Origin of the sequence: Bacillus sp. AFS041924, assembly GCF_002577195.1 — a bacterium.
Classification (GTDB): domain Bacteria; phylum Bacillota; class Bacilli; order Bacillales; family Bacillaceae_G; genus Gottfriedia.
The window spans coordinates 1-115,343 of record NZ_NULG01000007.1; the positions used below are offsets into that span (position 1 = coordinate 1).

The 115,343-nt window shown below is 32.6% G+C and carries 99 protein-coding genes, 2 pseudogenes, 4 riboswitches and 1 other annotated feature (1 of these 106 running past the window's edge); of the genes and pseudogenes, 32 read left to right on the plus strand and 69 right to left on the minus strand.

The annotated features are described in order from the left end of the window. Nucleotides 1-30 precede the first annotated feature (30 nt). The 3 genes and pseudogenes from COC46_RS02085 to COC46_RS02100 form a co-directional block, all read right to left on the minus strand. Nucleotides 31-282, minus strand: a pseudogene (locus COC46_RS02085) (stage V sporulation protein R); the annotation flags it as partial. Nucleotides 283-508: 226 nt separating this feature from the next. Next, complete coding sequence (locus COC46_RS02090; protein ID WP_098808123.1) at nt 509-895, minus strand: hypothetical protein; 387 nt, start codon at nt 893-895, stop codon at nt 509-511. A gap of 703 nt (nt 896-1,598) precedes the next feature. Then, a complete protein-coding gene (locus COC46_RS02100; protein ID WP_098808125.1) occupies nt 1,599-3,020 on the minus strand; it encodes a SpoVR family protein in 1,422 nt (473 codons plus the stop codon). Nucleotides 3,021-3,678: 658 nt separating this feature from the next. On the opposite strand from COC46_RS02100, the gene COC46_RS02105 reads away from it, so the two are divergent. After that, nucleotides 3,679-3,939 (plus strand): YhdB family protein, encoded by a 261-nt coding sequence (locus COC46_RS02105; RefSeq protein WP_098808126.1) that lies wholly within the window; start codon nt 3,679-3,681, stop codon nt 3,937-3,939. 37 nt (nt 3,940-3,976) lie between these two features. Here COC46_RS02105 and COC46_RS02110 read toward each other — a convergent pair whose 3' ends face one another. Then, on the minus strand, nt 3,977-5,701 hold the full coding sequence (locus COC46_RS02110; protein WP_098808127.1) for a phospho-sugar mutase: 1,725 nt from the start codon (nt 5,699-5,701) through the stop codon (nt 3,977-3,979). Between the two features lie 173 nt (nt 5,702-5,874). On the opposite strand from COC46_RS02110, the gene COC46_RS02115 reads away from it, so the two are divergent. Continuing rightward, the gene (locus COC46_RS02115; protein ID WP_098808128.1) at nt 5,875-6,087 is read left to right on the plus strand and encodes a DUF1540 domain-containing protein; all 213 of its coding nucleotides are present in this window, start codon (nt 5,875-5,877) and stop codon (nt 6,085-6,087) included. 91 nt (nt 6,088-6,178) lie between these two features. On the opposite strand, the gene COC46_RS02120 is transcribed toward COC46_RS02115, so the two are convergent. After that, entirely contained in the window at nt 6,179-7,045 is an 867-nt protein-coding gene (locus tag COC46_RS02120; protein WP_098808129.1) for an SDR family oxidoreductase, read from the minus strand. A gap of 189 nt (nt 7,046-7,234) precedes the next feature. Here COC46_RS02120 and COC46_RS02125 point away from each other — a divergent pair, with 189 nt between their 5' ends. Together COC46_RS02125 and COC46_RS22060 are read left to right on the plus strand one after the other, a co-directional pair. Beyond that, nucleotides 7,235-8,536: an NCS2 family permease gene (locus COC46_RS02125; RefSeq protein ID WP_098808130.1), complete on the plus strand. Its 1,302-nt coding sequence runs from the start codon at nt 7,235-7,237 to the stop codon at nt 8,534-8,536. Nucleotides 8,537-8,724: 188 nt separating this feature from the next. Continuing rightward, nucleotides 8,725-8,868, plus strand: a complete 144-nt coding sequence (locus COC46_RS22060; RefSeq protein ID WP_176545029.1) for a hypothetical protein — start codon at nt 8,725-8,727, stop codon at nt 8,866-8,868. Between the two features lie 287 nt (nt 8,869-9,155). Here the strand turns inward: COC46_RS22060 and COC46_RS02130 are convergent, their stop codons facing one another. Both COC46_RS02130 and COC46_RS02135 read right to left on the minus strand, forming a co-directional pair. Further along, the gene (locus COC46_RS02130; protein ID WP_098808131.1) at nt 9,156-10,028 is read right to left on the minus strand and encodes a patatin-like phospholipase family protein; all 873 of its coding nucleotides are present in this window, start codon (nt 10,026-10,028) and stop codon (nt 9,156-9,158) included. A 411-nt stretch (nt 10,029-10,439) separates the two neighbouring features. After that, complete coding sequence (locus tag COC46_RS02135) at nt 10,440-12,830, minus strand: penicillin acylase family protein (protein WP_098808132.1); 2,391 nt, start codon at nt 12,828-12,830, stop codon at nt 10,440-10,442. Between the two features lie 127 nt (nt 12,831-12,957). Between COC46_RS02135 and COC46_RS02140 the strand changes: the two genes are divergently transcribed. Next, on the plus strand, nt 12,958-13,512 hold the full coding sequence (locus COC46_RS02140; protein WP_098808133.1) for a thioredoxin family protein: 555 nt from the start codon (nt 12,958-12,960) through the stop codon (nt 13,510-13,512). A 59-nt stretch (nt 13,513-13,571) separates the two neighbouring features. Here COC46_RS02140 and COC46_RS02145 read toward each other — a convergent pair whose 3' ends face one another. From COC46_RS02145 to COC46_RS02170, 6 genes are all read right to left on the minus strand, one after another. Next, nucleotides 13,572-14,285 (minus strand): prepilin peptidase, encoded by a 714-nt coding sequence (locus COC46_RS02145; RefSeq protein ID WP_369700006.1) that lies wholly within the window; start codon nt 14,283-14,285, stop codon nt 13,572-13,574. A gap of 232 nt (nt 14,286-14,517) precedes the next feature. Beyond that, nucleotides 14,518-14,976: a C40 family peptidase gene (locus COC46_RS02150; RefSeq protein WP_098808134.1), complete on the minus strand. Its 459-nt coding sequence runs from the start codon at nt 14,974-14,976 to the stop codon at nt 14,518-14,520. A gap of 457 nt (nt 14,977-15,433) precedes the next feature. After that, nucleotides 15,434-17,110 carry a glycoside hydrolase family 13 protein gene (locus COC46_RS02155; RefSeq protein ID WP_098808135.1) on the minus strand — a complete coding sequence of 559 codons (1,677 nt, stop codon included), beginning with the start codon at nt 17,108-17,110 and terminating at the stop codon, nt 15,434-15,436. Between the two features lie 280 nt (nt 17,111-17,390). After that, the gene (locus COC46_RS02160; protein ID WP_098808136.1) at nt 17,391-18,200 is read right to left on the minus strand and encodes a polymer-forming cytoskeletal protein; all 810 of its coding nucleotides are present in this window, start codon (nt 18,198-18,200) and stop codon (nt 17,391-17,393) included. Nucleotides 18,201-18,218: 18 nt separating this feature from the next. After that, nucleotides 18,219-18,836 carry a DUF4004 family protein gene (locus COC46_RS02165; protein WP_098808137.1) on the minus strand — a complete coding sequence of 206 codons (618 nt, stop codon included), beginning with the start codon at nt 18,834-18,836 and terminating at the stop codon, nt 18,219-18,221. 262 nt (nt 18,837-19,098) lie between these two features. Next, the gene (locus tag COC46_RS02170; RefSeq protein WP_098808138.1) at nt 19,099-19,434 is read right to left on the minus strand and encodes an MGMT family protein; all 336 of its coding nucleotides are present in this window, start codon (nt 19,432-19,434) and stop codon (nt 19,099-19,101) included. 155 nt (nt 19,435-19,589) lie between these two features. Between COC46_RS02170 and COC46_RS02175 the strand changes: the two genes are divergently transcribed. Continuing rightward, nucleotides 19,590-20,288: an FTR1 family protein gene (locus COC46_RS02175; protein WP_176545030.1), complete on the plus strand. Its 699-nt coding sequence runs from the start codon at nt 19,590-19,592 to the stop codon at nt 20,286-20,288. Between the two features lie 162 nt (nt 20,289-20,450). After that, complete coding sequence (locus tag COC46_RS02180) at nt 20,451-20,741, plus strand: HesB/YadR/YfhF family protein (protein WP_098808140.1); 291 nt, start codon at nt 20,451-20,453, stop codon at nt 20,739-20,741. 1,200 nt (nt 20,742-21,941) lie between these two features. Here COC46_RS02180 and COC46_RS02190 read toward each other — a convergent pair. The 8 genes and pseudogenes from COC46_RS02190 to COC46_RS02225 all read right to left on the minus strand — a co-directional run bounded on the left by COC46_RS02190 (nt 21,942) and on the right by COC46_RS02225 (nt 31,061). After that, nucleotides 21,942-25,034 (minus strand): efflux RND transporter permease subunit, encoded by a 3,093-nt coding sequence (locus COC46_RS02190; protein WP_176545031.1) that lies wholly within the window; start codon nt 25,032-25,034, stop codon nt 21,942-21,944. A gap of 105 nt (nt 25,035-25,139) precedes the next feature. Next, a complete protein-coding gene (locus COC46_RS02195) occupies nt 25,140-26,477 on the minus strand; it encodes a sensor histidine kinase (RefSeq protein WP_098808143.1) in 1,338 nt (445 codons plus the stop codon). Then, complete coding sequence (locus COC46_RS02200) at nt 26,474-27,157, minus strand: response regulator transcription factor (RefSeq protein WP_098808144.1); 684 nt, start codon at nt 27,155-27,157, stop codon at nt 26,474-26,476. The genes COC46_RS02195 and COC46_RS02200 overlap by 4 nt, the downstream gene beginning before the upstream one ends. Before the next feature lie 246 nt (nt 27,158-27,403). Further along, entirely contained in the window at nt 27,404-27,583 is a 180-nt protein-coding gene (locus COC46_RS02205) for a hypothetical protein (RefSeq protein WP_098808145.1), read from the minus strand. A 93-nt stretch (nt 27,584-27,676) separates the two neighbouring features. Then, nucleotides 27,677-27,818: riboswitch (cyclic di-AMP (ydaO/yuaA leader) on the minus strand. 276 nt (nt 27,819-28,094) lie between these two features. Next, on the minus strand, nt 28,095-28,730 hold the full coding sequence (locus COC46_RS02210; protein WP_098808146.1) for a pentapeptide repeat-containing protein: 636 nt from the start codon (nt 28,728-28,730) through the stop codon (nt 28,095-28,097). Between the two features lie 214 nt (nt 28,731-28,944). After that, the gene (locus COC46_RS02215; protein ID WP_098808147.1) at nt 28,945-29,706 is read right to left on the minus strand and encodes a hypothetical protein; all 762 of its coding nucleotides are present in this window, start codon (nt 29,704-29,706) and stop codon (nt 28,945-28,947) included. A 4-nt stretch (nt 29,707-29,710) separates the two neighbouring features. Beyond that, nucleotides 29,711-30,192: pseudogene (locus COC46_RS02220) on the minus strand (RNA polymerase sigma factor). Nucleotides 30,193-30,479: 287 nt separating this feature from the next. Further along, nucleotides 30,480-31,061, minus strand: a complete 582-nt coding sequence (locus COC46_RS02225) for a hypothetical protein (protein ID WP_098808148.1) — start codon at nt 31,059-31,061, stop codon at nt 30,480-30,482. A gap of 451 nt (nt 31,062-31,512) precedes the next feature. Here COC46_RS02225 and COC46_RS02230 point away from each other — a divergent pair, with 451 nt between their 5' ends. The 4 genes from COC46_RS02230 (at nt 31,513) to COC46_RS02245 (ending at nt 35,571) form a co-directional block, all read left to right on the plus strand. Then, on the plus strand, nt 31,513-31,737 hold the full coding sequence (locus tag COC46_RS02230) for a DUF3953 domain-containing protein (RefSeq protein ID WP_098808149.1): 225 nt from the start codon (nt 31,513-31,515) through the stop codon (nt 31,735-31,737). A 235-nt stretch (nt 31,738-31,972) separates the two neighbouring features. Further along, a complete protein-coding gene (mprF, locus tag COC46_RS02235) occupies nt 31,973-34,495 on the plus strand; it encodes a bifunctional lysylphosphatidylglycerol flippase/synthetase MprF (RefSeq protein WP_098808150.1) in 2,523 nt (840 codons plus the stop codon). Between the two features lie 177 nt (nt 34,496-34,672). Further along, entirely contained in the window at nt 34,673-35,125 is a 453-nt protein-coding gene (locus COC46_RS02240; RefSeq protein ID WP_098808151.1) for a MarR family winged helix-turn-helix transcriptional regulator, read from the plus strand. Between the two features lie 26 nt (nt 35,126-35,151). Next, nucleotides 35,152-35,571 carry an organic hydroperoxide resistance protein gene (locus tag COC46_RS02245; protein ID WP_098808152.1) on the plus strand — a complete coding sequence of 140 codons (420 nt, stop codon included), beginning with the start codon at nt 35,152-35,154 and terminating at the stop codon, nt 35,569-35,571. A 51-nt stretch (nt 35,572-35,622) separates the two neighbouring features. On the opposite strand, the gene COC46_RS02250 is transcribed toward COC46_RS02245, so the two are convergent. The 5 genes from COC46_RS02250 to COC46_RS02270 are packed head-to-tail and all read right to left on the minus strand — an operon-like array spanning nt 35,623 to nt 40,055. Further along, nucleotides 35,623-36,402 (minus strand): ABC transporter permease, encoded by a 780-nt coding sequence (locus COC46_RS02250; RefSeq protein ID WP_098808153.1) that lies wholly within the window; start codon nt 36,400-36,402, stop codon nt 35,623-35,625. Nucleotides 36,403-36,414: 12 nt separating this feature from the next. Beyond that, entirely contained in the window at nt 36,415-37,137 is a 723-nt protein-coding gene (locus COC46_RS02255; RefSeq protein WP_098808154.1) for an ATP-binding cassette domain-containing protein, read from the minus strand. Between the two features lie 59 nt (nt 37,138-37,196). After that, entirely contained in the window at nt 37,197-37,997 is an 801-nt protein-coding gene (locus COC46_RS02260; RefSeq protein WP_098808155.1) for an ABC transporter ATP-binding protein, read from the minus strand. A 7-nt stretch (nt 37,998-38,004) separates the two neighbouring features. Next, on the minus strand, nt 38,005-39,057 hold the full coding sequence (locus tag COC46_RS02265; protein WP_098808156.1) for a FecCD family ABC transporter permease: 1,053 nt from the start codon (nt 39,055-39,057) through the stop codon (nt 38,005-38,007). Then, entirely contained in the window at nt 39,054-40,055 is a 1,002-nt protein-coding gene (locus tag COC46_RS02270) for a FecCD family ABC transporter permease (RefSeq protein ID WP_098808157.1), read from the minus strand. Before COC46_RS02270 ends, COC46_RS02265 begins: the two co-directional genes overlap by 4 nt. Before the next feature lie 167 nt (nt 40,056-40,222). Here COC46_RS02270 and COC46_RS02275 point away from each other — a divergent pair, with 167 nt between their 5' ends. Then, nucleotides 40,223-41,182 carry an ABC transporter substrate-binding protein gene (locus COC46_RS02275; RefSeq protein ID WP_098808158.1) on the plus strand — a complete coding sequence of 320 codons (960 nt, stop codon included), beginning with the start codon at nt 40,223-40,225 and terminating at the stop codon, nt 41,180-41,182. A 109-nt stretch (nt 41,183-41,291) separates the two neighbouring features. Here the strand turns inward: COC46_RS02275 and COC46_RS02280 are convergent, their stop codons facing one another. The 7 genes from COC46_RS02280 to COC46_RS02310 form a co-directional block, all read right to left on the minus strand. Continuing rightward, nucleotides 41,292-41,822 carry a GNAT family N-acetyltransferase gene (locus tag COC46_RS02280; RefSeq protein ID WP_098808159.1) on the minus strand — a complete coding sequence of 177 codons (531 nt, stop codon included), beginning with the start codon at nt 41,820-41,822 and terminating at the stop codon, nt 41,292-41,294. A 230-nt stretch (nt 41,823-42,052) separates the two neighbouring features. After that, complete coding sequence (locus COC46_RS02285) at nt 42,053-42,754, minus strand: response regulator (protein ID WP_098808309.1); 702 nt, start codon at nt 42,752-42,754, stop codon at nt 42,053-42,055. Beyond that, on the minus strand, nt 42,720-44,354 hold the full coding sequence (locus COC46_RS02290; protein ID WP_098808160.1) for an ATP-binding protein: 1,635 nt from the start codon (nt 44,352-44,354) through the stop codon (nt 42,720-42,722). Before COC46_RS02290 ends, COC46_RS02285 begins: the two co-directional genes overlap by 35 nt. 68 nt (nt 44,355-44,422) lie before the next feature. Then, on the minus strand, nt 44,423-45,949 hold the full coding sequence (locus COC46_RS02295; protein WP_098808161.1) for a tripartite tricarboxylate transporter permease: 1,527 nt from the start codon (nt 45,947-45,949) through the stop codon (nt 44,423-44,425). Nucleotides 45,950-45,973: 24 nt separating this feature from the next. After that, a complete protein-coding gene (locus COC46_RS02300; RefSeq protein WP_098808162.1) occupies nt 45,974-46,426 on the minus strand; it encodes a tripartite tricarboxylate transporter TctB family protein in 453 nt (150 codons plus the stop codon). 66 nt (nt 46,427-46,492) lie between these two features. Beyond that, nucleotides 46,493-47,512 carry a Bug family tripartite tricarboxylate transporter substrate binding protein gene (locus COC46_RS02305; protein ID WP_098808163.1) on the minus strand — a complete coding sequence of 340 codons (1,020 nt, stop codon included), beginning with the start codon at nt 47,510-47,512 and terminating at the stop codon, nt 46,493-46,495. Nucleotides 47,513-47,748: 236 nt separating this feature from the next. After that, nucleotides 47,749-50,148 carry an immune inhibitor A domain-containing protein gene (locus COC46_RS02310; RefSeq protein WP_098808164.1) on the minus strand — a complete coding sequence of 800 codons (2,400 nt, stop codon included), beginning with the start codon at nt 50,146-50,148 and terminating at the stop codon, nt 47,749-47,751. Nucleotides 50,149-50,366: 218 nt separating this feature from the next. Here COC46_RS02310 and COC46_RS02315 point away from each other — a divergent pair, with 218 nt between their 5' ends. Beyond that, nucleotides 50,367-50,951, plus strand: coding sequence for a DNA-3-methyladenine glycosylase (locus COC46_RS02315; protein WP_098808165.1), 585 nt, complete (start codon nt 50,367-50,369; stop codon nt 50,949-50,951). 99 nt (nt 50,952-51,050) lie between these two features. Here COC46_RS02315 and COC46_RS02320 read toward each other — a convergent pair whose 3' ends face one another. From COC46_RS02320 to COC46_RS02340, 5 genes are all read right to left on the minus strand, one after another. Next, on the minus strand, nt 51,051-52,697 hold the full coding sequence (locus tag COC46_RS02320; RefSeq protein WP_098808166.1) for a glycerol-3-phosphate dehydrogenase/oxidase: 1,647 nt from the start codon (nt 52,695-52,697) through the stop codon (nt 51,051-51,053). A gap of 456 nt (nt 52,698-53,153) precedes the next feature. Then, a complete protein-coding gene (locus COC46_RS02325) occupies nt 53,154-54,389 on the minus strand; it encodes a sensor histidine kinase (protein WP_098808167.1) in 1,236 nt (411 codons plus the stop codon). Between the two features lie 8 nt (nt 54,390-54,397). Next, nucleotides 54,398-55,069 carry a response regulator transcription factor gene (locus COC46_RS02330; protein ID WP_098808168.1) on the minus strand — a complete coding sequence of 224 codons (672 nt, stop codon included), beginning with the start codon at nt 55,067-55,069 and terminating at the stop codon, nt 54,398-54,400. Nucleotides 55,070-55,381: 312 nt separating this feature from the next. Next, nucleotides 55,382-55,660, minus strand: coding sequence for a hypothetical protein (locus COC46_RS02335; RefSeq protein WP_098808169.1), 279 nt, complete (start codon nt 55,658-55,660; stop codon nt 55,382-55,384). 211 nt (nt 55,661-55,871) lie between these two features. Next, complete coding sequence (locus COC46_RS02340; protein ID WP_098808170.1) at nt 55,872-56,246, minus strand: hypothetical protein; 375 nt, start codon at nt 56,244-56,246, stop codon at nt 55,872-55,874. 547 nt (nt 56,247-56,793) lie between these two features. On the opposite strand from COC46_RS02340, the gene COC46_RS02345 reads away from it, so the two are divergent. Then, nucleotides 56,794-58,044, plus strand: coding sequence for an MFS transporter (locus COC46_RS02345; protein ID WP_255294789.1), 1,251 nt, complete (start codon nt 56,794-56,796; stop codon nt 58,042-58,044). Nucleotides 58,045-58,617: 573 nt separating this feature from the next. Next, nucleotides 58,618-59,484: a hypothetical protein gene (locus tag COC46_RS02350; RefSeq protein WP_098808171.1), complete on the plus strand. Its 867-nt coding sequence runs from the start codon at nt 58,618-58,620 to the stop codon at nt 59,482-59,484. 94 nt (nt 59,485-59,578) lie between these two features. On the opposite strand, the gene COC46_RS02355 is transcribed toward COC46_RS02350, so the two are convergent. The 14 genes from COC46_RS02355 to gntK form a co-directional block, all read right to left on the minus strand. Continuing rightward, nucleotides 59,579-60,667 (minus strand): DNA alkylation repair protein, encoded by a 1,089-nt coding sequence (locus tag COC46_RS02355; RefSeq protein WP_098808172.1) that lies wholly within the window; start codon nt 60,665-60,667, stop codon nt 59,579-59,581. Nucleotides 60,668-60,698: 31 nt separating this feature from the next. Continuing rightward, the gene (locus COC46_RS02360; protein ID WP_098808173.1) at nt 60,699-61,469 is read right to left on the minus strand and encodes a hypothetical protein; all 771 of its coding nucleotides are present in this window, start codon (nt 61,467-61,469) and stop codon (nt 60,699-60,701) included. Next, the gene (locus tag COC46_RS02365; protein WP_176545032.1) at nt 61,450-61,947 is read right to left on the minus strand and encodes an ECF transporter S component; all 498 of its coding nucleotides are present in this window, start codon (nt 61,945-61,947) and stop codon (nt 61,450-61,452) included. The genes COC46_RS02360 and COC46_RS02365 overlap by 20 nt, the downstream gene beginning before the upstream one ends. 14 nt (nt 61,948-61,961) lie before the next feature. After that, nucleotides 61,962-62,561, minus strand: a complete 600-nt coding sequence (locus tag COC46_RS02370; protein WP_098808175.1) for a histidine phosphatase family protein — start codon at nt 62,559-62,561, stop codon at nt 61,962-61,964. Then, nucleotides 62,558-63,298: an adenosylcobinamide-GDP ribazoletransferase gene (gene cobS, locus COC46_RS02375; RefSeq protein ID WP_098808176.1), complete on the minus strand. Its 741-nt coding sequence runs from the start codon at nt 63,296-63,298 to the stop codon at nt 62,558-62,560. Before cobS ends, COC46_RS02370 begins: the two co-directional genes overlap by 4 nt. 10 nt (nt 63,299-63,308) lie before the next feature. Continuing rightward, the gene (gene cobU / locus COC46_RS02380) at nt 63,309-63,875 is read right to left on the minus strand and encodes a bifunctional adenosylcobinamide kinase/adenosylcobinamide-phosphate guanylyltransferase (RefSeq protein WP_218012440.1); all 567 of its coding nucleotides are present in this window, start codon (nt 63,873-63,875) and stop codon (nt 63,309-63,311) included. Between the two features lie 53 nt (nt 63,876-63,928). After that, the gene (locus COC46_RS02385; protein WP_255294790.1) at nt 63,929-64,648 is read right to left on the minus strand and encodes a hypothetical protein; all 720 of its coding nucleotides are present in this window, start codon (nt 64,646-64,648) and stop codon (nt 63,929-63,931) included. Nucleotides 64,649-64,756: 108 nt separating this feature from the next. Beyond that, a complete protein-coding gene (locus tag COC46_RS02390) occupies nt 64,757-65,872 on the minus strand; it encodes a Ger(x)C family spore germination protein (protein ID WP_098808178.1) in 1,116 nt (371 codons plus the stop codon). 7 nt (nt 65,873-65,879) lie between these two features. Next, complete coding sequence (locus COC46_RS02395; RefSeq protein ID WP_098808179.1) at nt 65,880-67,349, minus strand: spore germination protein; 1,470 nt, start codon at nt 67,347-67,349, stop codon at nt 65,880-65,882. After that, nucleotides 67,346-68,416, minus strand: a complete 1,071-nt coding sequence (locus COC46_RS02400; protein WP_098808180.1) for a GerAB/ArcD/ProY family transporter — start codon at nt 68,414-68,416, stop codon at nt 67,346-67,348. The genes COC46_RS02395 and COC46_RS02400 overlap by 4 nt, the downstream gene beginning before the upstream one ends. A 305-nt stretch (nt 68,417-68,721) precedes the next feature. Further along, nucleotides 68,722-72,894, minus strand: coding sequence for a S8 family serine peptidase (locus COC46_RS02405; RefSeq protein ID WP_098808181.1), 4,173 nt, complete (start codon nt 72,892-72,894; stop codon nt 68,722-68,724). A 603-nt stretch (nt 72,895-73,497) separates the two neighbouring features. After that, on the minus strand, nt 73,498-77,646 hold the full coding sequence (locus COC46_RS02410; protein WP_098808182.1) for a S8 family serine peptidase: 4,149 nt from the start codon (nt 77,644-77,646) through the stop codon (nt 73,498-73,500). 394 nt (nt 77,647-78,040) lie between these two features. Then, a complete protein-coding gene (locus tag COC46_RS02415) occupies nt 78,041-79,300 on the minus strand; it encodes a helix-turn-helix domain-containing protein (protein WP_098808183.1) in 1,260 nt (419 codons plus the stop codon). A 278-nt stretch (nt 79,301-79,578) separates the two neighbouring features. After that, entirely contained in the window at nt 79,579-81,126 is a 1,548-nt protein-coding gene (gene gntK, locus COC46_RS02420; protein WP_098808184.1) for a gluconokinase, read from the minus strand. A gap of 325 nt (nt 81,127-81,451) precedes the next feature. On the opposite strand from gntK, the gene COC46_RS02425 reads away from it, so the two are divergent. Continuing rightward, nucleotides 81,452-82,300: a MurR/RpiR family transcriptional regulator gene (locus COC46_RS02425; RefSeq protein ID WP_098808185.1), complete on the plus strand. Its 849-nt coding sequence runs from the start codon at nt 81,452-81,454 to the stop codon at nt 82,298-82,300. A gap of 54 nt (nt 82,301-82,354) precedes the next feature. On the opposite strand, the gene gnd is transcribed toward COC46_RS02425, so the two are convergent. Beyond that, nucleotides 82,355-83,251, minus strand: coding sequence for a phosphogluconate dehydrogenase (NAD(+)-dependent, decarboxylating) (gene gnd / locus COC46_RS02430; RefSeq protein WP_098808186.1), 897 nt, complete (start codon nt 83,249-83,251; stop codon nt 82,355-82,357). A gap of 213 nt (nt 83,252-83,464) precedes the next feature. Beyond that, the gene (locus tag COC46_RS02435; RefSeq protein ID WP_098808187.1) at nt 83,465-84,073 is read right to left on the minus strand and encodes a TetR/AcrR family transcriptional regulator; all 609 of its coding nucleotides are present in this window, start codon (nt 84,071-84,073) and stop codon (nt 83,465-83,467) included. 186 nt (nt 84,074-84,259) lie between these two features. On the opposite strand from COC46_RS02435, the gene COC46_RS02440 reads away from it, so the two are divergent. Beyond that, nucleotides 84,260-85,450, plus strand: coding sequence for a YhgE/Pip domain-containing protein (locus tag COC46_RS02440; protein WP_098808188.1), 1,191 nt, complete (start codon nt 84,260-84,262; stop codon nt 85,448-85,450). 47 nt (nt 85,451-85,497) lie between these two features. On the opposite strand, the gene COC46_RS22065 is transcribed toward COC46_RS02440, so the two are convergent. The 10 genes from COC46_RS22065 to COC46_RS02485 form a co-directional block, all read right to left on the minus strand. Next, complete coding sequence (locus COC46_RS22065; RefSeq protein WP_176545033.1) at nt 85,498-85,656, minus strand: hypothetical protein; 159 nt, start codon at nt 85,654-85,656, stop codon at nt 85,498-85,500. Nucleotides 85,657-85,775: 119 nt separating this feature from the next. Continuing rightward, on the minus strand, nt 85,776-86,597 hold the full coding sequence (locus COC46_RS02445) for an MBL fold metallo-hydrolase (RefSeq protein WP_098808189.1): 822 nt from the start codon (nt 86,595-86,597) through the stop codon (nt 85,776-85,778). Nucleotides 86,598-86,756: 159 nt separating this feature from the next. Beyond that, the gene (locus COC46_RS02450; protein ID WP_098808190.1) at nt 86,757-87,233 is read right to left on the minus strand and encodes a YbaK/EbsC family protein; all 477 of its coding nucleotides are present in this window, start codon (nt 87,231-87,233) and stop codon (nt 86,757-86,759) included. A gap of 82 nt (nt 87,234-87,315) precedes the next feature. Then, nucleotides 87,316-88,302, minus strand: coding sequence for an MBL fold metallo-hydrolase (locus tag COC46_RS02455; RefSeq protein WP_369700009.1), 987 nt, complete (start codon nt 88,300-88,302; stop codon nt 87,316-87,318). Nucleotides 88,303-88,535: 233 nt separating this feature from the next. Next, the gene (locus COC46_RS02460) at nt 88,536-91,121 is read right to left on the minus strand and encodes a metallophosphoesterase (RefSeq protein ID WP_098808192.1); all 2,586 of its coding nucleotides are present in this window, start codon (nt 91,119-91,121) and stop codon (nt 88,536-88,538) included. Next, nucleotides 91,118-92,404 (minus strand): class I SAM-dependent methyltransferase, encoded by a 1,287-nt coding sequence (locus tag COC46_RS02465; protein ID WP_098808193.1) that lies wholly within the window; start codon nt 92,402-92,404, stop codon nt 91,118-91,120. Before COC46_RS02465 ends, COC46_RS02460 begins: the two co-directional genes overlap by 4 nt. Nucleotides 92,405-92,550: 146 nt before the next feature. Next, nucleotides 92,551-93,012 carry a 6,7-dimethyl-8-ribityllumazine synthase gene (gene ribH, locus COC46_RS02470; protein ID WP_098808194.1) on the minus strand — a complete coding sequence of 154 codons (462 nt, stop codon included), beginning with the start codon at nt 93,010-93,012 and terminating at the stop codon, nt 92,551-92,553. Nucleotides 93,013-93,028: 16 nt separating this feature from the next. Further along, nucleotides 93,029-94,222 carry a bifunctional 3,4-dihydroxy-2-butanone-4-phosphate synthase/GTP cyclohydrolase II gene (locus tag COC46_RS02475; protein WP_098808195.1) on the minus strand — a complete coding sequence of 398 codons (1,194 nt, stop codon included), beginning with the start codon at nt 94,220-94,222 and terminating at the stop codon, nt 93,029-93,031. Nucleotides 94,223-94,234: 12 nt separating this feature from the next. Next, on the minus strand, nt 94,235-94,882 hold the full coding sequence (ribE, locus tag COC46_RS02480; protein ID WP_098808196.1) for a riboflavin synthase: 648 nt from the start codon (nt 94,880-94,882) through the stop codon (nt 94,235-94,237). 329 nt (nt 94,883-95,211) lie between these two features. Beyond that, a riboswitch (FMN riboswitch) is annotated at nt 95,212-95,359 on the minus strand. Between the two features lie 836 nt (nt 95,360-96,195). Further along, nucleotides 96,196-97,461, minus strand: a complete 1,266-nt coding sequence (locus tag COC46_RS02485) for an APC family permease (protein WP_098808197.1) — start codon at nt 97,459-97,461, stop codon at nt 96,196-96,198. 131 nt (nt 97,462-97,592) lie between these two features. Between COC46_RS02485 and COC46_RS02490 the strand changes: the two genes are divergently transcribed. Continuing rightward, the gene (locus COC46_RS02490; protein WP_098808198.1) at nt 97,593-98,489 is read left to right on the plus strand and encodes a LysR family transcriptional regulator; all 897 of its coding nucleotides are present in this window, start codon (nt 97,593-97,595) and stop codon (nt 98,487-98,489) included. A gap of 38 nt (nt 98,490-98,527) precedes the next feature. Here the strand turns inward: COC46_RS02490 and COC46_RS02495 are convergent, their stop codons facing one another. Further along, nucleotides 98,528-99,487 carry a LacI family DNA-binding transcriptional regulator gene (locus COC46_RS02495; protein WP_098808199.1) on the minus strand — a complete coding sequence of 320 codons (960 nt, stop codon included), beginning with the start codon at nt 99,485-99,487 and terminating at the stop codon, nt 98,528-98,530. 350 nt (nt 99,488-99,837) lie between these two features. Between COC46_RS02495 and COC46_RS02500 the strand changes: the two genes are divergently transcribed. The 4 genes from COC46_RS02500 (at nt 99,838) to COC46_RS02515 (ending at nt 102,746) form a co-directional block, all read left to right on the plus strand. Continuing rightward, a complete protein-coding gene (locus tag COC46_RS02500) occupies nt 99,838-100,017 on the plus strand; it encodes an H-type small acid-soluble spore protein (protein ID WP_098808200.1) in 180 nt (59 codons plus the stop codon). Nucleotides 100,018-100,443: 426 nt separating this feature from the next. Continuing rightward, nucleotides 100,444-101,853, plus strand: a complete 1,410-nt coding sequence (gene bcaP / locus COC46_RS02505) for a branched-chain amino acid transporter BcaP (protein ID WP_098808201.1) — start codon at nt 100,444-100,446, stop codon at nt 101,851-101,853. Between the two features lie 300 nt (nt 101,854-102,153). Further along, nucleotides 102,154-102,414, plus strand: a complete 261-nt coding sequence (locus COC46_RS02510; protein WP_098808202.1) for a hypothetical protein — start codon at nt 102,154-102,156, stop codon at nt 102,412-102,414. Between the two features lie 206 nt (nt 102,415-102,620). Then, nucleotides 102,621-102,746 (plus strand): YjcZ family sporulation protein, encoded by a 126-nt coding sequence (locus COC46_RS02515; protein ID WP_141550864.1) that lies wholly within the window; start codon nt 102,621-102,623, stop codon nt 102,744-102,746. An 89-nt stretch (nt 102,747-102,835) separates the two neighbouring features. On the opposite strand, the gene COC46_RS02520 is transcribed toward COC46_RS02515, so the two are convergent. After that, nucleotides 102,836-103,381: a GNAT family N-acetyltransferase gene (locus COC46_RS02520; protein ID WP_098808204.1), complete on the minus strand. Its 546-nt coding sequence runs from the start codon at nt 103,379-103,381 to the stop codon at nt 102,836-102,838. A gap of 171 nt (nt 103,382-103,552) precedes the next feature. Then, nucleotides 103,553-104,497 carry a nucleoside hydrolase gene (locus COC46_RS02525; protein WP_098808312.1) on the minus strand — a complete coding sequence of 315 codons (945 nt, stop codon included), beginning with the start codon at nt 104,495-104,497 and terminating at the stop codon, nt 103,553-103,555. A gap of 587 nt (nt 104,498-105,084) precedes the next feature. Here COC46_RS02525 and COC46_RS02530 point away from each other — a divergent pair. The 4 genes from COC46_RS02530 (at nt 105,085) to COC46_RS02545 (ending at nt 107,386) form a co-directional block, all read left to right on the plus strand. After that, nucleotides 105,085-105,660: a hypothetical protein gene (locus COC46_RS02530; RefSeq protein WP_098808205.1), complete on the plus strand. Its 576-nt coding sequence runs from the start codon at nt 105,085-105,087 to the stop codon at nt 105,658-105,660. 186 nt (nt 105,661-105,846) lie between these two features. Next, nucleotides 105,847-106,086 carry a hypothetical protein gene (locus COC46_RS02535; protein WP_098808206.1) on the plus strand — a complete coding sequence of 80 codons (240 nt, stop codon included), beginning with the start codon at nt 105,847-105,849 and terminating at the stop codon, nt 106,084-106,086. 223 nt (nt 106,087-106,309) lie between these two features. Beyond that, nucleotides 106,310-106,774: a hypothetical protein gene (locus tag COC46_RS02540; protein WP_098808207.1), complete on the plus strand. Its 465-nt coding sequence runs from the start codon at nt 106,310-106,312 to the stop codon at nt 106,772-106,774. A 381-nt stretch (nt 106,775-107,155) separates the two neighbouring features. Further along, a complete protein-coding gene (locus COC46_RS02545) occupies nt 107,156-107,386 on the plus strand; it encodes a hypothetical protein (protein ID WP_098808208.1) in 231 nt (76 codons plus the stop codon). A gap of 127 nt (nt 107,387-107,513) precedes the next feature. On the opposite strand, the gene asnA is transcribed toward COC46_RS02545, so the two are convergent. Beyond that, nucleotides 107,514-108,497, minus strand: coding sequence for an aspartate--ammonia ligase (asnA, locus tag COC46_RS02550; protein WP_098808209.1), 984 nt, complete (start codon nt 108,495-108,497; stop codon nt 107,514-107,516). A 70-nt stretch (nt 108,498-108,567) separates the two neighbouring features. Next, nucleotides 108,568-108,828, minus strand: a binding site (T-box leader). Nucleotides 108,829-109,124: 296 nt separating this feature from the next. Here asnA and COC46_RS02560 point away from each other — a divergent pair. Continuing rightward, nucleotides 109,125-109,304 carry a small acid-soluble spore protein H gene (locus COC46_RS02560; protein ID WP_098808210.1) on the plus strand — a complete coding sequence of 60 codons (180 nt, stop codon included), beginning with the start codon at nt 109,125-109,127 and terminating at the stop codon, nt 109,302-109,304. A 255-nt stretch (nt 109,305-109,559) separates the two neighbouring features. Here the strand turns inward: COC46_RS02560 and thiC are convergent, their stop codons facing one another. After that, entirely contained in the window at nt 109,560-111,338 is a 1,779-nt protein-coding gene (thiC, locus tag COC46_RS02565) for a phosphomethylpyrimidine synthase ThiC (RefSeq protein WP_098808211.1), read from the minus strand. Between the two features lie 137 nt (nt 111,339-111,475). Beyond that, a riboswitch (TPP riboswitch) is annotated at nt 111,476-111,590 on the minus strand. A 233-nt stretch (nt 111,591-111,823) separates the two neighbouring features. Then, nucleotides 111,824-111,933, plus strand: a riboswitch (TPP riboswitch). Between the two features lie 86 nt (nt 111,934-112,019). On the opposite strand from thiC, the gene COC46_RS02570 reads away from it, so the two are divergent. The 5 genes in view from COC46_RS02570 to COC46_RS02590 are tightly spaced (at most 5 nt apart) and all read left to right on the plus strand, a layout consistent with a single transcriptional unit that may run on beyond the window. Further along, nucleotides 112,020-112,634 (plus strand): thiamine phosphate synthase, encoded by a 615-nt coding sequence (locus COC46_RS02570; RefSeq protein WP_098808212.1) that lies wholly within the window; start codon nt 112,020-112,022, stop codon nt 112,632-112,634. Then, complete coding sequence (thiO, locus tag COC46_RS02575) at nt 112,618-113,730, plus strand: glycine oxidase ThiO (protein ID WP_098808213.1); 1,113 nt, start codon at nt 112,618-112,620, stop codon at nt 113,728-113,730. Before COC46_RS02570 ends, thiO begins: the two co-directional genes overlap by 17 nt. Nucleotides 113,731-113,735: 5 nt before the next feature. Continuing rightward, a complete protein-coding gene (thiS, locus tag COC46_RS02580) occupies nt 113,736-113,939 on the plus strand; it encodes a sulfur carrier protein ThiS (RefSeq protein ID WP_098808214.1) in 204 nt (67 codons plus the stop codon). A 2-nt stretch (nt 113,940-113,941) separates the two neighbouring features. Further along, nucleotides 113,942-114,709, plus strand: a complete 768-nt coding sequence (locus COC46_RS02585) for a thiazole synthase (RefSeq protein ID WP_098808215.1) — start codon at nt 113,942-113,944, stop codon at nt 114,707-114,709. Next, nucleotides 114,706-115,343, plus strand: partial view of a ThiF family adenylyltransferase gene (locus COC46_RS02590; RefSeq protein ID WP_098808216.1) — the 5' portion only. 373 nt of this gene lie beyond the right edge of the window; only the first 638 of its 1,011 coding nucleotides appear in the window; the start codon lies at nt 114,706-114,708; its stop codon lies off the right edge, out of view. The genes COC46_RS02585 and COC46_RS02590 overlap by 4 nt, the downstream gene beginning before the upstream one ends.

Here is a 115,343-nt window from a genome sequence, read left to right on the forward strand (position 1 = left end):
TTGACAGGGATAAGACCAATAAAGATGGTCTTAAATATTTATCCGATGAATATTCTTCCCATCATAACTAAACAACACAGACTTATTCTCAATATTCGTCTCCAAATGAACCCCTCTACCCCACAACTGATGAATATATGGCATTACCTTCTCAACATACTTTACATCAAGTTCCATATTTTCATAGGAATGCTTCAAATAAAGCTCCCCATTTTTTAAATAATCTCCTTCTTGAACAACGATATAAGGGAATCCCCCATTTACTCGACTAACAACAAGTTGAAGCTGGTGTGTGAAATTATTACAACAGAAAACAAAATTACAAATACTATTTGGACTAATACCATTTTTTTTTGTGGTTGGATACTATTTTTTTACTTAGTAGTTATTAATGCAACAGCTGGTTTACTTACATAAGAACTGAGTAACAAAAATAAAAGGCATTTTCATGAGCAACGCCTTTTTCACATATTATTATCCCTTAACAATAAGCATGTTATTTTAATTACTATCTAAAAAAAATTTCATATATATTCTTTATAATAGCTTTTAATAGCTCCATCTTCTCTTTTGAATCTATGACTTCAAATGGAACATATACTTCATGTTTTTTTAGGCGAAAATTTCTCATTTCTTTAATTTCAAAATTTAAAATTTGTTGAACTTCTTTTTGAACAGCCTTTCCCCAAGTAGAATCTGGATTACCTGGATCTACATGAAGAATTAAGCACTGGTAATTTTTATCTCCATATAGAGTCGCAAATTTTTTAGACGCTCCACTAAAGGAAATAGGTTTATACCCTAATGACAGGCTCTTTGCCGCCATTGTACATTTCATTGGACTTAAACTGTTTAAATATTTATGAAGTTCACCAAATACAATTAATTCACTCATTCTTATTTTTCTCCTTCTAAACTATTATTTTTCAATTACTTTTTTATAAGAATAGGATTGTATAGTTTCCCTGTGATATCAAGCAAGCTTTGTTAACTCAACTAGTCGAGTAGAAGGGAGCCTTTCTACCACCTTACGATAAATTGTACTCCATCCCCTCACTAAATCTCAAAAAAGTGACCACAGGATGGCATTCTCGCTCTTCAACTAATGCACTGCTTTAGTTGAACTAGACTACAAGTTTACAAAGTAAAATTCCCTTTAAATATCAATTTAAATCTTGGCTTAAAATCAATTTCTATTGTTTGCTGAGAATCTTCATTAATAACTGTTAAAAGTACACTTGAAAAACCTCTTTTATCTGCTGTAATCTCAAATTTCTCTACTCGCTTCAATTCTAAAAGCGATAACAATCTACCGAAATTTGGTTGAGTTACTTGTACTTTCACTTCTTGATTATAATAAAATGGCAAATCTTTCGTATTGAAATCGAATAGTTTAGGTACACTCAAACAGAGAAAGAAAATTGTTTTCTTCTGGGAAATCTCTCACTTATAATCCATACCTTTCAATACTATATTTTAACATTTATAATGCAACTTAACTTCCATTATGTTGAATACGCATTAACAAAATTCTGATCAGATTTGTAGGTTAAAAGTAGAAAGTAATTCATACAAAAAAACCACCTAAAAAGGTGGTCCTAAATATACTTCCGATGAATATTCTTCCCATCATAACTAAACAACACAGACTTATTCTCAATATTCGTCTCCAAATGAACCCCTCTACCCCACAACTGATGAATATACGGCATTACCTTTTCAACATACTTCACATCAAGTTCCATATGTTCATAGGAATGCTTCAAATAAAGCTCACCATTTTTTAAATAATCACCTTCTTGAACAACGATATATGGGAATCCTCCATTTACTCGACTAACTACAAGTTGATCTCGTACATTTTCCCACGCTTTATCAGTAACTTTATATTCCTTACCTTGTCGCTGGAATAAATACATATCTTCACGCATGACAAGATCTTTTGTTAAGTAGTTTCGAATAAATGAACTATCAGACTCTAACTCTCTTACTTCAAACATTTTTTCTCGACCGCTGCCAGGTTTAACACCTAACTCACGCATTTCTTTTGTTGGATGATTGTAGCGTTCTTCTATGTCTTCAAACATACGTAATCCTAAGTAATATGGATTAATGCTTGTTTTCGATGGTTGAACAACACCTGCGTTTAGTTTTGCGTATTCGATTGCTTCGTTTGAGTCTAGGTTTAGTTCTCGCATGATGCGGATGTGCCAGTAACTTGCCCAGCCTTCATTCATAATTTTCGTCTCAAGTTGTGGCCAGAAATATAGCATTTCCTCCCGTAACATTGTTAAAATGTCACGTTGCCATTCTTCTAGTTCTCTAGAGTATTCTTCGATAAATAATAGGATATCTTTTTCTGGTTGAGGTGGGAATTGTTTACGTTTTATTGGGATAAGGTTTGAGTCATTTTTCTTTTCTTTACTTTGATCCATATTCCATAAGTCATCGTATGGTGTCACTCTTTTTTTCTCTTTTAGTGGAAAATCATTTTCTAAGTCATATGCCAGTTTTGGTCTCATTAATGATGGATCAATATGTTCTTGAATTGAGAGGACTGCATCTAGGAAATTTTCTACTTCTTGTTTTCCGTATATATGCTCATAGTGTTTAATTCGTTCAGCAGTGGCTGCCATACTTTCAACCATATCTCGCTTTGTATTTGAGAAACGAATGTTATTTTTAAAGAAGTCGCAATGGGCTAATACGTGTGCAACAATTAATTTATTTTGAACGAGTGAGTTTGTATCTAATAAAAATGCATAACATGGGTCTGAGTTAATTACTAACTCATAAATTTTACTTAGTCCTAAATCGTAATGAAGCTTCATCTTATAAAACTGTTTTCCGAAGCTCCAGTGGGAGAATCTTGTTGGCATACCGTAAGCGCCAAAAGTATAAATGATATCCGCTGGACAGATTTCATAGCGCATTGGGTAAAAATCTAGCCCAAATCCTCTCGCAATTTCTGTTATTTCATCAATCGCATATTCCAACGCTCTATAATCACTTGCCTTCATCACACTCTCCTCCTGTCTCTTCTTATATTATTCTATGAACTGACAATTGAATTAATGTAAAAATAGTCATATCTCTACTATATTCATGTACCTAATTAGAAATTGTAAAAAACAAAAAAACGTATGAAAAAATTCCATACGGTAGTTAATTTTATTTTTTTAAAACGTTTGATATAACTTCTTTTTTTATTTTTTGATAACTAATCCTAAATGGTTTTTTAAATTTGTATTTTAGAGTCCATAATTCCCCTATTTTTTGAATCAATATATTTAATGTTATTGTCTCTAGTTTTTATAAAAGTATACTTAAAGGTCGATGAAAGTAATGCAAATAAATATCATAAATCGCAATTAATTTTCTGAAATCGCAATTAAACTTCACTCAATGCCTTAAAAAAATCCAGAAACCAATAAAACTATGCTCATATCATATTTTTTTTATTCCATTAAACGGAAACAACGTCATTTCATTAATAACTTGACCTAATTCAATTAAAATTCCTACTTTTCCTACACTTCCTACTTTCCCACTAACATCTACCCTTGCTATTCATCCTTTTTTTACCTAGCCTTTACTTCTAGCCTTTGTCAAATTCTCTCATGGCTAATAAATTCTTTTCGCCATAAACTAAGTGTACCCTCTAAAAGGAGGTTCACAATGCAAGCACAATCCGACTATGATTTAGCATTGTATTACACTTATTGTTGTCAATGGGATAAGCTTCTCGTGTTAATGGTAAATACGAAAGACGAACTTTTTTCAAAGCGTATTGAACATTTTCTTCATGCCTTTAAATACGAGAGGGACTTAGCGATCATTGATGAAAAATTAAAAGGTATGTTCCAGCATATTGAGCATGCTACAAGAGAAGAAAGTGCTGAGGAACAATCTTTCATATCATCATTTGAGCATCTTTAAATAAACGAAAAGAGCGACTAAATAGTCGCTCTTTTATTTAGACTAATACTTCAATTTTTTCCATAAATGCTTGTTGTAAACTGTCCAATTTTTGGATGCTATTTTCACGAGATTGCCCTACGATCCCAAAATAGAATTTAATTTTTGGTTCAGTTCCAGACGGACGTAAGCATACCCATGAACCATCTTCAAGATGATACTTTAATACATTAGATTTAGGTAGAAGTATTTGTTCTTTTTCTCCAGTTTCTAATGTCGTTTTTTCTTGAAGCTTATAGTCTTCAACTGTAATCACTTTTAGACCATTAATATCAGTCGGTGGATTTTGACGGTAATTTGTTAAAATCGATTGGATTTTTTCTGTACCTTCAATACCTTTTAATGTTAATGATTTTAATCCTTCTAGGTAAAAACCATATTGCTCGTAAAGGCTATTTAGGCCTTCATATAAAGTCATACCTTTTATTTTATAGTAAGTAGCAATTTCTGCAGCAAGTACTGTTGCTTGGATTGCATCTTTATCACGAACAAACGGTTTGATTAAATAACCATAGCTTTCTTCATAACCGAATAAGAAAGAGTATTCATTTGTTTGCTCAAATTCTTTAATTTTTTCACCGATAAACTTAAAGCCAGTAAGTGTATCTATCGTTTTAACACCAAATTTAGAAGCAATCACTTGACCGAATTCAGAAGTAACGATTGTTTTAAGTAATAGCGCATTTGATGGAACATCTTGTTGGCTTAATAAATAATGAAGCATTAATGCTCCTGTTTGATTACCTGTTAGGACTACGTATTCGCCATTTTCATTTTTTGTAGCGATTCCTAATCGATCAGCATCTGGATCAGTTGCAATTAATACATCTGCATCAATTTCTTTCCCGTAACGAATTGCATATTCAAATGCAGCATGCTCTTCAGGGTTCGGTGATTTTACAGTTGTAAAATTCGAGTCTGCGATAGCTTGTTCTTCAACAATTGTTACATTTTCAAAGCCAACAGCATTTAATGATAATTTTGCAGGAATTAATGCTGTACCATGTAATGGTGTAAAGACGATTTTTAAATCTTTACCATGCTCTTGGACTAATTCATTGTTAACAACAACAGTTTTTAATTGCTCTACATATAATTTGTCCATTTCTTCATCTAATCTATGTATTAAGCCTTTTTCAACTAATTCTTTTTCTGAAGATACTTCAATTTCTAATTCATTTTCAAATGAATTAACATACTCAATTACTTGATCAGCAGCAGCTGGAGGTAATTGACTGCCGTCATCACCGTAAACTTTAAATCCATTATATTCAGGTGGATTATGACTTGCCGTAATAACAATTCCACCGAAGCAGTTCAGCTCGCGTACAGCAAATGATAATTCTGGTGTTGGACGTAATTCATTGAATACATATGCTTTAATTCCGTGTGTTGCTAACGTTTTTGCTGCTTCCATCGCAAACTCAGGGCTTTTATGACGTGAATCGAAAGCAATTGCAACTCCACGGTTCTTTGCTTCTTCTCCAAAGCTTTCAATATATTTTGCAAAACCAGCAGATGCTTTACGAATTGTATAGATGTTCATACGATTCGTTCCAGGTCCGATTTCTCCGCGCATACCACCAGTTCCGAATTCTAAATTTTGATAGAAACTTTCCTTAAGTATAAGCTGATTATTCTCAAGTTTAATTAATTGTACTTTTAATTCTTGATCTAATGTCGGTGATTGAACCCATTTTTCATATGTTGTTTTCCAATTCATATTTGTTCTCCTCCTATACTTAATCAGAGTTTGATTCGATAAAAGTCATCCAAACTCCTTCTATCTTGATAAAAGTTTACAATATTCTCACAAAAAATTCTACATTGGTACTATTTTAAATCTGAATGAGATTGCAAAGTATGTGGAAAATAACATTAAAGGAGGGCGAGTTCATGCCAGAAATTAGATGTAGTGTTGCAAATTGTAATTTTTGGGGGCAAGGAAACTTTTGCCAAGCAGACTCAATTCTTGTTCAAACTGAAGCATATGAATACTCAAATGACTTTGATTTAACGATTCAAAATGCAGTATTAGATGGTCAAATAACGACTTCCGCTGTACATAGTGGTGAAACATGCTGTCACACATTTCGACCTAAATATTGAAAAACAAAGTCCAAAAATTTGATTTCAGACTGATTGCGAGCACTTGGCGAGCAGTCTGAAGGTGCCATTTGCATGGCACCTTTTTAATTTCCTATCCGTTTACAATAACTCCACCATTAACATGAATCATTTGTCCTGTAATAAAGGAAGCTTCATTACTTGCTAAGTATAGATATGCAGGTGCGAGCTCAACTGGTTGTCCAGCTCGTTTCATCGGAGTTGTGCTTCCAAACTTCGCTACCTCTTGTTCATCAAAGCTTGCTGGTATTAGTGGCGTCCAAATTGGCCCAGGTGCTACACCATTAACTCGAATTCCCTTTTGAGCAAGATTTGTTGAAAGTGAACGAGTAAATGTCACAATCGCTCCTTTCGTCGCAGAGTAATCCAATAATTGATCATGTCCTTTATAAGCAGTTATTGAAGCTGTATTTATAATTGAATCACCTTGCTTCATATGTGGAAGGCATGCTTTTGATAAAAAGAACATTGAAAATATATTTGTTTCAAATGTTCGTCTTAATTGCTCCTCTGTAATATCTTCTAAATTCTTTTGTGGATACTGAACAGCAGCATTGTTCACCAAAATGTTGATTTTTCCAAAGGTTTGAATTGCGTTTTGAACGATTTGTTTACAAACTGCCTCAGTTCGAAGATCACATCTCATTATTTCACAATTTCCACCGAGATCAGTTATGAATTTTTTTGTGTCTTGTGCATCAACATCCTCATCAAAATATGGGATAAAAACTGATGCCCCTTCTTTCGCAAAAAGTATGGCAACTGCTCTACCGATACCACTATCTCCACCAGTAATAATGGCAACTTTTTCCTTTAATTTACCACTTGCTACATAATTTGGATCTTCTGATATCGGTATTGGTGTCATTTCCTTTTCGATACCAGGTTGCTTATTTTGATGCTGCGGAATAAATTTAGTTGGAAATTGGTTTTGAGTCATTTATTTCATCCTCCTTTTAAATAATTCAAGATTTAGCATACCCAAATCGTACTTTTTGGAATACTAATCGTAATTGAATTCCTTAAAAGACGTTAATCTTTTAAAAAAGTATTGCACTTTCGCCATATAACGAATATTATTAATAACTGTTGAGTATAACATTCGTATTTTCTAACAAGGAGAACTATTATGTTTAAATTAAAAGAGGCTAACACTTCAATTAAAACAGAAATTGTAGCTGGTTTCACAACTTTTTTAACAATGGCTTATATAATAATTGTTAACCCTATCATATTATCTGCAGCTGGTGTTCCATTTGACCAAGCATTTACTGCAACAATTATAGCAACACTAGTCGGTACATTATTTATGGCATTGTTCGGAAATTATCCAATTGCCATCGCTCCCGGAATGGGAATGAATGCATATTTTGCTTATTCAGTTGTTTCAGAAGCACATGGTATTTCTTATCAATTAGCTTTCTCAGCTGTATTCATTACAGGTATTTTATTCGTCATTCTATCTTTAACTAAATTCAGAACTCATTTGATAGAAGCAATTCCAAATACACTAAAACATGCAATAAGTGTTGGAATTGGTTTATTTATCGCTTTTATAGGTTTACGTCTTTCAGGTATTATCGTTGCTAACAAAGATAATCTTGTAGGTCTGGGGGATCTTCATTCTCCAGGAGTTGTTCTTACTTTAATAGGAATTGCAATTACTGTTATTTTATTTGCCTTAAATGTAAATGGAGCGTTATTCTTCGGAATGGTCTCAACAGCAATCATCGCAGGTGTTGCAGGAAAATTACACATTAAAGGTAGCATATTTTCTTTACCAAAATTACCTGAACATATCATTATTGCTAATCCGATTACTGCTGCTTCGGACGTTATCCAATATGGACTATATTCGGTTGTCTTTTCATTCTTATTAGTTACTATTTTTGATACTACTGGTACCTTCTTAGGTGTTGCATCACAAGCAGGCTTGTTAAATAAAAATGACGAGAAACGAACAGGACGTGCAATGTTATCTGATTCACTTGGTACTACAATCGGTGCAATGTTTGGTACTTCACCTACGACTGCTTATATCGAATCTTCTGCAGGTGTTGCAGCTGGTGGTAGAACAGGCTTAACAGCTCTTGTTGTCGCATTACTTTTCGTTTTCGCAGCATTCTTTAGCCCACTTGTTAATTCAATTTCTGGTGTAGCAGCTATTACATCACCATCATTAATCATAGTTGGTTGCTTAATGATGGGCAGCGTACGTCATATTGAGTGGGACAACTTTGAAGAGGCATTCCCAGCATTTTTAGTCATTATCACAATGCCACTTACTTCAAGTATTGCTACAGGTATTGCTCTTGGATTTATTACGTATCCACTTTTAAAAGTAGTTAAAGGGAAAGCAAAAAATGTTAAACCAGTTATTTATATATTTGGAATTTTATTCTTAATTCAATTGGTTTTCTTCCCACATTAATATTGAATAATTCAAAGCACATTGTCTTTTATAGATTAATGTGCTTTTTTTATTTTTTATTTAGGTACTAGCCTTTCCTCGATGGGACATCTATGCATACTTTGTTTATGTAGATTATTCAAGGAGGTGTTCTACGATGTGGAACAACCAAGATCAAGTCAACATGAACTCAAGTAGATGTAGACGTAATGACTGTGACTGTGACAATTGCAGAAATAGACGTTGCGATTGTGATGATTGCCATCGTGATCATTGTGACTGTCATATCCATGATTGTCACTGCCGTTGCAGATGCTGCTGCTTTAGAAGAAAAAGTAACTGTAGCTGTATGAATCCGTGTTTAGGTGTCGATATGGTAATGTTTGAAATGATGATGAAAAACATGATGAACAATAATAACAAAAATAATAATAAAGATTAATCTATCTTCTCCCTCCCCCAATCAAAAAAAGACCTGAACAATAACAGGTCAATCAAACTGTTGACAAACGCTCGCTTTCTTTTAGTGTTTTACTTTCCTTAATTTATCATTTAATAAATTATGCCAAATTTCATTCTTTGAAAACAAGCGTTTTCAATCAGTCTGAGTATTTTTTCAACATATTTAAACGACCTGCGATTAACAGGTCGTTTTTTCGTGCGATATAAATTCTACTATTTGTTCGCGAAGATGCTTAGCATCCTCATAACCTTCTTTATATAGGTCTAATAAACGCGCTTTATTTCGTTCAATTCGTCCAACCTTTAACTTTTGGACTGGGCGAATGACAAGTATATTTCCAGCTTTTTCTTGCTCTTCAATATAATCTAGTTGCTTATTATAAACTTCAGATCTATTTAGAACCGCTTGAACTAGTCCTGGATAGTCCTTATATTTTTTTTGCAAGTACCAATTTCCTTTTGACGGTTTTTTACGGTAACCTGCATTCCTAGTTAAAACAACTATATTCTTTCGATTTCCATCCGCTTCTGATTTACGAATTGGAATCGGGTCTCCAATTCCACCATCCATTAAGAAATGTTCATTAAACTTAATAATTGGAGCCATTAAAGGTAAAGAGCTTGACGCTCGAATAATATTTAACATATCTGTTGTCTCGACAATTTCATCTTTATCAAAATAAACAGGTTCCCCAGAAATACAATCTGTCGTACCAACTACAAATTTTTGCTCAGCCTTATAAAATGAATCAAAATCAAATGGATCTAATTCATTTGGAATAAGATCAAACAATAAGTCCATACCAAAAAGCTGCTTATTACGAATTAAATTTTTGAAAGAAATATAATCTGGATGCTGTAAAAATTCCGTATTTACTCGTTTATTACGTCCATGTTGTTTAGAAAGATAAGAAGTACCCATACAAGCACCTGCAGAAACACCTATTACATAAGGAATTTCGATATTTTGTTCTAAAAAATAATCAAGAACACCGGCCGTATAAATACCTCTCATCCCACCACCTTCGAGAACTAAGCCTATTCCATCCATAATTTACAGCCCTCCTTTATGAATTAGATTACTACATCTATTTAAATATTTTAGTATATGGAGTGAGGAAAGTGAAGAAATTAGAGTTGAGTTTATCGGTATGCGGAGTTTCCTTTGGGTCATATTGAGGAGCGCAATTATATTCTAGAAAACGCAATTAAATATTGGGAATCGCAATTATATTCTGGGAATCGCAATTAAATATAGAAAATCGCAATTAAACTGAGTAAAAGGGCAATCCCCCACACATTTTTGCTTAATCCATATCAAAATTAACTGACTTACACCCAAGATTAATCGATTTTATCAATAATTGATCTTATTTCCTAAAAAATCAACCATTTTTAATGAAAATCACCCACTCATAAGGAAAACAGACCTCCATGAGGTCTGTCTACTACACATCCAACCTTATTCACCTTTCTTCGGTTCCAACACTTCTTTCACACCTTCAACATTTTTCAATGTAGTAGTATGATATGTTCCGTTTGCCCAATCTTTCATTTGGTCGCTATACCATTTGCTTCCGATGTTTCCGGATTGCCCTGGTCCTACTATGTTTACTGATTTAGTTAAATCTGCGAAGTCTACAACTGTCCGCCAAGATGCACCGTGGTCTACGATTCCTTGGTCATCATATCCTGCGGCTTTAACTGTAGTTGAGCTTCCTCCTACTGGGATTGGGTCTCTAGCATTAAAGAAATAGCTTAGTAATTTAATGCTTGATAGTGGATGTGTGAATGCGACTTTATGGTGATTACCCCATTTCCACTTAGCTACATTGTCTCCATCAGTTTTGCTAATAATTTTGATTGTTTTTTCGAATGTGTTTAATAAAAGTTGATCGATTCCACCTTTTTCATCTATCCAGATAACTTTTTTCCCACTGAAGCTGTCTCGTAATAATTGATCGACTACGACTTTGCGGTCTCCAAATAAATCCATCATATCTTTAGAGATTTGTTTATCGAATAATGCTTTATTAATTTCGGTCAGCCACATTTGGAAAATGAGTGGGGATGTCTCATCCTTATCATCTATAAAATTCCATTTTTCTAGTTCTTTTAATGCGGATTTTTCAACAGTTGATAATTGATCTTTATTTTGTTTTATTAAATTAATAAACTTTGGTACGTGTTCTTTTGCCTGTAAGTTCATGTCGTCCATTTGTAGATTTTGCATATCTTTAACAGTCAGTCTGTCATTCTTTTTAAGTACTTCCTGAATACGTAATTGACGATAAGGTTGTGCCCAAGAATTTGAAATATGGTACGGATATGAATCATCAACCACTTTATTGTTTGCAGATGATATGAATCCTTCCTCTGGATTGATATTCGTGGGTAGTTCTTCATATGGAATATACCCTTTCCAACCGTAATCACTAGTCCAGCCTGGTACTGGCATTAGTCCATTTCCTTTTTTACGAATTGGAATTTTACCGTTTGCTCGATAAGCAATCGTTCCGTCATCTGAAGCAAAAACGAAATTTTGGGCGGGCGCATCAAATAATGCCAATCCTTCTTTAAACGTATTCCAATCTTTTGCGACGTTAAATTTTAAAACCGCCTCTAACTCAGTTGTTGGTTGCAGTGCTGTCCATTGTAAAGAGAACACAGAGTCTTTTCCAGCTTCACTGGCAAATTCTGAGATTACCGGACCATGTCTTGTAATCATGACAGGTAAAACTTTATTCTTTTTACCTTTAATTTTAATCGTTTCATTTATAACCTGTGCCTGTTCCCATTTACCATCATATAAAAATTCGTCCGATTTATTTGGATTTCGTTTTTCAATATATAAATCTTGTACATCAGGGCCCACATTCGTTACTCCCCAGGCAATATGTTCATTATGACCAACGATAATTCCAGGCACACCTGCAAAAATTACACCACTAACATTCATGGAGCCAGATTTTAATTGAGTTTCATACCAAATTGCCGGTGTCGCTAATCCTAAATGAGGATCATCTGCTAATAATGGTTTTCCGGACTTGGTTTTAGAGCCACTAACAACCCAATCATTACTTCCATTCCAAGCAGGGGGAATAATTGCGCTTGCAAAGCTCTTTTCTACATCAATTTTTGAAGTATCACTTGGAATAATATACGGATCTAGATCATTATTAGCAGGAAATAACTCCAAAGCCTTCTCTTTTGAAAATTTATTCATAGCATAATATCGAAATGCTTGTTCGTTCCAATGGCCGCCTAAATCGAAAGCCATATATTTACCAATAACTAATGAGTCAATTGCCGTCCATTTAGTAGGTTTATATTGTAAAATCTTAAATTCAACTGGTAATTTATTTTCTTTCAGTGCATATTTTATGTACGCATTTACTCCTTCTGCATACCAATTCAAAACTGTTTGTCCATTTTTATCGTATTCACTGTAAGATGCTTCTGCAGCTCTTCTTAAGCCAAGTGTTCGAAAATATGAGTCACGCTCCACAGTTGCATCGCCAATTATTTCACTTAATTGTCCGGATGCTTGTCTCCTACTTAAATCCATTTGAAATAATCGATCTTGAGCCGTTACAAATCCTTGCGCTACATATAGGTCATGCAAATTCTTAGCACTGATATGAGGGACTCCTTTATCATCCCTAACTACTTCTACTTTATGATTTAATGAGCTAATCGATAATTTCCCTTTAATACTTGGTAAGGATCTTTTTGTTAAGTACAAGCCGCTTGCTGCAACGATTAAGACAATCATGATCAAGATTGTTGATGTAATTTTAATCCATTTCGGAAAGCGCTTCCGACTTTTCGTTATCTCAATAGGCGCACTCATTTTTCTCCCTCCTGCTCAAACTGCATAAAAAATAGATACTGTATATTAATTCTGCAAGTCTTATTACATTCCTTCTTATCGAGAATACGGTATAATACTATTTATCAACATTAAAGGAGTGTATAATATGTCATTAAATTCTTGGTTCGAAAAAGGCATGACTTTTCAAGAATATGTAGAAGCAATGAATGTTAACAAAGAAGAGCTTTTAAAAATCTACAATGAAGTTACAATTCCTGAAAGTACACAAGCGAAACTTGAGCAATTAAAGGATCGTCATTGGAAAGTTGTTACTTTAACTGCAGATTGGTGTGGAGATGCACTACTTAATGTACCAGTTATTCAAAAAATGATGGAAACAGCAAATATAGATACAAGATTCCTAATTCGAGATGAAAATCTAGAATTAATGGATCAATATTTAACAAATGGTAAATCTCGTTCAATTCCAATTTTTGTTTTTATGGATGAAAAAGGGCAAGAAGTAAATGTATGGGGCCCACGTTCTGCAGAGATTGAAGAAATTGTAGTTGAAATGAAAAAAGAGCTTCCAGATAAAGAAGATCCGAATTTCCAAGAAAAACAAACGGCTATTTTTAAAGCAATTCGAACAAACTTTGTTGAAGACAAAAAATACTGGGATTCAGTTATTAGTAGTGTAGAAGAGAAATTATTTTCATAAGAAATAATAGAGGTTATTTAGTTGAAAGACTTTTCAATTAGATAGCCTTTTTATTTTATTTAACCGAAGAATGAAATGTAATATTCTAAAAGGGTTTTACTATAAAAATAACTGATCAATCCCCCAATAGCGATGAATGGTCCAAAAGGAATGGGGCTTCGCTTCTTTGTTTTACCTGCCATAATTAAAACGAATCCAAATATACTACCAGAAAAGCAAGCAAGTATAAATGTAATGAGCGTTAATTTCCAGCCCAAAACAATACCTATCACACCAAATAATTTTATATCTCCCCCTCCCATTCCACCTTTGCTGATGATGGAAATTAGAAGCAATACTATGAACGAACCTAAAGCCCCCACAACACTACTCCACCAGGGATCCAAAGGAATAAACATCCGTTCAAGGATAAAAATAAACAAAAAGATTAGTAGAATACGATCAGGAATCAACATAAACTTAATATCTGATACAACAATAATCATAAATAAAGAGATTAACGAAAGTGCTATCATTAATTCTTTTTGAACCCCCACTTCATGCAAGGCTAGAACGAATAAACCACCTGTTAGTAGTTCAATTAAAATGTAAATAGTTGAAATACTACTATTGCAACTTCGGCATTTACCCCGTTGGTAGGTGAAGGAAAATACTGGTATCAATTCTTTAGCTCCTATTTTATATCCACAATTTTGGCAAGAGGAACGCGGTGAAATAATCGATTTCCCCATTGGTACCCTTAATCCAACAACATTAAAAAACGAACCAAACACAATACCTACTATGAAAAAAGTAAGATAGATGATTGTTATGTTTACCAACTCCTATAAAAGTTGAATGATTATTTTAATTATGGCCCATTATATCATCTGAAAGTAATCTACTTAATTAATAAAATAGAAAACTTTATGACAATAAAAAGTAGTCTCGCTAAATAGGCGAGTTAATCTAAAAAAAAAAGCAATCTACCTTTCTTAAGAAAAGTAAATTGCTCTATTATTATGTTTATTTAATTACACTACCTGAGCCAGCGAATTTCGGTTTCCAATATGAATTAGAAAGGCTTACAAGTGCTACTCCCTTACTTGAAGTTGCTGAAATAAAACTATTATTTCCCATGAAAATTCCTACGTGGCTAATACCTTTTTTATATGTATTTTTGAAGAAAACTAAATCTCCAGGTACGGGCTTTTTAACAATTGAACTAACAGTATACATTGATGAAGCAGTACGAGGTAATTTTTTACCTACTTTGTTATACACATATCCAACGTATCCTGAACAGTCAAATCCTTTTGTACTTGTACCACCAAAACGATATGGTACCCCAGTGTACTTTTTAGCGATTACCGTTACCTGCTTTTTCTTTGAGTACGGGTTATATGTAGATGCTGCTTGTGATTTAGTCGTAAAAAATACCATGCTCAGTAAGCATACGAAAGCTATCATTAATTGCTTTTTCATCACGTTCTCCCCCTTCATTGATAATGTAAGTCTAGCAAAATAAAATATTGAAAGCCATTACAGGATTGTTACAAATTGTCGAAGTGTTTGTAATATTATATAACCATGTAAGTTTTTGCCAACAAACGCAATGAAAAATGACTGTCATTCGACAGTCATTTTCCAAGAGTGTAGATCTATAACATAGTCAAGATTGAAAAAGGGATGGGAGATAAGACAATTACTTACTAAAATAAGGCTCATGAGTAAGGTAAACAGCGAGAAGCTGGAAAAACCTTACTCATAACGGGTTCATGAGTTACAAAAAAGCAAGATGCTGAAATAACCCTACTCATAAAGAGTTCATGTAATAATAATTAACTTCACTCTGCTTCCTTTACATTGAATTGTTATAAGAATAAAAAAACTGTCAATTGACAGTTTTTTTATTCTTCTCTATTTATGTTCAGAGCTAAAATTATACTAATCGGTATACTCTTGCTTCAAATGGTTTAAATTCCATTGCTTCAACTAATGCGTGATCTGTTGAAGAAATGTTAGTTAAGCACAGTTGTGCGTTCTTTTTTGTAAGCTCTTTCGGTAAGACAAATTTTTGCTTCTCTGAAGATAAGTTAGAGATTACTAAGAATGTTTCATTTTCACCATTACGAGTGTATGCATAAATAGGCTCATTTTTTACATCTAGGTATTTGTAAGGCGCATAAACTAAAGTCTTGTTTTCCTTACGTAAAGTAATCATCTTTTTATAAAATGATAAAATTGAGTCTGCGTCTTTTTCCTGAATCTCTACGTTTATCTCACTGTAGTTTTCATTCGTTTTAAGCCATGGTTTACCTGTTGTAAATCCAGCGTTTTCTGCGCTATTCCATTGCATTGGAGTACGTGAATTATCGCGACCTGTTTTCCATAAAATGTCTAGTACCTCTTGTTCAGTTGAACCATCTTCAATCATTGAATTATACATATTTTTCGCACTTACATCGTTATAGTCATTGATTGATGTGTAATGAACATTTTTCATTCCAATTTCTTGTCCTTGGTAAATGAACGGAGTGCCTTGCATAAAGAAGTACATCACACCAATGGCTTTAGCTGAAATTTTCCAATAAGCATCATCATCATTTCCTAATGTACTTACTGCTCTAGGTATATCATGGTTTTCAATAAATAATGCATTCCATCCGTATCCTTCTATACCAGTTTGCCACTTCGTAAGTACTTCTTTTAAGTCGGCGATCGAAGTTTCAGACTCATCGGTTTTCTTCCAAAGGTCTAAACTCTCAAATTGGAAAATCATATTGAACTTTCCTTCTTTTTCGCCAACCCATAAATGTGCATCTTTCGTTGTTACACCATTTGCTTCTCCAACAGTCATTATGTCGTATTTATCAAAGGTTTCACGTTTTAATTCATCTAAATACTTGTGAATCCCCTTTTGATTCATATGCATATCAAAACTTGCTACATATTTTTCCTTTTTAGGATTTGGCATATCAGGGAAACCTGGTCTTTTCTTAATATGACTAATTGCGTCTACACGGAAACCGTCTATTCCTTTATCTAACCACCAATTAATCATGTCATAGATTTTTTGTCTTACTTCTTTGTTTTCCCAATTTAAATCAGGCTGCTTTTTTGAGAATAAATGTAAGAAATATTCATCTGTTTCTTTGTCAAACTCCCATGCAGATCCACCGAAAATACTTTCCCAGTTATTTGGCTCTTGACCAGATTTATTTCCTTCTCTCCAAATATAGTAGTCTCTATAAGGATTATCTTTTGACTTTTTAGATTCTAAAAACCACGGATGCTCATCACTTGTATGGTTAACTACTAAATCTAAAATTAATTTCATTCCTCTTTCATGTACAGCTTCTAATAGCTCATCAAAATCAGCCATTGTACCAAACTCATCCATAATGTCTTGATAATCTGAGATATCATAACCGTTATCATCATTTGGTGATTTATAAAATGGACAAATCCAAATTACATCTATCCCTAATTCTTTTAAATAATCTAATTTTGAAATTACACCTTTTAAGTCCCCAATTCCGTCACCATTTGAATCCATAAAGCTACGTGGATAAATTTGGTAAGCAACCGCTTCCTTCCACCAACTTTGAATTGTCATAATCTCTCTCCTCCAAATGCACTAAAGCGTTTTCAATATTAGCTATATATAATAGCTTTTGATAATAAATACTAATTCATTGCAACCGTTTGCACATTATTATCTTAACACTCAACTAATTTTAGTTCAATAACCGAAATTTCGAGTTTACTTACTCTTTTTAAGTATTTACTATTAAAAATTTACTAAAGGCCTATTATTCTCGCGTTCATTTTATTAAACCGTTTTCACTAATCAAAATAAAAAAAGCGACTAGGATTTTCCTTTAGTCGCTAATTATTTATTGCTCTAATTTCTTTACATCCTTTACCTTTGCTGTAGGATGAATTTGAACATCTTCTGTATATTCCACTAGATCGATTTTGCATTTTGGTCCGATCGTTACAGCATCGCCTCGTACTACGCTTGCCGTTGTATAATCAATTTTTACAGCACTTCCTTCAATCACATCAGCTCTGAAGTTAGTACGGTTGTTAAAAACTTTCGTAAAGATTCGTGAAAATATGTTACTGTCATCAAATCGACTAATTTCAATTGTTTCTCCGCCAATTTCCGGTATATAACTAAATCCACTATGATAAGCAAATCCACCATGTGTAATTTTTACATTTTCAGCATTTAATAAACCGTTCATAGATAAATGACCCTTAGCCGTAAATACTTCACATTCAGACCCTTTTTCCGTTGAAAGCGATCCTTTTACAGTAATTACTTCTGCCTTTACTAAACCTGTCGTTTTCATTGAACCAGACACATTAATGCTCTGAACATTTAAGTCGCCTTTTGTTTTAAAACTTCCACTTACATTCACATCTCCACCAGAAATGCTTCCATCAATAGAAGCTGAGCCACTTACAGTCATTTTTTTCGCTATAACATCACTTAAACATTTAGCACTTCCGCTACAGTTAAAATATTCCGCTTCTACTTTGCCATTAAATTTAGCAGAGCCACTTACTTTTACTTCATGACAAAAAATATCGCCAAGTATTCGTCCACTGCCACTAATTTTTACGCTATCATAACTTCCAGCACCAATTGTTCCTGAACCATTAATGATTGCATCTTGTCTAGATTGCACGTTCACCATATTGTCTCCTCCTTATATTTATTTAACGGATTTATTTAAATAGCTTGAGAGAGCAACATTGATCAAGATTGAGTCCTTTTGATCAACAAATGTTCCATGTTGATTCCCAATAATCCATGTGCCTATACCAAATTTTCGTATATAAATGACAAATGCTTCGTCTAAATTAATTTGATGTTTATGTGTTTCCACCAATCTTAAAAATTGGTTTATCTCATCTATTGTTACACTCCCTTTCGAAAGCCAGTCGTTCACAAAAAGTAAAGAACAAAGTTGAACCGTACCTAAATTCTCTAATTCAGTATTCGGAAAAAGTGATTGATATATTTGTAGGACTTGCTTAGGGACCTGCTCCAAAGATAAAGGATCATGCCCACGATCAGAAACGGTTTCTTCACTGATCGAAAACACTCTAGCAATATCATCTAATGATTGGTCATCCTTCAACTCTTTTATTTTTTCAATCCGATCTAAAATTTTCTGCTTTGGAAAAAACGTTTCCTGTCCAGTAAAGCTTGATTTTTTCATAAACCACTCTTCAGGTATGATGTTTTTCCTTTTCCATCTATAAAGCTGTCCGTACGATATGCCTGTCAGTTGTAGTAAATCTTTTTTTGAAATTAATTCTTCACTCATTTGACATTCCTCCTGACACGAGTATAACAAAACAATGTTTTATTGTAAAGTATGCAATTAAAACACTTTTGACAATCTATCTATAAGATTTTACAACAATATTATGCGTAACAATGTTTTAATTATTGTCATTTTGTAAAAAAAATACCCAAAATTCACTACTTAATGAATTTTTGGGTAACCACACGTTTTAAATCTTAGTTTAATCACTTTATTGTTATTCTGCCACTAACATAATAAAAGTCTATTTTAATTAAAAATACTAAATTAAATCCACATCTTCTTTCTCAAGAACAAGACTTACTTGATATTCCTTCAAGTTAATCGTTCTCTCGCTAGTAAATTTAATCCCTTCTTTTTGAAGTAATTGCTTTTGCTTTAAAAATCCTGCTTCGTCTTGGATTCCGATCTCTCCTTTAGCATTTAGAACTCTATGCCAAGGTAAGTGATATTTTTGGCTCATTGAATGTAAGATTCTTACAATTTGTCTAGCTCCTCTTGGACTTCCTGCTAGTTTTGCAACTTGACCGTATGTCATTACTTTACCTAGTGGTATATTTTTAATTATTTCAATTGCTCTGCTCGTAAAAGATTCCATGCTTTCCCCTTCTAAATCTACATTTTTGGGTCATTTTATATTAATTTTACCACAAAATTTATTATGTCTATATTTTATTAAAATAGTGTCCAATTCTACTTTGAATGAATAATCTAGTTAGTAGATTTAATCATATAAGGGAGGATGATAGTAAAGTGAATGCTAATTTCTTAATAGCTTTACGAGAAGGTCTTGAGGTATCCTTAGTAATCGGCTTTTTACTCATTACATTAATTCAGAGTAAAAAGAATCATTTAATCAAGTCCGTTATTTACGGTACAATTTTCGGAGTAATCGTTAGTATTTTTGCCGGATTTTTCTTATTTTCAACATTCGGCGATCTAAATGCAAATCTTGAACATACTATCGAAGGCATAATCCAACTAATTGCAGCGTTATTAATTTTTTACTTTGTCTACTGGTTAAGTGGTCAAAGTAGCATTAATATTTCAGATAAGCTGAAATCAGAAGTTAAAATTAAAGATAATAATTTTTCATTATTTTTAATGGCGAGTGTCTTTGTAATACGTGAGGGCTTAGAGTTAGTTTTGTTTGTTTTATCAAATGCTCAAACAATCGAGTTTGTTGGAATGATTGCAATTCTACTAGGTATTCTCACAGCAATCCTAATCGCATATTTATTTATCAAAACTACAATTAATTTAAATATTAAAGTCATTTTTACTTTACTAGGTATTCTATTAATTTTCTTTGGAGGTAAAGTATTTACTGAAGGAATTTTCTCATTTGTAGATGCTTCATCACTAGTTGAACAAATTGTCTATTATGCTTTTGTCGTCATTTCACTATTTGTTTTATTTAAAAACAACATTTTATCATTCTTCAAAAAATAAAATAGATTAGCCATAAACCCATAAGGTGTAAAAAATCCCCTTGTGGGTTTTGCTATTGTTTGAACAATTTTAAATTAATAGCTTTCCCTAATGTCACTTTTCTGTATAGTTTTTCACATTCATACTATAATACTTTTATATGATATAGAAAGGTCGGATACAATGAAGATTACAATTTCTGACGATGCAATAAAATGGTTTAAAGATGAGATGGATGTTAAAGACGGTGATTCGATTCGTTTTTTCGCAAGATATGGTGGAAATAGTACAATACATAAAGGTTATTCATTAGGTGTAACTAAAGAAGATCCAGTCAACATCGGAGAATCAATTACAATTGAAAATGTGGTTTATTTTATAAATGAAACTGATTTATGGTATTTTAAAGATTATGATTTAAATGTAATTATAAATGAAAATAAGGAATTACAATTTGTATATGAGTCTAATTAGAAGAAGAGCTTAGGTAGCTGTGATGCCTAAGCTCTTCTTTTATTAAATGTCAATTTAATAGTTAAATTTTCGTAAAGAAAGCCCTGTGATATTAATTTCCACTACAGGTTGCTCGCTTTCCAAGGGGCGAGACGTGAGCCTCCTCGTTCCTGCGGGGTCTCAGCCTTCCCGCATCTCCCATAGGAGTCGATCAACCTTCCGTTCCAATCAACTTATTCAAATAAAATAAGTCTATCATAAAAATTCTATTTTAATATCCTTTACTTGGAGTATAAATAATTTAAAAACACAGTTTGTATGTTAATTAATCTTCAATAGTTTTTTTCTTTTCTAATCCGATAAAAATATAACTAGCATAATAAAAAATGCTGGTAATTCCAAATATAGCAAAAATTCCAGGTGTCAAAGCAAAATAAAAACTAAAAGGAATCGACCAAATAAAAGCAAATAACATTAACCTTTTTTTAGAAGTTAATGAAGAATAAATCAATAAACAAGCAGGAAGAAATAACATTACGAATGTATATGTGATTGAATCGATATCGAATTCATTTATATTTGCAGGATTAAAAAAAGAGAAAACAACCCACAAAATTATACTCGATACACCAGATAATATCCCTATGGTAGCTGAAGTTTTTTTTATTTTGAATGCCCCCTATTCCATTAATTTGTCCTGTGCTCATACTTTCTTTTAATTTTACATATTGCTTTATTACTTTTTCAATACAACACCGTCTTGTAATTGTTATATAGTTAGTGTTTTTTAAAGAACCAATTAAAGAAGAGAGCGACTTCTATAATTTATATTCTGGAATTAGTAATTTTTTCCTTTTCTTGTTTCTTATTGAATTACCTACAATTTTTCCAAAGAAAGACCGCCGAAGCAGTCGATCATCCTTTTCTTATTTACTTAATCTGCCATTAGATGTATAAGAAAATCAACAATATGCTTTAACAGAGGCAACTTTTAAAAATGAAATTAAGAATTATTAAAGTTTGTTGAAACTATACTATTTCTCAAAATATTACCATTTAAAAATATTAATATATCATTGAAAAACATGCTTATACGACTGTTGCTGGGGATGCAATGGCAATAATAATATTCACTTAAAATACCTATCCACTATTGACTGTTTTATTTTTCAACTCCTAAAAAAAGTGTCTCACCATTTCAGTGAGACACTTTTCATTAGCTTATTCTTCAATTTTTTTCTTTTTACTTACTAATTGATAAATAACTGGAATGACGATTAATGTTAAGAATGTTGAAGTTGTTAAACCACCAATTACAGTTACTGCTAATCCTTTCGAAATTAAACCAGATGTTGAATTTGAAAGGGCCATTGGAACTAATGCTAGGATTGTTGCTAATGCTGTCATAAGGATTGGTCGTAATCTTGTTTTTGAAGCCTCAATTAATGAGTCAGTTACATCTAGTCCTTTTTTACGGTTGTGTTCAACACGGTCTAATAGTACAACTGCGTTTGTTACAACTATACCAATCAACATTAATAGTCCAATCATCGCGCTCATTGATAGTGTTTGCTTTCCAATAAATAATGCTAAGAAAGCACCTATCGGTACGAAGATTAATGATGTTAATATTACAAATGGAGTTCTTAATCCACCAAATGTCATGCTCATGATTAAGAATACTAATCCAACAGCGACTACCATTGCTATTCCTAAACTGCTGAATCCATCTGTAATCATATCTAAACCGCCGCCAATTTTCATATCGACGCTGCTTGGTAAATCCATTTTGTTTAAGTGATTTGTTACATCTTTTGTAATTGCTGCAGTGTCTTTACCTTTTATTTCTGCACTTACTGATGCAAACATTTTTCCATCATCATGGTTAATTGATACTGGTGCATCCTTTTGAGAAATTGTTACATAGTCTTTTATTTCTTTTGGACCTGTTGCAGTCATAAGTTTAATTTTTTCAATATCTTCTTTTGAACTAGCTTTATCTTTATAACCAACAGTAAGTTTATTTGTTTCACCGTTTAAATCGTAGTCACCAATTTCAACGTCGTTAATTTTTTCATTAATTGCTCCCATTACTTGGAACATTGTAATATTTTCTTCACGTGCTTTATCGTTTAATGTAATTTCTAATTTAGGTTGTACATCTTTTAAATTATTAGAAACATTTTTTAATCGATCATCATTATTTAATTCTTTCTCAATTTTTGATGCTGCATCTTTTAAATCTTTAAAGTTAGCAGAATATAAATTTACATCAATATTGTTTCCTGTTGGTGGACCATTTTGAGAAAGTTCTTTTGCTGTGATTGTTGTCCCTTTTACTTTCGCATCAACAATAGAAGGAACTTCTTTATTGATTTTTGAAAGCTCTTTATTCATGTTCTTTCCATCTTTTAGATTGATTTGGAAGATTGCTTTATTTTTGCCACCATCCATATTCATCATTAGATCACGTTTACCACCAACTGTAGCTTGTACACTGTCAATTTCCTCTGAAGCTGCAAAGTATTTTTCTAATTCTTTTGCAACTAAATTAGATTGCTCTACTGTACTATTTGATGGAAGAGTAGCTGTAACTTGAAGTGTTTTATTTATACTACCAGGTAAGAAAGAGAAACCTAATAAAGGAATCATTGATAATGAACCTGCTAATAAAACGATTGATGATAAAATAACAATCCATTTACGTTTTAATGCAGAGCGTAATAATTTTTCGTAATTTCTCATAAAACGAGTATCATTACTATGCTCTTTTAATGGTTTTGATAAGAATTTTGCTCCTAAAGTTGGGATTAAGATAATCGCAACGATTAATGAAGTTAAAATTGAAACTACTACAGAAATTGCAAATGGTCTAAAGAATTCTCCAATAATACCACTTACAAATGCTAACGGTAAAAATACTACTACTGTCGCAAATGTAGAGGATGCAATGGCACCGATTACTTCTTTTGTTGCATATAATGCCATCTCTTTTTTATTATATTGATTAGCTTTTTGTTGTTTCCATCTGTAAATATTTTCAATGACAACGATACTATCATCAACAATACGTCCAATTGCAACAACTAGACCACCTAAAGTCATTATGTTCAATGTATAACCTAATGAGTGTAATACTGAAATTGTTGCAAAAATCGAAATCGGTAAAGATAAAATCGAAATTAATGTTGCTCTAATATTTCTTAAGAATAACAGAATTACTACTACTGTAAATAAAGCACCAAGTAGACCTTCATTAATTAAAGAACTAACGGATTTTTCAATTTCTTTCCCGTTATCCATAATGACATGAGTTTCTACATTGTTATCCTTTTTAAATGATTTAATTTCTTTTTTAACAGCTGTTGCTACATCTGCTGTATTTGAATCTTGTGTTTGAGAAACCGATAAGATATAACTTTCTTTACCGTTATATCTAGAAATTTGATCTTGAACCGATACTACTTTAACGTCCGCAACATCAGCAACAGTAACATTTTTTGGTGCAACTGTTTGAGCTTGTCCTGCCCCACTACCTAGTTGTGCACCTTGAGTCATGCTTCCCATTTGTGCAGCTGCGCTAGATAAAACTGTTTTTTTGATTTGATCGACTGAGTTTAAAGTACCTTTCATTCGAACAGAAACTGTTTTCCCATTATTCTCAACAGATCCTAATGGTACTGCGTAATCTAGGCCTTGAATTGCAGTTTTAATTGTATCTAAAGAAATACCTTTTTCTTCAGCTTTTTTATTATCTACAACGATTTGAATTTCTTCTTCTTTTGTTCCTTGAAGACTTGCGTCACTTACCCCATTGATTTTTTTAATTTGAGGAAGTAAATCCTTTTCAATCGATTGTTGTAAATCTTTTACTTGTCCATTATTTGCAATTGCTACCATATAAATTGGGGCTGAATCCATCGCAATTCGTTGAACAGTCGCTTCTGCTTTTTCAGGTAATTTTGTTTTATTGATTACATTATCAACGTCTTTTTCAATTTTATCCATATCCGTTCCAAAAGGATAAATTAAAAAGATTGAAGCCATATTTTCACTTGAAGTACTTGTTAGTTGATCATAGTTTTCAAGCTTCATTAAACCAGATTCTATTGGTTTAGTGACCTCTGTTTCGATATCCTCCGATGATGCACCAGGATATACTACCTGAACTGCAACAGCCGGGAATGAAACATCTGGAAATGTTTCAATTTGTATTTTTTGGGCTGAATAAATTCCCCCTATTAAAACAAGAACACTTAGTATAATGACTGATATAGTGTTCTTCAAACTTAATTTCGTTAAGCCTGCAAACATAATGTATCTATTTCTCCCTTCCATTGGTTACAATTTAAATACTTGATTAGTTTATCAAATCTATATGAACAGAATATGAACAATTAAGAACATACATTGAACTTTTTAAGTTTCCAAGTTATTAGGCAAGATAATCGTAAAGCTTGTGCCCTTTCCGAGATCACTTTCAACTTCAATTTTCCCACGATGCATTTCAACAATTTTTTGTACAATCGAAAGGCCAAGCCCAGTTCCTTTTTTATTTCTAGAACGGTCTGCTTGATAAAAGCGTTCAAAAATACGCTCTCTATCTTCCTTACTAATTCCTAATCCACTATCACTAATGATGACTTTAATTATTTGATCTAATTCCAAAATATCTACTTTAATATAACCAGCAATACTCGAGAATTTAATCGCGTTTTGTAATAAATTAATCCATACTTGTTCAAGTAGTAAACGGTCAGCTACTATTTCAGTTTGTGGTAAGTTTAAAACTAATTGAAGTTTTTTACTTTCCCAATGCGGCTCTAATGCCAATATAATTTTTCGAACTTGTTCATCTAATTTATATGTCGTAGGCTGGAATGGATGCTGCTCAGAGTCTAAGGAAGCTAACTTCAATAATCTTTCACTCATTATAGAAAGACGCTCACTTTCAGTCTCTATTATCGTTAAATAGTGCTCCCTTTTTTCATCAGTTAATTGCTTGTTCCTTAATACCTTTGCAAATCCTTTGATGGATGTTAAGGGTGATTGAATTTCATGAGAAACATTAGAAACAAATTCACTTCTCATTTCTTCTAAATTATTTAATTTATTCGTCATCAAATTAAAGTTGGAAGCAAGTAAACCAATTTCATCTTTCCGCTTAATTTTTACTTGAACGTCATAATTACCTTTCGCCAATTCTTTCGTAGCTTGAATTAGCTCTTTTACAGGCTTTACTAATAACTTAGCAACAAATAAAAATGTGATTGAGCCAATTATTAAAGTTGTAAGTAAACTAAAAAATAAAACCCTACGCATTTTAAAGAATCCTCGATCAATATTTGGCTGAATAAATAAAGCATATTTATGTCCATCTTTTTCAAATGGTAGAGCTATGAGATAATGATTACTTTCTTTCTGAACATTTTTTTGGTTTAGCACTTTTAAAACTTTTTCTTTTTTAAGATTCTTCTTTTTTGGCGCCGTATTTTTCAAAACGATTTTACCCGACTCATTATACAGAGTAATATAAAAATTTTTACTAAGAATCTGTAAAGTCGCATCTACTCCATTTTGATTATTCGGCTTAGAGTAAGTGGTAATAAAGTTTTCTCCGACATCTACTAAGTCACTTTGTACCTCTGTTTCAACATGTTTAATAAAGTATTTTGATGCTATAAAAAAAGTAATGACTAAACTCAACAAAATAATAGAAATAAAAATTAAAACTAATCTTGTATAAATGCTTTTCATGCTTGATTTTCCTCTAATTTATAACCTAACCCTCTGATTGTAACGATTTCAACTGTAGCCTTCAGCTCTCTTAATCGTTCTCGTACTCTTTTTATGTGCACATCAACTGTGCGCTCATCTCCTTCGTAATCCAGTCCCCATATTTGTTCAATCAAATCATTTCTTGTAAAAATTCTCCCAGCTTGACTAGCCAGCTTGAACAATAATTCAAATTCCTTTAGTGGAAGTGTAATTGATTGTTCATTCGCCGAAATTTCATATTTAATTTGATTAATCGTTAAATTACCTACAAAAATATTTTTATCAGAAAGGAATTGAAATCTTCTCAAAAGAGCTTTTACACGGGCCACTATTTCCAAAGGATCAAATGGCTTCACAACGTAATCATCTACCCCAAGATCAAAGCCTTTTAATTTATCCTGAGATTCTCCTTTTGCTGTGACCATTAAGATCGGAATATCATAATATTTTTTAATCTCTTTTGTCAGTTCATATCCATCTATTTCCGGCATCATCACGTCAACAACTGCTATTTGAATACTATTTTCTTCAAGTAGCATTAATGCTTCCTGACCATTTTCAGCCTCAATAACCGTATAACCTTCCCCACTTAAAAATATAGAGATTAACTCCCGAATATTTGCATCATCGTCGACTACTAAAACTTTTACTTGATTCAAAACATCCACCTACTTACATTAACAAATAATTATGTACATATTATATAAGCTCATTATGAACTAAATATGAATTACAAAACCAAAACTAAAGCAGAAAAAGAAAACTCGCCGATTGGCAAGCTTTAAAACTATGTTATGCACTACATAAAATGTGTAAAAAAGAGAATGGTCTATTTGACCACTCTCTAATGGAAGTTTTAACTATTTTTTCAATTAATTTAAATCCTATATTCAGAAGAATACAGATCAATCGACCCTTATTACTTTTCCTGATTTTCTTTCTCTTACAATTCTTTTCCTACTCTTTGACTTTCCCTTTTCGTACTTGCCACTTTGATCATCCATTACAGAATCCTTTCGTGTCATATACACTGCTGTTAATAATATGATAATAAGAATTCCGCCAAACATATACATCTCTATCACTACATTACCCCCACAACTTCATGGTTTAACAAAAAATGAATGCAAAAAAGACACTGGGAAAATCTCCAGTGCCTATAAAAGACATACATAAGGAAACCTTCTCCTACACGCCTACGAGGTTAGCTGTCGGATTCGGACCTAAAAAGTAGCCCTACCTAAAAAGGATTCACCCCAAAGTGCAACTGCACAAAATCTGGTTCCCCCGCTTCAAAATTGAAAATGTCCCACAATAAGAAAAAGAAACACTCAACTCAAACTCAGCGATCAATGGTTATTAATTTATATATATTACTAAAATTACATTTCAACTACTAAATTGTAACTTATTTTAATTCTTAAGGAAACTAATAAGTCTTTTTTAGAACAGCAAGAAGGAAGAAAAAGGTAGAAATTGGGAAAGGTAGCGATAAATATAAGAGTGCAGGTAAAAAAAGAAGAACAGGTATTTCTTAGGAGAATCTATCCCCTGCCTGTCCTTAAAGTCTTGCCCCAAAAAGCAGTTACTCTATTTCTAATCTTTAATCTTTAGTCCCATCAATGTGGCAAATTGAACTGCTTGATTTGATGATACTTGGCAGCCATTTAAATTATTTATAGAAACTGTTAGTTCATTAAAAGTAGAAGAACTAATATCTATACCTTTTAGAGATGTTTGATCAAAATTTGCTCCATCAATATTGCACATATTAAAATCAACTTTCTTTAATTTACAATCATAAAAATCAGCACTTTTTAAAACAGAGTCTCGAAAAATTACTTTTTCTAGTTTTGAATCTCCAAATAATGACAAATTTAAAACTGAATCTTCAAACTGGACATTGCCAATGCTAGATTCAGTAAAATTTGCACCTACTAATTTACAATTTTTAAATATAACTTTATGAATGGAAGAATTACTCATATTGCAATTTGACAAATCACAGTTTTCAAAATACACATCATTCATACTTATATTTCTAAAGTCTGTATTGGTGAATCTACAATTCTTCATTACTGACTTAAATAAAAATGCTCTATCTACAACTTCATTTTCAAATATAGAACCAGAGATTTCACACATTCCTAATTCAGGGTCCTCTTCATAAAAAATGTCATAAAAATTTTTAGATTGTAATTCTTGCGGAATATTAGGTGTATCGATTTTCATAGTATTACCTCACTTTAAACAATTTGGATGAAATTAAATCCAGCAGACTAATTACACTTACTATAAAGAATTTTAGGTTTCAAAAAAAGACTATAAATTTTATAGGGTTTGTGTACAAAGCAACTTATATTTTACTGAAAATCTGATTAGGAGTAGAAAAGTGGATAAAAAAATAGACCACAAGGTAGTCTATTTTTTATCGCTTTCTCAAGTCTTATTGTATAAGTCTTAAAAATTCACCTTCTGGTTTCATCATTTTTGTCCCTTTTTCAGAAACAAAATAGATTGGATCATTTCCTGATTGATAGACTGCTATTTCTAATTCATTTATATGTAATTTTCTGACCACTTTTCCTAAAGGTTTCTCTTGTGTATCATATGCTTCATCATTTATGAAGTATTGAATTTGATTTATTTGATTTTCATCTACGATTTCTTTTACTTTTTTATTGTTTTCGTCGTATACTTCAATTTGCTTCGGAACAATTGAAATCCATTTTGTAGATGTAATTAATTTATTAAGGTCAAAATTCACTTGGGTTTGATCCTCTTGTGGAAAGTAAGTAGCTGATAGGTCTAATTCACCCTGACCTTCTTTTATCCAACGTGCATAACCTCCACTTATCGGTTCATTTTCTTTTGACTCTTTATGTTCTAGTACCCATCCGTGTGTTGGTAGACTCTTAAGATAGAAATTATAGATTTCTTTCCAGTGATTCCCTTTCATTACATAATCGCTTTGCCTCGGTTCTAAGCCTTTATATAATCCAATATCTTTTCTTTGCTCAGGAATTACACTCATTCCTTCATACGTATCGTCAGTAATTTTTTGATATGCTATAATCCCGGCAACGAACACTAAAATAGATGTTATCGCAGAAATTAATATGGTTCTAGCTGATTGCTTTCTTTTTGCCTTGGTTAACATTTTTGTCACTTTACGATCAAGATCAGAGTTAAATTCATCATTCGTCATTATTTTACCTCCTGTAAATTTTCTTAAACTCATTTCGAGCTCTATACAAAGACGTCTTTACGGTCTCTTCTTTCATTTCTAATAACACAATTTCTTTGTAGGATAACTCTAAGTCATATTTTAATAGTAAGATGTGTTTGTACATTGGGCTTATTTTATTGAACACCTCTTGTATTTCCAACTGGATTTCTTTGTTAAAACAATTTCCTCTAATCCTTTCATTTCAATTTACTGAACCGATTCAATAGGAAATTGTTCAATACGCCTTCGCTTTCTTATTAAATCACGGTGCTTATTTATCGCAATCTGAAATAACCAGGTCTTTATGTATGTAGTATCTATATCATAAATTGTTATTAAAGCCTTATTTAACGTGTCTTGTACAATATCATCTACATCCGCCCGATTGACGCCAATTTTTAGTAAATAACCATAAATACTCTTTGCCGTATTGATTAAAAGCTGTTCTATCTCTTCTTTCTCCATTAGTTCTCTCCTTTCTATTAGTTAAACGCTAAAGTAAGGAAAATGTATACAGAATTTTTAAAAATTACAAAAAAAAAGTTGCTTCGGCAACTTTTTTTTTCATTGTTAGAAGTCTATTCAATAATAACTATATTCTCATCTAGATTTCTAAATCAATTTTTCCTATTTATCCAATTACTTTTTCAACCAATTTAATCTATTACTAGTTGAATAAAGATCAAATATTTTTGTTGGATGGTCTGAATTAGAGCCAAGATTGCCTGAAGATACAATAATATTAAGGCAATCTATATTCTTTTTTTCCTATATAGTTTAAAAATGATTACTATTATAATCGTACAAATACTCCCGATTAAGATAAATTTGAATAAGTCTTCAAAAATATTGCCTTGAAAATTTTCTTCGTAATTTACATTTTTAGATGGCTTTTTTCCTTCTCCTAAAATGGTTAAGTCTTTTTGTGCTACGCTGAACTCTTTTGTAGCATCACATATAGTGGTTGTAAGAGTTCGTTCGTTTTCTCCATACATTTTAGAAGATCTGGCGTATACAAGATAATTTTGTCCTTTGGTGAATTTAAACCCACAGTCCCCGTCGCCTTGACCAGTTTTAATAATTACTTGAGATTTACTTATTCCTTTCCACGTTTTAGAAACTTCGAATAGAACTTTTTTATAGTTCGGATTTGAAAATTTAGTCGTTTTAATATCAATTACTTTCCCACTGAATACAGCCTTTGATTGTGAGAACTCCTGTTGTACAGTTTGTTCATTTACGCATGAACAAGCAAAAGTTACACTTGGTTTTATAATTAACGTAGAAGAGCTAATAAATAAAATAGTAAACAATAAAATTCCAAATTTTTTCAAATAATCAACTCCAAGTTATAAATTTTCCTTCTCCTAGTTTAATAAGGTTTATATGTATAGCTGATCTTTGAAATCCACTACATAAAAGTTTCTTCCCCATCTCTAAACTTTTATTTTCTTAAGAAAATAGTCAGAGTTATTCCAACACTTTTTGACCTCATAACCAGAATGATCATGATACACAATCTGAACAATTTCTTTAAAAATAGTTTCCACTAACTCTCCTCAGTATTTCTTTTCAATTGTAAAAGTATCTATTAGAGGGTTTCTATTTCCACCCAATATTTTCCTTTTTATTACTGAGCAAATCTGCTATTCTGTTGTATAAGAACATCAAAAAACTACAAATTTTAGATAAAAAATGATATATCGGGAAGTAACTTTTAGATCGTGTTAGTCATTTATCCAATTCAAATGTTGAACACTTAATTTTCTGTTAAGGAGGTATTGTTTGTTAAAAATAGTAAAGAATGTTTCTGCGCTACTTGCATTTGTTTTTGCAGTATATGCTTTAATGACTGATAGATTTATAGTAATGCCTTTTATGATATTCTTCTTAGGAGTAATGTTTTTAGTAATGGGATTACAAGAAAAACGGAAGCCACTTAATTATTCACTTTTACTTGTATCGGGGTTTAACCTATTCGTTTCTACTTATACTTTCTTCTTGAACTAATGGTTGCAAAATTAGTTCTATAGGTTGTCTAATGTGACAACCTCTTTTTTGTTAAATAGTAAATCGCAAAATCGCTCTAAATATTAAAATCTAATTAACTTTTCTCTCAAAAATAATAAGGTATTAAATTTTCTAAGCCTAGTTAATATTCTTCTTGTTAGATAGTGGAATAATATGGAATACTATAGCTAAGAACTATCATTTTTTGTTTGAATATTAACTTCAGGAGTGTCTTATGAATAAGATTCGGATTAGTAAAGTAGGTTTATTTAAACTATTTTTCATTTCAATATTACTTGTTACATTCATATTCGTTGGTAAAAGCGTACTTTTAAACTTCGACTTTAAAATGTTTTTTAACTATATGGAATCCCTTACCCTAATGCAATACATCTTAATTTTTGCATTAGGTATTGTAGCCGTGTCTCCAATGTTTTTATATGACTTCGTACTTGTAAGACTATTAAAATTAGATTTTAGCTTTAGAAAAATATTGATGGTAGCTTGGCTTGCAAATACCTCCTCAAATCTAATTGGTCTCGGTGGAGTTGCTGGCACTACAATTCGAACGCTATTTTATCAAAAAGATCGTTCTGGACCAGAAATTGTCAAAGCAGTGAGCAGTGTAACAATATTCTTACTTTCTGGTTTATCAATATTGAGCTTAGTTCTATTTACAGGACTCTTTGATTTATCATTTTTAAATGAATATAAATATTTATATATTGCAATCATCATTGCCATTTGTTATTTCCCAGTAATGTTTTTAGTAGTATATCTAAAACGGAACTTTTTCGCGGATAATTTTTCAGCAAAATACATGCTTTCGTTAGTTGTCATTTCCTTATTTGAATGGACTTTTATCTTATTATTCATTTACTTCATTTGCTTATTTTTACATATTGATATTTCAATTATCGAGGTGCTACCTGTATTTCTAGTAGCCTCTGTCGCAGCACTTTTAAGTATGATTCCTGGAGGTTTAGGGTCTTTTGATTTTATTTTCCTATTAGGATTTACTTATTTCGGAATCGATAAAGAAACGACACTTCTTGTTTTATTAATCTATCGTTTCAGTTATTTCTTTTTCCCATTTGCTTGCGGTATTGTTGTAGCCCTTAAATTATTATGGAACAAAATAAATCAATCATTTAACAATATTCCAAATCAAATTTCTACTTATTTGGGACATAAGATTTTAACGATTTTAGTATTTTTATCAGGCGTTATTCTCTTAGTTTCTGCAGCTGTACCAAGCATGCTTTTAAGAATTAGTCTATTAAATTTAATTTTACCATCAACAATTATTAATATTTCACATTTAATTTCCGTTACAGCCGGCTTTACGCTATTAGGTCTCTCTCGTGGAATTGATTATAAAGTGAAAAGAGCATGGTATATTACACTTTTCATGCTTATTGTTGGAGCAATTACAACCTATTCAAAAGGATTAGATTATGAAGAAGCTCTTTTTGTTTTAGCAGTTGCATTTATATTATTTATTTCAAAGAAGCAATTTTATAGGGAAAGCTTCGTTTTAACTTGGGGTAAACTGATTGTTGATAATTTTATTTTATTTTTCTTTTTAGGTAGCTATTTACTTATTGCTTATATCAATCTACCCCAAACAAATGTGAAAATCCCAGCTAAGTATTTACCATATATTCTTGTTAATTCGAGGGATATCGTTATTAGTGCAGTTCTTGGTTTTGCTGCTGCTTTACTATTCTTTTATATCGCATTTTTTAAAGTTAAAAGAAAACAGTTTGAGTTTATTAGTACAAAAGTAGAAGAAGAAAAAATAAGAGAGCATTTTAATAAATATGGTGGTACAGAATTATCACACTTAGTTTTTTTACATGATAAATATTTATTTTGGGCACAGGATGAGACAGTATTATTTATTTTTCAGCCATATGCGGACAAATTAGTTATTTTAGGTGACCCAGTTGGTGAAAAATCTCGTTTATATCCCGCAATTGAGGAATTATTAAACTATGCTGATCAATTTGGATTTACGCTCGTCTTCTATCAAGTTAATTCAAATTCTCTATCATATTTACATGAAAACGGATTTGATTTCTTTAAACTTGGTGAGGAAGGATTTACAGATATTTCAACATTCACTTTAACAGGAAAACGAAATAAAGGTATTCGCGCGCTTTACAATAAATTTGAACGTGAAGAATTTAGTTTTGAGATTATTGAACCTCCGTTCTCAAATGAGTTCTTTTCGGAATTAAAAGACTTATCAACTGAGTGGCTAAAAGGTAGAAAAGAAAAAGGTTTTTCACTTGGCTATTTCGATGAGGATTACATCAAACTTGCACCTGTATCAATCATTAAAAATAATGAAAATAAAATAATCGCTTTTGCATCCATTATGCCAAACTATAATGAACATACGATTTCTATTGATTTAATGCGCCATAAAGTTGACGCTCCAAAAGGAATTATGGACTTTATGTTCATTAACTTAATTGAATGGTTCAGATCTAAGGATTTTCTTTATTTTAATGTCGGTATGACCCCACTAGCTAATGTTGGCCAATCTAAATACTCATTTACAAGTGAGAAAATTGCCGCTCAAATTTATCAGTATGGACAATTTTTATATCACTTCCAAGGTTTAAGAAGCTTTAAAGAAAAATATGTTAATTCATGGACACCTAAATTTTTGGCATATCATAAAAAAACATCTTTACCGATTACGATGTTACAAATTACTTCATTAATTTCTAGGTCTAGAAAATCGTAAAATGAAAGTCAGTTAATGTTTTTAACACATTAGCTGGCTTTTTTATTAGTGTTTACTAATCAATATTTAAATTTTGGTAAAAAATAAAAAGAATTATCACTTGCAAAATTATTTCCCATCAATTATGATTGTGTCATATTAAATTGTGCACAACTAATATAAAAGGATGATGATCAAATGAATAAAGAAAATCAGCTTTTGCTTGAAAATCAGTTATGTTTCTCAATTTATGCTTGTTCACGAGAAATTACTAAATTATATCGCCCGTTATTAGATGAAATAGGACTCACTTACCCGCAGTATCTTGTATTACTTTCACTGTGGGAAAAAGACCAGCAAACTGTGAAAGCACTTGGGGAGTCCCTTTTTCTAGACTCAGGTACTCTTACACCTATGCTAAAACGTATGGAATCAGCTGGTTTAATTTTTCGTAAACGGGATTCAAGTGATGAACGAAAAGTGTTCATTTCGCTAACTGAAGAAGGGAAAAACATAAAAGAAAAAGCTTTTTGTATTCCTGAGAAATTTTTCGAGGAAAGTAATTCTACTCAAGAAGAATTTTTAACATTATTAAATCAGACAAAGTCTCTACTACAAAAAATTCAATCTGTAAATGAGAGTAAAAAATAGTTCATTCATATGAAGGAGAATTGAAAATGGAAAAATTATATACTGCTACAGCAACTGCAACTGGTGGACGTGATGGAAGAGTTATTTCATCAGATGATTTTATTAATTTAGCACTTAAACCGCCAGTGGAATTAGGTGGACCTGGTGGAGCAACAAATCCTGAACAACTTTTTGCCGCTGGCTATTCAGCTTGTTTTGACAGTGCATTAAATTTAGTAGCTCGCAGGCAAAAAATTAAACTAGATTCTACATCTGTAACTGCAAACATAACAATCGGTAAAGACCCTACTGATGGAGGTTTCAAATTAGCTGCTCAACTTGATGTAAAAGTACAAGGTGTTCCAACAGAAGTAGCCGTAGAACTAGTAAAAGCAGCACACGGCGTTTGCCCATACTCTAAAGCAACTAGAGGAAACATGGACGTTCAATTAAGAGTAATTGGATAATAGGACAAGATAAAGGGAGAAGGAAATGGATTTTCCTTCTCCCCTTTATCCTTACCCATGTTCTACAATTGTTTCAAATTTCAACGAGTCATCTTTTGTAAAGAATTTTCTATAGGATAAAAGTGTCGATGAGAATACACTTATTGCGATTGCACCAATTAAAATGCATTCTATTAGCAATTGATATTTAATCGCGTATAAAGGACTTATACCAGCAAAAATCATTCCAGTCATCGAGCCTGGTAATGTAACGATTCCAACTGTTTTAGCCCGATCAATCGATGGAATTAAGGCAGCTTTAATTGAATTTTTTATGATAGTATTTGATGCTTGTTTAGTTGTTGCTCCTAAGCATAGAGCAGCTTCAATTTGATTTTTATTCGCCTGAATTTCTGCTCTAAGTCTAGTTAATGCTAAACTATTTGCATTCATTGATGTACTAATAATCATACTTGAAATTGGAATAACATATTGAGCCTTCAGCGCAATTTTGTTTGCTACTAACACGACTCCTAAAGAAATCATGACACCCAGTAGAATACTAATAAAAGATATAAAAAATGCACCTTCAATTTGTTGTGACCTCTTACTCGAAGTATGGGCACCGAATAAAATCATACAAAATAATATAATGATGACAATTAAAAAATGCTCAATTTGCAGTATGTATTCAAGTACATAACCCATTATCATTAACTGAATAACGGTCCTTACTGAAGAAACGCCAATGTCTTTTTCAACACCAAGTTTTTGATAATAGGATAATGCGATCGCAATGATAATTAATAGAAATGTCAGAGATACTCCTGTAATTTGCAAATTACCTTCCATAATTTCACCTCATTAAGCAATTGTAGAAAGAAAATTTCTCCCTAATTCCGTGCTTGGATTATTAAAGAATTCATTAACTGAACTCACTTCTACTAATTTACCGTCAATGAGCAACCCTACTCGATCAGCAATTTGTTGAACTAAATCCATATTATGTGTAACAAGAATTATAGACATATTTTCTTGCTTTTTTAATGTTACTAACAGATCCTGAATATGTAGAGTAGATTGAGGGTCTAACGCTGAAGTAATTTCATCACATAATAAAATGCTCGGTTTCATCGCAATTGCTCTAGCGATTGATACTCTTTGCTGTTGACCTATCGATAAAGAAAAAGAATTACGTTCTAATAATCGACTCTCAAGCCCCACTTTTTCTAATAATGAAGTAGCCAAAAGTTTAGATTCGCTTTTATCAAACCCACTATTTAACTTTAAACCAAATAAAATATTATCCTCTACAGTCCCTTCAAATAATGAGGGAGTTTGTAAAATCATTACTGCACTTTTTCGTAATTTTTGAGGAGTCATTGAATGAATAGATTGCCCGTTCAATTGAATTTCTCCATTACTAACTGTTTGTAATCGATTGAATGTACGAAGTAATGTTGATTTCCCTGCTCCTGAAGTACCGATTAAACAAAATATTTCACCTTGTTTTATTTGAAAAGATATGTTTTTAAGAATCGAATTGCCAAGTATATCTACACTAATATTATTAATGGATAGCGTCATCTTCTCACCTCATACTAAATGAAAGGTGCCCTACTTTTAGGACACCTTTTTAGAGTTTATTAAATTATTTTTCTTCCTCGTCCATGAGGTATGCAAAGTGGCGTTCCAAATAGTGGATCCTTCACAATATCGCAATTCATGCAGAAAACGTCACAGATCAAGTTCTGGTTTATGATTTTTTCAGGGTCTCCCTCTGCATATACTTCGCCGCCTGATATTGCTACTACATTATGTGCATAACGACAAGCAAGGTTAATATCATGTAGGACCATAACAATGGTACGTTGCTCTTTTTCATTTAATTCGTAAAGTAGGTCTAAGATTTCAATTTGATGTGTTAAATCTAAATATGTTGTAGGTTCATCTAATAAAATTGTATCCGTGTCCTGTGCCAATGTCATTGCAATCCAAGCACGTTGACGTTGGCCACCTGATAATGAATCGACTAATTGATCCTTTAATCCAAACATATTTGTTATTTTCAAGGCATGATTTACTTTTTCTTCATCTTCCTTTGACCACTGCTTTAACCAAGTTTGATATGGATATCTTCCTTGTTTCACTAATTGAAATACTGTTAAACCTTCAGGTGCAACAGGACTTTGAGGTAGAATGGAAAGATTACGTGCAATTTCTTTTGTAGGTCGTTTACTTATTTCTTTTCCATCTAGTAAAATTGTTCCACTTTTCGGTTGTAATAATCTTGCTAGTGAACGAAGTAATGTTGATTTTCCGCAACCGTTAGCTCCGATTAATACAGTAATTTTTCCTTTTGGAACTTGAAAATTCAATTCATTTATTATTGTGCGATCATCATACGATAACGTTAATTTTTCTGTTTCTATTGCACTCTTTGACATCTTATTATCACCTTTTTCCAGTCTTAAATAATAAATAGATAAAATATGGTGCACCAATTACGGCAGTAAAGACACCAGCAGGTAGTTGAATCGGATTAAACACCGTTCTTCCAATTGTATCAGCTACTAATACCATAATAGCACCAATCATTCCAGATAAAGGAATCAACGCACCGTAGGAGGCACCAACTATTTTCCGAGCAATATGAGGTGCAATTAGCCCAACGAATGCAATAGCCCCTGCGAATGCAACCGCACCTGCTACTAATGCTGTACTTATAAATAACAAGATTAGTCGATTTTTTTCTACTTGAACTCCTAAACTTGTTGAAACGTCATCTCCAAGTTGTTGCGTATCTATATGCCTAATAAACGCTAAAGCTAATACAATAAAAACGATCGTCCAAATTGTAATGATTTTAACCTGTTCCCAGTTCGCTCCATATACGCTTCCCGTTAACCACATATTCGCTTCAGTTGCTCTAAAGATAGGTCCAATAATCATAAAGAATGAAGTTGTTGCTTGAGCTAATGCAGAAAATCCAACTCCAACTAAAACTAGTCTTAATGGTCTTAATTCCCCATCTTTATAAGCAAAAGCATAAACAAATATTAAACTTATGATGGCACCAATAAATGCTGCTAAAGGTAACCATTTTATACTTACTGTTAATTGATTCGTACGGTCATTACTAAATATAGCTAAAAATAAGACAACTGCCGCCCCTGCTCCTCCTGTAATCCCTAGAATATCTGGAGATGCAAGTGGATTTCTTACTAACCCTTGAAGAATTGCTCCTGCAATTGCTAAAGAAATTCCAGCAAAAATTGCTACGATTATTCGAGGCATTCGAAATGCTTGAATAAATAATTCATCTATTTTTTCACCTTCACCAAAAATAACAGATAATACTTTTGGAATTGAGATGTAACGATCACCAAGTGTTAAGCTGACAATAAATGAACTGATCAATAAAAGAAGTGCAATGGTTAAAACGAAAACTGAACGCTTATTAAATAGTAATGAAAAGTATTTGTTTCGTAATTTGATCATGCTCATTTTACTGTACCGCCTTTTCTTGCTAAGTAAATAAAGAAAGGTGCGCCAATAACTGCGGTCATAATACCAACTGGAGTTTCCTCCGGCATTAGTATATAGCGAGATCCTACATCAGCTAATAGAAGTAAAATTGCACCGAAAATACCGCAAAATGGAATCATCCAACGGTAATTATTCTTAACGAACATTCTAACTATTTGAGGAACAATTATACCAACTAAACCTATTGGTCCAGCTATACTAACAGCACCACCTGCTAGTATGATTACTAAAACAACTAATGTGACTTTTAATAATGTTGTATTTTGGCCTAAAGCCTTTGATACGTCCTCTCCTAGCATGAATGTATTAATCTTTCCACCAAGTGCAAGTGAAATAACCCAAGCTATTACGATATATGGTAATACCATATATAATGAATCAAGTGAACGACCTTGTACAGAGCCCGCTAGCCAAAATAATACTTGCTCTAAAGCTACCTCATTTGTCACAAGTAGACCTTGTGTAATCGAGCTAAACATAGCTGCAATTGAAACCCCAGCTAATGTAATTTTTAATGGCGTCGCCCCATCTTTCCCTATTGAACTTAATCCAAATACAAATACTGCTGATAATGTAGCTCCTAAAAATGCAAGCCAGATCGTAGCTGCAGGCGATTGTAAATGGAAAAATGTAATGCTAAGTACAATTAGCATTGATGCGCCAGCGTTAATTCCTAGAACACTCGGCGATGCTAAAGGATTTTTAGTTAATACTTGCATAAATAAACCTGCGATTGCTAAACTTGCTCCCACTATTGAGGCAATGATAGCTCTTGGTATCCGAACATTTTGAATGATTAAATGTTCATTAGATCCATTAAATTGTGTAAATGAATGAATTAAACTTGTAAAACTAGTTTCCGTATACCCTAGTAAAATACTAGAAAAAAAACAAATTACTAATAATATAAGACAAGCTATTAAAGCGATAATTCTTGATCTTGGATGAATAAGCATTTTATTTCTCCTACTATTCTATTCTCTTCTATAAGTCTAAATGAAATGAATTAACCAGTCAATGAGAATGATTTTCAACTTCTTGTTGACTTCTAATAATTTCTTAATCTATAATATTAGTAATCAGATTAAATGATAATCATTATCAACATGAGAGGGAGACCAATATGAAAAAACTAAAATTTTCTTCACTAATTGCTCTTTTCATTGCAGCAATTATGGTATTAGGTGCTTGTGGCACAAAGAAATCAGATGAAACTTCTAGTAAAGATAATAAAGAATTGAGTTCAATTTCAATTGAGCACGCAATGGGAACAACTAAAGTTCCTGCTAATCCAAAAAGGGTTGTTATTCTAACAAACGAAGGAACAGAAGCTTTACTAGCTTTAGGCGTTAAACCGGTTGGTGCTGTTCAATCTTGGACAGGTAATCCATGGTATGACCATATTTCTAAAGATATGGATGGCGTTGAGGTTGTTGGTTTAGAAAGTGAAGTTAACCTTGAGAAAATCGCTGGTTTAAAACCAGACTTAATCATTGGTAATAAAATGCGCCAAGAAAAAGTTTATGAGCAATTAAGTGCTATTGCACCAACAGTTTTTGCTGAAACATTACGTGGTGATTGGCAAGAGAATTTCAAATTTTATGCAAAAGTTTTAAATAAAGAAGAACAAGGCAATAAAGTTTTAGCTGATTATACAAAACGAGTTGATGACCTAAAAACAACTTTAGGCGATAAAGTTAATCAAAAAATCTCAATGGTACGTTTCATGGGTGCTGATGTGCGAATCTATCACCAAGATACATTCTCTGGTGTAATTCTTAAACAATTAGGATTCCAGCGACCAGAAGAGCAAAATGCACCTGATTTCGCTGAAAAAGGTGTAACAAAAGAACGTATTCCAGCAATGGACGGAGACTACCTATTCTACTTTACATATGATGACGGTAAAGAGTCTGGTTCTCAGCTTGAAAAAGAATTTACAGAAGATCCATTATTCAAAAAATTAAATGCTTCTAAAAATGGACATGTAATGGAAGTAAGCGATACAATTTGGAACACTGCTGGTGGAATCAAAGCTGCTTACTTAATGTTAGATGACATTGAAAAAACTTTTACTAAATAATCAAAACTAAAAAAAGGTTTTACCTAATTGTCTAAATGACAATTTAGGTAAAACCTTTTTTATGAGCAAGAAATAGGTAAATAATGAAGTAAGGGATAGTAGCGCAAAACTATCCTGCCTTTCCTGTCTTTCCTGCACTCAACGTCAACATCATATGCTCTTGATCCCAATATTCATTGTTAAATTTTAAGCTATTAGGTGTTTTAGCAAATGTTTTGAACCCTAGTTTTTCAAATAATTTTTTAGCTGATTCGTTTCCTTCTACTATATTTAATGAAATTTGTTCAAGTCCTATGCTTTTTGCTAAATGGATTGCTTCTTCAATTAAAAGAAGGCCGGCTCCCATTTTTCGAGCTCTAGAAGAAACATAGACAGACTCTATTTTTCCTTTATGCTCTGCTTTAATCTTATCAAATGTTCTTAAGGTTGCTACGCCAATTAATTCACCTTTATTAGTAAATGCACCAATCGTATAGTTTTTATCTTTATCTAATATTTCTGCTTTGTATTCAATTGGGTCATCTTGATCAAGTATTTCATCCATTGTAGTACTAAAAACTTCAGGATTCTCTTTTAAACCTTCCAAACGAATATTAAGGTAGATTTCTGCATCTTCTTTAGTTAATAAACGTATTTTCATTCATATCCCTCCGTAGTTATTGCAAAGTATAGTTTATATAACAAATGTAAAGTTATCAACGCTTTCATAAACCATACTTTAGTAACCAGGTGATGTCACAGACTTGTAAAAAACATAAAAAAACGCTTGTATATCAAGCGTTTAGATACTTCTCTGATCATCATTTTTTATAAATCCTGTTACAGAATTGTTAGGTTTGTCATAGTCATTAAGTAAACTTACTAAATGACTTAGTTTTTGACCAAATAAACTCTTTCTGGCCTTCCAATCGTTCCATACGCTAAATCTGCTGAAACTTTTCCTTCCGAAACTAAATATTCTAAATATCTGCGGGCAGTTGTGCGACTAACGCCGATTTCTAGACCTATATTCTCAGCAGTCATCCCGTTACGTACTTCTTTGATTGCGAGTAACACTTTATCTAAAGTAAGTTTATCTATACCTTTAGGATATAGACTTTGCTCTTCAATTATTGTATTATTCTTTCCTATTAATCCATCGATTTCATCCTGTGTAATATATGCACTTTTTGATTGTAAGCTTTTTACTTTATTTGAATAATTTATATAACGAATTAGTGACTTTTTAAAACGATCAAAAATGACTGGCTTTATAATAAAATCAAATACGCCATAATGCAAAGCTTTATTAACTGAATCGATTTCTTTCGATGCAGTAATCATGATGACATCTGCCATAATTGAATGTTTCTTCATCCATTGTAAAAAATCTAAACCATTCATATCTGGAAAATATACATCTAGCAATACTAACTGAGGATTTAAAATTTCAATTAAATCAACTGCTTCTTGATAATTTGTAGCAATTCCAATTACTTTAAAGCCTTCAATTCGATCAATAAATCGTTGATGAATCTCTGCAATTCTACTATCGTCTTCAACAATTAACACTTCTATTAAATTCTTTTTCATCATATCTGTTACTCTCCTTTTGGCGTTTCGGAATTGCAACAATAAATGTAGTTCCCCCATGTTCGTTTGAATGAAAAGTAATTTGTCCGTTTAATTTATTAAGTAGCCTTTGAACAAGGTGAAGTCCAATCCCTGAATTATGAGATTGCTCCTTAGACGTAACACCATATTCAAAAATCTCATCAATTAATTCTTCAGGGATTCCATTTGCATTATCTTCAATTTCAATCACTAAATCTTCACCTAAATCAGTAAGAAAAAGTGAAACAAACTTCTCAGGCTTATTCGTTTCTAATACTGCATCAAATGCATTATTTAATAGATTTCCGATAATTGTGATTAAGTCTTCCCGATTTACTTCCTTCGGTACATTAGCAAAACTACTATTATAGTCAATGATAAAATCTACTTTTAACTCATTAGCTAAACTTATTTTCCCTAGTAGAAGTCCTGCAACGACTGGATCCGAAATTTCTTCCATAATAAAATGGATAATATTTTGCGTTATATTGGATTCCTTTGAAATTAATTCAATCGCTTCTTGGTAGGATTCTAGTTGAATTAACCCTAAAATTGTATGTAATTTATTCGAATATTCATGTGCCTGTGCTCTAAGGCCTTCTGAATATGCTTTTATTTGTGATAATTCATTTAGTAATTTATTCAATTCCGATTTTTCCCTAAAGGTCGTTACCGCTCCAACAATTTTAGAATCGACTCCAACGATCGGTATGCAATTAATAATGACTACTTTTTCATTAATTAAAAATTCTAAATCATAAATTGGCTCGCCAGTTTCAACTACTTTCTTTAAATGAGAATTATGTAATACATCTTCTATTTTTAATCCTCTAAGTTTAATATTATTTGGAATAGAAAGTACTTTATGAGCATTTTCATTTACTACTGTAATCTCTCCATATTCGTCAATAGCGATAATCCCTTCATGAATTGATTCTAAAATGGCGTGTTTTTCTTTGTACATCCTTCCGATTTCTTTCGGTTCCAATCCAAAGATGGATTTTTTAATATTAAACGAAATAAAAAAAGCTGCTCCGATTCCAAGTATTAATATGACAATGCTATTTTTTAATAGTTTTTTACTAAAGGCTTTTGCCTCATGATCAATATCCTTTAATAAATAGCCTACAGAAACAACTCCAATTACTTTGCCGTTATCATCAAAAATAGGAGTTTTCCCTCTTAAAGAAGGACCGAGTGTACCAGTAGATTCTGATACGATTTCCTTGCCACTAAATACCTTATCATTATCTCCTCCGACCATTTTCTTACCAAGTAACCCTGGATTCGGATGTGAATAACGTACTTCATTTTTATTCCCAACGACGATAAATTCTGCTCCAACTCTTTTTCGGATTTTTTCAACGATTGGCTGAATAATGTCAGAAGGCTTTTCGTTTGAAAATGCTTCACGAATTTCAGGCATATTTGCCACTGTTTGAGAAATAGCTAGAGCCTTTAATCCTTTTTCATGTTTAAGATTCCTTAGAAACATTTCCTGAGATACTATTTCAAAAACACTACTTATTATTAAAATGAGAACTGATATAAAGATGATTAACTTATAATGTAAACGCATAAAATTTCCCCTTATATTTTTATAATAATCAAAAAACTCCTTTTATTAAAGGAGTTTTGTTAGAATTTTTAAGCCTCTACATTTATAACGACTTCTTTCCCTTTCAATTTCATCAAAATTGGAACTATGATCCAAAGTGCTCCAATTATTAAAAATACTAATGAAATAGGATGTGTAAAGAAAATACTATAATCACCATTTGATACTGTTAACGCTCTTCTTAAATTATTTTCAATCATTGGACCTAAAACGATTCCTAATACTAGTGGAGCTATTGGATAGTCATTTTTTGCAAGGAAGTATCCAAAAATTCCACATGCAATTAATAGAAGTAAATCATTTATGGATACTTGTACCGCATAAACACCAAATATTGAAATGGCAACAATTAATGGCAATAAATACTTCTTTGGGGTTTGAATAATCTTTGCAAATATTTTTACTAAAGGCATGTTTAAAATTATAAGCATTACGTTTCCGATAAACATACTCGCAATTAATCCCCATGCTACATCAGGATGTTCATCGAATAATAGTGGTCCCGGTTGTATGTTATACATCATTAAAGCACCCATTAAGATTGCAGTCGTTCCTGAACTTGGAATACCTAACGTTAATAAAGGAATCATCGCTCCTCCAGATGCTGCATTATTTGCAGATTCAGGAGATGCAACCCCAGCAATTGTACCTGTCCCAAACTTTTCAGGGGTTTTACTAATTTTCTTTTCTAAAATATAAGCAAAGAATGAGGCTAAAATTGCACCTGCTCCAGGTAATAAACCAACAAAAAACCCTAATACTGAGCCCCTAGCGATTGGTGCTGCACTTTCCTTTAGTTCCGCTTTAGATGGTAATAAATTATTAATACTTGCCATCTCACCGTCTTCTATTTCATTTTCAATAATCGTTTTAAATACTTCACCTAAAGCAAATAGCCCTACCGCTATTGTTAAAAATTCTAATCCTTGATATAGCCAAGGAATGTCATATGTAAATCGAGAGACACCTGACACAGAATCAATTCCGATCGTAGCAATTAATAATCCAAAGATCGTCATAATTAATGCTTTTGTTACCGATTTCCCAGCTAGCCCACTAACTGCACATAGTCCAAGAAGCATTAAAGAAAAGTATTCCGCCGGACCGAACTTAATTGCTAATGCAGATAATGGTTTTGCCAATACAATAAGTGCAATAAGAGTAAAAATCCCGGCTACAAATGAACCAATTGCAGCAATCGATAAAGCACTCCCCGCTCTACCTTTTTTAGCCATTTGATAACCATCTAACGTCGTCACAACAGAAGATGATTCACCTGGTGTATTTAATAAAATTGATGTAGTCGATCCACCATACATAGCTCCATAATATACACCAGCTAATAAAATAATGGCACTTCCCGCTGCTTGCTCAGGTCCTAAAAACCCAGTTACAGAAGCCGTAACGGGAATTAATAGTGCAACCCCACTCATTGGGCCAATACCAGGTAACACCCCTACTGCCGTACCAATTAATACTCCAGCAAAAGCGAACAATAAGTTATACCATGTAAATGCAGTTTCAAATCCCTGCATCAAATATTGAAAAGTACTCAATTGATAACTCTCCCTTCTTTTCTCCTAAAACCAAATTGACCAGCCAGGTAAAGTACCTTTTAAAACATCAACAAAAATAACGTAAATGATGACTGAGTAACCTAATGAGATCGAAATTGATTTGATCCAATTTCCACGTTCCATAGTTTGAATTGATACAATAAGAAATAAAAACGAACTGATCATAAAACCAATTTTCTCAAGTAAAAGTGCATAAAGGATAGCTGAAGCTAGGATAATAAAAAACTGTTTATAATTATATTGAACCGCTTCCTTTTCTTTTTCTTTATAAGAAAATGTTTCGTAAAATAACCGACAGCTTAAAAGGGAAAGCGCACAACCAAGAATAAATGGAAAAACATTCGGTCCTACTACACTTCCATAAGTAGTTGTAGCAATATTGCGGCTTTCTATAATAAAAGTAATACCTGTAATAAGAAAAATGATAGCTGCTAAACGATCAAATTTTTTATTCATGTATCTCACCTCTTTATGTTTAGTAGTGAAAAAAGGGAGTGTAATCCCCCTTTTTTGGTTGAATCATTACTTACTCATTCCTAAAGCTTTTAATAAATCTTGAACTTGTGTTTCTTGTTCAGCTAAGAACGATTTAAATTCTTCACCATTTTTATATTCCGGCTGCCAGCCTTGCTTTTCTACTTCTTCTTTCCATTCATCTGTTTCTACTAATTTTGAAATTGTTTTTTCCCAGTACGCGTATGCATCTTTAGACATTTTTTCAGGTCCAAAAACTCCACGCCAAATGATAAACTCCGCATCAATACCTTGCTCTTTAGCTGTTGGGAACTCCGATAATACATCTCCTTGTAAACGTTCAGGTGATGTCACCGCCAAAACTTTAACCTTACCTGATTTAACAAATTCAAGCGTGCTAGAAATATCTGTTGAAATAACATCTGCATTATTGCCTAATAATGCTGTTATTGCTTCTGATCCACCATCATAAGAAACGTATTTAATTTTTGTAGGGTCAATACCGTATTTATACGCCGGTAAAATTCCGATTAAATGATCCATTGAACCTGGTGCAGATCCCCCAGCTAGCGTAATACTTTTAGGATTCTTTTTTATGTCATCTAAAAGTGACTTTAAGTCTTTATACTTTGAGTCAGCCTTTACAACGATTGCACCATAATCCTTTGTTAGCTCTGCTAAAGGTGTACTATTTTTATAGCCATAAGGGCTATTTCCTTCCTTTTTCAAATTATTAATAATAATTGGTGGTGAGTTTACAAATAATTTTTCATTATTTGCTTTATCTTGTGTAGCATACTCAGCCATGAATACTGTTCCGCCACCGCCTGGTTTATTTTCAACAGTCATTGGCTCTTTAACGAGCTTTGTTTCACTTAATACTTTAGTGAAGGATCTAGCTGTTAAATCCCAACCGCCTCCTGCTCCAGATGGTGCCACCACTGAAATTGCTTTATCAGGATAGGAAGAACTATTACTTCCTGTCGTTACATTACTCCCTTTACAAGCTGCAAGACTTACCGTAATCAAGGACGTCATGACCAACAAACTAGTTTTTTTAAATTTCATTTCTATTTCCTCCCCTTCTTTGTAAACGCTTTCTGATACAAGTATTATAATTTAATAATTCTGAAAAAAGTTTTTATGAACGTTAAAGACGTAAAGTCCATTAAAATCATTTTGTTCATAAAAACCACGAAAAAAAAACTCGCCGATTGACGAGTTTTTTCCAGTACTATTTCTTGATACAAAAACAAAAAAAAGAATACGAGTTTGAAGATATCAAACTCGTAATCTATCAAATCTTATTTACTAGAACGAATCCAAACTGCACCAGCTGAATTGTCTTTTGCTTCACCAACTACTTGGAATTTTAATCCGTAGTTAGGAACTTTTCTACTAGCGTCTGGAATTAGTCCTTCTGGATCTGCATACTTTTTAGAATCATCAAATGTAGTTACACCAGCTAAACCTTTGTAATCAAAGATTCCGCGAGATGGTGAATTGATGTAGAATGCAGGTGACTTATCATAACTGAAAGCAGCATCTGCAACTTGGTAACGTGTACTTTGATTTACAGTTGGTTGACCATTTAGAGTTCCTACGATTGCAGTTGGATGTGCATCAACTACTCCTAAGAAACCTTCACCAGGATGAACTCCTGTCCAGTTATCTGTATAGCTATCATCACCATACCAAACTACTAAACCAGTATTATATTTAACTCCACGAGCAAATTCTAATGATTTATCAGCACCAGCATAGTTTCTCCACTCTAAATAGTAGTAGTGGTTTTTAAAGTCAGTACCATTTGATACAACTGCTTTGTCTAATGTAAATAAAGGAGTTGATTCGGCACCATCAGTGATTTTTACTGCACCATCAACAGTTAATTTTGCTTCGTCAAACGCAAATCCATCTGGAGCTAGTCCACCATCAGTAACATATTCAAATTGAACTTTTACTTTTTGACCACTGTACTCAGATAAATCATATGACTTGTCTACCCAAAGACCTTTTGATGTTTCGTAACCTGTTTTATCAATATTTTCATCACCAATAGTTTCAAGAGTTTTAATTTTCTTGCCAGATTCATCTAATAAATTTACGTATAAGTAATCATATCCAGCTTCAACTTCATAATTAGTTTTTACAGTGAAACTTGCATTTGTAGCTCCAGTTAAATCAAATTCAGGTGAAGTCATGAAAGTGTGGATACCATCACCTTTTGTACTATAGTAATAATTTGCACCAAATTGAGGCTGAATTTTACTTTTTACTTCTTTTTTCGGTAAATTAACTTTTACAACACCAGGATTTTTTGATTTTGTAACACTTTGATCGATTACAGCTTGCATTCCTAAACGATCAATATCTTTATAATCTACTTCCGTAATATTAGCCCAGTTTCCACCCATCGTTTTTTGAAAGAACTCTTTATTTTGTGGAGAGAAACTTGATGGTGTTGTACCTGCAACTTTACCATTCCAACTGCCACCACTCATAATTGACCAAGAAGCAATTGGTTCACCACTACCTGAATATTGTGTATCGTATTCATCAGGTAAACCTAAATCATGACCATATTCATGAGCAAATACACCAGTAGCACCATCTTCTGGTTCAACAGTGTAGTCGTATACTGCCATTTTACCTTTCCAGTAAGGAACAGATGCAGTAGTATCATCAAATGAAGTTACCCCATCTAATGTCCAACGATGTGACCAAATTGCTTTATCACCTAATTTACCGCCACCTGCTTCTTGCCCAGTTCCTGCATGGATTACCATTAAGTGATCGACTAAACCGTCTGGCTCATTCGTATTTCCATCACCATCAAGATCATAAATATCTAACTTATCAAAATCAGCTAAATTAACACCTGATTTGACTGCAGCTTTAACAGCATCTTTAATAAAATCACGTGGTCCAGTTGGAGCAAGGTTATCATGACCACCTTCAGGATTATCATCACCATAATCTGCTGCTGTTCCAGGAACTGTTAACCAGTTTGTAACTGTACCTTTTACAGTATAGCTTCCGCCTGATTGTTCTTCAAAATATTGTTTAAATGTCTTGATTTTAGATCCATCTTGTAATTTAAAATCTTTATCCCCGAATAGCATATCTTGATAATGTTTTTGATTGAAGTCTGATGTATACATATATCCATCTACTTTATCAACATTATTATGTTTAAAGTCAGCAAATTCAGCTAAGATAACTAATACATTATCTTCACGTTGCGAACCGTTATATTTTGCTTGTTTAGCTGGATTAACACTTACAAATCCTTCAGCCTTATCTTTAGTAATGCTTCCATTACCTTTATTTAATTGTTTCATTAACTGCATTTTACGTTTTTCAAATGTATCTCTTTGTTTTTCAGCAATTAATGAATTTCTAACTGAATCGCTTACTTTTACTTTCTTTCCTTGCTTTTTCTCTATGTAAGCTTGTACCTTTGCTTTAGCAACTTTAGCACTATCAGTTGATTTGATTACGCCTCTCTTTGTTAATGCTTGTTCTAATCTCTCATCGTCAACCATGTTTAAATCTAAATAAGGACTTTCTACTAACTGCTTGCTCTCACTTTCAGTTGGAATTGCTGCTTTTGTAGTAACTCCAGCTGTAAGAATGGACATACTTAAAGCTGTAACAAGTGAAACACTTGATAAAACTTTCCAATATGATGGTTTTGCCATAATTCTACACCCCTTTTTGAATATTCTAATAACAAATAAATAGTACAAGCTTAAGGAGTGTAGTACAATGAGTAATTATGAATAATTTCTAATGTTCCATTTAATCTATTTAATCCATTTTTAACAATTCTGTAATAAATAAATAGGTAAATAACCTTATTGATGCGACAAAAAATAACATTTTCTCTTTTTATTCAACAATTTTCGAGGAGTTTCTTATGAATTCGACATTTAAAAAAGATTTCTTTTATAAACCAACTTTACAATTAGCAAAAGATCTTTTAGGCTGCATTTTAGTTCATAGTACTGACAAAAAGGAAATTTCTGGGATAATCGTAGAAACTGAAGCATATATGGGGCCAGGTGATCGAGCTGCACACAGTTTTCAAAATCGACGTACGAAACGGACTGAAATTATGTTCCATGAGCCGGGATTGATCTATACTTATCAAATGCATACGCATACTTTAATAAATGTTGTTTGCGGGGAAGTTGGTATACCTAATGCAGTATTAATTAGAGCACTAGAACCTTTGGACGGTATTGAAAAAATGATCGAAAATCGAAAAAATCAGCCGATTTCTAATTTAACGAATGGGCCTGGTAAGCTTACAAAAGCATTAAATATTACGATGAAGTCATATGGTAAACCTATTTGGATGCCACCTGTATACATTACAGAAGGAATTAAACCAGAGCATATTAGCAGTGGTCCTAGAATTGGAATTGAAAACACAGGTGAGGCAAGGGACTATCCATGGAGATTTTGGATTACGAATAATAAATTCATATCTAGAAAATAAGAAAACCCAGACTGTTGATTACCATTCGCTCTTAATCAGTCTGGGTTTTCTTATTTATGCTGTTTAGTCAACACTCGTAATTATTAATCGCTTTTAACATCATTCATTATAAGCAGTAACTGCATCTTTTATTTTCTCTTCTAATTCTAATCGATATTCTTCAATTTGATACTTGTTCCAACTTAATCGATTTGCCATATATCGAATAACTTCATCTTTATACTTTTTAACTAAATCGATTTGAAAATATAAAAAGCCGGTCCTTCTAATAAAAAAATCTACTGGTTTTACAGTCATTTCATTTTGAATACTGTATTCTAGCTGTAAAAATAATGATAGAGGTAGTTTAGTATAATTTCTGAAATCACTAAACGAAATATTCATTAGATGCTCAATATTAGATCCATATATTTTACTTAATCTTTTATACTCCGATTCGCTTAATCCAATTGCGACTCCAACAGATGAAAATCTCTTTTTAAAATAATGAAATCCTTTCGATCCACCGACATCTCCACCTGAAATTGGTAAATTTTTAGTCTGACATTCTTTCAATCTATTATCACTATTCTTTGAAAGAAGGTCTACAATTGTCTCCGCCATTTTACGATATCCAGTTAGTTTTCCGCCTGCTATTGAAATTAAACCAGATGATGATTCCCAAATCTCATCCTTCCTTGATATTTCTGAGGGATCTTTGCCTTTTTCAAAAATTAAAGGACGGACACCAGCCCAGCTCGATTCAATATCGATATCTTCTAGGTTTATAGTCGGAAACATATACTTAATGCAATTTAATATATACTGCCTATCTTCATTACTCACATTTGGATTAGCAGTATCTCTATCAAAAAATGTATCAGTTGTACCTACATAAGTCTTTCCATCTCTTGGAATTGCAAATACCATTCGACCGTCTATCGTATCAAAATAAACAGACTGATTTAAAGGAAACTTCTTATGATCAATAACTAAATGAACACCTTTTGTTAGTCTAAGATTTTCATCACTTTCTAAACGTTCCATTCCCCTTAACTGATCAACCCATGGTCCCGTCGCATTAATAATCTTCTTTGCGCGAATTGTAAAAGGTACTCTCGTGATTAAATCGATTACTTTAGCACCTACCATTTTATTATTTTCATATATAAAATCCGTCATTTTAACATAATTGATTGCCAAAGCTCCATATTCAACTGCTTTTTTTATCACTTCAATTGTAAGCCGGGCATCATCTGTTCGATATTCAACATAATAGCCCCCACCTATAAGTCCCTCTCGTTTAACTAAAGGTTCCTTTTTGATCGTCTCTTTTCGATTTAAAATCTTCCTTCGTTCATCCTTTTTCACACCTGCTAAGTAATCATATAATCTAAGGCCTATAGAGGTCGTAAATTTACCAAAAGTTCCACCTTTATAAATAGGAAGCAGCATCCATTCAGGTGTAGTTACATGTGGACCATTTTCATAAACAATTCCACGTTCTTTCCCAACTTCTGCTACCATTTTAAATTCGTACTGTTTTAAATATCGTAAACCACCATGAACTAGCTTAGTAGAACGACTAGATGTACCTGCTGCAAAATCCTGCATTTCAACAAGAGCCGTACTCATCCCCCTTGTTACAGCATCTAACGCAATACCACAACCTGTTATTCCTCCACCAATTACTAGTACATCAAACTCTTTTTCTGCTAATCTTTTCTTTATCATTCTTCTATTTAAACACGAAAATTGTTCCTCCATTGTGATACCTCACTTCAACAAATTTTCTAGTTGTTTAAAAGACTTCATATATTGAAAAATTACCAAAATAAAAAAGGACCGCTACGATTACAAATGTATGTAGATGGGTCCTAATGTTACAAAATAATTTATTTAAAAGCTAATGCCTCATTAACTGCTTTTTTCTAGCAAAAATATAACTCATTACTTAATTCGTTTGTCATTTCCTGCTTAAAACATTGATCCAAATACACATAATCACTTAAATACTATTCTATTCAATAACCAATGATTCCTTTCTTACCAAAAGCACTTCATATTTCAAGTTTTAAGACAGGTTCCTATATTCGAATTTATAGTAGATTTTCTAATCTGATTGTACCCATCTGTAAATTCAGTGAACTTTGTTTAATATATATTGTAGTTTTGCGTTATTTCTTAGGAAATAATGTCGGAAATTACTAGGCTAAATCCAATTTAGCTATTTTTTGAAGAAGATTGAATTGGCAAAGTAATTTCGAAGCTTGTGCCTTCTCCTTTTTTACTTTTGACTTTTATTTTCCCTCCATGTTCTTCAACAATCCATTTTGCAATTGATAACCCTAGTCCAATTCCATTTTTGGATGTACGTGATACGTCCTCCTGGAAGAAACGATCAAATATACGTGAAAGATTTTCTTCTTTTATTCCGACTCCACTATCTATAACTTTTATTAGAAAATTATTTTTCACTTGCTCACAGTTAATTTGAATCGTGTCATTTTCATTTGTAAATTTCATTGCATTATCGATTAAAATGACTAGCAACTGGTGAATTCTTTCTTGATCGCCGAGATAAAAATACGTATCTTTAATGGACAATAATATTTCTTTTTTTTGAAATGAAATGATTTCAGTGAAATGTGAAATGACTTCTTCTAACAATTCATTTAAAGAGAATATTTTTTTATTTAATTGTATTTGTCCTGAGTCTGACCTTGCTAACGTTAATAAGCTTGCAACTAGTTTGGAAAGACGCCTATTTTCTTTTAGCATAATTGAAAAGTCTTGTGCCTTTTCCTCAATCGTTGCACCAGGCTCTCTGAGCAATAATTCTAAACGCGATTGAATAACAGTTAAAGGTGTTCTTATTTCATGGGAAGCGTCAGATACAAATTCCTGTTGCTTATGCCATGCATTTTTAATTGGTACAAGTGCACGTCCAGCTAACATGTAACCTGCAATAATTGATAATGCACTACCCAAGACCCAACCAATAATTAATATAATTAATAATGTATCGACTAAATCTTTTTCTGAATCAATATTTCGTAATATTTGCAGTGTAATTTCCCCTCGGTCTGTTTCACCTTGAATTGATATCGTACGATAATTTAATTCACCGATTTTATCATTATATAATTCATTTATCTTTTTAGGATATTTTAGTTCATCTTGTAAAATGATTGCATTAATACCAGGCATAGGATTAATGATTTTTTTATTTTCATCCCACATGACCATTAAAATACGAGGATCTCGATTGGAATTTTGTATACGATTCGGATTATCACCGTTTTGAATTCGATTAATATTCCATAAAAGTGACTGATCAACCTCTTTATATAAACGAGTATTTGTATACGAATATATGATAATAGAAAGGATGCCAATTAGCAGGATAAATACTACTGAGTTTATAATTGTTAATCGAATTTTTGTTTTCTTAAACATCTTTTCACCTAGTCATCTTTCATAATATATCCAATTCCTCTGACAGTTTTTATAAGACTACCATAATTAAATGGTTCTAGCTTTTTTCGAAGTTGGTGAACGTACACTTCAACAATTGCAACGGTCGTATCGGAATCGAATCCCCAAACTCTATCAAAAATTTGTTCTTTCATTAAAATTTTGCCTTGGTTTTGAATGAAATATTCTAGCAACTCATATTGTTTAATTGTTAAATGAATCGTTTCATGATTAATTTCAACCGGATATTCTTTTCCTTTTAAAATAATTCCTTGATACTTCAAGGTACTATCAATGGTTAATTTACCACTTCTTCTAAGTAAAGCATAAATTCTTGCTAGTAACTCTGGCCCTTGAAATGGTTTAACTAAATAATCGTCAGCACCTAGGTTTAATCCTTCTACACGATCCTCTAATGAATCCTTTGCAGTTAGAAAAAGTACTGGCGTATGCACACCTTTTTTTCTTAGGTCTTTTACGATTTCAAAACCATTTTTCTCGGGAAGCATGACATCTAATACAATTACATCATATATATTTTGCAATGCTAAGTAAAAGCCTTCTTCCCCCTCTAACGCTTTATCTACTGTAAAATCATTTGATAATAATTCAACGATTGAATTTAAAACTTCAATATGATCTTCCACAACTAAAATTTTCACTACTAAAACCTCCATTAGACTAAAAAAGAAGCAGCCCTTTTATAGCAACGCTCCTTATCAATAAACAAATCGTAAATGCTTGAATCGGTCTTATATTTGAAGGGGGAGTACCCCGATAATGACTCTGATTAATAGAGAAAATGTAAAATAGAATACAGTTTCAAAACACGCTTACACCTAATCCTACACATATCATACCACCAAATGAGCTAATTACGACTGTTCCGATTTAGAATTGTAATAGTTTGATCCTTACCATGAAAAAGTTTTTCCATTAATACAAAAATTTCTGGCCCTTTTTTGTGTCTCTTCTTAATTACTGCTCCCTGATGAAGGTGGTTGTTGATTGAAATAGCCTCCGCCACCATCTTGTGGGAAACCTCCACCATTTCGGAAACCATTCATTATTTCAGTACGACCATTATTTTTGTAACTTAAATAGCCTACACCTATTAAAGTAAAAACACCAATTACCAAGTTCGCGATTAATAAAATTGAAATGACTTTTGGTGAAAATGCTCCAGTATTTGAATGTTTTTTCAAATTCAATTTTTGATCTTGATCTACTAAATTCGATTCTAAATTTTCCATAATTCCACTCCTTTTCATTAATAATTGAATTATGTAATAGAATCCTTAATTTTTTCTTAAAATAAACGGCTAATAGGAATTTAGAATGTGCTTAAAGCCACATACCTATATAAAAAAGGATGCCTAGACTAACTAGGCACCCTAAAAATATGAAATAAAGTCCAAATAATAAATAGAAAAACTTATAATAAATAATAAGTGCTTTATAAAATTACGATAACTTAATCTTTCGAACTACTTGTATCTTAACGTGTTTAGGTATATCGCCTTTGATCGTCACTTCTCCATTCGATAAAGCAATTTTTGCTCCCCATCCATTTTTAAATTTTTTAATTTTTACTCGAAGTAATCTTATTTCCACCTGACCTAATCCAGATTTGTTTTTTACTTCTAATTCTGGTGTTTTCGCATTACCAATATTATGTAGAAGTAGCTTCACTCTAATTAGAGGTTCTTCATCGCTTTTTACGATTACATATGCGTTACCTTGTTCATCCTCTTTAAATTGGTCGTAAGTTACTGAAAAACCTTTTGTACTTAAGTAAATTTCTCCATCATCATTTACTTTGTAAACTGGTGAAAACATATGTCTCTTCTCCTTGCCGTATATTGTTCTTATGTAAATAAAAAAACTTGTCGATTGGCTAGCCTATTAACCGAAGTCCGAGACGTAGTTGCACTTATACTTTATTCCTAGAATTGGCTACTACGTCGAGTACTCATCATCGCTGCCAACTTATGCTTTCTTAAAGTGCAATAAAAAATTGACGATGAAATAATAAATTATTTTTACGTCAATTCTAATATTAGTATGGCTTAACTATTAAAAAATGTTCTTTCCAATATTTAATATGTTTAAAATATGTTTCTTATTACATCAGACAGATTATTCTATTTTATTAAAATCTATTCTAAAATGCAATTTTTTACCCCTGAAATTAATAGCTAATTTTTGGAAATTTCTGTTCAATATTTAGCCATTATTTTACATTAAAACTTGGTTCTAAAACATAGTATTTAATGAATAAATATGCTATTGTTCTAATGAATTATTTAAAGATTTAAAATCAAATATTCTATTTGGAATTTTGTTTGTAATTAGGAAATTAATACAAAGGAAGAAGGAAAGTCAGTTGATTTACAGTAAACAAGTCGTACTATACAATGAATCCCAGAGTATTAAAAATGGTGCCGCATCTACAATCGCGATCAGTTTATCAAATAATTACTTTATTTTGTTTGCTATTGCAATTTTAGGTGCTACTAATTATCAAGTAGGTTTAATTTCTTCCTTACCTTCAATTGTCGGAATGGCTGCAATGCTACCAGCTGCGTTTATGGTTAATAAATTAGAGGAAAAAAGAAAATTCACAGCTTATTCTATTTTCTTTACCCGTTTCTTTCTATTAATAATGGTTTTCCTTCCATTTATTAAATCAGAGCATATCGCCTGGTTTTTCGTTATTTTAATTGCATTAATGAATTTTCCAGGTACTTTTTTAAATTTAGGCTGGCAAGCATTTATTGGTGACTTAATTCCAGCAGACCGTCGTAACACGTTTTTTGGCAACCGAAATAGAATACTAACCTTTATAGGAATGATCGTAACGCTTGTAGCAGGTTTATGTATGAAATCAATTAATCCCAAAAGTTCTCTTCCATATCAATTACTTTTTTTATTTGCATTTATTTTTGGAATGATCGAGTTTTATTATATTTTAAAGCATAAAGAAGAGAAGCAACAAATTGAGATTTCTAATCATTATTCTCCTTTTTCAAAACATTTATTTCAGTATAAACCATATATCTCTTTCTTAGTTTGTGCACTATTTTTTAACTTTGCATGGCAAATGGCATGGTCTTTATTTTCGATTTATCAAATAAGATTTGCTCATGCCACTGCTTTTTGGATTAGTTTATTTACTGTAAGCAACCAGCTTTCACAAATCGCCAGCTTTCGTTGGTGGGCAAAAATGGCCAATCGATATAGTAATACTCAATTATTAATTTGGATTTCGATCGGTATGGCTTCTGCACCTATTTTAAATATTTTATCAACGAATTATGTCTACTTATTTTTCGTAAACTTTTTCTCAGGATTTTTCGTATCCGGTACTGTTTTAATATTATTTAATAGCTTATTAGAATCAACTGAAGAAGAACATCGCACTTCATATATAGCTAACTATAATTTTTTACTTTCAATCGTTGCTTTTGTCGCTCCTCAGGTAGGTGTTTTTTTACTTGAATCGTTTAGTATGAATATTGCGATGATTATTTCAACGATTTTCCGAGGATTAGCTGGCGTTTTATTCGGAATAATGGCCTATAGAATGTCACACTCTAATCAATTAGATTATAAACAAAATAAAATATCGCTCTAGAGTAGTAAAGGAGTTCAATCATTGAGCTCCTTTATTTATGGTTTCAAAAAATGCCCTTGATAAGTAACTGCCCTCATATCCCGCCTCCTATTTTAGGTCATTTCCATATCGTTACCCTAAGCACTATAAATATGTATTAATTAACATTCAAATTTTGGCAACAAAAAAAGAGCCACTTTTGACGATATTTAAGCATCTTCCAATGATATATAAGCCACTTTCAATGATATATAAGCCACTTTCAATGATAATTAAGTCCACTATCGCCGTTATTTATGCCCCTTTCATTAATAATTAAGCTACTTTCACAGTTTTTTATGCCAAGTTCACAAACTGTTCGTACTTTTCATTATTATCCATTATGATTTCAAAACGCTAAAAAACACTGTTCTTCATTCCATTCAATACTTTTTGATAGGCAACAGAACGACTTTAAAATCATACTTTATTTAATGTGATATTTATTTTTAGGTGTTATTAAAAGTTATTGTGAAAATTAGCTAATCTTAATGATTCAAATCCACTACAATTTTGATACTATAAAAATAGAATGGTTTAGGAAAGGATATTGATATGACTATAGATTATCGATTTTATGAGAGCCCTTCAGATCTTGATTTACAGTATGATTTTTGGAATCAGATGACACAGACTTTGCCTTATGCGTGGAAACCAACTTTATCTCCGAAGTTATTTGAAAACCAGCCCGAATTTGATGCTAAATCTAGATGCTTTGCTTTTGATGGAGATCAGCTTGTAGGTTATATTAGTTTCTCTGGTAAAGGAGATTTTGTTTCGTTAGGTTATCCTTGGGTATTACCAGAATATGAAGATAAAGTACGTGATGAATTATTTGAAAGAGTATATCAATTTGCGATCAGTGAGGAATATGGTGGTAAATTATTTGCACAGCGATTTAGGGGTCAGTGGTCGAAACAAATCGACTATTTCTTGTCAAAAGGATTCAACATTACTAGTCGCTCTCAAATAGTTGGAGCTCATTATCCACTTCTTATAAAAGCCATCCAAAATATTCCTGGTTTTTCTTATGAAATAAGAGATCAATTTCAATTTAATGTTTGGAAAGAGCTAAAAATGAAGCAACAAATTCTTACTAACGAACAAGTTGCTATGATGAATGAATATTATAGCTCGATTGAATTTGATTATGCTGTTGAATGCAAGCTTGAAAATCAAATCTTTGCCTATTTTGGTATGACAATTCGACCTGATACGAGATATTCAGAAATATTGGCTGTTGCCTATACAGAAGCAGCTATTCCGCATTTTTACGATATTATGTCGATCATCCATAATGAGAACATCAATCGAAAAGTTGTGGCTGTAACAATCTCTAAATCCCAAATACCTAAAGGCGTATTACAAGAAAAACTTGGCTTTACCCCATTAACTGAAGATGTGATGATGCATAAGAGATAGGGGTATAAAGACTTGCTCAAAAAAATAGTGAAAACCCGCAAGAAATTTCTTCATTTCTAGCGGGTTTTTTGTGCTTTTCTTGAAATTATATAAATTACTCTACCATAAAGTTACAACTTCCACATTCCACGCCATTGATCAGCAAGCTAATCGTATGTTGGCCTGGATAATGTTTTCTTGTTGTAAGGTTTTTGAACGAATGCGATTTGTTATATGATAATGTTTTGCCTTTTTCTATTGTATTTTCAGATATTTTGAAAATTTTTTTAGTACGGTGTCCTTTTGCTTTTACGTAATCAATTGCGAATTCAGTTCTTATTTTTGTAGGGGTTAATTCGTTACTATGAATCTTAAATGAAAAGTTTAGGTTCTCACCTATTCTTATGTTGTTTGATTGTAATTGAAAACTTTCAACGTTGATTTCATTTGTCGTTTGAAATCCAAAAATTGTAAATGCTTCTATATTCCCCTTTTTTAGTAGCGTTCGACAGGCGTGCTTAATAATCCAATTTGTATGTGGATTTTTTCCGTACCATTCTTTCGCAATCTGTAGTACTAAACTCGGGTGATCTTTTGAAATATCATTTAAATTATTAGCTACACTTTTGCGTACATATAATGACTCATCTTCCTTTAAGTTTTCTAGTATAGGAAGAATTGGTGATGGGTCTATTTTTAAGCTTTTTAAAACCATCCCCCATGGTAATTTTGGACGGCAGCCTTCACTTGCAAGCCTTCTTACATGTTCGTTTGGATTAGTAGACCACTCTATCATTTGCGTCATCATACGTGTTTGATCTTGTACAATAAATGGTCTAACCGCAAATTCCGAAGTTGAGTGTTGTGTAAATAATTCTAATGCTTGCATAGAAGTTTCCCAATTTTCTAATCCATAAACTTCTACAAAATCTGGAAAAATGATACTACTTAATTGGCCTTTTGGGAATTTATCTAATATACTACTTAAAATCTTTATCGATACTTCATATTCATTCGGTAGTGCCTCTCCCAAACAAAACGTAATATGTCTCATTCTTTCCTTTAATGTTTTCTCTTCCCAGTTCTCATCAAAGACTTCATTTATAAAAGATTTACGATTAAACTCTGGAAAAACATCATTGATCTCATTAGCGATTTTTAAAATTAAATCATGGTTATATACATTTTTTAACGCATCAGCCATTTTAGTTCTCCAATATGTTTATTTCGATCTATTAAACAATCTCACCTAGTAAAGTGATTGGCTGTGAGATGTTTCTTTTTAATCCTTCAATCGTATCCTTTTTAATAATGGCTAAAGCACATGTCGCTGGGCCTGCCGATTTCTGTAATTCGATATTAGATTGAATAAAAAGATTCATATTTATATTATTTGTTTCCATCAATTGATTCAATTCATGCAAAACGCCCTTTGAACCAATTGGTAGTAAATCAGAAACAGCTTTATTATTAGTTAAATATTTTAAAGAATTAAAATTGATGATTTCGTTTTTATTTTCATTTAAATCTTCTAATACTTCATGTCCTACTTTTGGATACCCGATTAAGATCACAGCATCACCAGAATTAACTTCTCTTTTATTAAATGGATTAAATATTTCTCCCATTAAGGTGATTCCTAAACCTGTTTGTTTTGTTGGTATATTTTCTTCTGTACTTCCAGTAATATTGATTTCCAGGTTATCTTCATAAAAATTTGCTTCGTTATATTCTTTGATCGCTTTTTCAATTCCGTTTATGATTCGCTTTCCCCTACCGTTCATTTCCACACATAATGTATTAATTAAAACAGTAGGTTTAGAGCGAAATGCCAATGTTTCGACTAAACATAATTTCGCAGTTAAATATCCTACAATCTCTTCATCTACTTTTATGTAATCAAGTTCACTCATCCCGATCCCGCCGCAGCTATCGCAAGCAATCGTAAAATAGCGATTCCGATCTATTTGCAATAATGTTAAATCCCTATATTTTGATATTTGCACGTTTCATCACCTTTTGGAGTATAAATGCTAAAACTATATTTACCGCTGAAGCTAAAGTTAATGGTATAACCATTAACATAAAGAAACTACTAACAGTCTTTACTGAAAATGAGTGATTTAAAAAAGTAATTAATAGACCACTTAGTAATGTTGCAACAGGACCATTTAAAATAATTGCGACTAACATCGCTATGTATTGATTCAATTTTTTACATAATACGCCATAAATCCAAACAATCACAAGCATTTGGATTGCAATAAATAGATGCACTGGAACGGTAAACGGAAAACCGGAAGTTAATGCTGTAAGAAGGTGGCCGAGTGCACCTACAACACCGCCTGCGATCGGTGAAATCATCATAGCAGCAAGAAATGCTGGCATTGAATCAAATGCAATGGAATAGAAAATTTTAATATTAGATAATACTGCACTTAATGCGATAAATAATGAAATTAAAACAATTTTTTTTGTGTTCAAGTTTCTCCATCCTCTTAATTTAGTTGAATAATATGTTTCAAAAATCCAAAACCATCATTATATTCAATTTCAATAATACATCCATTACTCGTGTAAACTTTCCAAAAATGACTTAAATCTAACTTAAGTAAATTTAAGAGTAATAGCTTCATAATTCCTCCATGCGATACTACTATTAAATCTTCGTTTTTCAATCTAATATCACGACAAAATGTATCTACGCGTTTTGCGCACTGCGCTAAGCTTTCCCCATTCGGAATTTGAAAATGAATCAAATCTTGATTCCACTTTTCAACAATTTCAGGTACTTCGTTTAAAAGATCAGTATATGATTTCCCTTCAAATACCCCAAAATTAGTCTCCTTTAATCGAGGCTCAACTATTGATGTTTCTCGTATTAATTCTCCAATCGCATCGCTTAATATTGTGCATCTACGAAGTGGGCTAGAATACAAAGTATAACGTGAAGTAGGATCTATCATTTTTGTTAACTGAGTAATCACATCACCTATTTGACTTAAGCCTCTTTCTGTTAAATCAAAATCAGTCATCCCTGCGTAAACCTTTTGTTTATTTCCAATGCTCTCTGTATGCCTAATTAAAAATATTCTCATACTAATCGCTCACCAATAACAGCAAAAATTAAAAAGCATAATTGGGAGATTTCAATTGTAAATCCAATTACATCCCCTGTAATTCCACCTATTTTTCGACTTATTCTCTTCGTTACAAATACGATAAAAACAAACGTAATACAGATTGCGAAAATAATTCCTAATTCATTGATCAGGATACTACTTAAACAAATAAGTAGTATATAGCCAATTAAAACAACTAATGAACTCGACTTTTTTGCTTCAATTATAAATTGACTTCCAAATCCTTCATTTCTAGCATATGTACTTATTCTACAAGTGAATAGCGCGATACATCTCCCAATAATCGGAAATAAAAATATGACAAATGTTGTGCTCTTTGATAAAAATAACCAATCACCTAAAAATAATACAATTAACGAAATGACTCCAAAAGCACCAATGTGACTATCTTTCATAATTTCTAGTATTCTTTCTTTTGATCGATAACTAAATATTCCATCTGACGTGTCAGCTACCCCATCAAAATGTAATCCACCTGTTAAGAATAAATAAAATATTAGTATAAGAAATGCACTTGCTTCATTGTCCAAAATTAACGAAATACCACTATTCAAACTAACGAGTAAAATACCAAATAGGACGCCTACTAAAGGAACTAATCTAATTCCCTTTCCTAGTTCAGCTTCGATAAACTCATAGTTTTTCACTGGAACGCTTGAAAAGAAACTGAGGATCATTTTAAATCGATTCATGTCGTTACCCCTACTTAATTCTTAAAGGTATACCAGCTGTGACAAGTATAACCTCTTGTGCCTTTGATGCTATTTTTTGATTCATCCGCCCAGCAATATCTCTAAAAATCCTTCCTAAACGATAAGAAGGAACTAAACCATACCCTACTTCATTCGTGACAATTATTAGTGTTTTACTATGCTGATCACACAAGTCGATCAACTCGTTCACTACAACTTCTATACCTAGTTCTAGCTTATTTATTTGCTTATTATTAATCTTTTCAAAATCAACATCAGTATAATGATCAAACATTAAATTTGTTATCATAACTGTCATACAATCTACTAATACATACTTCGATTGTAGAAATTCTTCATTCGTTTTTAGCTGATTGAACTGTTTATAGCGCTCAATAGTATGCCAATTGTTCGGACGATCGTCTTGATGTCTTTTAATTCTTTCATTCATATCTCCATCAAAAGGGATTGCTGTGGCAATATAAACGACATCATTTTCGTCTGTTTGCATTTCTTTTATTCGTCTTTCTGCATAGGAACTCTTTCCACTCCGAGCTCCACCTATTACAAGAATCACATCTTCACCACCATGTATAAAATAATTAAGCTTAAGGATTGATCTGGTTCTAATTATCCTAGCTCTCCGATTACAAATAAACCGACTAATAATACGATGATTACTATCACTGAACTAATTATTCTCTTCAAACTGGGTCTTACACCATCTTTTAAAACTCTTATCCCCAGTGGTACAAGTGCAATGCACAGTGCCAATGTAGCTACAATAGAAAATGGAGTTGTACCTTTTAATACGCCTAGTGGTAAGGAACTCATTAGTCCTAACATTATGGAACGAATTAGCCCCAATACTTTAGCGCAATATGACCCAATAGCTAAAATAATCCAGCCAAACATGATTAGAGGGGATAGACTATGGAATATATGAAACGCTCCATAAGTTTGCGCCATTACTTTTGTTGTGGCTTCTACACCTATAATTCGTACCATTTGAAAAGCTAGATGATCAACTCCTGCATGAAAAGTACGGGCAAAAAGTCCAAATATCGCAAAACTTCCTCCCCACAATGCCCAATTTGGCTTCTTCATACTGATAAATTGACAAAGTGAGATAACTGCTGGCCACAATAAAACATTCCCAGCAATAAAAAAACTATAAGATATAAATAGTAAGGTTGAATGAGCTTTATATGCTTCTAGCTGATCTGGGAAAAAGAAATGAAACTTACTTCTTAAAATAACACCTATAAGCATAAAAATTGGCCCTACTATTAGTGAAATCCCACCTAACCAACGACCTGGAAACCAATTATCTCTTACTCTTTCATTCATAGGATTTCTCCTTTTAGTCAGTTCATTTCTATCATAATTCATTTTCGATAAAAATGAGCATAAAAAGAAGGATGATTTCAAAAAATTGCTCCTCTTTTTATGCTCTTTTTATCTTTTATACGCTTTACTCCCTAATACATTCACATTCACTTTAATTTCTTTTATAGAGTCCACGCCTACCTCGTTCAATTCTTTTATATTCCAATCTTTTCGATTAAATCGATAAGGTTTCTCTGAAATATTAAGCAGATCTGCATGGAGTTCTTCACCTTTTTTAATCGTTTTTAAAATTTCATTTTTTATTTTTTTACTTGCTTTAGACTTGATTTCTTTGTTATTTAAATGATTCTCGTTTTGCGTAACTGATACATCTGTTTTTATTTTAAGGATATATTTCGGCTTTTTCCCACCCCTAATAACTTTTACTGACCCCTTTGAATTTCTTATCACTAAGTTAATTTTGTCTTTTTCAAGTATAAGTGACATATTGTAGTTTTCTTGCTTCATAAAATTAAGTGAATTTACATCCTTTATTGACACTTTGCCATTAAATTTTTTTTGAGTAATCGCATAAGCACCATTTATATAAGCCACTTTGTCCTCTTTTTCTTCCATAAACCTCTTATCATCTATATCTAATGATGGGATTAAAACTGTTCCAACCGGTTGAGTATATCTTGAAATAAATTGATGAAACTTCAAACTAAGTAAGATTAAACTGCCTCTACTTTTTTCAGCGGGATCATTTACAACAGTATACAAAAATGGTAAATTAAAAAAACTTTGACTCTTAAAAATTTCTTTTATATCCATTTCCGTACCATATATCCATAGTGTATATCGTAATAAAGGACGTCCACTAATAAATGAACTAATTTCTTTCATTTTACTTTCAATGATTGATTTACTTAATATAACACTACTAACATGGCCATAGTATAACGGAATTGGTGAGCGTTCTTCTATATTATTAACAGCTGACTGAATCGTTTTTCCGGTCGCTTGACCTATTAATGGAGAAGTTGGGACTTGAGGTGCCCCACCTTCTTGCTTTGCAACATTAGAAAAGTTAAGTGCTTGTACTGTGACAATATAGTGATTATCTTTAAAATCAATACCTATACCTGTAACTAATGTTTGATCGATTAATGTTCGAGCGCCCCAGCATCCTGTTAATAACAATAATTGAAATATTGATATGATTAAAATAAATAATTTCTTCATCTATTTATCACTCTTTCTGACGGTCTAGATCGACTGGATGAAGTGATTGATTTCTCTTTTTCTTATACTCTTGTGGAATTTTAATAACGACACTAAAAAAGTCTGAGATGCTTGGTACCGAAAATAAAGTGATATATGGTTGTCCGATGCTTTCTAGTGAAACAAGCATAGTAACCATTAGAAAAAATCCTGTAAAAAAACCAATTAATCCTAATGTTGATGATAATATTAAGATAATAAAGCGAAGGATTACAATATTCCCCGCAATATTTTGATTAATTAATGTATATCCCGAAATTACAGTTAATGCAATAATCACAAGCATCGAAGGAGAGGTTAGTCCTGCGCGGATAGCCGCATCACCAATAAATAACCCTCCTAACACTGCTACAGTCTGTCCTACTGCCTTCGGTAAACGTATTCCTGCTTCTTTAAACAATTCAAAAAATACTAACATTAAACAAGCCTCAAGTGAAGTTGAGAATGGTAATCCATTTCTAGACATAGCAATCGTAGCAAGAAATGGATATGGTAATTGGTCCATATGATACGTCACCATTGCAATATAAAAACCTGGTAAGAATATTGTTGTTAAAATCGCTAGAATTCTAAGATAACGCACCACATTCACATAATAAAAACTCGAATGTATATCCTCAGGCGAATAAACGAGTTGATTTAAATTTGTTGGACCTATTAAACAAGTAGGATTTCCATCAACAATAATTGCAAACCTTCCCTGATTTAAAGATTGCACAACGAAATCAGGTCTGCCAATATTATCAAGAAGGGGGAAAATAGAGAATGGCTGGTCATATAACGCCTCCTCTATTTCATAGCTACTAACAACTATGTCTTTTTTCATGGAACTTAGCCGGCTTTTTACTTCCGATAAAATTGTTGGATTAATAATATCTTCAATATAAACTAGTAATACTTTCGTCCTACTGCGTACACCGACATCAAACTCAATACTCTTTAAGGATGAAGTCTTAAGTCTTTGACGAATTAAAGCCATATTGTCAGATATATTTTCAACAAATCCATCTCTTGGTCCACGGATTGAGTTTTCCAAATTCGATTCTTCCGGATTTCGTTTAGGTGGATTCGCTACAGGAACAAAGAAAATTTCATTTAAGTAAGAATTAAATATGACTAAATCACCTGAAAATAAATTTTCTTCAACTTCCTTTTTAATGTTTTTTTCGGATTTTAACTTTTTAGCTTCTACTATATTACTTAATAACTCAAAATTAAATTTTTCTTCTTTATGTATGACATTAAAAATATCAATAATGATTTGGTTACTAAATTGAATATCAATCAAATTTGGACAAAACATTATGACTACAACATGCAATTTCGCTCCTTCATTAAATTTTTTCGTTCTAAAAGCAATATCAGATGAATGGTTAAAAGATTCAAGAAACTCTATTATGTCTGATTTGTTATTAGATGCAGCTGATTCTTTTTTCATGTAGAGTCACCTTTTAATTTTGACATAAAGATTAAAATAAGCATGGTACATAGTAAAAAAATTAAATTTATCGGAAAGAAATAGTTATGTAAAAAATAAAAAAAGGAAGTTGCATTCCATGGAATCATTACCGCTATTAGTAAAATTAATGAAAGTAGTGGTAAGCTCCATTTTTTGCGTCCACTATAATTAATAATATAGTTTGCAAGAAATAGATTTAAACTAATCCGAATAAAAGCCCCTGATAACCATTGAAAAATAGATAAAAAATCCAATCTAGTAATATTCTCTCCTATTGTTAGTAGCTTCCATTGTTCATAAACTGGATTTCTCATTTTTTCAGCTTCATTAGGTCCAAATTCCATAATAGCTCCTGAAAGTGGGCCTAAGATTAACATTAGTAAAATAAGGCTAACTACGACTAGCCATTTAGCTTTTACCCTGTCCTTCAAATAAGAGTTTAAAAATAAAATAAAAATAATTTCAAAAAAACCTGAGCACGAGTAAATAAAGCCATGAAAAAATTCATGATGCCCCTTTTCAAAGATCGGAAATAGAAGGCCATAATCTTTATTCTTAACATTACCTATTCCTACTATGAAACCAAACAGGCTGACAATTGGTAAAATTAGAAATGCCATAGTACTGATCGAACGAATTCCAGTATATACAGCATAAAAACACATAACTGAAATTAATAAAACAACAACGAATAATGGCATATCCTGAGTATAATTTGTATTAGCCCAAATAAGTGTAAAACGGAAGGTTACAAATGCTGTCATTAAAAAATAAACTACGAAAATGCTGGAAAGTAAGTAAGAAATTGGTTTATAAAATACTTTATACATGACAGACAACACATCTTCATTTTTAAACTTTTTATATAAATAGATAACTAAAGAAATCCAAATCATAAACGGGATTATGCTAGTAACCACAGTTACCCATGAATCTCGATGCGAAGAGGTTAACATACTTGGAACAATAAATACATGCAACATAAACCCCGTCGACATGATCAGTAAGACATATATATGAATTGATTGAATCAACTTTTTACTCATAAAAAATCTCCCTATAACTCCTTTATTCCTTTAAGTTAACCCGCCGATAAATCCTTTATGTATATATTTTCCAATTTTTTAGTTTTATCTCCTTTACCTTATTGATAATAAAATTTGTTAAATGGATTGGATTTACATCCTAAAGATCACGTTTTGTATTTGGAGTGACAAGCTATAGTACAGAACGATGGTTTGGGAAAAAATCGCCTTCTCTATTCCTTAAACATTTAAAAAGCCTTCTCCCAAAAAATAATCGGGAGAAGGCTGCTTTTATTTGGTTATAAATTTTATCCTAAATCATACTCTTATTTAGTTAATCCTAAATCAATTAAGATACTATCTAATGTAGCACCTTTATATGATTTTTTAGCTTTAGGAGGATTTGGAACTGTTGAATTTTGTAATCCAAAATTCTTCACTACATAATCCATATCTTTTGCATCAACTACTTTATCAAAGTTGAAGTCGGCAGTTGCTTTGTTTGTACCCCAGTAAGTTTGGACAGCTAATGCATCTAGTACGTCGATTACATCATCTTTATTAACATCACCTGCTGGTGCAACATCTAATAAGTAGCGTAATTGCTTACCAATTAATTCACCACGAATAGTATCAACTAAATGGTCCAATGTTTTACTCATAGTAAAGTGACCTGGTACATCTACAGATACCGTATAAGGTTTACTGTCTATTTTAACACCATCAAAAGCATAATCACCTTGTTTTGATGTAACTGGTGCTTGTAAAACAGTTTTACCATCATAGGATGTTAATGAAATTTTTGCACCTAGTTTACTTTGATCGATCGCGTAATTTGTTTGTCCTGTTACAGGATCTTTTGCACCTTCTACTTGAAGTGTACCTGATAGTTTTGAAACTGTTGATTTTACATTGTAACCTTCAATATAAGTGTAAACATTTTTCGTTTCTACATTTGATGTATCAATAGTAGACGTACCGTTACCTGAGAAGTTAATCGCTGCACCTGTTGTAAATGATTTATCGATTGTTTTTATATCAAAATTAAATAATGAAGTATCCTCTGGTAAATTAGCTGAACCTGAATAAGTAAAAGTAAAGTCGTATTGAGTAATATAATCCCAAGTAGTAGGAGAAGTTTTTACTGTTACTTGTGCGTCGCCATATTTTTTAACTTCATCATTAACTAAAATATTGTCAATGATTCCTTGATTATTATTCAATTGAAGCGTTAATTTAGTAGTTTTTAAGTTACTAATATTATTTGCTTTAACTGAGTAGTTTACAGTATCACCAGTTACGATATTTTGTTTATTCGCTTTTAAGTAATAATATGGAGTTGTATTTTTTATAAAAGCGATTCTAATTTGTGAAGTAGGATTTAATGCTGCATCCATTCCATAGAATGTTAAAGGTAACACTGGATATTTGCTATCAACTAAGATTTGATCAGTATAATCGCCATTTTTATCTACGTTAATCGGTAATGATGGGAAGAAGGAATTATACGTGTAAACAATTGTGTTATCTGATTGATCAGCTTTAATACCGTATTTTTTCGCTTCGTCAATTTCTGGATCATTTACGTTAATGTTGAAGTCGTATAACATCTGTCCATTTTTATCAAGTTGGCTATCACTATACTCGATAACCTTTTGATCTAACTTGTCAAAGCTTGAAGTCATGTTTGGAACAGCATATTCCAACATAAAGTCTCTTGCTTCAGCAAATGTTTTTCCACTTTCACTCACACCAACTAGTCTTAATTTGTAATGACCTGGTTTAATTAATTCATATTTACTACTAATCGGATTTTTCGCATCACCAGTGAATGGGAAGTAATATGCACCGACAAGTCGACCAATATTGTAAACGACATCTTCTTTCATTACTGGAGTATTAAATGAACCAATAATACCTAAGTCTTGACCAGTTGTTGGGTCCTGAATGATAACATCTAATGATTTCATATGTGTTTTTAATGAAACACTACCATCGATAAATGGATACGCATAAGTAGGATTCGTAATTTTATTTGAATACAGTGGATTATATAAATCAAATGATTTAATCCCTTCTTCAACTACACGAACACCAAACGGAATTTGATATTGTTCAGTTGGATCTTGCGTATTCGTGAATGTAACATAACCTTCATATGTCCCTTTTTCAGCAGTTTTTGGAATGTTTAAGTTAAATTTAACTGATTTTGAACTAATTCCATTTATCTTCACTGATGTCGGTCCGGAAAGTGTAACTTTATTTGACGCTGCATCTTTTGATCCTCTTTGACCAGTTTGATAGTTCACATCCACACTAAATGTTTTTGCTTTTTCACTGCGATTTTTTAATGTGACATTTCTAGAATCAGCAATGTCATTACCGTCAAATCCAAATGAACCAAAGCTCATGCCACCTGTTAATTCATTAATCAACTTTTCTTTGCCATTTACGATCGTTGGTGTTTTATCAACGACTTCTAATTCTACATTTGAATGAATTGCTTCATAAGCATCTACACGTCCACTACCTACTTCAAATACGCTATATGCTTTTGATAATGGATCAGCAGTATTCATTAAAATTGATTTGATATTTTCTGGTTTTAAGTCTTTATTCGATTGAAGTAATAATGCAGATACACCTGCTACATATGGTGTTGCCATTGATGTTCCAGATAAGCGCGAATATGCATACTTATAATCTTCAGAATTTGATCCATCACCTGTTTTATTATTTACATAAAATGGTACAGTCGAAAGAATCGAAACACCTGGTGCAGTTACTTCTGGCTTGATATCATAGTTTACACGTGATGGCCCCCTTGAACTAAATGTTGCTAATTCATCAGAAGCTGTTTGTAACCTAGTATAGTCACCAAAAGAAACTTCATTTCTACCTGCTTTAACCGCTGCTGTGATTTTTAGTCCCTCTTCATATGATACAGAGAATGAAGGAATAGCATCTACCGACTCACCTATGAATGCTTGGATTGCTCCTTCACTTTGGTTATCAATGTTATTTGCCATTAAGACGCCTACAGCACCCGCTGCTTTTGCATTTTTAATTTTATCAATCAAAGCAATCGTTCCACGTTGAATGTAAGCGATCTTGCCTTTTAAGTCTTTTCCTGTAAAATCAGATGGATTCGCTAAACCTACGTCAACAAGTTGATAAGTGTTTCCTTTTAATGTCGTTACATTATCAGAGTAGTTTTGAGCTAATTGTCTAAATTTGTACTGGTTTCCATCCTGAGTTCCATTAAATTGATAGAGATCAATTGCAACAGATGAAGCTCCGACAGTAAGTGCCAATGCAGCCGCTCCAGGTGAACCTAATGTATCCATTTTGTCTCCATCATTTCCTGCAGCTACTACAGTCGTCACGCCACTTAATACAGCATTGTTAACAGCGATAGAAGTTGCATAAAGTGGATCATTTAACGATGCACCTAATGACATATTAATCACATCCATACCATCTTTTACCGCTTTATCAATACCTGCTATAATCGCTTCACTTGTTCCAAACCCACCAGGTCCAAGTACACGATATGAATAAATATCTGATTCTGGTGCTGCACCAACTTGTTTATATTCACTATCAGATGCACCACGTCCACCAATAATACCTGCTACGTGAGTACCATGCTCAGTATAATAGTCAGCTCCATTTGCAGTACCTGGTTTACCAGCTTTTACCCAATCAGCATAAGTAGTCTCCATTGGATCGTTATCATTATCTACAAAGTCATATCCACCTTTGTAAGCATCTTTTAAATCTGGGTGGTTGTAATCGATACCTGTATCAAGAACACCAACTTTAATGCCTTTACCTGTATAGCCTTCAGCATGTAGCTTATCCAAGTCGTCATATGGCGTATAGTTCGCTACTTTAGACTCATCTGCTTTTAACTCGCTATTCTTATCTGATTCTTTCGGAGGGTCAATTGAGAATTTCTCATTACTCCATACAGTTTTAACTGCTTTTGATTTTAATAGATTCTTAATTTGGTTTGCTGGTAGACTCATTGAAACACCGTTAAAGGCATGTTTATATGAACGCTTAATTTTGAAATCTACCTTTTTATTATTTTCATCTTTTAGAACTTGTCCCACTTCTGCACTAAATGTAGTATGATCTTGATCAACTAATTTCCCTGCTTGTGTTTCAGTTAATGATTTACCTTCTACTTGTGCCTCAATTCGCGCCACTTTCGCAGGCTTATTTGCAAACTCAACAATAACTGAAGTTTGTTTTGTAGACGTTTGGTCAATGTCTGATGAAATTTGAAGTCCTGTCGATTCATTCGTTGTAATTTGTTTTAAAGCAGCTCGTTGCTGAGAAGTTAAATTTGCAAGTATTGTTTCTGTCTTCGTTTTCCCTGCTGCCTTTGAAACATTTGTTACATGTGCAATCGGTGCAACAACAACACTAGATGATAGAGCTAATACAGTAAAGCCTGATACAAACTTACTTTTCTTTACTCTCTTCCCCATTCTTCTTCCTCCTGGCTTTTCTTTATCTAAAGTAAAATTCAATGAAGATCTATGATTGATAAAATAGTAAATTACTTTTTATTTTCATATTTAACTCTTTACATCAAATTTACTTTCTACATTTATTATCAATTTATTTAAATTTTCGGTCAATTGGGTTATCATTCACCTAATTTACCTAAGTTTCAAAATTCCTCTCACTATATTCGACAAGGTTCGCCTAAATTCTTCCATAAAAAACAATCGAAATAACCCAATTTTTCTATTTTTTAAAAGAAATATCAGTTCATCGTGAAAACTTACTATTATTTTTATTTAACTTTTTAATCATTTTAAATAAACCCCAAAATAATAGCTTTTTCTTACTAATTGAATAGGGAGAAATTATTTTAAAATACTTTATTTGAATATTTATTAAGTCTAGGACGTAACGATAAAAAGGATAAGAAGTTCAACAGGAAAAGCACGCCTGGGGGGTGAAAGAAAGATTTATGACTTGTAAGTTATGTTTTCAATTTTTTCATGGATTTACTAATCATTTTACAAATATCCTTATAACATAAAAAAGGAAGCCAATCTTGCTGGCTTCCTTCTTCTACATCATTATTGATTTAAACCTAAATCCTTTAAAATACTATCTAAAGTTGCACCTTTGTAAGTAGTTTTTGGTTTTGGCGCTTTGTCGACAGATGGATTTTGTAATCCAAAGTTTCGAACAATAAAGTCCATATCCTTTTTATCTACTACTTTATCAAAGTTTAAGTCTGCTGTTGCCTTATTTGTACCCCAGTAAGTTTGTACAGCTATTGCATCTAGTACATCAATTACATTATCTTTATTGACGTCTCCAGCTGCAGCAGTTGCTAAACTATATTTATATAATTTACCTAAAGTTTCTCCACGAATTTCAGATGATAAAACAACTTGTTGGTTCATCGTAAAGTGACCAGGTACATCCACTGATACTGTATAGGCATTTTTATCAGGTTTTAATCCATCAACATCATATGAACCATATTTGTCTATAATTGGCGCATCCGTAACTGTTTTTCCATCGTATGACGTAAGTGTTACTTTTGCGTTGACTTTACTTAGATCAATGGCAAAATTAATTCCACCTGAAACTGGATCTAAGCCACCTTCAACTTGTAGTACCCCCATTATTCTAGAAACAGTTGGCTTAAGGTTATATCTGTCCATATAAGTGTAGACATCATTTGTCTCAACATTTGCTTGATCAATTGTTGTTGCTCTCATACCAAACCAGTAAGGACTTTCATTAAGCCACTTGTTATCTGTTTTTAGATCAAAATTAAATAACGGTAAATCTTCCGGTAATGCTTTATCTCCTAAATAAGTAAATGTAAATACATGACTCGTTGGTGTAGTCTTTACACTAACCTCTGCATCACCATACTTTTTGACTGCATCGTTTACAACTACATTTTCAATTGAAGCATAATTAAGATTGTTCATTGTAATTTTAGTTGTTTTTAAATTTTTCACATTGTTCGAACGCACAGTGTAATTTACAGCTTCACCAGTATTCAGAACATTCTTATCAGCTTTTAAATAGTAGTATGGTAAATTTTCATCCACAAATGCGACACTTAACTTATTACTTGGATTAGATGTAAAATTTCTTGCTGCATCAATACCATAAAACGAAACTTCCAATGGCGCAGATTGTTTTCTCACTAAAATTTGGTCAGAATAGTTTCCGTTTTTATCCGTATTAATCGGATTTGCAGGAAATGGAGTATTATAAAATGAAACAACTGAGTTGCTTGATTGATCGACACCTAAACCTAATTTATTTGCTTGGTCCGTTTCAAGGTCATTTAAATTAATATTAAAGTCGTATAAAAATTCGCCATTTTCATCAAACTGTCCATCATTATATTCAATTACCTTTTGGTCTAATGAGTCAAAACTAGACTTAATAGTCGGAGGCGCTAAATCGTAAATGAAATCAGAAACTTTTGTGAACGTTTTTCCTTTATCATTTGTTCCAACCAACTTTAATTGATAATGACCTGGTTGAGCAAAGCTCGGTTCATTGCTAATTGGATTTTTCGAATCTCCTGTAAATGGGAAGTAAATCGAATTAAATCCTCTTCCAATATAATACAGCTGATTATCATTTATAATGATTGGTGTAAATGAACCAACTAAACCAAGATCTTCACCTGTCTTTGGATCTGTTAAAAGAACATCCAAGGTCTTCATGTGAGATTTTAATGAGAATTCAAACCCAAGAAACGGAAATGCATTTGCTGGCCAGCTAGTGTCAGTCGAAAATAATGGGTCAGCCTTAAAGAAATCGATTCCTTCATTAACAACACGTCCACCAAATGGAATTTGGTATTCTTCAGAAGGGTCTGCATTATTTGTAAATACTATATAACCTTCATATGTGCCTTTTTCAGCTGTTTTTGGAATATTTAAATCAAACTTGATTGATTTAGAACTAATTCCATTTAACTTTACTGAAGTAGGGCCAGTTAATGTTACATTATTTTTAGCGGCATCTAAAGATCCTCTAGTGCCCGTTTGGAATTTAACATTTACACTAAATGTTTTTGCTTTTTCACTTCTATTTTTTAATGTAACTTTGCGAGATTCTGTAATATCTTTGTTATCAAATCCAATTGAACCAAAACTAAATCCACCAGTTAATTCGTTGATTGATTTTTGTTTACCATTAATGATTGTCGGTGTTTTATCAACTACTTGTAATTCTACATTTGAATGGATTGCTTCATATGCATCAACTCGACCGCTTCCGATCTCAAATACGCTATAATCTTTCGATAAAGGATCGGCTGTATTCATTAAAATTGATTTTACATCGGCTGGCTCAAGATCTTTATTTGATTGAAGTAATAATGCTGATACTCCAGCTACATAAGGAGTAGCCATTGAAGTACCTGATAGTCTTGCATAAGCATATTTATAATCTTCAGGCTTTGAACCATCAACGTTTTTATCATTAACATAAAATGGAACTGTTGCTAGTATTGATACTCCAGGTGCTGTAACTTCCGGCTTGATATCATAATTGATTCGTGAAGGACCTCTTGAACTAAATCCTGCTAATTCATCAGATGCTGTTTGAATCTTCTTGAAATCACCAAAGTTAAATTCTGATTTACCATCTTTTAATGCTGCAGAAATAACTGAACCTTCTTCAAATGAAACTGAGAATGAAGGGATCGCATTCATTGATTCACCAAGGAATGTTTGAATTGCTCCCTCTGCCTTGTTTGCTTCATCGTTAGCCATGATCACACCCACAGCACCTTGAGCTTTGGCATATGCAACTTTAGAGTCTAATGTATAAACTCCTCGGTTCATGAAGACAAATTTTCCTTTTACATCTTTATTTTTATAACCAGCTGGATCTCCAAGACCTACATCGACTAGTTGAACCGATTTCTCTTTTAGTGCTGATAAATCATCTTTATAGTTTTTCGTTAGTTGTCTTAGATTGTAATTTTTACCATTCAGTATACCGGCATATTGATAGATATCAATTGCAACAGATGAAGCACCAACTGTTAAAGCTAATGCAGCTGCTCCTGGCGAACCTAATGTATACATTCCATTTCCATCATTACCAGCTGCAATTACTGTCGTTACCCCACTTAATACTGCATTGTTTACAGCGATAGAAGTAGCGTAAAGTGGATCATTCAAAGATGCACCGAGTGACATGTTAATAACATCCATACCATCTTTTACTGCTTTATCAATTCCTGCAATAATGCCTTCACTTGTTCCGCCACCATATGGTCCTAGCACACGATAAGCATAAAGATCTGCTTCTGGTGCAGCACCAACAGATGAATACTCACTATCAGCTACCCCACGCCCACCGATTATTCCTGCAACATGTGTACCATGTTCAGTATAATAAGTAGAACCGTTTACTTCTGGTTTTCCTGATTTCTTCCAATCTTCATATGTTGTTTCCATCGGATCAGTATCATTATCGACAAAGTCATATCCGCCTTTATATGCATCTTTTAAATCCGGATGGTTATAATCCATACCTGTATCTAAAATACCAATTTTAATTCCTTTACCTGTGTAACCTTCTGCATGTAGACGATCTAGCTGATCATATGGAGAATAGTTTGCAACATTAAACTCGTCTGCTTTTAATTGTTTGTTCTCTTGATTTTTTGCAGGCGGATCAATTGAGAATTTCTCATTACTCCAAACTGTTTTTACAGCTTTTGATTTTAATAGATTCTGAATTTGATTTGCTGGTAGTGTAATCGACACACCATTGAATGCATGTTTAAATGAACGATTAATTTTATAATCTACTTTTTTACTTTTTGTATTTGTTAAAACTTTCCCTAAATCTTTTGCAAAAGTATCATGGTCTTGATCAATTAATTTTTGTGCATCTGTTTTTGTTAAAGTTTTACCTTCAACGCTCGCCTCAATTTGAGCGACCTTAACTGGTTTATTGGCAAACTCTACAATAACTTTTGTTTCTTCTGGTGATTCCAAGTTAATATCAGAAGAAATTTGTAGCCCAGTTTCTTCATTAGTAGAAAGCTGCTTAAGAGCTGCTCTTTGCTCTGAACTTAAATTCGCCAGAATATCTTCTGCTTTACTTGGACTTGCTGCATTTGATACATTTGTTACTTGACCAACAGAACCTAAAATAAAACTAGATGTTAAAGCTAAAACGGTAAAACTTTTAAGTACTTTACTTTTTTCTCTCTTTTCCCCCATTTTTCTTCCTCCAGTTCATTTTTCTTCCTAGTTGCTGATTGCAGTTCATTTCTAGAGTTTATTTTTTGACAAGTTCCTCTAGCAATCTACAAAATATAATGAACATTTATCGTTCATTTCTATTAATTCTATTATTAAGAATTTTCGTTTTTTAAGCAATTGGGTTATAACAAACCCTGATTTATCGGCATTCATACATTTCCCTTTAAAAAAATCGACAAATTACAACATTTTTCCTCTTCGGAATAAACCAATTTCATACAATTTTAAGCAATTTTCTTCTGCTCCAAATATGTGAGCGAAAGAAAATAATCAAAAAACACTTTCCCTTATTAAAAAAGAGCAAAAAAAGAAATACATAGTAACGTTACTTAACGTTATCTATGTATTTTTTTTACATGCTAACAAATGTATCTTCAATAGACTCATATAACTCAGCAGCTTTTTGAAACTCTTTGATCTCTATATAGTATTTATATAATTTCTTACCAAACTGTTCGATATAGAATTTATTATTAGTAGAATAAAAGAATGGGAGTGCCTCATCAGATAGATATTGATAGTATTTTTCACGAGCTCCCTCAGCTTTAAGCTTAAATAATTTAATAAGGGTTATATGTACTGGGCTTTTTAACATTTTTGCTAGTGCTAGTGCTCTTTTCATCACACTAAGAAGAATTTCTTTTTCTAATAGTGTCCCCTCAGTACATGTCTCTAAATAATTACACAAACGCCTTAAATAATTTATTGATTTTTTATTTTCGGTTTCATTAATACTTTCCTCAAAATAATACAATGCAGTTTCATATTCTTCTCGCTTAAAATATTTCACTCCGAGATTATTTAATAAAATAGCCTTACGTTCTCGATCCCCTAATACTTCACAATTATGGATCAAATCCTTATAGCGTTCTACAACTTCATTAAAATTCATTTCTAATTCACTACCGTACTGCAACAGCATAAGTGTTTCAGAGCTAATTGCGAATAAATAATTATTCGTTCTCTGAAAAAATTTAAGTGCCATCTCAGCATACTTATACGCTAAGATTTTGGAGCTTCCATAATGATAGGCAATTGCTAGGTGGTGATAGAATTCTTCATTTCGATACTCGTCAATATTAATCATCTTTAAAACTTTAATTGCCTTTTGATGGTCTTCACTACTTAGGCTAGTATAGTTCGATATATAGTACATACCTTGAAGATGATAGAATAAATTTTTCTCGAAAGGAGATAAATCACTAAATTCTTTTTTCACATATGTAAGTATTTGCTTAACCATATCTAAGTTTTGATGATGAAAATAATACCTTGCTCTTAGTAAATTATAGTGGGCTGCATATTGTGAATATTCAATAAAGGGCATTTGTTCAAGTTCTGCTTTACCTTCTTCTATTTGAGCTTCTTTTTTCATTATTAAGGCATCGTGCCAAAGGTGTAATTTTTTTTCTAAATTATAAAACGATTGGACTTCATGATTAATATTGATTCCTAAACGATCTGAAAATAAAGCAATAATATCAGGTGAGTAAGCCGTCTTACCTCTTTCAATTTTACTAACATGAGTAGTCGTACATATACCTTCTCCAAGCATCGCTTGAGTTAACCCCATTTTTTCACGATAAAACTTTATGATTTCCCCCTCAATCATATGCACCCTCCTCTATCTCTATAAACATATTTATCTAAATATTCTTTACTAAATTTTAATATCCTTTTAAGAAAAAAACAATTAATGATTTTTACCTAATACTAGTAATTTTTATTCCAAATCCAATACTATCTAACTAAAAAAAAGATAGAATTCCAAATTGAAATCCTACCTTGAAGACTATTTTATATTATTTTAATCATTTCTGAAGACCTAAAAACAAAAAATGGTAATCTTACCTCATTCTTTATTCAAACCAAAGCTAAATTCCAGTTTTTTTACTTAATCCATTTATTTTGGAAATTTGCTATACTCTCATATTCATCATTTAATTTTCTAGATAAACTAATATAAATTCCAGTTAAGTCCTTATATATATCGACGTTTTCTTCGATTGGTTTATGACTAAACGTTGTCCCAACAAGCTCAGACATAATTGAAAAATCTTCTATCTCTCCAAGCGCATATCGCCCTAAAACTACAGCACCTAAGCAAGAGCTTTCTACACTTTCTGGAACTCCAACTTCTTGATTAAAAATATCTGCTAGCATCTGTCTCCATAACTCAGATTTTGCAAATCCACCAGTTGCCTGTATCTTTTTAGGCATGCCTATTACTTCTTGTAAAGCTAAAAGTACAGTATATAAGTTTAAAATTACCCCTTCTAGCACTGCACGAATCATATGCTCTTTTTTATGATGTAATCCTAAACCAAAAAACGAACCTCTCGCGTTTGCATTCCAAATAGGTGCTCGCTCTCCAGCTAAATATGGATGAAATAATAATCCATCAGATCCCGGTGTAACTCTTGCAGCAATTCTAGTTAATACTTCATATGAATCAACACCTAAACGCTTAGCCGTTTCAACCTCCGATGAAGCTAATTGATCACGTACCCATCTAAATGTCATGCCTCCATTATTTACGGGACCACCAATTACCCAATGCTTATCAGTCAACGCGTAACAAAATATTCTTCCTTTTGGGTCACTTATAGGCTTGTCTGTAACTGTGCGAATTGCACCACTTGTACCAATTGTAACTGCGACTACACCCGGTTCTATTGCATTAACTCCCAAGTTGGATAGTACACCGTCATTGGCACCAATAATAAATGGGGTGGATTCGCTAATCCCAATTTCATTTGCATATTGGTCTTTTAAATTCGTAAATGAATGTGTAGTTGGAACCGGCTCTGATAGCTGATCCTTAGTAATGCCACAAACCTCTAATGCTTCTGCGTCCCAATTTAAATTTTGTAAATTAAATAATCCTGTTGCAGATGCGATTGAGTAGTCTACTAAAAACTGCTCAAAGAATTTGTAAAAAACATATTCTTTTATCGAAATAAATTTATATGTTTTTGAAAATACCTCTGGTTTTTCATGACGAAGCCAAGTAATTTTTGCTAATGGGGACATCGGATGAATTGGCGTTCCAGTTCTTGAATAAATTGCATGTCCATTCATTTCATTTTTAATTTTATTTGCCCATTCAACTGCTCGACTATCAGCCCAAGTAATGCACTGTGTTATTGGTTGTCCATTTTGATCAACAGCGATCACACTATGCATTGCACTACTAAATGAAACTAAAGCTAAATCCTCTTTACTAATTCCACTTTTAAAGATTGATTGTTTCATTACTTCAACAACTGCTCTAAAAATTTCTTCTGGATCTTGTTCGGCAGTTTGTGGTGTAGGACTATAAAGGGGATATTCAACATTATGTGAACTCACGACATTCCCGTTCTTTTTAAACAGAACTGCTTTTGTACTTGTCGTTCCAATATCTACACCTAAATAATACTTTTCTGTCTGTATCATTTTGCTATTCACCTAATCCTTAAATTTTTTCTTAAAAAAGCTTTCCTCTATTTATAAACTAATATTTGTAATTTTCATAAAAAAATTATTCCTGGAGAAAAATATGGATGAAAAAATTTTTTTCGTTAATAATGATTATATCTGAAATTTTTTTTACAAGAAAGGGTTTTCATATTATTATTAAAAAAAACTCTCTTTTCCTATATAATAATTATTAAGCGAATTAAACTGCTTTTCTAAATCTTTAAAATAATAAATATTCATTTTAATACTATATTAAAAATTTATTTTTCTAAAAATCAATTCCCTCGGAAGGTGTATAAACATGGAACAAACGAACAGCTTAGGTAAAATTCGTTCTTACTATGCGCGATTAAGTGATAAAGAAAAAAAGATTGCTGATTATATATTACAAAACCCAAAGCATATTATTCACAGTACGATAACGGAAGTTGCTGAAGACTTAAACGTAGCTGATGCAACTGTTTTTAGATTTTGTAAACGGATCGGATTTAAAGGTTACCAAGCTCTTAAAATTGCATTAGCATCAGAAATTATGACTCCGATTCAGCAAATTCATGAAGAAATTAACGAAAAAGACGATGAAATAACAATCGCAAATAAAATATTTCAATCTAATATTCGAACACTTGAAAATACTGCTCAAATACTTGATAGCTCTTCTTTTAAAAAAGCAGTAAATTTTATCCTAAAAGCTAATCGAGTTGAATTATATGGTGTCGGTGGCTCCTCTGTTATTGCGATGGATGCCTTCCATAAATTTATTCGTACAGGAATTAAAGCAAACTCGTACACAGATTCACACTTTCAATTGATGTCAGCTTCTCAACTGACAAAGGATGATGTGGCAATCGTTATATCACACTCTGGATCAAATAAAGACATCTTACGTATTTTGCAAGTATTAAATGAAACCGGTGCCAAAACAATTGGAATTACAGGTTTTCCAAAATCTACCTTAAGCCAAAATGTAGATGTCTCACTTTACACTTCTTCTGAAGAAACAGAATATCGACCAGAGGCCCTAGCTTCAAGAATTGCACAATTAAGTATTATTGATGCATTATACGTAAATTTAATGATTTTGAATTCACATAAAGCCAAAACATCATTTGAAAAAGTAAGAACAGCAATATCAGAAACTAGGTCTTAATCTATTTTATCCAAAAAAGTGGACACTACATTTTGTAGTGTCCATTTTTTTAAATTATTTCTTTTCAACTGCATGTCCACCAAATTCATTTCGAAGTGCAGCCACAACTTTACCTGTAAAGGTATCATCCTCTAATGAACGATATCTCATTAATAATGACATCGCAATGACAGGAGTAGCTACTTGTAAATCTAAAGCCGTTTCAATTGTCCATTTTCCTTCGCCAGACGAATGCATAACACCTTTAATTTCATCCAATTTTGCATCCTTAGAAAATGCATTTTGAGTTAATTCCATTAACCACGAACGGATAACAGAACCATTATTCCAAACCTTTGCTACTTTTTCGTAGTCGTAGTTAAATTCGCTCTTTTCAAGTACTTCGAATCCTTCACCAATTGCAGCCATCATACCATATTCTATTCCGTTATGTACCATTTTTAAAAAGTGCCCACTACCTACTGGTCCAACATAAGAGTAGCCATTTTTCACTGATAAATCTTCAAATAAAGGTTCTAAACGGTTAAAGATTTCAAAATCTCCACCAATCATTAAACATGCACCATATCTAGCACCTTCAATCCCCCCAGAAGTACCCACGTCTAAATAGTGTAGACCAAATGAATTTGCTTTCTCCGCTCTACGAATACTGTCTTTATAATGAGAATTTCCTCCTTCTAAAATGATATCTCCATTTTCTAATAAAGGAAATAATGTTTCCAATACATTATCTGTAATTTCACCTGCTGGTACCATGATCCAAATAATTCTCGGTGAGCTCATTTTTAAAACAAAATCTTCTAATGAAGCAGATGGAATAATCCCCTTCTCCTCAGCGCGATTAACAAACTCTTTATTTACATCAAAAGCTGTAACCTGATGACCATCTTCATGCATATGCTCAGCTAATGCAAAGCCCATTTTCCCTAAGCCAACAATCCCTATATTCATTATAATTCCCCTTTAAATTATCAATTTCTAAATACAATTAATCTTAAAAACGTTTACAAAAGAATTATATGAAAATTTTTTTCTTATTTCAATACAAATCAAGAAATTTTTTTCGATAATCGCCCATCTTTATGAAAAATTATTTCAAATTGGACTGCATAATTTACTTATTAAACGAAAAAAAATCAGAAACACATTTATGCTTCTGATTTTTCACCTAACGATTCGAGTAACAAATTGCTTCATAAACTTCAACAACTTCATATGCATAATGGCCATTTCTTCTGGAGAAATTGGTTCTTCTTTTTCTAACCATTGCTCCATAAGACCAAAAAATGCAGATGAAATAAACGCAGTTGCGTATTCATGTGGTATTTCGACCATATATTCATTTTCTATAATATCCACCAATTTTTCATATATGGTACCCTTTATATATTCCTTCATTTTCTTTGGAAAAGATGGGTCACCTTTTGTACTAATTTGAACTTTAATAAACCTTTGATTTTCCTTTAAATAATGAAATACATTAAGAATAGGTGGATAGACCATGTCATTTGAATAAAACTCATTCAGTTCTTTTGGCCTTACAAATTTAAGGCGATCCTGCAAGCCTTCTAATATTTCATTTTGACTTTTTTCCATTAAATCATATTTATCTTTGTAATGAAGATAAAATGTACCGCGATTTAGTCCAGCCTTTAAAGTAATATCTCTTACTGAAATGGCCTCAAATCCTTTTTCTTCTATTAATTCTATTAATGTCTCTTTTATTAATTCCTTCGTTTTTGCAACTTTTATTTCTCTTATTGATTGAGTCACTTTATATCATCCATCCCTTTGGAATATAAGTTCACACTAAACAAATCATTCAAATGTGTTTAGCAATGAACACATTTGGATGATTTGCTTATTGTGATTTATTAAAACTCATTGTAATATTTTCACATAACAATAGTCAACACGTTGTTCAGTAATTTTATTATAAAGGAATTAGGAGGTATAAAAATGAACTTATTTAAACAAAAACAAGCTATATTAGCACCTATACTAGTATTAGCTGTTGCGATCATTTTCAGTTTAACATTAGCATCTTCTGTTAATCCAACACCTAAAAATCTTCCAATCGCGATCGTAAACGAAGATCAAGGTATCCAAGTACCTTCAAAAGGTATTGTAAATATAGGCGATACAATGGTTTCAAAAATACACGGACTATCTAAAACGAAAAATGGAGAAAAACCGGCAATAAAGTGGATCCAAGTATCAAGTGAAGAAAAAGTGCGTAAAGGTCTAAATGATCAAAAATATTATGCAGCTCTTATTCTTCCAACTGATTTAAGTAAAAATCAGGCTTCATTAAAAACAGCAAGTCCTTCACCTATCACGATTAAAATATTAGTTAATCAAGGTAAAAATACAACAGGTTCAACGATGGCTAGTCAAATGCTAACTCATTTAGTAGAAAATCTTAACCTAACTATTCATACTGAAATTTTTAATGAATTAAAGAAAAACGTGAATTCAATTTCAGTAACTCAAGCTGAAGTATTAGCAAATCCATTCGTAATAAAAGTTGAAAATGTAAATCCAATTGGTACACATACGGCAAATGGAAATGCACCCGTCAGTTTAATTACACCACTTTGGATGTCTAGTTTAATCGGCGCTGTTATTGTCTTTTTAGCAAAGAAGAAGACCCAAACTTCAAATTCAGTTGGAAAATTAAACGTTATTTTTGAACAATTACTTTTAGGGGTTTTATTGTCATTCATAATCGGTTTTGGCATCACATTAATGGCTAAATGGATTGGTTTCACTCTTCCAAACTTCCTAGATGTTGCTCTCTATTTAACGATTACTTATTTCTGTTTCCATCTACTAATTTCTGCTGTAATGTCGTGGATTGGTTTCGGTGGGGTTGGTCTCTTTGCCTTAATCTTTTTCTTCTCAGGCTCCTTAATTGGAATGCCAAGAGAGCTATTACCTAATTTCTCAAAAGATTGGATTTACTCATGGGTACCAATGCGATTTGGCGCGGATGGATTAAGGGAAATATTCTATTTTGACAAAGGCTTATCCATGAGTCATTCAATGACAATCATCATATGGATTGGTATTATCTCAATATTAGCCTTATCTCTATCTGTCTTTAAGCCGAATAAAGAAGAACTAAATCAAACAATCGCTATGAAATAAATAGCACAATCAAGGGGAAACCGTATTAATCGGATTCCCCTTGATGATTACTGATCTAATCCTAATTCTTTTAAGATGTCTTCTAAAGTCTTTCCTTTATAAGTAGTTTTTGGTTTTGGTGCATTATTAACTGTAGGATTTTGTAAACCACAGTTTTTCTCAATAAAATACATATCTTTTTCATCTACTACCTTATCAAAGTACAATGTTTTCTCGAAATAACCCGACTTTTAACATTTTTGGGAAGTTGTTCTATAGATGAACTCAGAACTTTTTACGAAAATAGAACATAAAAAAAGGACCAAAATTGGTCCCTTCCAGTCTATTAAGTATCAAATAAAGTCCCTTCCAATGCTTCAATATATCTTTTAGCCGATTTATGCACTACAAGCTTTGCATGTTCTTTTACAATCCCATGAAATGCATTATAAATCCTATTAAACTTTAACTTTTCTACAGCCTCTGTTATCTCTTTAACTTTTTTTGCAGGTAATGGGATTAAATTTGGATAACTGTACATAAAACTTACCCAATTTGGATCTGCGACAACTTGAATAATATCTCCCGTTAACAGTATTCCTTTTTGCTCATTACCAGCCTGCCATTCTAATACAGCCCCCCCTTTAAAGTGCCCTCCTAGTCGGTGAATAGTAACTCCTTTATCCAACTTTAACGATTCACCTGACCAAAAAATAATCTTATCGCTTTTTCTCGTAACCCACTCTTGATCATCCTCATGTATGTATACCGGTACATCAAATTCTTCTGCCCATTCAATTTTACTAGAATAGTAGTGAGGATGTGATAGAGCAATCGCATTGATTCCTCCTAACTGCTTTATTTCTTCAATTGTCTTATCATCTAAATAGGACACACAATCCCATAATAAATTAAACCCCTCATTCATAACGAGATAGGCGGTTTGGCCAATTCCAAACTTTGGACTAGTCTGTATGCTATATAGGTTCTCTTCCTCAAATCGAATAATGTTTTGAAAGTTTTTTTCCTTCATTAGCTGTAATGTTGTCCAACTTTGACCATTGGGATTGATGTATTGTCTTTCTTCAGAACAAATTGTGCAATACAAAGGAGGATAATTAGACTTGTTATATTGTACGCCACATGTCATGCACATAAAGTTTAACATCTATTCATTCATCTCACTTTCCATCGGCTTTACTCTGAACATAGTTCATACTAATTAAAGGTAAAAGTTCCCAATAAAAAAAGACACATTTAAGTATAGTAAATCAATAACTGATTTATTACACTTGAATGTGCCACAATTAAAGTCTTGTGCATTCTATTATTTAATTTTTACGACCTTACCTTTCGTCATTTCAATTAATTCTTTCGGTGTTAACTGAAAAATTGCTTTTGGATGACCTGCGGCAGCCCATATTTCACTATACTGTAATAGATCCTCATCAATAAAGGTAATTACTCGGTTTTTATGGCCAATTGGCGCTACTCCTCCAATAACGAATCCCGTTTGTTCACGGACGAAATCGGCATCTGCTTTCCCTAATTGATCATTTAGAACTTGCTCTATTTGTTTCTCATTTACTCGATTTATTCCACTTGCTACTACTAACACAGGACTATTTGAGCTTTCTAATTTAAAGATAATAGACTTTGCTATTTGAGCAACTTCACAATTTAATGCACCCGCTGCTTCCTTTGCAGTCCTTGCACTATTAGGAAGTTCAATGACTTTATTAGAATAGCCTAACTTAAAAATTAAATCTTGTATGATTTGTGCACTTTCTTTTAATACTTCCACCTACATCACTTCCCTAAAAAATTGTTTTTTAATTATTCAATTTTAAAAGAAACAATCCTGCTATTTTTACAACTATTTATACTTACTTCCACCAAATTGATTTAGGATATTCACCTGTACTTAGATTGATTGCTTCACCAATTTTAGGTGTAGAGTACTTTACACCATTTTCTTTAGCTACCTTTACAGCCCGTTCAATCGGATCATTCCAGTCATGAAATGCCAACGTAAAAGCACCAAAATGGATTGGTACAAGAACTTTACCTTTTACATCAATAAAAGCTTTAACCGTTTCTTCCGGCAACATGTGGATTGCAGACCAGCGTTTATCATATTGGCCACACTCCATTAGCGCTAGATCAAACGGACCATACTTTTCGCCAATTTCCTTAAAATGTGGTGCATAACCGCTATCTCCACTAAAGTAAATTTTATTATTCTCTCCAATAATGACCCAGGAACACCACAAAGTACTGTTACGATCTGTTAAACTTCTTCCTGAAAAATGTCTTGCAGGAGTACAAGCTAATGTTAAATGCTCAAACATAAATTCATCCCACCAATTATGTTCAGAAATAGTCTCTTTAGGTACTCCCCAACTCACTAAGTGACTACCTACCCCAAGCGGAACAATAAATCGATCTACTTTCTGTTTGATTTTTTTTATTGTACCGTAATCTAAATGGTCATAATGATCGTGCGATAAAATGACGGCATCTATTTTTGGTAATTCACTGATCTCAATCGGCAATCCTCCACTATACCGTTTACCTCCAAACTGTGGAAATGGCGTTGGTGCGTTCCCAAACATCGGATCAATTAATATCGTTTTGCCTTCTATTTCAATTAATAAAGCTGAATGTCCAAACCAAGTAATTTTTGTATCCTTATTTTTCGAATAAATGATTTTCTCCATTGGAATAACATTTTTAGGTTTTCGATTCGGACTTTTCTTAACAAAATCCCTAATCATAGAAATGTTTGTTTTTAAATCCATATTCATACTCGTAGGAACTTGATTTATGAACTTACCTTTTTCATAGTTTTCTAAAGCATTAAACGACTCCATTTCAGTCTTTGAATATCTCTTCCCAAAATGAGAATATGTATTTAAAAACAGCATAATCATGATAATTAGTAATACTAAAATTAGTAAAAATAACATATTAAAATTCTACCTCCAAATCCACCATTACTAAAATTTACACTACCATAAGTTAAGAAGATTAAACAATTATTCAGATTACTTTTTTTCACATAAAAAAACACCTTTTATGTTATGTTCATAAAAGGTGTTTCATTTTACAATCTAGGATCGATTTCTTTTGCCTGCAGTTCTTCAAATAACTTATTTGCAATTAGTTGTTTATACTGCTCATTATCATTCGAGATTGAAGATAGTGGATATTCTAGCATCTTTTGCCCTAAAACATAATCTTTAATTGAGGCATTTACCTTCTTATTGATCCGCTTTTGTTTAATTAACTTCTGATATTTATGTTCTAACTTATAATCATATCCATAAATAAGCGTTAAATAGTCAGCATTTCTAACCTTTAAGAATGGTGCACTATTGAAGGATTTATGGTTAGGCTTTATGACAACCCCTTCCATTTTTCTAGTTGTTGTTAATGTCTCGTAATAACGATTAGCTTTTTCAAAGTATTGTTCATCGTCTAATGAAAGGACTAAATATTCATCATCTGACACGAGTGAGAAAATTTCAGCAGTACTTAATGTAGGTAATTTTTCCTCTCCATTTTCATAAACCATTTTTAATAGATTAAAAGGTTTATACTCTAATTCTGACTCTGATCCATATATTGTTAATTGCTCGTCATAAATATCTAGCAACTCTTCATGTTTTTTAGTTGGTACATAAGATTTTAAAGTATCTTTTACGGCACTAAATGTTGAATAATCATTGTGCCCATATTTATTCGTTAGTACTTGTTTCGAATGATAATTTACTTCATCGTGAAAGTCCGTTTGTTGATATCGAGAGATCAATTTGTTAAAGTGCTCATCAAATCCAGTCTCTTGCAATATGTTTAATTCTGATCTTAGTGATTTGGATAAGACGTTAAATTTATTCTCTATTAATCCCTTACCTAGTGCGCTCCAAGGTAATAACTCTCCATCTAGAATTAGCGTTTTAATTTTCTCTTTTTCCATGAAACTACTAAATCGCTCTATTAGACTAGAATATACTCCTGAAAGATCAACATTTTTCACACGGTATCCATTACGGCTGACTGCGTGACAATCTTCAATGGAACTAGATAAATAAATATTACATCTAGAACCCATATATTTCGGTTGAAGTACAACTTCCCTAATCTTTTTATCTTTAAAATATTGTAGACCTTGCTTTAAAGACTCCAAGTCATTTACATCTGGATCCTTATCGGCCGGACTCATCGTACCAGAAATATAATTAATCGAATTCTTTAATATATAATTCAGTCTACGTTTATCTTTTTGATCCAGTTCATTTAGATTGATACTCTTTTCTCTTGTAGTAAATAAATCGGGTAACTCTTCTTTACTCACAACATCTTCAACAACTGAATTAACGCTATATAAATATGGATTATTGGAATAAATTCTAATACTAGTCAGTTGATTACCACTAGCGGCTCCCGTATCAATTCCGTATTTATTCTTAATACGAATTAATTTCTTACTCGCCACATGGCCAAATACATGGTAAGGATGATTTGAAACTGCTTCTTCAGCTAAAAACTGTAGTTGCTCCTGAATCGGTTCACTACGGTCAATTCGGAAGGATCGTTGATGACGTGACGAACTAATGTCCATTTTTCCAATATATTTCTTTTTACAAGGAGCATGAGTAATATAATATGAAGGAAACTCTTCACCTATATAGTGATAAAACTCCTTACTTTCATTAACCAGTTCTAAAAACTTCCCTTGAAGCTCTTCATCCTGCTCCAAAGTTTTGATAGAAGTAAAGTATGATTCTACTAAACTCTGGTCAATAGATGAACTCTTTAATTGTCCTAATAAATACTTGCTTACAAAATTTTCATGATTACCTTTAATTAAATAAAACCATGATCGATTAGAATAAATAAACTCAATGATTTCTTTTACTTTATTTCCTTTATCAATCCAATCACCAACCAATAAAATACGGTGATTTGTACTTTTCTCAGTTTCGATAATTCGATTATTTTCAACTGCGAAACCGGCCTTTGATAACAGCTTTTGAAATGTAAGAACTTGTTCATGTATATCACCCACAATTGTATATTTATATTTTGTAGGTAGCTTACGGGAAAGATATTCTTCCATGTTTTCCACATCAATCTCAAATTCAAACGGGTTAAGAAAATTCTTCTCACGAATTCGATGAACATTTTTATAATTACTTCTTTTAATATTTGGAATAACTTCCGTTCGAAGACGCCTTACATGATTATCAATTAGTTTCTTTGATCGGTCTGAAGTATAGTACTCGCGAATGTTTTTATAATCAAATAAGACTAAATCAACATTATATGAATTTTCATTTGCAATCTCTACGATTTGATCACGAAATGATTCTGATAGTCCAGTCGTATCGACAATAACAAATTCTGCATTAATTGGGAAGGTCGTAACCATCCTTAATTTAGTAAATAGTAATTCAAATGCCTGTTCACTCGCCTCGAGCATAATCGTACTATGTTTATCAAAATCTTTCCCTAATATTTCTCGCCTAATGTCATCAGATGATAAATACTGTACATTCGTTTTATAATTACGTGACTCATCTTTATAAGAAAATGACGGAATTAAGATATTTTTTGCAAAAGTTGATTTTCCACATTCAGAAGAGCCAACTAAAAGAAATATCGTATGAACATTTGTTGAAATTTTCATATTTGATGCTCCTTTACTTTTTGCTGCTTTATAACAACTGCCTGAGAAAGTGAAACTCCATCCACGCAATCCCCTACACTAGAAAATGTATAAGTGTATTTTGTATTACGTAAGATGGAATCAATCCACTTAACAAACTCTTCTTTTGTCATTTCCCATTTATGATCATCGTGTCTAAATCCATCTAATTGGTAAAGATCATTAAATTCTGCATTTGGAGTCGTTATAATGAAGTTCTCAAAATTAACTTTAGATAGTACGGTCTGTACTAATTTCGTAGCATCCTTAACGCTCATATGTTCAACAACTTCCGTTAGTAATACATCAACATTTAAATCGTAATCGTAAAAATCTAGAAAATGAGATAAAGATTCATAGATTGCAATATTTTCAATCTCTTTATTATTTATTTTAATTTTTAATCTTTCCCTCATTTCAGGATCGATATCAATAGCGAAATAATCATGCTCAATGATTTTTTTACTATACGGAATTGCATACGCTCCTTCACCGCAACCGATATCAAGTATCGCATCCTCAAACTTTAATTGTTCAGTAATCCAGTCCTGGCGTTGTTTTGCTGTATTACCAAATTTAAAATCAATTTCATAAAGCTTTGTTTTTTCAAGTTCATTTTTAAATGCAAGAAACTTTTTACGACTATTTAACACATTTCTAGCAAATAAATAACGTATATAGTACGGTGCATCAATAACTTGCATACTAGTTATATATTTGCGTATCACATCATCAGTAAAATCGATATATTCGTCTGAAACGATACTTAAAAATACACATAGCACTGTTGTATAGTGTAGTAGTTCATGAATTGTTTTTGATGTTTGAATACGTAATTGATATGTTTTACTAGCAAGTTCTTCAAAGCTTAGATCAAATTCGTTTAAATGTCTTTGAAAGTAGTTTAAGTAACTAACATTTTGTACATGTATAGCGTTAATCAATACACTATGTTTATATTCCCCTTGATCTTTTTCATGTAGCTTTTTTAATGTCGAAGAAAAAAATGAATTGATTGCATTTAAAGGGAATAGTGTTGAACAATACCTTGTCGTATTTAAGTATTCAAACATTTCCTCTGATTGTTCCTTATAAGAAATTTCATTATCAGCATCTTTAAAGTACACATTATATGTATCTACCGTTGAATACCATGCAAACGCGTTTCCCTTTCTAATTGTCTTTATACTCATGCCAGAGCCGGGATTTTTTGCGATTATATAGGAAAAATCAGGGCTATTTGAAGATAATTGAAAAATTGCCATTATGCGAATCATCCCTTCATTTCGAATTAATATTTTATTAACTTTATTTTAACATGGAATTTCGAATGGGATTGGTGAATATTTAACAAAAAAAAGAGAGGCAAAATTCACCTCCCTTTAACCAGTTTCTTCTATTATATATATTCTTAGTTTAATGTTCTTAATAAATTAGCCATTTCAATGGCAGAAATACCAGCATCCCAACCTTTATTACCTGCTTTTGTTCCCGCTCTTTCAATCGCTTGTTCAATATTTTCCGTCGTTAATACACCAAAAATAACAGGTACACCAGTTTGTAGTGTAATAGCAGCAACGCCTTTTGCTACTTCGTTACATACGTAATCATAATGAGTCGTTGCCCCACGAATAACTGTTCCAAGTGTAATGATCGCATCGTATTTTTTTGAATCTGCTAGCTTTTTTGCAACTAATGGAATTTCAAATGCTCCTGGTACCCAAATTACATCAACATCTGATTCTTCTACACCATGACGATTTAAAGCATCTTGTGCACCGCCTAATAGTTTTGAAGTAATAAATTCATTAAAACGTCCTACTATTACAGCAACTTTAAGTCCAGATCCTACTAAATTCCCTTCAAATTTCATCTTAATCTCTCCCATTTTAATAGTTAAGTAAATGTCCCATTTTTTCTACTTTAGTATTTAAATATTTTTCGTTTTCCATTTTCATTTCAGTTTGAATTGGCACTCTATTATTTATCTTTATTCCGTAAGATTCTAGAGCTTCTATTTTAACTGGATTATTCGTTACTAGATTGATACTTGCTATTCCTAAATCCTCAATAATTTGAGCACTTATAGCATAGTCCCTTAAATCCGCATCAAATCCTAAGTTCAAATTTGCTTCGACAGTATCAAAGCCTTTTTCCTGTAACTTGTATGCTCGTAACTTATTGAGTAATCCAATTCCTCTACCTTCTTGGCGCATATAAACAATTACGCCTTTTCCAGCTTCTTCAATCATCGATAGTGTGGATTGTAACTGAGGTCCACAATCACAACGACATGATCCAAATACATCACCCGTTAAACATTCCGAATGAATACGTACAAGTACTGGCTCACCATCGTCAACTATACCTTTTACAATCGCGATATGCTCCTTACCATCGATTTCATTTGTATATCCAATCATTTTAAAATCACCAAAATCAGTTGGCAATTTAATTTCAACTTCTCTTTGTACAAGTTGTTCAGTTTCGCGTCTATAATGAATTAAATCTTTAATTGTAATCATTTTTAAATTAAACTTGTTTGCGACTTGAATTAAATCTGGCACTCTTGCCATCGTTCCATCGTCATTCATAATTTCACAAATCACACCGACTTCTTTGGAACCAGCCATTCGGGCTAAATCTACTGCCGCTTCAGTATGCCCTGGTCTTTCAATAACTCCTCCGTTTTTAGCGACTAGAGGAAACATATGCCCAGGTCTTCTAAAATCTGCTCCAGTTGATTCATTATTTAACATTTGTAAAACAGTATGTGATCGCTCAAATGCTGAGATACCAGTAGTTGAATCAATATGATCAATACTTACTGTAAAAGCAGTACCGTGAGAATCTGTATTTTTTGCTACCATATCATATAAATCTAGCTTCTTGGCTATTTCTTCAGAAACTGGTGCACAAATTAATCCGCGACCATATGTTGCCATAAAATTTATATTTTCAGGAGTTGCATATTCCCCAATGACAACAAAGTCTCCTTCATTCTCTCGATCTTCATCATCACAAACGATAATTATTTTTCCATTTTTCAAATCTTCAATTGCTTCTTCTATTTTAGAGAACATGATCTTACTCCTTTATATATAGCCATTTTGAGATAAAAATGAAGTTGATATTGTAGATTCCTTTTTCGTCTCAGTCATACCTAGCATTTTTTCGACGTACTTGCCTAATAAATCAAATTCAATATTAACAACGTCGCCAACTTTTTTACTGCCTAAAATCGTATATGAGCGAGTATGAGGAATTAAAGAAATTGTTACGATGTCGCTCTCAACTTCAAATATTGTTAAACTTGTCCCATCAATCGTTATGCTTCCTTTTTGAATACAATACTTAGCAAAGCGATTTGGAATATTAATTTTATAGATGACTGCATTTTCCATGGATTTAACAGATACTATTTTACCTGTGCCATCAATATGTCCGGATACAATATGACCACCAAACCGACCAGTTGCAGCCATCGCTCGTTCTAAATTTACTTTTTGACTCGAAGCCAAAGTACTTAGATTAGACGATTGAAATGTTTCAGGCATTACATCCACAGAAAATTCATTTTTAGTAAAATCTGTAACGGTTAAACAAACTCCATTTACCGAGATGCTATCCCCTAAATGAACATCTTCTAAAATTTTAGATGCTCCGATTGTTAGCACTAATGTTTTACCTTTTTTTACGATATTTTTTACTGACCCTATTTCTTCAACAATCCCTGTAAACAAGTTTTTTCACCTCTTTTCGAAGAAGCGCATTACACTCAAAACCTATAAATGACTTTGTATGATCCATCTCTAATTTCATAAATAGTTGATCCACCTTATCACACCTTCTAATTCAAATTAATTTGAAAAAGTGAAAAAGCCCCTTAGGAAAACTCCTAAGGGGCAATAGATGTTTAAGAAAGGAAGCATACTTAAATAAACGCTAAAACAATAAGTATCTGTTAAAAGATAGTATTGTAGCACGTCTACTGTTGTACTTACAAAATAAGCACAACGAATTAAGCCTATCTGGATAGTAATTTTGAAAAAACAACTAACCATATATGCACTCCATCCTTCTCCCATCCAGACTATACTGTCGGCTCTAGATTCTAACTAGATCAGCAACATATAAAAAAACTATATGAAGCTCACGGGCTTAGTATAAAAATATACAACACCGCCGGTTGGGATTTTCACCCGACCCCGAAGGACACACTAATTATCAAATTTGGTTTCATTATAACGAGCTATTATTTGATTGTAAAGAATTAATGATTCTACTTTTCTATAAACAATCTAATTTAAAACAAAATTAAAGTTATAAAACCATATAAAATATAGCCTTTTTAAACTATATTATTTTTAAATTTTTTTATTTCTACTCACTTTTTCCTTTCATAATATTGCTTAATAAAATTAGTCCCGTAAGTACTGCCATTCTAATTAAAAATGTATAAATATTTAATTTATTAGTCGTTACAAACATTGAGCGAACTCTCTAAACGATACAAAAAATAAACTATATGGATTCTAAAATCCCTTTATTTAAACATAAATACAATCGAACTCGATTTTCAAAATCAGTATAATCTCTTCATTTCGTTATATCGTTATATTAATTTATCAATACCAAAGTGCGTCATTTTTCCTATCTAGAATTCTTAGTAAGTTATATAAGTAGAATGTTTCTTCTTATACTCAAAACCCCAAAATGTTTTTTCAAAATATTTCATTCTAAAATAATAAAAATCCTTTCATATGATTTCGATCAAAGACAATGTATTATAAAAAAAAGACGAAAATTTGTAATACTAAAACAAGATTATTCGTATCTCATACATACAAAGCAAAAAAAATTCGTAGCAAATAGCATTACACAAAAAATAATAAATATGCAATAAGAAGAATCATTATAAAAATATTTATTTTGTTTTTAACATGTGTTTAGCGATTATTTAAAGTAAACTTCATTATTTGAGTAAGTAATTGACAAGATTATTTTTCAACAGCGTGAAGAAACTTCTTTTGATTGAAGTTTCTTCTCAAAACTATTATTCATTTCCAGCTTGTAGAATTTTATCATGTTGTTTTGAAACTCTTTTTTGTAGCAAAAAAAAGCACACTGAAATTAATGTAATTATTACAAGGATAATCGGTGAAGAAAACATGAGAATTCCTAAAAAACAAATTGCTAGAATAAGTGAACCGATTTTAAAAAATATGGAATCAAATAATCTTATGCATGCTAATACACCGAGTAAAGCGTTGCATAGGAAGAATGCATTTGCAATAGCCACAAGCGTTTGTATACTTAAAAAGTCATTAAAATAAAGTATAAATACAATAATATGAATGCAAAACAAACTAAATAACGATCGAGTTGCCACATTATTTTTATTTTTAAAAGAAAGCCACGAAGGTAACAAACCATTTTTTGCTTGATCGGCAATTAGTCTTGATACTGCTCCTATTACTAGGAGAACCGTACTAATACATAACGCAATTGTAATTGATGAAATAATTGGAGTTGACCAACTTCCAAATAAACTTTGAAGTAATGGAGCTAATGATTGGTCCATATTATTTCCGACTTTAGAATGAATCCATTGGAAAGCAAAAGCAACTATAAGACTTACTATTGCTATAATAGAGAAACTTAATATCACTGCTCTTGGAATTGTCCGTTCAGGAGTTTTTACTTCTAAAGAATAGCTACCGATGACTTCCCACCCAATTAATGCCCAAAATAACAAAAGTAAACTTTCCCCAAAATCAGAAACAGTAATCGGATTTGATAAAGTGAAGCTTCCATCAACTGTAAATAACGTGTGAACACTTCCCACTATAAGCGTCACAACAATGAAGCTAGACATAAAAAACGCAAATTTCCCTACATCAGCGATGCTTCTAGTTAAAATGATATAAACAAAGCATAATATCCCTAATGATAACCACTTTTCATCGAAAAAACTTTGATTCGTCAGTAACTGTAAGTAATGCCCAGCCGTACCTGTAACAGCAATTGGACCAAAACAAACTGCAAGCAAAAAGAAAATAGCTGATAGGTTTTTAATTTGTGTTCCAAATGCACGTTCCACTGCTAATGGTACCCCAGAATCGCCAGGGATCATCAGACTTAACTTACCAAACATTAATGCAAATAATAAACTCAGCCCAAGCATAATAAACCAAGCTAAAATAGCATAATTACCAGCAGTTTCATACACTGCAGGTGGTAAAATAATAATTCCCGAACCTAAAATAGGTCCAATCATCAACCCGCTGAGCAATAGAAAACCAATTTTTCGATTCCTCATAAATCCCCCTCCAAAAGTTATTGAAACAAATTGTAATCTCGTATACTTTAATTATATGAACCGACTTCCAATCGGTAAAATGAATAGTTACGATACAAACCATCGGAAATTCCGATACATGGGAGGTATTTATGGAAATCCGTCATTTAATTACATTTAAATCAATTGTGGATATGGGCGGGTTCTCTAGAGCTGCGGTCCATCTCGGCTATGCGCAATCTACGATTACTGCACATATACAAGCGCTTGAGCAAGAGTTAGGGGTCCCTTTATTTGACCGTATCGGTAAAAAGGTTCATCTGACTGAGGTTGGTGAGAATTTTTTAGTTCATGCAATCGAAATGATTCAGCTCTATACAAAAGCAAAAGATGTATTTCAGATGGAAAATGAAGAAGTATCCACTTTAAAAATTGGTGCGCCTGAATCTTTAACGATCTACCGTCTTCCACAAATCATCCAGGCTTTCCGATCGCAAAATCCTAAAGTTAATATTATGATGAAATCTGCTTCATGTTGGGAATTACAAGATGAATTACGTCGAGGAGATCTTGATATTGGCTTCTTCCTACAGGCTCCTCAAACGGATTCTGATTTATATATGGAAACTCTAATCGAAGAACCACTTGTCATTTTACTCCCTCCATCATCGAATGCTAGAACACTTTCAACGTTCATACTTAACGAAAATGAAAATATAATCCTTACAGAGCAAGGTAGCTATCGTGATTATTTTGAAGCATTTCTAAGAAGTAAAGGCATCGCAACTGAATCCGGAATGGAATTTTGGAGTGTTGAGGCAATTAAACAATGCGTTATGTGCGGACTTGGCATATCCATGCTACCGCTCGTAACAGTACAAAATGAAATGAAACAACAAAAACTGCAAGTCATAAATTGGGATACAAATTTAGGAAACGTATCTACAATCATGTCTTGGCATAAAAACAGATGGCAATCTCGTGCTGCTAGAAAGTTTATGGAAGTAGTTAGAGAACAATCAACTGAATGGGAAACTTCTATCAAATAAAAAGCAAAAGCTTTCATCTACAGCTTTTGCTTTCATTTTTAGACGGTCTGACGTTCAATTAATTTAACAGCGATCTCTTCTTGAGTAGTTTCAGTATTAATAGCTTGAATAAAAAGTTTCTTGCCCACTTCGCGTAATGGAATTTCGACTGTTGTTAATTTCATTACTTTTGCAATTGGTTGATTATCGAATCCGATTATTGCTAAGTCCTTTGGTATAGCTATTTCATGGTCATTACAGCAAGTTTGGACTCCAGCTGCCACTTGATCACTTGTAACTAACAACGCTGTTGGCCTCTCTTTTAACATTGACAACGATTGGACAATTCTTTCACCATCTTCAAAATAATAACAGTTATCAAATACAAAGTCGCTATTTACTGGCTCATTGTATTTACGATGAAAATCATTGTATGCATCTTCTCTTTGTTTACTATTCATGCCCGTTCTCCGTCCAATAGAATATCCTATTTTTCGATGACCTTTTTGATATAAATATTCTAATGCAACCATAAAGCAATTGTAATGATCAATAAAAGTTGAAGAAACACCTGTGTTTCTTGTGTCTTCAAACAATATGATCTGCCCATATTGCATATATTCTTCAATCATTTCTAAAGAACATTTTCTAGAACAAATAATAAGTGAATCTATTTGTTTATGTTGAAGCATCCGTAATGCTTCAATTTCTCTCTTCTCCTCATAATTTGACTGAAATAGCACAAGTTTATAATTATTTTTTATCGCTTCATTCGCAATTCCATCGATTAATAATCCAAAATACGGATGATGTGAGAACGGTATAACGACCCCAATTAAATTCGTTTTTCCTTTACTTAAATTTACTGCATTTTGATTTCTTTGATAATTCGTTAGTCCAATTGCATTTAAAACAGCTTTTCTTTTTTCCTCACTCACATATGGTTCATCATTTAATACTCGTGAGACTGTTGTTACTGAAACGCCGGCAATCCTTGCAATATCTTTAATATTAGACATTTTTTCACCTTTTCTAAACTTTTTCTTGCTCTGAAACTAGTTCCATACTTTAATCTGTTTTCATAATAAAAAGGAGGTCCTAATATGCAAATACTTTTTGGTTTACTTTGCTTAATTTTTATGTGTAGCTCAATTTTATTTTTCGCCTATATCGCTATCATACAACAAGAAAAGAAACGAGTTAAGAAATGAGGAAAACTTAAATCTTAAATTAGTTAAATTTCTTACTCACCCATTTTTTCCTTTTCCCTCATATTACATAATCCTTTAAAAAGTTATTATTTTTTATGAATACTAATACTTTGCTATGTAAATAATAAAATCGGTTAGCAATTAAAGGAGGTATTATGATGAATACTGAAAGAGCATTAGAAATTGTAGCTGCACCTGGAATGATTAATGTGACTTGTGATGGAGTACCGGTTTATATTCAGCATGTTAATAAAAATGAGGGCACAGCTAGAATTTATCCCCTAGATCAACCGAAAAATGATAAAGAAGTTTCATTAAGTCATTTAAAAGAACACTAATTGATAAAAAAGACCCAAGAATAAACCTCTATTAAGGAGGTTTATTTAGTTTTAAAAAAAATCTTAAAAATATAATTTTTTAGTGATTACAACTACAACCTTTAGAAATATAAAACCTATTGAGCTAGTGTGTTACTTATGGCATAACGATTGACTAGTTTATTTTCACCAAACATTAACTAAACGACTAGGTACAGGGAAATATGTCGAATTTACTACATATAACTTTAAAAAATTAAAAAAAAAGTCGAAAAAATGTTTGAATATTTTTATAAGTGTGTTATTATAAAAATCACTTAAGGATAGCAATTAAAACACTATGTTAGTAATTGTCAGAATTTTCTATTTTTTAAGATAAATTTAATCTATTAAACTTTCTAAATAGAAAATTTACAAACTAACATCTCAGAACTAGAGGAGGCTTATATGAATTTATTTCGTAAAAAATCTGTTACAAGTAATGCAGCACCAAGTTCATTGAACAAAGTATTAGGCGCATTTGACCTTACAATGCTAGGAATTGGAGCAATCATTGGTACAGGAATTTTCGTATTAACTGGTGTAGCTGCAGCTGATTATGCTGGCCCAGCTCTTATCCTTTCATTTATTATCGCAGGTTTAGCTTGTACTTTTGCAGCATTATGTTACTCAGAATTTGCTTCAATGATTCCACAAGCAGGAAGCGCCTACACATACAGTTATGTTGCGTTTGGTGAAGTGTTTGCTTGGATTTTAGGTTGGGACATGGTACTTGAATATGGACTAGCTTCATCTGCAGTAGCAAGTGGCTGGTCAGGATATTTCCAAAGCTTATTAAGCGGTTTTGGCATTCACTTCCCTAAATTTTTAACTAGCGCATTTGATCCTTCAAATGGTACTTATATTGATTTACCAGCAGTTATAATTGTATTATTAGTTACATTTATTTTAACAAGAGGTGTTAGAGAATCTGCTAAATTAAACACGATTATGGTAATTGTAAAATTAGCAGTTGTAGCACTATTCATCGTGGTTGGTGTTTGGTATGTTGAACCGACTAACTGGACTCCATTTATGCCAATGGGATTCTCTGGAGTAACAGCTGGAGCAGCGGTAGTAGTATTCGCTTACTTTGGATTTGATGCAGTATCTACTGCGGCTGAGGAAGTTAAAAATCCTCAACGCAACTTACCAATTGGTATTATTTCTGCATTAACTGTATGTACAATCTTATATATTGTTGTTTCATTAATTCTTACTGGTATCGTTCCATTCGATCAACTTGGCGTTAAAGACCCAGTTGCTTTCGCATTAGCGTTTATTAAACAAGACTGGGCTGCTGGCTTCATCTCACTTGGAGCAATCGTTGGTATTACAACTGTATTAATGGTAATGATGTTTGGTCAATCTCGTCTATTCTATGCAATCAGTAAAGATGGATTATTACCAGGTAAATTATCAAAAGTTAACAAGAAAACTCAAGTTCCTGTAACTAGTACTTGGATTACTGGTATATTAGTTGCTTTATTTGCTGGTCTAATTCCATTAAATAGATTAGCTGAATTAACAAATATCGGTACACTATTTGCTTTCTCTGCAGTTTCATTAGGTATTTTAGTTTTAAGAAAAACTCACCCGAACTTAAAACGTGGATTCAGAACTCCATGGGTACCTGTAATTCCTGTTTTAGCAATTGTATTCTGTGTGTATTTAATGCTACAACTTTCAGCATTTACTTGGAAAGGTTTCGTTGTATGGTTAGCAATCGGTTTAGTAATTTACTTTGTATACGGATATAGAAATAGTAAACTAAATTCAAACAATCAAATAGGTAATGACTCAGATCAAAGTGCTTAATAAAAAACCCATTATAGGAAACTATAATGGGTTTTCAGTGTGTAGACAAAGTCCCAAAAATTTGATTTTCAGACTGATTGCAGTTACCCTAAACGGTAATGAGCACCGCGCAGGCAGGCGAAGCAACGAAGAAAGCGAGCGCTTGGCGGGCAGTCTGAAAGCCCATTATAGGAAACTATAATGGTTTTTTTTATTACTTTTTAAAATGCGACAATTAAAAATTCACTTTTGTGGTAAGATACTTTTTACAAAGATATTCTGTTCTCTTAAATTTGTTAAGAGCTGACTGGAGCTGATCATATGTTCCCATTAAAAAATTATTACGAATCGTTTCTTAAAAAGGATCTTATCGGATTAAAAAGAGATATCGCATTAAAACGACTTAGTAATTTACTTGCTTGTCAAAAAATTAGTAAGGATACAAACGAAGTAGTACATATACGATATTTCACTTGCACTGAAACACTTCAACCTACCGATACTTATTTAGGTACAATTGCGGTGAAGTTTCAAAATGGTTATGTAGTTGATACAGCAATTTCTTTACCGAAAGAAAAGTAATGAAAAGACGTGTTGTTTTCAATAATTTTCACTGAATAAAACTTACTAGATAGGTAAAAGCCTAATTACACGATAGACTAGTTTCATAGTTGGTAAAAAAACATACGATACATTATCCACCTCTCCTAATTGTAATTTTCTCAATTGGTTACATGACCCTAAAGGGATTTACATCCCTTAAATATCGTATGAAGGAGGAAACATGTATGAGTAATGGACATCACCATCTTAACGGTTTTGCTTTGATTGTTGTTTTATTTATCCTATTAATCATTGTTGGAGCAGCTTGCTGGTCTGGATCTGACGGATATGGATATGGACACCACTGGTAAAATTTAAAAACTATAAACTCCTGTTAATTTAACAGGAGTTTTTTTATTGTTACGTATGAAGATTTATCGCATACGATTGTGAGATGAGCTTACTCATCCAAGCTGTTGATGATAGCTAATATTTGATGATCTGTCCATTTGCCATTAATCTTTAGATTTTCTTTAGCTATACCTTCTTTTTTAAACCCCACTTTTTCTAATACACGAATAGATGCTATATTGTCTGGCATAGCTCCTGCTTCAATTCTATGTAGTTTTAATTCTTTAAATGCAAAGTCTACAACAAGTTGAAGTGCTTCTGTTGTATAGCCCTTTGCATTATATTCCTTATCTAAAGTAAATCCCGTATAACAACTTTGGAGATCCCCCCTAGAAATTTGAGTTAATGAAATGTCTCCGATTAGTTTTTCAGTTGCATTCAAAAAGATTCCAAAAGCATATAATTGCCCTTTATCTGTCATTTTTAATGCCTGTTCAATGCGTATTTTCTGATGTTCTTCTGTATAAAAGGCTTCATTGAGTAATGGGCAAACTCGTTGAAAAAATTCCCGATTTCTAATATGTAAGTTAGCTAACTCGTTTGCGTCAGAAGTTTTGTAAAGTCGAAGATAAACTTGATGCCCTACTAGCTTCATAAAACCCCTCCATTATCTTTTTACTACCATTTTAATCTAGTTATACAAAAGTTCATGTCATTACAAAATACCCTCCACTTTATTTCACTGCTATTACACAAATATCCAAATATAAAAACTAGAACCACTAAAGTTTGAATCTAATAATATGAAGATATTTTCTATTAAATTTTAGAATTTCTCCCCAGTCATAACTGACATAAAATCCTTATAAAACCCTTCATAATCTAAGCCTACTGCGATATATTGTTGTGGTCTTATATCAAATTTCTCAGGAGTATCTGTTACTCGAAAATCTGCAATACTTTGACCTCTAGCCACATCGGTTGTATTAACTACAACAGCAGATTGATAGAATGTAAATAGATCGCCACGAATGACTGCCATGAGAGTTAGCACATCATGAACTGGACTCCCCTGTATGCCTGGTACCTTCTTTTGATAAAAGTTGAAGTAATAGTAATCTAATAGTGGTTTTACAAGATCCGTTTTCCCTTTGGAATGAATATAATTGACCATTGAAGGAGTAACTATGGCATTTTGCGTTACATTTAATGGGAAAATATATGCACCTTTTACATACTTCATAACGATATTAGCTGCTATCGGATCTCCATGAAAATTAGCTTCTGCAATAGGGGTAACATTTCCAGGATATAGAAAGGCCCCGCCCATAATATAGTATGAATTTACACTTTTCATCAGATCTTCGTATAAGATAAACAGGGTGGCTAGCGAGGTCAACCTCCCAGTATTCACAATAATTAGTTCTTGCTTATACTGCTCAATCAAATTGATAACTTCACAAAAGTTTTCTAAGTTCTCAATCTTCAAACCTGGATCGATTGGACCTAAACCGAACGGACCATGTACATCTAGGTAATAGGTTGGGATTTCTCCAGTCATCGGATGCTCAGCACCACCATAGACTTTAACATATTCTTTTCCTGATCTTTTTAGTAAAAACCTAACATTCCTGGTCGTCTCTTTTTTAGATACGTTCCCATAATCCGCCACAATCCCAATTATATCGATATCTTCTGTTAATCGTGAATAAACCAAGGCGATCGCATCATCAATTCCTACATCACCGAAGAATAACACTTTCTTCCCCATTAGTTTAGCTCCCTTTATATCAAAACTTCTGAACATTTTATTATTTATTCCTTTGATATAATCGTATGTTGCTTTCTATTTGAAAAGTATAAAAAAACATCCTATATTCTAAGATGATTTTTACTTGAATTAACTACAATCGGATTAATTTTCTAATTTTTAGTAGTTAACCTTTGCTGTTATTGCATTCTTCTTGGTATAGATTCATGCTTTTATTTAGAGGTCTTATTTTTCTTAGGCTACCCTGAAAATTAACCATAAAACTTGCTTTTCGGGGTCCGTCTCTGTTGCGAGTTCAAGACATCAATCCTAACCGACCTCTGGTAATAATCACTGTACTAACGTTATGGGCACGGCACTATATTTACATGCGCCATGGTGCAAATTTTTATTAGCATGGGTGTCTCTGTTATAAAAGATTATTGATTTTCTTATGGTAGTTTAGTTGAAGAAAAAAAGGACTATTATCTTTAATATAGAATTAATAATAGCAGTTAAAATATTTGTAAAATATTGGAATTACAATCGAAGTAAATTATCTTAAATGGGGATGAGAGAGTGGAATTTAATTAAAAGGAGAATAAATTATGATTAGGAAATTATCTATTATACTAATGGTTACAATGATACTTACAGCCTGTTCCGATTCTAGCAATACAACAAAACAACAAAATGAGCAATCAACTGAAGCATCATCTTCTTTAACATCTAAGAAAGCAATAAAAAAAGTTCTTGAGCACCTATTTACTGGTCCAGATAAGAAGCTTATAGATTTAATGTGGAATCCTAAATATAAGACTGTTGTAAATAATAAAGAAGAAAACCCAACGTTCGATAAATATGTAGCAGAGGTATACGGACCATACATTGCAGATTCTTTTCTCGATCCCTTCGTTTCAACAATTCTTAGTCAATATTCGAATTTTGCTTACGATGATGGCTATAAGTTAAGTCTTAAGAAGATTTCAATTAAGCAAAGTGATAAAGATTCAACTCGTTATACCTTTATAGCAGAGGTCGGCTATCAGAAAAATGAAGATGAAGAAAAATATGCAAATGTAGAAGGCAAAGTCTACTTCTATTCAAAAGATAAAGGAAAAATCTCGGTAATCAAACTCATTAATGACAATGGCTTATTGGATAACTTAAGAACGAAAAATTGAATATTTTATACAATACAAGTTTGCATATTCTGAATCAAGAGATCGACATTTTAGTCGATCTTTTTTTATTGTGCTAATTTACAAATTATTTAATCAAGATAATTCTTAAATTTCCATAATTTAACATTTTCTTGTTTAATTCATGCTATGATAAATAAAAAGTAGTGGATATCGGGAGGTGTTTGAATGAAATTATTAAAGAGATTGGGTGTTTCTTTTGGTTCGTTAATTTTAATAACGGGCTTACTATTCGCAATTGGGCATTTATTTTCTATTCCGATATTAATGCTTAACTACGAATATACTAATGACGAAAGTGGCTTCTTTATCTCAGTTGGGTCTTTGCTTCCAATTGTTACGGGTTTAGTTGTTAGTTATTTCGCAGAAAAGTTTTATGTCTATAAGCACCAACAAAAACTTGGATAATCCAAGTTTTTTTATGCCTCTTTTCATGATGAAGCAGTAACTTATTTTCTTGCTTATTCAACTACCATGGGAGTACGATATAAACTTCCATTCACTGTTGTGAATCTGAGGATTCATGGATGGCACACGCATGCGTTCGTTACATAAGTTCTACTTCATTCTTCACTTCTATGTCCGTGATATAATGGATATGATTTTTTAGACATTATAAAGGGGATTACATATGTACATTTGGAATGTAAAAGGGCTCGTTCAAGCTTTAAAAGAAGAGAGTCTGTCTAGTAAGTCACAAAGATACCATAAAATAATAGGTATTTCTTTATTCGCAATAGTTTTACTAGCTTATCCGTTATTATTGTTAACTGAAACTTTTAACATCTTAGATATTATTGATATGATTAGTTTTCTGGTTATCAATCTAGTTGGAATTTATTTAGCATATAAAATAAATCAACGAGGAGATGGGAAGGAATTTGTCTTTCGCTATTTTAGTTTGTATCTTCCACTCACACTCCGTTTTTTTGTCCTAGTTACGGTTATTCTGATTGTCGGTTATTTAATTCTACCTTATATTGATCCTTCAATTTCTTTAAATGAGACCAACTGGTTCGATTTAGTTACTTCTGTTGGAACAGAAATATATTTCAATGTCTTAATGATTAAATATATAAAAATGTTAAATAAGTAATTAGTTACTAAGTTGTATCTATCATTTAATCAATGTTCAGCTTATTAAACTACCATGGGAGTACGATATAAACTTCCATTCACTGTTGTGAATTTAAGGATTCATGGATGGCTAACGCATGCGATACTTCAATAGAAGATCGCTTTTTCTTATTGAACGAATGGCAGTTTAGTAAAACAAGGAAAATTAAATTAATGAATAGAAATATACTGTACAAGCAGTTAAATCAAAGAACGGGGGCTTGAAGATGAAACGTGTTCTTTTAGCTATAGTGGTGATTATGATAATTATAATTGGAATGTATTATTCGACTAATATTGGTTAGGAGTTATTAACCTAATGCATGCATTTGTTGAATAGCACGAATAAAGGGGCGTTCTTATGAAATTGTTTTTATCAATAGTTTTAGCAACTATCTTAGGTTATCTTCTTCTAATGATGGGACCATTAGTTGGAGGTATTATAGCTTTCGGAATAGTCGTTGGTTCCTTGTTTAGAGGGTTATATCTTCTTAACGATTTAAGCAATAGACTATCAAAAATAGCACCAAAATCTGATAAAGTAAAAGATGCATATGACAATTATCTGAAAGAGAAAGAAATTAACAATTAAGGAAAGAAATTAAATGAATTCTTATTGAACGCAGTGCTTCAGTTGAATAAAAAAAGCAAAGACCACAATTTTTTGTGGTCATATTTTTTGTTCAAAAATCAACAATTTACTTTAACAGAGCCATTTCTTAAAACAAATGTATGTTTTCCTTCTTACATGCTTCTTTCATTTCATCTGGCCATACAGATGATTGAACTTCACCAATATGCGCTTTACGTAAGAAGTACATGCACATTCTTGATTGCCCAATACCACCACCAATTGTTAGTGGGAGAACATCTTCTAAAATACCTTTATGAAAGTTATACTCGCGTTTGAAATCTTCACCTGTCTTCGTTAACTGCTCATCAAGTGATTTACGATCAACACGGATACCCATTGAAGATAATTCAAATGAAGATTGCAATACTGGATGCCAGAATAAGATGTCTCCGTTTAATTTCCAGTCGTCATAGTCAGCTGCGCGTCCATCATGTTTTTCACCAGAACGAAGTACATCACCGATTCCAATAATAAAAACTGCACCTTGCTCTTTTGAAATCGCATGCTCACGATCTTTCGGTGTTAGGTCTGGGTATTTATCTTCTAGCTCTTGGGATGTGATAAATACGATATCTTCTGGTAAATACTTCCCAAGGTACGGATATTTTTCAAATAAATGATTTTCCAAATCTTTGAAGATTCCATAAATTGTTCGTACGGTTTCTTGTAAATAATCTACTGTACGCCATTCTTTTTGAATAATTTTTTCCCAATCCCATTGGTCAACGTAAATTGAATGCGTAGCATCAAGCTCCTCATCACGGCGAATCGCATTCATGTTTGTATATATACCTTCACCAGCTTCGTAACCATATTCATGCAGTGCAAATCGTTTCCATTTTGCTAGTGAGTGAACAATTTCTAACTCTTCTCCTGAATGAAGCATATCAAATTCAATTGGGCGTTCTACACCGTTTAAGTGATCGTTTAAACCTGATTTTTTCGTTACGAATAATGGTGCAGATACGCGGAACATTCCAAGACGTTTTGCTAATTGATCCTCAAAAAATGTTTTAACTTCCTTAATTGCGATTTGTGTCTCTCTTACTGTCATTAATGATTGATACATGCCTATTTCCTCCTAAAATGTTTGGATGTAGTAGAAAAAAGCCAACAAAAAAAGCCCTTCTTTCCCAAAAAACTGGGACGAAAGACTTTGGTTCCGCGGTACCACCCAAATTAGCAACAGAGGTTGCTCACTTACTCAGTACGGAGATTAGAGAGATCTCGATACTGCTCTTCTTGTAACGTCGAAGATCACGGCTAAGTCTACTTTCCCCTAAAGGATTTCGGTCAGCGACTCCAGGAGGTTCTTCATAACAGGCTTCGTATCAGGCTCACACCACCCCTGACTCGCTTAGTCTACGTCCTACTACTACTCGTCCTTTCACAGTCGTTTTGTTGTCACATCTCTGAAACATTTTATTAATGATTATTTTATATGTAAAAATGAAAAAGTCAACAGTTTTTTCATTTTTTATTTAATTCTTAAGATTTTAATTTCCCGAAAAAATTGACCACAGCTAGACATTATCGATTTCATTTTTATTGTTTAATTAAATCGATATTGCCCTGTTCATGATATTTTCATTAAACTTTTTTAAATGAAATAGAATTCATACTTTGAATGAATACCCAACTACTCCTCAGTTAATAATATGTTAGGTTTCAATTATTAATTTAGAGGAGGTTACGTATGAATAAACAACGCGCTCAAGAAATTGCGTCTTCACCTGAAATGGCTAATGTTACATACAATGGAGTGCCAATTTATATTCAACATGTTGACGAAACAAATGAAATTGCTAGAATCTATCCGCTCGGCCAACCCGATCGAGAGGAAGATGTTCCGATCAATAGTCTGTCGGAGCATTAAATCTAACCTATATATAAACAAAAACAAACCTCCAAAATTCGGGGGTTGTTTTTGTTTTGTATACCAAAATTACCAACTTAAACTTTCAATTAAACTACATTTAAGGCATTCTTGTATCGTATCTTTCTGCTGAAATTCGTGTGCGCAATTTTTTTGAATGGTTTTCAGTTCTATTTTTAACTGTTTCATGTTCCCTTCTAATTGCTTTATTTCTTTTCTGATTTCTTCTACCCTATTCATATAAGGCTCACACCCTTATTGATAGATTTCTCCGCCGTTTTTTCTAAATTCAAGTGCTTTTTCTTTCATTCCTTCATCAATAATTGTTTTACTTTCAAGTTCTTCTTGTTTTACTAAGTCTCGAATATCTTGTGAGATTCTCATACTACAGAATTTTGGACCACACATTGAACAAAAATGGGCTGTTTTTGCGCCTTCTGCAGGTAATGTTTCATCATGATATTCAATTGCTCTTTCAGGATCAAGCGATAGATTAAACTGATCGCGCCATCTAAATTCAAATCTAGCTTTTGAAAGTGCATCATCTCTTTTTTGTGCTCCAGGGTGACCTTTTGCTAAATCAGCTGCATGAGCGGCTATTTTGTATGTGATTACCCCTACTCTAACATCTTCTTTGTTTGGAAGACCTAAGTGCTCTTTCGGAGTTACATAACAAAGCATCGCTGTACCAAACCATCCAATCATTGCTGCACCTATTGCTGATGTTATATGATCATAACCTGGTGCAATATCAGTCGTTAGTGGACCTAATGTGTAAAAAGGTGCTTCTTGACAAATTTCTAATTGCTTATCCATGTTCTCTTTAATTAAATGCATTGGAACATGTCCCGGTCCTTCAATCATAACTTGCACGTCATGTTTCCAAGCAATTTTTGTTAGCTCTCCAAGTGTTTCTAATTCCGAAAATTGTGCTTCGTCATTTGCATCGGCGATCGAACCTGGGCGTAAGCCATCTCCTAAAGAGAATGTTACGTCATAGCGCTTCATAATTTCACAAATTTCTTCAAAATGAGTATATAGGAAATTCTCTTTATGGTGAGCTAGACACCACTGAGCCATTATAGACCCACCACGAGATACGATTCCTGTCACTCGTTTTGCAGTTAATGGAATGTATCTTAATAATACACCTGCGTGAATCGTAAAGTAGTCTACCCCTTGTTCTGCTTGCTCGATTAGAGTGTCTCTAAACACTTCCCAACTTAAGTCTTCTGCAATTCCATTAACCTTTTCAAGTGCTTGATAAATTGGAACTGTCCCTACTGGTACCGGAGAGTTTCGGATAATCCATTCACGTGTTGTGTGAATATTTTTGCCGGTTGAAAGATCCATCATCGTATCAGCTCCCCAACGAGTAGCCCATGTCATTTTTTCTACTTCTTCTTCAATTGAGGATGTAACAGCTGAGTTACCTATATTGGCGTTTATTTTCACATGAAAATTACGACCGATAATCATTGGCTCACTTTCTGGATGATTAATATTCGATGGAATGACCGCTCTTCCTCTTGCAACTTCATCACGAACAAATTCAGCTGATATATTTTCTCGAATTGCAATAAATTCCATTTCAGGAGTAATAATGCCTTTACGTGCATAATGCAATTGAGTAATATTTCCGTTATTTTTTGCACGCAACGGTTTTCTTTTTAACCCTTTAAAGATTTCAACTTCATGTTTATCTGATTCTTTTTTATAGCCATTATCTTCAGGCTTTACTTCACGCCCTACATATTCTTCAACATCATTTCGCTCGATCACCCAGTTTTGTCTAATTGGCTTAAGCCCCTCGCGAATATCAACTGAGCTAGCTGAATCGGTGTAAGGTCCACTAGTATCATAGACTCTAACTGGTGCATTTTCTTCTTCACCGAAAGTGCCCGTTGTTGGACTTAATTGAATCTCACGCATCGGCACCTTAATATCAGGTCTAGATCCTTCAACATAAACCTTTCTACTACCAGAAAAACTAGACATGATGGAAAAATTCATTTCATTTACAGAATTGTTCATTTGATTTCATTCCCCTTTTTAAATGATTTAAAAAGGACGAAATCCAATCCATTATAAGCATGAAAAAAGCCGGATCTTATTTTATTAAGACCCGGCTAAATGTTAGCAAAACTACATTAACGATGGTGACATCATTAATGAGAAATTTCTAACTTCCCCACGCTGGTATGAACCAGATCAGGTCCTGAGGGTTAAGAAACTTAAACGTGTTTCTCTCTCAGCCCAACTAATTGGACACCCCTAGTCAAACGATTAAATTGTTCAAACTAAATATAAACCCACATTTTTAAAATGTAAATGTTTTTTATTCCCTAAATTTTTACAGAAATGTTAATTTCAAAAAAAATTAGCATTTTACTACTTGCATAAATGCTTGATTTCATAATGCTTTAAGCCCAATTTATGGTAAATATTTTGGCTCATAAAAAAATTTTAGGATTGAATATTATTTTTTATATGCTATGCTAAGATTAATTTTCATACAAATTCATCACTAGGGGATCCCTTGATAAGGGCTGAGAATAGAGTAGTTACTTTTAAACCCTCAAAACCTGAACAGGCTAGTACCTGCGTAGGAAAGTGGCGCATTCTCTATTTATTTTTTGTGCATGTAACCACTTTCTTTTTTTGGAAAGTGGTTTTTTTGTTTGAAAAAATTTCGCAAAAGAAAGAGGCTGGGACATGGAGCTTATTGCAATTACAGATGATCAGCACTCAATCGAAGTACTCGCTTCCAAAATTATTCAAATAATCGATGTAGTCGACTATGTACATATTCGCGAGAAATCAAAAAAACCAATTGAGCTAATAGCACTCTTAAATCTACTAAAAATGAACAATGTAGATATGAAAAAAATCGTTTTAAATGACCGTTTAGATATAGCTATTTTCTCAAATCTATCAAATATACATTTACCAGGACATGGTCTTCCTCTTGTTGATGTAAAAGAATATTTTCCTAATTTACGAGTCGGGAAATCGGTCCACACCCTTACTGAAGCAATACAGGCTGAAAATGAAAAAGCTGACTATGTTATTTACGGTCATTGCTTTGAAACAAAGTGTAAAGATGGATTAACTCCAAATGGAATTGAACTAATTCCAGAAATGAAAAAAACGCTAACAATACCAATATATGCAGTCGGCGGGATCCTACCTGAACATATCCAAGTTCTAAAGGAGAACAATCTTGATGGTATAGCTATTATGTCTGGAATCTTCTCTTCTCGAAACCCATTAGATGCAGCGCTGCAATATTTTGAAAGGTGCAAACTGACTTATGAACAAGAGATTTGATGTTGTCGTAATTGGAGGTGGCATTATAGGCTGTTCCGTTGCTTATTATCTAGCTAAAGAAAACATTCATGTCGCAGTTTTAGAAGGACAGCAAGTCGGACAGAAAACAACAAAGGCAGCTGCTGGGATGCTCGGTGCCCATTCTGAGTGGGATCAGTCCGAGTCATTTTTTACTTTTGCTAGAAGCAGCCAATTAACTTATTTTCACCTTCAAGAAGAGTTGAAAGAATTAAGCGGTATTGATATAGAACTTAAAAAAGGTGGTATTTTCAAACTAGCTTATACAGATTTAGAAAAAAAACAACTAACACCACTACTCACTCAAACTTCAGCACTTTGGTATAACCATGCGGAGTTAAAAAAACAAATCCCCGGTATCCATCCAAACATAATTGGCGCAGCCTATATTGAGGATGATGTTAATGTATTACCTGTTTCTGTTTGTAATGCATTTTCCAAAAGCGCTCAGATTTTAGGGGCTTCTATTTTCGAATATACACATGTATTTGGGATTCAAAAAACTGATACACATTATTTAATTAAAACAACAAACGGTGAATTTGAAGCAAAAAAAATCGTAGTAGCAAGTGGCGTTTGGAGTAATGCGCTATTTGAACAGCTAGGGTTAAATCATGAAATTATTCCTGTTAAAGGCGAATGCATTTCCGTAAAAAGTGAAAAGGTAGCATTAAAGCATACTCTTTTTCATGAACAAAACTATATTGTTCCAAGAAATGACGGTCGTCTTGTCATCGGGGCTACGATGGTTGATAACGACTGGGATGAAAACCCTAGCTTAGGTGGCATTGAATCATTAATACAAAATGCTAAAAAAATGCTTCCCGAAATTGAAGACATGAAAATTGATTCATTTTGGGCGGGACTAAGGCCTCGAACACTAGATCATAATCCTCTTATTGGCATGCACCCTGAAGATGAAGAAATCTTTTTTGCCACAGGACATTTTCGGAATGGGATTTTGCTAGCACCAGCGACTGGTAAATTAATTCGAGATTTGATTCTAAAAAGAGAAGTTGATCATAACTGGGTCGAGGCATTTAAAATTAGTCGTAAATTTAATGTTTGTGAGGTGTAAAAAACTTGGAAATAAAGTTAAACGGAAAGAACATAGAAATTTCGGGTAAAACCTTTACAATTCAAGATTTACTTAATGATTACCAGTTAGAAAACCGAATCGTTATTGTTGAGGTTAATGAAGAAATTATTTATAAAGAGCAGTATGCTTTAACTCATCTCTCTAACGGAGATCAGGTAGAATTAATACATTTTGTAGGTGGAGGCTAATTATGTTAAAAGTAGGAAATCATTCATTTCACTCAAGATTATTATTAGGAACAGGTAAATACCCTTCTTTTGAAGTACAAAAAGAAGCAGTCGAAGTTTCGAAAGCTGAGATCCTTACTTTCGCTGTTAGAAGAATGAATATTTTTGAGGAATCACAACCTAATTTTCTAGAACAATTAAATCTATCAAAATATAAATTATTGCCAAATACAGCTGGTGCTAAAACTGCCAAAGAGGCTGTTAGAATTGCAAGATTAGCAAAAGCGTCAGGCCTGTGCGATATGATAAAAGTAGAAGTAATTGGGTGTGACAAATCATTATTGCCTGATCCAATTGAAACATTGAAAGCATCAGAAATTCTATTAAATGAAGGATTTATTGTGTTACCTTATACTTCTGATGATGTCGTGTTAGCAAGAAGGCTAGAAGAACTTGGTGTACATGCGATCATGCCAGGTGCATCCCCAATTGGTTCTGGAAAAGGGATTATTAATCCATTAAATCTTAAATTTATTATTGAGCAATCAAATATACCTGTCATAGTAGATGCTGGGATTGGTTCGCCAAAGGATGCTGCATATGCAATGGAGTTAGGTGCCGATGGGGTCCTTTTAAACACTGCGGTTTCTAACGCAAAGGATCCTGTAAAAATGGCAGTTGCAATGAAGCTTGCTATTGAAGCGGGTAGACTTGGATTTGAAGCTGGAAGAATTGACGAAAAAAATTATGGTGTAGCTAGTAGTCCAATCACAGGGTTGGTGAATTCTTGATAAACCGTTATGCAAAACAAGAATTATTTCTAGGAACAGATCGTCAATTAAACTTCCAAAAAGCACGTGCCATTATTATTGGTGTTGGTGCACTTGGCTCGTCAATTGCAGAAATGCTTGTAAGGGCTGGCATAGGAGATCTAACAATTGTTGACCGTGATTATGTTGAATGGAGTAATTTACAAAGGCAATCTCTTTATATGGAAGAGGATGCTAGAAATAAACTGCCTAAAGTAATTGCAGCAAAAAATCGACTTCAACAAATAAATAGTGAAGTAACAATTAATAGTTTTATAACTGATATTACTAGTCTTAATATTGAAGAACTTATTAAAGATCAAACCATTATACTAGATGCCACAGATAACTTTGAAACTAGAATGGTTGTTAATGACGCAGCAATTAAACACGGAGTCCCTTTCATTTTTGGTGCATGTGTTGGAAGCTATGGTCTTTCATTTCCAATTATTCCAGGAAAAACTCCCTGTCTTAACTGTTTATTAAATCATATACCAACTTTAAATATGACTTGTGACACAGTAGGAGTAATCAGTCCAATTGTACAAATGATTGCTGCGTACCAAGTCACATATGCCATGCAATACCTTACGAACAATGAACTTTTACCAATCTT

What these genes read in the sequence shown, in the direction of transcription:
- COC46_RS02090 (WP_098808123.1), bottom strand. Translation starts at nt 895, where the DNA reads ATGAGTGAATTAATTGTATTTGGTGAACTTCATAAATATTTAAACAGT.
- COC46_RS02100 (WP_098808125.1), bottom strand. Translation starts at nt 3,020, where the DNA reads ATGAAGGCAAGTGATTATAGAGCGTTGGAATATGCGATTGATGAAATA.
- COC46_RS02105 (WP_098808126.1), top strand. Translation starts at nt 3,679, where the DNA reads ATGCAAGCACAATCCGACTATGATTTAGCATTGTATTACACTTATTGT.
- COC46_RS02110 (WP_098808127.1), bottom strand. Translation starts at nt 5,701, where the DNA reads ATGAATTGGAAAACAACATATGAAAAATGGGTTCAATCACCGACATTA.
- COC46_RS02115 (WP_098808128.1), top strand. Translation starts at nt 5,875, where the DNA reads ATGCCAGAAATTAGATGTAGTGTTGCAAATTGTAATTTTTGGGGGCAA.
- COC46_RS02120 (WP_098808129.1), bottom strand. Translation starts at nt 7,045, where the DNA reads ATGACTCAAAACCAATTTCCAACTAAATTTATTCCGCAGCATCAAAAT.
- COC46_RS02125 (WP_098808130.1), top strand. Translation starts at nt 7,235, where the DNA reads ATGTTTAAATTAAAAGAGGCTAACACTTCAATTAAAACAGAAATTGTA.
- COC46_RS22060 (WP_176545029.1), top strand. Translation starts at nt 8,725, where the DNA reads ATGACTGTGACTGTGACAATTGCAGAAATAGACGTTGCGATTGTGATG.
- COC46_RS02130 (WP_098808131.1), bottom strand. Translation starts at nt 10,028, where the DNA reads ATGGATGGAATAGGCTTAGTTCTCGAAGGTGGTGGGATGAGAGGTATT.
- COC46_RS02135 (WP_098808132.1), bottom strand. Translation starts at nt 12,830, where the DNA reads ATGAGTGCGCCTATTGAGATAACGAAAAGTCGGAAGCGCTTTCCGAAA.
- COC46_RS02140 (WP_098808133.1), top strand. Translation starts at nt 12,958, where the DNA reads ATGTCATTAAATTCTTGGTTCGAAAAAGGCATGACTTTTCAAGAATAT.
- COC46_RS02150 (WP_098808134.1), bottom strand. Translation starts at nt 14,976, where the DNA reads ATGAAAAAGCAATTAATGATAGCTTTCGTATGCTTACTGAGCATGGTA.
- COC46_RS02155 (WP_098808135.1), bottom strand. Translation starts at nt 17,110, where the DNA reads ATGACAATTCAAAGTTGGTGGAAGGAAGCGGTTGCTTACCAAATTTAT.
- COC46_RS02160 (WP_098808136.1), bottom strand. Translation starts at nt 18,200, where the DNA reads ATGGTGAACGTGCAATCTAGACAAGATGCAATCATTAATGGTTCAGGA.
- COC46_RS02165 (WP_098808137.1), bottom strand. Translation starts at nt 18,836, where the DNA reads ATGAGTGAAGAATTAATTTCAAAAAAAGATTTACTACAACTGACAGGC.
- COC46_RS02170 (WP_098808138.1), bottom strand. Translation starts at nt 19,434, where the DNA reads ATGGAATCTTTTACGAGCAGAGCAATTGAAATAATTAAAAATATACCA.
- COC46_RS02180 (WP_098808140.1), top strand. Translation starts at nt 20,451, where the DNA reads ATGAAGATTACAATTTCTGACGATGCAATAAAATGGTTTAAAGATGAG.
- COC46_RS02190 (WP_176545031.1), bottom strand. Translation starts at nt 25,034, where the DNA reads ATGTTTGCAGGCTTAACGAAATTAAGTTTGAAGAACACTATATCAGTC.
- COC46_RS02195 (WP_098808143.1), bottom strand. Translation starts at nt 26,477, where the DNA reads ATGAAAAGCATTTATACAAGATTAGTTTTAATTTTTATTTCTATTATT.
- COC46_RS02210 (WP_098808146.1), bottom strand. Translation starts at nt 28,730, where the DNA reads ATGAAAATCGATACACCTAATATTCCGCAAGAATTACAATCTAAAAAT.
- COC46_RS02215 (WP_098808147.1), bottom strand. Translation starts at nt 29,706, where the DNA reads ATGACGAATGATGAATTTAACTCTGATCTTGATCGTAAAGTGACAAAA.
- mprF (WP_098808150.1), top strand. Translation starts at nt 31,973, where the DNA reads ATGAATAAGATTCGGATTAGTAAAGTAGGTTTATTTAAACTATTTTTC.
- COC46_RS02240 (WP_098808151.1), top strand. Translation starts at nt 34,673, where the DNA reads ATGAATAAAGAAAATCAGCTTTTGCTTGAAAATCAGTTATGTTTCTCA.
- COC46_RS02245 (WP_098808152.1), top strand. Translation starts at nt 35,152, where the DNA reads ATGGAAAAATTATATACTGCTACAGCAACTGCAACTGGTGGACGTGAT.
- COC46_RS02250 (WP_098808153.1), bottom strand. Translation starts at nt 36,402, where the DNA reads ATGGAAGGTAATTTGCAAATTACAGGAGTATCTCTGACATTTCTATTA.
- COC46_RS02255 (WP_098808154.1), bottom strand. Translation starts at nt 37,137, where the DNA reads ATGACGCTATCCATTAATAATATTAGTGTAGATATACTTGGCAATTCG.
- COC46_RS02260 (WP_098808155.1), bottom strand. Translation starts at nt 37,997, where the DNA reads ATGTCAAAGAGTGCAATAGAAACAGAAAAATTAACGTTATCGTATGAT.
- COC46_RS02265 (WP_098808156.1), bottom strand. Translation starts at nt 39,057, where the DNA reads ATGAGCATGATCAAATTACGAAACAAATACTTTTCATTACTATTTAAT.
- COC46_RS02270 (WP_098808157.1), bottom strand. Translation starts at nt 40,055, where the DNA reads ATGCTTATTCATCCAAGATCAAGAATTATCGCTTTAATAGCTTGTCTT.
- COC46_RS02275 (WP_098808158.1), top strand. Translation starts at nt 40,223, where the DNA reads ATGAAAAAACTAAAATTTTCTTCACTAATTGCTCTTTTCATTGCAGCA.
- COC46_RS02280 (WP_098808159.1), bottom strand. Translation starts at nt 41,822, where the DNA reads ATGAAAATACGTTTATTAACTAAAGAAGATGCAGAAATCTACCTTAAT.
- COC46_RS02285 (WP_098808309.1), bottom strand. Translation starts at nt 42,754, where the DNA reads ATGAAAAAGAATTTAATAGAAGTGTTAATTGTTGAAGACGATAGTAGA.
- COC46_RS02290 (WP_098808160.1), bottom strand. Translation starts at nt 44,354, where the DNA reads ATGCGTTTACATTATAAGTTAATCATCTTTATATCAGTTCTCATTTTA.
- COC46_RS02300 (WP_098808162.1), bottom strand. Translation starts at nt 46,426, where the DNA reads ATGAATAAAAAATTTGATCGTTTAGCAGCTATCATTTTTCTTATTACA.
- COC46_RS02305 (WP_098808163.1), bottom strand. Translation starts at nt 47,512, where the DNA reads ATGAAATTTAAAAAAACTAGTTTGTTGGTCATGACGTCCTTGATTACG.
- COC46_RS02310 (WP_098808164.1), bottom strand. Translation starts at nt 50,148, where the DNA reads ATGGCAAAACCATCATATTGGAAAGTTTTATCAAGTGTTTCACTTGTT.
- COC46_RS02315 (WP_098808165.1), top strand. Translation starts at nt 50,367, where the DNA reads ATGAATTCGACATTTAAAAAAGATTTCTTTTATAAACCAACTTTACAA.
- COC46_RS02320 (WP_098808166.1), bottom strand. Translation starts at nt 52,697, where the DNA reads ATGGAGGAACAATTTTCGTGTTTAAATAGAAGAATGATAAAGAAAAGA.
- COC46_RS02325 (WP_098808167.1), bottom strand. Translation starts at nt 54,389, where the DNA reads ATGTTTAAGAAAACAAAAATTCGATTAACAATTATAAACTCAGTAGTA.
- COC46_RS02335 (WP_098808169.1), bottom strand. Translation starts at nt 55,660, where the DNA reads ATGGAAAATTTAGAATCGAATTTAGTAGATCAAGATCAAAAATTGAAT.
- COC46_RS02340 (WP_098808170.1), bottom strand. Translation starts at nt 56,246, where the DNA reads ATGTTTTCACCAGTTTACAAAGTAAATGATGATGGAGAAATTTACTTA.
- COC46_RS02350 (WP_098808171.1), top strand. Translation starts at nt 58,618, where the DNA reads ATGACTATAGATTATCGATTTTATGAGAGCCCTTCAGATCTTGATTTA.
- COC46_RS02355 (WP_098808172.1), bottom strand. Translation starts at nt 60,667, where the DNA reads ATGGCTGATGCGTTAAAAAATGTATATAACCATGATTTAATTTTAAAA.
- COC46_RS02370 (WP_098808175.1), bottom strand. Translation starts at nt 62,561, where the DNA reads ATGAGAATATTTTTAATTAGGCATACAGAGAGCATTGGAAATAAACAA.
- cobS (WP_098808176.1), bottom strand. Translation starts at nt 63,298, where the DNA reads ATGAATCGATTTAAAATGATCCTCAGTTTCTTTTCAAGCGTTCCAGTG.
- COC46_RS02385 (WP_255294790.1), bottom strand. Translation starts at nt 64,648, where the DNA reads ATGAATGAAAGAGTAAGAGATAATTGGTTTCCAGGTCGTTGGTTAGGT.
- COC46_RS02390 (WP_098808178.1), bottom strand. Translation starts at nt 65,872, where the DNA reads ATGAAGAAATTATTTATTTTAATCATATCAATATTTCAATTATTGTTA.
- COC46_RS02395 (WP_098808179.1), bottom strand. Translation starts at nt 67,349, where the DNA reads ATGAAAAAAGAATCAGCTGCATCTAATAACAAATCAGACATAATAGAG.
- COC46_RS02400 (WP_098808180.1), bottom strand. Translation starts at nt 68,416, where the DNA reads ATGAGTAAAAAGTTGATTCAATCAATTCATATATATGTCTTACTGATC.
- COC46_RS02405 (WP_098808181.1), bottom strand. Translation starts at nt 72,894, where the DNA reads ATGGGGAAGAGAGTAAAGAAAAGTAAGTTTGTATCAGGCTTTACTGTA.
- COC46_RS02410 (WP_098808182.1), bottom strand. Translation starts at nt 77,646, where the DNA reads ATGGGGGAAAAGAGAGAAAAAAGTAAAGTACTTAAAAGTTTTACCGTT.
- COC46_RS02415 (WP_098808183.1), bottom strand. Translation starts at nt 79,300, where the DNA reads ATGATTGAGGGGGAAATCATAAAGTTTTATCGTGAAAAAATGGGGTTA.
- gntK (WP_098808184.1), bottom strand. Translation starts at nt 81,126, where the DNA reads ATGATACAGACAGAAAAGTATTATTTAGGTGTAGATATTGGAACGACA.
- COC46_RS02425 (WP_098808185.1), top strand. Translation starts at nt 81,452, where the DNA reads ATGGAACAAACGAACAGCTTAGGTAAAATTCGTTCTTACTATGCGCGA.
- gnd (WP_098808186.1), bottom strand. Translation starts at nt 83,251, where the DNA reads ATGAATATAGGGATTGTTGGCTTAGGGAAAATGGGCTTTGCATTAGCT.
- COC46_RS02440 (WP_098808188.1), top strand. Translation starts at nt 84,260, where the DNA reads ATGAACTTATTTAAACAAAAACAAGCTATATTAGCACCTATACTAGTA.
- COC46_RS02445 (WP_098808189.1), bottom strand. Translation starts at nt 86,597, where the DNA reads ATGTTAAACTTTATGTGCATGACATGTGGCGTACAATATAACAAGTCT.
- COC46_RS02455 (WP_369700009.1), bottom strand. Translation starts at nt 88,302, where the DNA reads ATGGAGTCGTTTAATGCTTTAGAAAACTATGAAAAAGGTAAGTTCATA.
- COC46_RS02460 (WP_098808192.1), bottom strand. Translation starts at nt 91,121, where the DNA reads ATGAAAATTTCAACAAATGTTCATACGATATTTCTTTTAGTTGGCTCT.
- COC46_RS02465 (WP_098808193.1), bottom strand. Translation starts at nt 92,404, where the DNA reads ATGGCAATTTTTCAATTATCTTCAAATAGCCCTGATTTTTCCTATATA.
- ribH (WP_098808194.1), bottom strand. Translation starts at nt 93,012, where the DNA reads ATGAAATTTGAAGGGAATTTAGTAGGATCTGGACTTAAAGTTGCTGTA.
- COC46_RS02475 (WP_098808195.1), bottom strand. Translation starts at nt 94,222, where the DNA reads ATGTTCTCTAAAATAGAAGAAGCAATTGAAGATTTGAAAAATGGAAAA.
- COC46_RS02485 (WP_098808197.1), bottom strand. Translation starts at nt 97,461, where the DNA reads ATGAGGAATCGAAAAATTGGTTTTCTATTGCTCAGCGGGTTGATGATT.
- COC46_RS02490 (WP_098808198.1), top strand. Translation starts at nt 97,593, where the DNA reads ATGGAAATCCGTCATTTAATTACATTTAAATCAATTGTGGATATGGGC.
- COC46_RS02495 (WP_098808199.1), bottom strand. Translation starts at nt 99,487, where the DNA reads ATGTCTAATATTAAAGATATTGCAAGGATTGCCGGCGTTTCAGTAACA.
- COC46_RS02500 (WP_098808200.1), top strand. Translation starts at nt 99,838, where the DNA reads ATGAATACTGAAAGAGCATTAGAAATTGTAGCTGCACCTGGAATGATT.
- bcaP (WP_098808201.1), top strand. Translation starts at nt 100,444, where the DNA reads ATGAATTTATTTCGTAAAAAATCTGTTACAAGTAATGCAGCACCAAGT.
- COC46_RS02510 (WP_098808202.1), top strand. Translation starts at nt 102,154, where the DNA reads ATGTTCCCATTAAAAAATTATTACGAATCGTTTCTTAAAAAGGATCTT.
- COC46_RS02515 (WP_141550864.1), top strand. Translation starts at nt 102,621, where the DNA reads ATGAGTAATGGACATCACCATCTTAACGGTTTTGCTTTGATTGTTGTT.
- COC46_RS02520 (WP_098808204.1), bottom strand. Translation starts at nt 103,381, where the DNA reads ATGAAGCTAGTAGGGCATCAAGTTTATCTTCGACTTTACAAAACTTCT.
- COC46_RS02525 (WP_098808312.1), bottom strand. Translation starts at nt 104,497, where the DNA reads ATGGGGAAGAAAGTGTTATTCTTCGGTGATGTAGGAATTGATGATGCG.
- COC46_RS02530 (WP_098808205.1), top strand. Translation starts at nt 105,085, where the DNA reads ATGATTAGGAAATTATCTATTATACTAATGGTTACAATGATACTTACA.
- COC46_RS02535 (WP_098808206.1), top strand. Translation starts at nt 105,847, where the DNA reads ATGAAATTATTAAAGAGATTGGGTGTTTCTTTTGGTTCGTTAATTTTA.
- COC46_RS02540 (WP_098808207.1), top strand. Translation starts at nt 106,310, where the DNA reads ATGTACATTTGGAATGTAAAAGGGCTCGTTCAAGCTTTAAAAGAAGAG.
- COC46_RS02545 (WP_098808208.1), top strand. Translation starts at nt 107,156, where the DNA reads ATGAAATTGTTTTTATCAATAGTTTTAGCAACTATCTTAGGTTATCTT.
- asnA (WP_098808209.1), bottom strand. Translation starts at nt 108,497, where the DNA reads ATGTATCAATCATTAATGACAGTAAGAGAGACACAAATCGCAATTAAG.
- COC46_RS02560 (WP_098808210.1), top strand. Translation starts at nt 109,125, where the DNA reads ATGAATAAACAACGCGCTCAAGAAATTGCGTCTTCACCTGAAATGGCT.
- thiC (WP_098808211.1), bottom strand. Translation starts at nt 111,338, where the DNA reads ATGAACAATTCTGTAAATGAAATGAATTTTTCCATCATGTCTAGTTTT.
- COC46_RS02570 (WP_098808212.1), top strand. Translation starts at nt 112,020, where the DNA reads ATGGAGCTTATTGCAATTACAGATGATCAGCACTCAATCGAAGTACTC.
- thiO (WP_098808213.1), top strand. Translation starts at nt 112,618, where the DNA reads ATGAACAAGAGATTTGATGTTGTCGTAATTGGAGGTGGCATTATAGGC.
- COC46_RS02585 (WP_098808215.1), top strand. Translation starts at nt 113,942, where the DNA reads ATGTTAAAAGTAGGAAATCATTCATTTCACTCAAGATTATTATTAGGA.